This is a genomic window from Exiguobacterium sp. K1 (assembly GCF_033721435.1).
In the GTDB taxonomy this organism is placed as follows: Bacteria; Bacillota; Bacilli; order Exiguobacteriales; family Exiguobacteriaceae; genus Exiguobacterium_A; species Exiguobacterium_A artemiae.
This window is the reverse complement of sequence record NZ_JAOTIT010000002.1, coordinates 1-115,343: the sequence shown is the minus strand read 5'-3', so window position 1 is coordinate 115,343 and position 115,343 is coordinate 1. Positions and strand designations below refer to the sequence as shown.

Sequence of the window (115,343 nt, the reverse complement as noted above, 5' to 3'; positions counted from 1 at the left end):
GATAGAGGCGAAAACAAAACTTGCGCATACATCGTTTGACGCTGCCCTTGTCGACGTCCGACTGCCGGACGGGGACGGTTGGTCGCTCGTCCCGGGAATCAAAGCGACGGTCCCGGCTCCGGTCGTCTTCATGCTGACGTCGCGCGGGGAAGCGGACGACCGGGTGTTTGGACTCGAACTGGGAGCGGATGACTATCTCGTCAAACCCGTAGTCCTGAAAGAACTGATCATCCGGCTCGAGCGCGCGTTGAAGCAACGCTCGCCGGTAGGACTGAAGTTAGGTGACGTGACGATCGATGAGAAGGCGCGCCGTGTCCAAAATGGACCGGACACGGTCAGTCTCGCGAAAATGGAATTCGAACTGTTGGTCTACTTCTTTGAGCACATAGGCGAAGCACTGACGCGCGATCAGATTCTCGATGAAGTCTGGGGTTATACGTTCGGCGGCGACACGCGGACAGTCGATACACACGTCAAACAATTGCGTGATAAACTGCCGACGATTAAACAGCAATTGAAGACAGTCCATCGGGTCGGCTATCGGTTGGAGGCAATCGAATGAGCAAGCTGATGCGTAAGTTTTTACTTGCCGTCCTTGCGCCGTTATTGATTATGGGCGTACTCAGCTTTAGTCTGACGGCATTCCTCGTCAACCGGTTTGCGGAAGGAGAGCGTTACAGCCAACTGACACGGGAAGCGAACATCATCAAGGAGGCACTGGCGGAAGGGCGTCCGGTCCCTCGGGAAATCCAAGGGTTTATCACGCGTGACGGCGTGACGGAACAAATCGGGGGACGGGGCCGGCAAGTCGTTGAACTGCCGATTTTGAATGACCTGCAGCAACAAGACAGTATCGAAGTCCAGGGGAACCGGCTATTGACGTATCAGTTGACGAGCGGAGATACGGTCATCACGACAATCCGTGAAGCCCCGCTGGCCAGCAGTGCCCTCGACGGCGTCTATCTGGCGATTGGTGTGGCGTTACTTGCCGCCTTACTGCTCGCAACCGGACTCGCTTATTACATGGGCCGGCAATTCATCCGGCCGATCATGGAGTTACGGACCGTCGCGAAACAGATTGGGGACGGTCGAAAGGACGTCGCGTTGCCGGTCCGGCCTAACGACGAAGTCGGTGATTTGATTCATGCCGTCGACGAGATGCAGGAACAGCTGATCCAAAAAGAAACCTTGCAGAAATCGTTTATTGCCGGAATCACCCACGATTTGCGGACGCCGCTCGCCATCATCCGCAATGAAACGGAAGCTCTGGCGGCCGGTGTCATTCCGGTCGACGAACTGCCGGACGTCACGAGCAGTATCATCGAAGAAACAGATCGGCTCGGTCTGTTGATTGACGAGACGTTAGTTTATTCGAAACTGGCCGGCGGGATGATGCCATTGGACCGGACAGAAGTGGCACTCGATCAATTAGTTGAGGAAACAGCGGAACGGTTACAATCGACGTTCCAAAAAGACGGTCTCCGTTTGACGGTCGAGACAGTACCAGTTCGGCTTTCGCTGGATCGGCGGATGTTTGAACGGGTTCTCGTCAACTTCCTGGTGAACGCTCAAGTCGCGGCACCGGTCGGAAGCGACGTGTTGGTCCGGCTGACGGCCACTGAGTTGACGGTCGAAGATGCCGGGAATGGTGTCGCGGAAAACGACCGGTCAACGATCTGGGATTTGTATGTCAAACAGACCGGCGGCTCCGGTCATGGTCTCGGCCTTGCGATCAGCCGGTTGATTCTCGACAGTCACGGTTTAGCGTACGGTGTCCGGGACAGTTCACTTGGCGGTGCCTGTTTTTATATTCAATTCAAATAATCTGTGCAAAAAAAGTCCCGTCTTTCACCGGAGTGAAGAGCGGGACTTATCAGTTATTCGGAATCGTTAGCTTGAACGAGACTTGGCTTAACGAGCGTATAGAACTCATCGCTCATCCCGACGCGGCTGCCCATCTGGCAAGCGAGTTCGAGTGTCTCCTGGTAGAATTTCGCGACCAAATTGTGGTTTTTGATATGCATGTCTTTCATCGCTTTTTCGACACCCAGGACGACTTTAGCGATTTGATCATCAGCGTCATTGCGGACAGGAACGACGTTTTCCGGAAGATCCACTTCCTTGTCGTGTCCGTTAAAGCGGAACGATGCCCCGAAGCCGAGGTGCTCGAGGAAGAAGTGCGGTAACAATTTACCGGCGAAGAACTGGTGCCACTCGGATTCTTTCATCGTATCCATATCACGTTTGAACGATGTCGTTGCGAGTGCGTAGCGGTCATGTGTATCTTTCATGAACTTCTCGAGGATTGGTACCTGCATCGCAAACGAATTCTTCAGCAGATTATCGAGCTGTTCTTGCGTTAATAGTTCTTGTTCAGCCATCAGTTTAACCCCATTTCGTTTCGTTAGTTCTATCGTAAGAAATTTAGACAATTCCGTCAAATCTTTTTCAAGAATAGAGTTTACCTATTTCACAAAAGGGAATTCATTTACTATCGAAGAGTTAAGGGGGAGTTAGCATGAAACGAGTGGCAATGACAGGGGTATTAATCGGAGCATGTCTAATTCCAGTGACGGCTTTCGGTGCAAGTAACGTGACGTACAAAACAGGCACGATTCAAAACAAGGACTTCGGCTACTCCGTCAAGGCGACGACCGCCTTACAGACAGCGATCAAGCAGGACAAAGTCGATGTCGTCAAAAACAAAACGGTCAAGACGAAATACGGTACCGTGACACGCAGCGGAACGTTTTCGCTCTACTATAAAGTAAACGGCAAAGATCAAATGCTCGTGAACTTGAACTTTGAACCGAAAAAATTAACGAAAAAACAATTTGAGAAACAAGTCGGATTCGGTACCTATCTCGGGACAAAAGGCAATAAAACATACTACTATGTCCAACCGACCGAAGCGGTCAAAGGGGCAGAAGGAAAACAAAAGATTGCCGATTTAATCACACGTGACGTTCCGGCGATGATGAAGACATTCAAATTAAAATGAGGAAACTGCAAGGAGCACCAGCTTTTGCTAGTGCTTCTTTTGATGGTCCGATATAGTAAAGGTTGAGGTGAAGTGAAATGGAATGGACAGTAACAGAAGTCAAACAAACAACAGAAGTATTGCAACTGGAGAAGTGTGTCAACGATCACGACGGGATTGAACTGAAAGTCGCGGCGGATTGGGTCGGACAAAACGATTTCGCGGTCTACGAAGACACGAAACTGGTAGGATACCTGCAGGCCTTTGCCTATTTGCCGACCGAATGGGAAATCAATGTCTTCGTCGATCCGGATTACCGGAAACAGGGTGTCTTCACGCAACTCGTCGAAGCGGCGAAAGAGGCAGCCCGTCCGCAAGGTGTCGAAGCGTTTACGTTCGTCATCGATGATGCCAGTGAATCGGGTCAAGCGGTTCTTGGTCGGCTCGGTGCCGAGTACCGGATGACGGAATACAACATGGTCCTGAAAAAAGCGCAATTGTTCTTAAAAGCGGACCCGGATTTCGAACTGCGGGAAGCAACAGCGGACGATCGTCCGTTCATCGTTGAGACACTTGGTTCATCATTTGGCAACACGGCGGATGAAGCAGAATCGATCTATCAGGCGATCGAGTCAGACGATCGTGTCACGTATATCGGTGTCGCAAACGGCAAACCGGTCGGTGTCATTCGGGCGTATCTCGCGTCTGACACGCAGGCGAGCATTCACGCCTTTGCCGTTCGTCCGGAAGCACAGGGCAACGGATACGGTAAGAAGATGCTGAAGCTGATGGTCCAAGCGATGTTCCGGACCGGTCGGACGCAACTCGAACTCGACGTCGAGACAGACAACGCACGGGCACTTGATCTCTATAAAGATGCCGGGTTCGTCGTCGGACGCGGTTATCAGTTCCACGTGCTCGGCTTATAATTGTTTTGCAGAAAGTCCACGCGAGTGGGCTTTTTTTGTGGAATTCAAAGACCACAGATCTGTCTACTTTTTAAAGCGATACGATATCGTTTTCGACTGTCCGTTGGCGCGCTTTCCTCGGGCGGAACGCAAGCCGCGATCGTCCTCTTCGGCCTGTTCCTGACGGAAGCGATAAGCCCTTCCTTTTCCCGCAGGAGTCGCGCCCGGACGCCGGAAACTTTTCCATGAAAAATTTGTTGAGATACGGTGAAACGATAACATAAAAAACAAGTTCACAATCTAAAAGAAATCTGAAACCTTCTCTCCATTTTATCGTATACTACACATATGGAAAAAAAGAGGAGGCGACGTTATGGCATGTCAGAAAGAATCATTGCGGACGTTGAAGTGGGTATCGGGCGGTTTAGAGGCAGTGCTTGGAATTCCGATTTTAGGTGGATTGATTGTTTTTGGAACAGGTTACAATGCACTTTGGTTGATGCTCGCGTTTCATATCGTCGTCGTCGTTTTGACGGCGCGTGCCGGTCGGGTCTCAAAAGGGAACATCGTCGGAATCGTCGCATCGACGGTCGGCGTCATTCCGTTCGTCGGGATGCTGTTGCATATGGCAGCCGCAATCACGATCTTACTGGATGCGGCATTCGGAAGCCGGATTCTCACGCGGACACATGTGGAACGCGTCGAACCGATCCGTCCGCGTCCGGTCCGAAAAGAACAGGAACGCAAAGAGGACCATCCGTTCTAAGTTTTTTTCGTTGACAGGACAAAACAAGCCGTGTAAAGTAAACAACAAGTTAAGCCATATCAAACAAATCAACGACGCGGAGTAAGTACCGTCAACACTGCCGACAAAGCGAGTCAGGAAAGGTGAGAGCCTGACGCGGTAAGCTGATCAGGGAATGGACCGCTGAGAGCCTGTTGAACGATTCAGTAGACAGGACGGTTGCCCCCGTTACCGGGCTAGCTGGTTGTTGGACCAGCGACAAGAGGAGATTTTTAATCTCAACTAGAGGTGGCACCGCGCGGATACAGGCGTCCTCTATGCATTAGCTTTTGCTATGCATAGAGGGCGTCTTTTGTTTTACGTCAAGGAACGCCGAATCATCCAACGCACATTATCTTTAGGAGGAATTTTTGATGAAAAAGACATTGATCGCGGCGGCAAGTACGGCGTTCCTGCTTGCAGGATGCTCCACAACGGATACGGAAACAGCAGCACCAAATAAAAACGAAAAGAAAGTTTTACACACGATGGAAAGTTATGATCTCCTGTCGATCGACCCGGCAGATGCTATCACATCGAATATCTTCAACCAGATTTACGAAGGATTGTACCGGTTTGATGCAAACAATGAACTGGTCCCGGCAGCAGCGAAGTCACACAGCGTGTCGGAAGACGGAAAAGTCTATACGTTTAAGCTCGACCCGAATGCCAAATGGTCAGATGGCAAGCCGGTCACAGCGGAAAATTTCCGTTATGCCTACGAGCGTGTCATCGACACGAATTCACCATTCGCGTATCTGCTCGAGCCGGTTAAAGAAACAAAAGTCATTGACGATCAGACGTTACAGATTGAACTGAAACGCCCGACACCTTACTTCCTCAGCATGACGACGTTTGGCACATACATGCCGGTCCGGGAAGACATCGTCAAAGCGCAAGGCGACAAGTTCGGAACGGATCCGAAAACAAACGTCTACAATGGACCGTTCATGTTCAAAAAATATCAGGCCGAGCAAGGTTATACGCTTGCGAAAAACGCCGATTATGCCGACCGGAAAAACGTCAAGATCGACGAAGTTGATGTCAAAATCATCAAGGATCCGATGCTCGCGATCAACTTGTTTGAAACAGGCGAACTCGACGTTGCACCACTCAACTCAGAAAACGTCGTCACGTACAAAAACAAAAAAGAGTACAACACGTTCAGCGATTCGCGAATGTTCTTCATCCGGATGAATCAAAAAACGGATGCACTGAAAGATCAGAAGACACGTCAGGCGATTGATGCGGCCTACGATAAAAAAGCACTGACGGAAACCTTACTCGGAAACGGTTCATTGCCGGCTGATTACATTGTCCCGCAGGATCTTGATCCGAAATACGACAAGACACGTCAAATCGAATCGTCGTTTGACGCGGCACAAGCGAAACAAGTCTTGGCTGGTCAAAACCTTGAGCTGACGATGATCATTGAAGACGACGATGTCTCGAAGAAAATCGGTGAGTACATCCAAGGTTCACTGAAACAACAAAACGTCGACGTTAAACTGTTGTCACTGCCGAAAAAAGAACGATTGGCGCGTGAAGGACGAGGGGATTACGACTTGTCACTCGCGAGCTGGGCTCCAGATTATCAAGATGCAACAACGTACTTGAACTTGTTCATGACAGGAAATCCGTTTAACATGATGGACTACTCGAACAAGAAGTATGACGGTCTCTTGAAACAGGCGGAAAACGAACTCGATCAAGATAAACGTCTGGAACTGTTAAGCGAAGCAGAAACGATGTTGCTTGACGATCAAGCCATCTCACCGGTCTACCAACGAAAAAATGCCTTCCTCCAAAACACAGAAGTCAAAAACCTGGCCCGTCATAATGTCGGAACAGATATCTCGTATAAATACGTCGAGATTGACCGCAAGTAACGTTCTAAACTTACAGATACCCAATCGACTTTCTTTCTATAGGAAGTGTTGATTGGGTATTTTTGTACATGGCGTTTCATTTGTGGTGAAAATGAGATGAGAAAGAACTGGAAAATCAGGTCAATTCACTTAAAGCGTCCTCAGAAGTTGCCGATAAGTAGGGTGATGAGATTTGAAACAGGAAAGGGAGTTTCGAAGATGAGTAGATTACGCAAAAATTTAAAGATGCGGTTGTTTGTCTGGGTCTTGGCGATTTCAGTCATTACTGGTGGGATTTCAGCACAGTTGACGTTGTTCTTAAACCGAGGACTTAATGTCGCTGACGGGCCGTCGATTTGGTTAGGTGCCGGGATTGGCTTAGTTTTATCCATCATTGGTTCAGCATTGATCCAATTGATTCTCCGTCAACCGATTAAAGCGATTGAAAAGGCGACGGAAACAGCGCGTGAAGTCGCAAACGGTAATTTCAACGTCGATTTCGAAGAAGCAAAACGCGGCGACGAAGTTGATCAGTTGATGCATGAACTCGAAGTCATGGTCTTACATATCCGCAAACAGGCAACACAGATGGGCAATTCAAGTGATAAATTAACGGCGTCAGCGCAGGAAATCGCGGCTGCTGTCCAAGAAGGTAATGCATCAGGCGAAAGCATCCGCTCTGCGATGGCAGAGCTATCGACGAAGATGAATGAAAACGTCGATCAAGCTTATCTGTCGATGGATGCCCTCGGTGCCGTTAAACGGACGATGGATGAAGTCGCAAAAGAAATGAATGAAGCGTTGAAATCGGCGACCGTCATGCAGACGGAAGCTGAGAACGGGAAGACGCTGGCGACAGATTCTGTCGAAGCGATGCATATGATTTCAAGTAAGATGGAACAATCAGCGACATTGAACAGTCGACTGACCGGTATGACAGGTGAAATTTCGAGGATTACCGATGTTATTAGTGACATCTCGGCCCAGACGAACTTACTCAGTCTGAATGCCTCGATTGAAGCGGCTCGTGCCGGTGATGCTGGACGTGGATTTGCTGTCGTCGCAGCGGAAGTCAAAAAACTTGCCGAACAGACCGCAACGTCAGCAAAAGAAATCACCGATTTGATTTCCGGTGTCAAACGTCTCGTCAATGATACAGCGAACGCGATGACGGACGTCCAAAAAGAAGTTGCAACCGGTGTCGGTCTCGTCGAACAAGCCGGTTCGTCGTTTGAAGAGATTCACCAGTCGACAGAGAGTGTTTATTCACGTGTCCAGTCGGTTGATCAACTTGTCATTAAGTCAGACAAGGAAATCGATCAGGTTGGATTGACGACGGCAAATATCCTTGCGATGGTCGAAGAAGCATCGAAACACGCGGAACAGGTCTTGCAGGCATCAAGCCATCAAGCGGCTTCACTTGGTGAGGTCAACGGTGCAATGGAAGAGCTCGTCGCCGTCGCGGAACAACTACAGGAAGAGACAGGCGCGACGCGTCTGTGAATCAGAAATCGCAGACGGAAACAGCGTCTGCGATTTTTGTTTGAAGTTTTTTATTTTTTTTGAGAGAAACTGTTAAACATTTCGGTACGGCGACGATATATAGAGTGGAAGCAGTCATCGACTACAACCACCGCGCTACTCTTGGGCCGGCCAGGGGGCGCATCTCGGAGAAGAAGGATCTTCAAAGAGACAAAAAAATTATTCCTATGGAGGGAAACTTACAATGATTATCAATCACAACATTACAGCACTTAACACACACAACAAACTTTCGAGCGCTTCTGCTGCTCAAAGCAAATCAATGGAAAAATTAGCTTCAGGTCTTCGCATCAACAAAGCGGGCGACGATGCTGCTGGTCTTGCAATCTCTGAAAAAATGCGCGGACAAGTTCGTGGACTTGATCAAGCTTCACGTAACGCACAAGACGGTATCTCAATGATTCAAACTGCTGAGGGTGCACTTAATGAAACGCATGATATCCTTCAACGGATGCGTGAACTTTCTGTCCAATCTGCTACAGATACAAATACTGATGCAGATCGTACAAACATCCAAGATGAAGTTAACCAATTAGGAAAAGAAGTTGATCGTATTCGCGATACAACTCAATTCAATACAAAAAATCTTTTAAACGGTTCAATGGATAAAGGACAAGCAGCTGCTGTAGCAAACATTAACCAAAATACAGAAGTTAAAACTGCTACTGCAAGTCTTTTAACAGATGCTTTGACAACTTTAACTGATAAAAACGGAAACAACTTAGGTATCACAGCAACTGACGTAATCAGTGTCTCTTATGTAAAAGATGGAGCGACTGTTACGAACTCATTTACTGCTGGAGCACTTACGACAGCTGCATTAGGAACAACTAACGGTGCTGCTGGGGATACTAACCTAACACTCGCTGCGGATGCTAATAAAAATCTTTCTATCACAGCAGCAGCAGGTGGTTCAGGTGCAGCAATCAATGGTCTTACTGTAACTGTTAAAGATGCATCTGGAAACGTGAGAAGTGCTGCTACAAACGCACTTTCAAGTTTTACAGAAACAACAGCTGCTGCTAACATCAACACAGATGGACAAGCAACTTTCCACATCGGTTCTAACACTGGACAAAACATTCAATTAGCATTTAAAGATATGGGTACTTCTGCTTTAGGTGTTAAAGATTTAAAAGTTGGTAACCAAGGTCAAGCAAACGTTGCTGTTAAAGTTCTCGATACTGCAATTCAAAAAGTATCTGCAGAGCGTTCTAAACTCGGAGCAACACAAAACCGCCTCGAGCACACAATCAACAACCTTAAAACATCTTCTGAAAACCTGACAGCGGCTGAATCACGCGTTCGTGACGTTGATATGGCAAAAGAAATGATGAACCAAACGAAGAACTCGATTCTTGCACAAGCAGCACAAGCTATGCTTGCGCAAGCAAACCAACAGCCGCAAGGCGTTCTCCAATTACTCCGTTAATCGTAATTGGTCATACAATTTACTTAAAGGTCGTGGACTCGTTCCACGGCCTTTTTCTATTGATTTTTAAATCAGGTATTACAACTTACTGGAAGATGCCGATATACTACATAGAGAAGAAAAAGGAGTGTTTGTCTATGAATTCCATCAACACGGAAATTCGGCTTCACCTGCCTGAAAATGTCTTACCATACGAAGCGACACGAAATGTCTTCGTCGAAGCGAATCAAGAGGACTTGGCACAGGATGGAGTCGTTATTCTACCGACACCGCAACATATCGCAAAGCTTGAAACAGCCATTGAAAAGGCAAATGTCCAGCTCGAATCACAACGAACAGGCTTAAAGTTTATCAAACATGAAAAACTCAATGAATTTTATATTCAAGTCGTCGATACAAATAACCATGTCGTCCAAGAAATTCCGAGTAAAAAAGAACTCGATTTTTTTGCCGCTTTCATGGAATTTAATCAACTGATCGATAAACGGATTTAAGGGAAAGGACTGATTGGATGGCAGGGATACGTCTTAGTGGTCTCGCAAGTGGGATCGATACAGAAACGATGATTAAACAATTGATGCAGGCAGAACGGGCACCGGTGGATCGTCTTTCACAAAAGAAACAAACATTGACCTGGCAACGTGACGCTTACCGCGAAATGAACCGTGGCTTACTTGATTTACGAACGGCAGCAAGTGATATGCTGTTATCGAAAAATTATACAGCGAAGACTGCGACAAGTTCGGATTCATCGAAAGTATCCGTGACAGCAAGTCCAGCAGCGACAGCTGGTAGTGTGACGATTGATAAGATTGGTCAGTTAGCATCAGCAGCATCCGTAACGATGATAACAACGGCAGGAAAATCATCAGATACAACGCTTGCTGACAGTGGGATGTTTACTGTGACAGATGGAAAAATCAATGTTCAAATCAATAGCTTTTCTGCTGACGGAAAAGCAATCAGTGAAACGATTTCGCTTGATGCGACGCAAAAATTGTCAGATTTAACATCAGCTATCAATGCTAAATCAAGTCTCGGAATGAGTGCTGTCTATAACGATATTACAGGTAAACTAGTTTTAACGAAAACAAGCACTGGAAAATTGAATCCAAATGGGGCAGATATAACGATTCGTGATGCGAATGCCAATTCCGAGATTGTGAACTCCGAGTCACTGACGATGGGGCAGGACGGTAAAAATGCAAAGTATACGATTGGCGGTCAGGAACTCGAACAACGGACCAACACCTTTACGCAAAACGGTCTGACGATCACATTAAACGGGACAGCAACGACAGCTACGACCCTCAACACGAAACTCGATACGCAAGCGAACTTTGATTCGATTAAGAAGTTTGTCGATAAGTATAACGAGATGATTGATAAGATGAATAAAAAAGTTCGGGAAGAAAAGTATCGTGATTTCCAACCGTTGACGGATGCGCAGCGAAAGGAATTAAGTGAAGACGAAGTCAAGAAATGGGAAGAGAAAGCTATCAGTGGTGTCTTGAAAAATGATAGTTTCTTACGCGACGGAATGAACTCGTTCCGGAGTGCGATTTCTGCAAAAATCGACACAGGTTACTCATACACAGCTGACTCAAAAACGATTGAACTGAATTATATGTCGCAAATCGGTATCACCTCAACAAGTGATTTCCGCGATGGAGGAAAGTTAAAGCTGGATGAAACAAAACTGAAGAAAATGCTTGAGGAACAACCGGAAGGCGTTTATAAACTATTTACGACCGATGCACCGGAACCGGCGAAAGATGCTCAAGGAAATCCAATTCCGGGTACAGCTGGACTTGACGGATTTGTTCGCCAAATCCAAGGATTCGCGACGACGATGCGAGATAAAATTTCGAAGGTCGCAGGACTTGATGGTTCTGTCTCGACGACTTACCGTCTCGGAAAATCCCTCGCCGATCTTGATAAGAGTATGCTGACGTGGGCAGATAAATTAACTAGCAAAGAGAATGCTTACTATCGTCGCTTTGCAGCGATGGAACAGGCGATGAGCCAAGCGAACAGCCAATCGGCAACGCTCGCTTCATACTTAGGACAATAAGGAGGATTTCAGATGGCGAACCCCTACGCAACGTACCAAACGAACTCGGTTACAACCGCTTTACCACAAGACTTAACGTTGATGTTGTATGAAGGACTAATTAAGTTCTCCATGCTCGCCAAGCGTGCAATCGAACAAGGATTGATTGAACAAAAAAACACGAACATTCAAAAAGCGCAGGCAATCATCCTTGAGCTTCAATTGACTCTTAATCAATCGATTGCCTTGTCAAAAGACTTAAATAACTTGTATGACTATATGCAAGGTCGTCTGATTGATGCCAACGTCAAGAATGACGTTGTGGCAATCGACGAAGTGATTAGTTTTGCGGAAGAATTCCGCGAAACGTGGAAAGAAGCGATGAAGCTCGCGCGTCAACGATGAGTCCGCTTGATCCGCTCCGTCTGAAGACAAAACATCTGATGGAACTGCTGGAGCAAACGCCGGAAGAAGACGTCTATGACGAGTGGTTGCTGAAGATCCAGAACTTGTTGAACGAACGCGAAGCGTTTATCGCGGCTCATTCGAACTTACTGGCTGGTGCGAATCAGGCCGTTATTCAGGAACTTGTCGCCGACAGTCAAAAAATCGACTTGAAATTATCGTCAGAAACCGCTAAATTAGGGGTACAAATCAATCAATTGCGTCAGACGAAAACAAGTCGGAAATCGTATATCGATCCGTACGAAGAAGTCGAAGGTAGTTTTTCACCGTATTTTGATTCTCGTCAGTAACTTTCTAGACGTAGGGAGGGATCTCGCGTGCCAAAACGTGAAGACAAGAAACGAAAGGTCGTCAAACCATTTTACCGTTCCGATGGATCGTACGATCAGTTCATCGAACCGGATGTCGAGTCGGAATCCTGGGAAGAAGCCGAACGTCCGATTTCCGATTTACCGGATGCGTATGAAGAAGAAAAATATCGACGCGAGTCGTTGTAACGAAAGAGGACCTTCCACCGTGGGAGGTCCTCTTTCATGTAAAACGGTATGCATTTTTTTCATGTTGTTTGACGCTGTACATCGCTTCGTCCGCTTGAATCAGTAACAAACTTGTCGTTACACCGTCTTCCGGGTAACGGGCAATCCCGATCGACGGCGTGACCGATATTGCCGTCCCGTGGAACAAAAACGGCTGATTGAGCTGATTGATCAAGTCTTCGGTATAGCGGACAGTCTCAGATTTCGAACGGGGGAAGAAGACGATGAACTCGTCTCCGCCGAGCCGGGCCGCAACTTCATGTTCCCGGAGATGAAGCCGGAGCCGGTTCGCCGTCTCCTGCAGGACATAATCGCCGGCGTCATGTCCGTACCGATCGTTGACTTGTTTGAACCCGTCGAGATCAATGAACAGCAACGAACCGGCTTCAATCTGCGTCAATCGGTCCTGCAGGAAGTCTTCGAAATAACGGCGGTTCGGTAACCGCGTTAAGGCGTCATGATAGCCAAGTTCTTCGAGCCACTGTTGCTGTTCGAGCGTTTCAGTGATATCCGACAGCAGGACGTAGACATATTCGTGATCGGGGACGGGAATCAGCGTCGTATCGTATGTTTTGGTTCCTTCATGCAACAACAGCTTCCGGCTTATCTCCAGGCGCCCGACTTCTCGACGGAGTTGTGACGACAGGTATTCCGGGAGTTGCTGACCGAAATGCTGCAAGGCCGGCGGATTCATCGTTTGGAGGGTCCCCGTCCGGTTGACTTGAAGAATCGGTTCTGGATGATCGAGAAACAATCGCCGGTACTCTTCTTTCCGCAGTTCGAGGAGGGATGTCTGTTCCTTGACCTGCTGCGCGAGATCAAGCTGGATGACTTCGTATTCTTCTAATAAACGCCGGTTTAGCCGTTCTGAAAAGTACTGACGAATTAAAAACAACGAAAACAATAAGGCGATTGACAAGACGTAAACGAGAAGCGGAACTTGGAAAAAGGAAATCCAGACGAGCAACAGCATCAGGCTGACGTACGGTAAATACGGACGGGACAACGTATACTTTCGTGTCGTCGATACCGGGACGCAGCGGAAGTAACGGATGAGTCCGAACAAGCTGAGTGGATAAAGCGGTAAGAAAAAAGCGGCAAGATCAAGCTGATCACGAATCAAAAACGTGTAGTAACCGAAGTTCGCCACACAAAACAGGGCAATGGCCTGGATGAGCGTCAGGTGACGTACTGTATCGCTTAGCCCCGTCGTGTAGAGGATCAGAGAAAACAAAATCAGTGCCATGAAACAGAGCGAATAGATGGTCATCGCGATCAGTTCGACGGTATTTCGGGCAAAATCAGGCACGTCCTGTAAAATCATCACGTAACCGAAGACGAACGACATGCCGAATAAAATAAAACCGTCAAGATAAAGTAACCGATGTTGGCGGAACGAGGACCAATCGATTAGTTGGGCCAAGGTCATCGCGGTCAAGAATAAGAAAAGTGTCAGTGTCACATTTGCCAAGGCGTCAGACCAAATAGGGTGGAACCGGTCGGGTAACGATGCTAAGACAGAGTTGATGACAATTCCGAGCCAAAATAACACAATCGCCTGACCGATTCTACGGTACGGATGATTCGGTCGTCTTAAAAAATGAACCAACGCTGACCAGGAACAGAAACTTAAGCCGATTAAGGTAATGCTGCCGGCGATGGCAGGGGTCCACGTCTGGTCAAACGTCAATGCTAGAATCAGATAGGTCACAAGTAAATAAAGACTGGTTGCGTAAGGTCTCGTCATGTGTTCGCCTCCTTCCTCGATGTCTTATATGTATGGATTTCGTCAACCAAAAAGAAAACCCCTGTTTCGTCCAACACATCGCAGACAAACAGGGGAGAAAATTAAATGGGATGTTGTTCGCGGTACAGTTCCCAGTGCTCGCGGGCTTCTTTTTTAATTCGATCGGAAACCGTTTTACTTTGGAAAATGAGACCGTACCATTGTTTGGCGTTATCTGTATCGCCTAACGTCGCATACAAATCACTTATCCGTAAAAGTAAGACATCGTGAGGAATGCCCGTTCGGACCGCATCCGAATACTCTAAGTAGATGGTTTCGTATTTTTGGACAGATCGCATCGTCCAAGAAAGTTCCTGTTCCAAATCTTCCAGCAACCGATACATCCAGGAAATTCGAATACCAAGCATCGCTTGGATGCTGTCTTTTTGTAACGTGACTTGTGCCATATACAAACATAGTTTGTATAGATACAGTACCTGTTTCACAGAACGTTCTGTTGCAGAGAAAGGTAAGACCGGAAGCATTGATAAGATGTCCGTTTCTAGTAGCGTTCGGACATCAGGTCGTAGTTTTTCAAACGCTTCATGGAAAATGAAACGACAGTGGCTACATTGGATGGGTTCGTAAAAATAGACGTTAGGTCCCTGATAATGAACGAAGCCATCCATATCGGTGTGTTCGACACGAATATGGCGGCTCAGAACACGTTTCGTCTCCGTTTCTTTAAGACAGTAGGGGCAACGGCATTTTTTAAGATAAAGATCAGGCATGATACGTGCTCCTCAAGATGAATTTAGACAAAAACGTTGACGAGCATTCCTTTGATTTCACCTACCTGGTCGAGAATCTCGAGTCGACGGGATTCGCCTGAAATGACGTTGTCGGTCAGTTGCAGCAACTTCGCATCGACCTGTTCGACAACCTTGTAGATTTTCGTTCGTCCACGGCGATTGAAGCCACGCTTTTCTTCGAGTTGTTGTGACTGATCGAGGGCATCTTTTAAGAAGTCCTTAATTTTTTCTTTATAAGCTTCGAGGTTTTCGATTGTCTGGCTTTCCGCCAGCAACTGACCGTGCTCTTCGACGAGCATCAACTTTTGTTGTAGACGTTCGTAGCCTTTATGTTCACGCTTATCCTGCATCAAGGCAGAAAACGTCGTCGATGCTTCGACCTCACGTGGTCCGGTCTTCGGTGTCTGCAGGCGGCTTGTTTCTTGGATGCGCCGGATGTCCATCGGGGATTCCTCCTTTGATTAGTTGAGTAGTTGTAAGACGCCTTGCGGTAAGGCGTTTGCCTGGGCGATCATCGCCATACCCGACTGATTGAGGATATTATACTTCGCGTACTCCATCATCTCACGCGCCATATCGGTATCACGAATGCGTGACTCAGACGCCGTCAGGTTTTCTTTACTGACACTGAGGACGGACGATGTTGCTTCGAACCGGTTTTGGATTGCTCCGAGTTTTGCCCGTTGCTGGGAAATCGTATCGATGGCCTGTGTATAACGGCTGATAGCTTCATCGGCGTCGCTGCTCGTCATGACGCTGAGCGCGTATTCCGGTGTTGTGTTGACGCTTGGATAATCGAGTGCCCGGGCGTCGGCATTTGGTTTGACGGTCGTACTGATTCCGATGTTGCGCGCACGCATATCATCAATCGTTAAAGAAATGCCTTCGTTCGCCCCGGCATTCGTCTGAATGAAGACAGCATTGTCTTCTGTACTGAAGCCGCCTGTCAATAGTTTTTTACCGTTGAACTGGGTTGTCTCGGCAATCCGTGAGACTTCATTCGTCAACTGGTTGATTTCTTCCTGGATCGCCGTCCGGTCTTCCGTCGCAAGTGTTCCATTACCGGCTTGAACGGCCAGCTCCCGCATCCGTTGCAACAGATTGTGCGTTTCACTGAGTCCACCTTCGACCGTCTGGACCATCGAAATGCCGTCGAGGACGTTTTGTTCCGCTTTATCAAGCGCTTTAAGACGGTTCCGCATCTTTTCAGAAATTGCGAGACCGGCCGCGTCATCAGCACCGCGGTTGATCTTTTGACCGCTCGACAGTTTATCCATCGTCGTCTTGACGTTCATCTGATTGACACTTAAGTTTCGGTAGGCTTTTAAAGCCTGTACATTGTTTGAAATCCGCATTAATAGTCCATCCCTTCGTAACGCTCATGGTGTGCCGCCCGGACGAGGGGACGGTCTTTCTTCAGACTGGCTGCCTGCCAGGTAACGAGCAGTTCTTCCGTCAGTTGCAACAGTTCTTCGAGGCGTGTCGGCTCAATGTAAGCCTGTAACGTCTGTTCCGCTAAGTAATAATACAGTTGATCGAGCTGGGCCGTGATGATGCCGCCTTCGTCGTTCAGACCGGCCTGCAGTTTCTCGAGCAGTTGGTACGCTTTTTGCAGACGGACGTTGACGCGATCGAACCGGCGCTCGTCGCGACCGATGATCGCCTGATCATATTGAAAGACCAAGCCTTTTAACATCGTCTCCGTCAATTGTTGCGGAGTCATTTGATACAGTTCCTGTTCGGTCATGTGTTCCGTCCTTTCGCGTGATCGAGTTCTTCAATCAACAGTAAAAGTTCTGCCATCACATCATAGAGTTGCGGGGGAATCGCCGTTCCGAGATCCAGGTCAAGCAGATGACCGAGCAACGACGTATCCTGTTCAATCGCTACGCCGCTTGCACGGGCTTCCTGTAAAATCCGGTCCGCTGCCGCACCCGTCGCCCGGGCGACGACGATCGGGGCATTCCCCGACGCTTCATCGTACCGGAGGACGGCCGCTGATTTCCGGTGTTTTAAGTCAATTTTCTGGTACATAGGGCCTCCTTAAATCCGGTAGTCGTAACCGGTTGGTGTTTCGTCCGGTTTGACGGTTTCCGGTGTCGCATGGTCTTTCGTAAAGGCATCAAACCGGATCCGGACGTCCTGATAACCGGTCGCCTGCAGAGCTTCCGTCGTTCGTTCGAGGAACGGCGTTGCGAGACGCTCGAGGAGCGGGAAATCATTTTCAATCGTAATCTGCATCTTCCGGTTGACCGTTTCGACGCGGACACCGATGTCGCCGAGGCGTGGTGTCTCAAGTTGGACGTACAACGTGTTGTTTTCCCAGTCGATCACTTCATCCGGTCGTTTATTTTGTAAGTGGACGTGCAGTCCGGCCGTCCCTTCGACGAGCTGGACGGGCAGGGCGAGCAATAGTTGCTGCAGTTGCTGGTTGTTATCCGGTTTATTGACCTGTTGCTGCGTGTTCAGAAACGTTTGCAGTTTCGCCGCTTCCGGATTCGCTGCCGGCGTCGCGAGTTTCAACTCCGCCGTTTGTAACTGAAGCGTTTTTTGGACCGTCTCCTGTAAAACCCGTGGACTGTTTTGTCCCGGTTCGTACGGAATCGGTCGTTGTGTGGTTGAAGCCGGTTGGTTTGGTGATGCCGGTTGACTTTGCGGTAAGACCGGTGTTTGTTGCGTATTGGTGACAGCCGGCCGCAAGCCCGGATTCAGTTCCGGTAAGTAGGCGGTCCGGACGTTTGCCGGAGCATAACGGAATGCTTCGAGCGCCAGGCGGACTTCCTGGACGACGGCTTTGGCTTCCGTCCCGCGTCCGAGCAGGGCCAGTTCCGTTCCCCGTTCAAGTTTTGACAACAGTTGGATCAGTTGTTTTTCGTCACGCATGCTCGTATGTAACATCGCGTCCGTCTGCTGGAACGTTTGCCGCAGCCGGTTCGCCGTACTTTCAATGACTTGGGCCATCTGGAGCGGCCGTTCCTCGACGAGCGGTTCGAGTTGCCGCAGTTGTGAAACAATCGTTCGCTGTTGGCTGCGGAAATCATTTGTCACTTCGGCCAGCCGTGGTGTCACTTCAGCAATGACCGTCAAATTCGACCGGACGGGAGCGACGGACGGAGCCGGAGTGGTTTTTTCCGCCGGCGTTGCCTGTGCCTGAGCGATGACAGCCGTCAATTGTTCGAGTTTACTTGGTGCCGGCCGTTCCACCAATACCGGTCGTTCACTCGGAAAATAAGACCGCAGTTGCTCCCGGACCTCTGGGAGGTCACCGCGGTCGATCCGGGCAAGGATGTTCGGTTGGACGTCCTGTGGTAAGTGCGCCGCGATTTGCCGGAGAGCGACCGGTGTCGCCTGATCGATGTCATGGTGTGTCGGAAGTGTCGCGCGGGCGACGTCGAGTGCGATGACGTTGCTGAGCGTCGGTTTCTCGATCACCGCTTGCCGTTCCGGTAAGACGTCGACTAACGAATCGGTTGAGCCGAGCAACTGGGCGATCAGGACGTTGGCGTCAGCCGGCAGTGCACTGTCGGACGGACGTGTGATGAGCTGGAGGACCAGGTCCTTGTAAGTCCCTTGCAGGGCGGCGACGAGTCGGGCGACCGTTTCCGGTGTCTGCGGCAGTTGACCGGTCGCAAGCAGCCGGGCGACGGCCTGTTTTAATTCCGGCGGGAGATTGTCGAGTAAGGTGGCATCGACACCAGACGAATCCGGTTTAGCCGGTCCGGTCACCGGGACATCAGGCTCGGTCTGTTCCGTCACCTGCTCGATCAGATAACCTTCTGTCGTTTGGCCTTTGACCTGGAATTGAAACGTGCCTTCCGGAACATCACCGGTGAAGGTCATCTCGACCTTTTCGCGGCCGACCTGGACGAGAGCTGTATTCGGACCCGTCTTTTCGAGGACGGTCCCGCTGTATGTTTTGGTCTCCGATAAGGTGGTCGTGGGGGCGGAACGGGTCGGACTCGTTGGATTCATCTGGATATTCATCGATGAACCTCCTTTCTTGAAAAATTCTTCATCTTATTATATATCGGCACAAACAAAAAAGGATTGAGCGAAATCATCGCCCAACCCATTTTTTTTACGATTTGATTGCATTAAAGCGGTCCTCTAATGTCATCGCGTTCAATTGCTGGTAACGAGCCATCAGCTCGCCGGTTGCTTTCATTTGGTTGCGGACGATGTAAGGAGAGGCGTTTACGGGAAGGATCATGCCGTTACGAGTTTTGAGTTTAGTCTGTCCGTCTTCCTCGATGACTTCGGACATGTGGCTCCAGGCGTACCACTCGCAATCATCACGTTTTGGTGATTTGGTAGGGAAAAAGACGAGACCGAGTGTCGGTTCGATGACGACAGGGACTTTTCCTTTCACGGAAGCGACACGTTTGGCGGTGACGATCCGTTCCTCGATGGAACTGTTGTACTGTCTGCAAGAGAGCTGCAGGAGTTGATACGGACGAAGCGGTGTCATGATCGTTGATCCATCTTCTAGGACGATGATGGATTGTTTCATCATGTCATAGCACGGTAAGATAGCAACGGTCCGTTTCGTGATTCGATACTTTTCGTCATTATGGAATGGTCGCATTCGACTACATCCTCCTTAGATAGGACAATGGATAAAATAGGTAATTACTAACGATATAATACAATACTACACCTGTAATGACAATGTAATTTTTTGAAAAATAGAGTAATACATAAGGAAATTTAATTCAATTGAATATTTAATTCAAATTAATCAGAATTTTTAATTGTCAATAATTGCTTCTTTTGATAGTATACTCGGTAGAGAGCTTGCTCTCGCAATCCAGTTTGCGAAGGGAACGTGAATTCGAATGGAACAAGGTAAAGTAAAATGGTTTAATGCTGAAAAAGGTTACGGCTTCATCGAGACATCGGATGCAAAAGACGTCTTCGTGCACTTCTCGGCAATTCAAGCAGATGGCTACAAATCACTTGAAGAAGGCGAAGAAGTAGAATTCGAAATCGTCGAAGGCGATCGCGGCCCGCAAGCGGCAAACGTCTCGAAACTGTAATTCCGTTAGCAGCCACCACCGTTTTTAGGAATCTCCTAAAAGCGGTTTTTTTGTTTCATCTCAATTTGTTAAGGGTATATACGCTAATATCAACAGGCAACAACTATTATAGTACGCTAGGTTTAGCAGGATATGTTCAACAGAATGTCACCGTTTTCATTTCCTTGCAGGGCTTATCGTGATATAATAATTACGAACCAAAAGAATTTTGAATCTTCAGAAGGAAACGACTGAAACGATGACGAATTCATAGGTTCAACCGGTTACTTAAGGAGGAGTTTACATGATCTACAACATTCGCGGTGAAAACTTGGACGTCACAGATGCTCTCAAGGACTACGTCGAGAAAAAGCTTGAAAAGTTAACTCGTTATTTTACAACTCCTACGGAAGCGCAAACGGCTTATGTCAATCTCAAAGTCAACAATGAGAAACAGAAAGTCGAAGTGACGATTCCAATGCCAAACCTCTTGCTACGGGCAGAGGATGTCAATGGCGACATGTACGCAGCAATCGACCTCGTCGTCGATAAGCTCGAACGTCAAATCCGGAAACATAAAACGAAAATCAACCGGAGAGGCCGTGCCAAAGACGGCGGTATTGGAGAATACTTCAAAACGCTCGAAGGACCGGAGGCAGAAGCACCTGTCTACGAAGAGGATGAAGCGGAGCTCGAACTTGTTCGGACAAAACGTTTCACACTCAAACCGATGGATACGGAAGAAGCAATTCTTCAAATGGACATGCTCGGTCACACGTTCTTCGTCTTCTCAGACGCTGAAACGGGTAACACGAATGTCGTTTACCGTCGGAAAGATGGCCGTTACGGCTTGATTGAACCAGAATAATGAATCTACAGAGGACTTACTCTCCGGAGTAAGTCCTCTTTTGGTATGATAAAAAACTATTTGTGAATAGAACATGTCTCAGACTAAAGTTGTATTTCATAAGACGCAGTCGCTCCGCTTGTTGAAATTTGACCGCGTATTCGGTACACTGAATAAAGGAAAAATCTCGGAATTCTGTTCGTTTAAAGAATCGTTCGAAGTAAGGGGACTGTAAGGCATGGCTAATTTTCTAAAAGAGTTATTCGCACCGACGAAACGTGTTCTGAAAAAAGCAGAAAAAGCGGCGGATGCCGTGGAATCATTTGAGGCACAAGTCGCTGCCTTATCGGATCAGGAATTAGAAGGAAAAGCGGTCGAATTCCGGACTCGTCTTGAGAACGGGGAAGACCTCGATGATATTTTACCGGAAGCTTTTGCGGTCTGTCGCGAAGTTTCAACACGTGTCCTCGGGATGCGTCATTACCGTGTCCAATTGATTGGTGGATACGTCTTGCACAACGGCGATATCGCCGAAATGAAAACGGGGGAAGGGAAAACGCTTGTCGCGACACTTCCCGTCTATTTGAATGCCCTCGCCGGCAACGGCGTTCATGTCATCACCGTCAACGAATACTTGGCGAAACGTGACCGGGACATCATGGAACCTCTTTACGCAGCACTCGGCTTGTCGGTTGGTCTGAACTTGTCGAGCATGTCACGCCAGGAAAAACAAGCGGCATACAGCTGTGACATCACGTACGGAACGAACAATGAGTTCGGTTTTGATTACTTGCGTGACAACATGGTCCTTTATAAAGAAGACCGCGTCCAGCGTCCGCTTTACTTTGCGGTCGTCGATGAAGTCGACTCGATTCTCGTTGATGAAGCACGGACACCGTTGATCATCTCCGGTTCTGCCGAAAAATCAACAGCGCTTTATTCACAAGCGGACATGTTCGCGAAAATGATGAAAGCGGATGAAGACTATACGGTCGACATCAAGACGAAAAGTGTATTGCTGACGGAACAGGGAATCGACCGTGCTGAAAAATACTTCGGCATCGATAACTTGTTTGCGCTCGATCACATTGCCTTGAACCATCACTTGAGCCTGGCGCTCCGTGCCAACTCCGTCATGCACCGGGACGTCGATTACATGGTTCGTGAAGACGAAGTCATGATCATTGACCAGTTCACGGGTCGTGTCATGGAAGGTCGCCGTTACTCGGAAGGGTTGCACCAGGCGATTGAAGCGAAGGAAGGCGTCGAGATTCAACGTGAATCGATGACACTTGCAACGATCACGTACCAAAACTTCTTCCGGATGTACACGAAGCTTGCCGGGATGACCGGGACAGCGAAAACCGAGGAAGAAGAGTTCCGTAACATCTACAACATGCACGTCGTGCCGGTTCCGACGAACAAACCGATCGTCCGGGATGACCGCGCTGACTTGATCTTCAAGACGATGAACGGGAAGTTTGCCGCAGTCGCGGACGAAATCGAACGTGCCCACCGCGAAGGACAACCGGTCCTCGTCGGTACGGTTGCCGTCGAGACGTCAGAGTTGCTCAGCAGCATCCTCAAAAAACGTGGCATCCGCCATGAAGTCTTGAACGCGAAAAACCATGCGCGGGAAGCGGAAATCATCGAGAATGCCGGACAACCGAACGCGGTCACGATCGCAACGAACATGGCCGGTCGTGGTACCGACATCAAGCTCGGACCAGGCGTCATTGAAAAAGGCGGTCTTTACATCCTCGGGACGGAGCGTCACGAATCCCGCCGGATCGATAACCAGCTCCGTGGTCGGGCCGGACGTCAGGGAGATCCGGGGGCATCCCAGTTCTACTTGTCACTCGAAGATGAATTGATGCGTCGTTTCGGATCGGATTCGCTACAATCGATGATGGACCGTCTCGGAATGGATGATTCGCAACCGATCGAAAGCCGGATGGTTTCACGGGCTGTTGAATCGGCTCAAAAACGGGTCGAAGGAAATAACTTCGATGCGCGGAAACAGGTTCTCGGATACGATAACGTCATGGCCGATCAACGGAAAGTCATGTATGCGGACCGGGCGGCGATTCTTGATGCCCAGTCGGTCTCTGACATCGTCCGTCCGATGGTCGAACAGACGATTGAAGCGGGTGTCCATCAGTACACGCCAATCGAGTTCGTTCCGGAAGAGTGGAGCATCGCTGCGTTAGCAGAGTGGGCAAACCAAACGCTTGCACTCGAAGAAAAAGTCTCCGAGCAGGATCTGTTCGGTAAGGAACGCGAAGAAATCATCGAACTGTTAAAAGAACGGACTTTCGCCCATTACGAGCACAAACGCTCGGAAGTGCCGGCTGAAGCGTTTGACGAGTTCGAGAAAGTCATCGTCCTCCGCGCCGTCGACCAGCACTGGATGAACCATATCGATCAGATGGACCAACTCCGTGAAGGAATTCATTTACGCGCTTACGGTCAGAACGATCCACTTCGTGAGTATCAATCGGAAGGTTCGATGATGTTTGATACGATGAACGCAGCGATTGCGGAAGAAGTGACGCAGTTCGTTCTCCGGGCGGATCTTGATCCGAACCTGAAACGCGAAAAAGTCGTTAAAGACGAAGTCGCCGTTTCCGGAAAAGAGGACAAGGTCGTCAAGAAAGCACCGGTCCGGAAAAATCCAAATGAACAAATCGGACGTAACGACCCATGTTGGTGCGGATCCGGTAAAAAATATAAGAACTGTCACGGCCGTCAGGCATAAGTGACGAAGCGGCTGAAAGAGGCGGGAGATTCCTGCCTCTTTTGACGGAAAGAGAAGGTGGAACACAATGGAATTAGCAGAAATACGCAATACCGCCGAGTGGATGGAAAAGAAACTCGATGAATACAAAGCATCACTCGATCTCGAGACGAAGATCTCACGCATTGAGGAGCTTGAAAACGAGATGACGTACCCGGACTTCTGGAACAATCAGGAGTCGGCTCAAAAAGTCATCGACGAATCAAACGGTCTGAAAGCGATGGTCGATAAATACCAGCACCTCGCGGACGGTCACGAAAACATCGTCTTGACGTACGAATTGATTAAAGAAGAGCCGGACGTTGAACTCCAGGAAGAACTGGAGTCGGAACTCGGCGACATCAAAAAGAAATTTGATGAGTTCGAACTGCAAATCCTGTTGAACGGCGAATACGATGCGAACAACGCGATTCTCGAATTGCACCCGGGCGCCGGCGGAACCGAGTCACAGGACTGGGCATCAATGTTGTTGCGGATGTACCAACGTTTTTGTGACAAGCAGGGCTGGAAAGTCGAAACAATGGACTATCAGCCGGGTGACGAAGCCGGTGTTAAATCGGTCACGCTCCGGATCCAGGGGCACAATGCCTATGGGTATTTGAAAGCGGAAAAAGGGATTCACCGTCTCGTTCGGATTTCTCCGTTCGACTCGTCAGGCCGTCGCCATACGTCGTTCGTGTCATGTGACGTCATGCCGGAATTCAATGATGATATCGATATCGAGATCCGCACGGAAGACTTGCGTGTCGATACGTACCGGGCATCCGGTGCCGGTGGACAGCACATCAATACGACGGACTCTGCCGTTCGGATTACGCACGTTCCGACAGGCGTTGTCGTGTCATGTCAGCAGGAACGGTCGCAAATCAAGAACCGTGAAGCGGCAATGAAGATGTTGAAAGCGAAACTCTATCAACGTGAAATCGAAGAAAAACAAAAGAAACTCGACGAAATCCGCGGCGAAAAATCAGATATCGCCTGGGGCAGTCAGATTCGTTCGTACGTCTTCCACCCATACAGCATGGTCAAGGATCACCGGACGAACTACGAAGTCGGGAATACGCAAGGCGCGATGGATGGGGACATCATGGGCTTCATCGATGCGTACCTGCGCTTAATGAATATGTAAGTGGATATCCCGTCGGCCTTTGTGTCGGCGGTTTTTTTCTACCAATTCGATTGAAGGAGTGCAACAGATGCAGATTCGTACAGAAATATTCAAGGATGCGGCCGGAATCCGGCTTGTTCATCAGGCCGCCTTTGGTCAACGGACGGAAGCCGATCTCGTCGAAGCCTTACGGGAAGACGAGGCGTCGCTCCCGCATTACAGCCGCGTCGCTGTAACGGACAAGGGCGAGATTGTTGGGCATGTCTTACTCAGCCGGATTTACATCGAAGACATTCCGTCGCTCGCACTCGCGCCGGTCGGTGTCAAACCACACTGGCAACGCAAAGGCATCGGCTCGGAACTGATCCGCCAAGTGATTGAAGATGCCCGGGAAGCCGGCGAGTCACATATCGTCGTCCTTGGGCATGACAGTTATTATCCGCAGTTCGGGTTCGAGCGGGCAGTCGATTACGGCATCGAAGCCCCGTTTCCGGTCCCGACGGACGTCTTTCTCGTCATGCCGCTCGAACGGCAGGCGTTAAAAGGGGTCACCGGGATAGTCCGGTACTCGAAACCCTTTAGTGCGGTATAAGAGAACCACTGCGAGTTGCTCAGCCCTTCTAGTCGCTCCTCTGTTTTTCCGCTAAAATGAAAAACGGGTTGTAGAACTTATATAAGGGGAAATGTAACGTTATGACATCAACACGTCAGGAAGTCGTCCGCGACTATGTGTATTTATTACTCGGTTCCGTCTTTGTCGCCAGTGCCTTCAGTTTATTTTTGGCACCGAACCAGTTGGCCTCCGGAGGCGTCAGCGGTCTGTCGATTGTCTTGAACGATCTGTTCGGAATTTCACCGGGCTTGTTTCAGCTGATTGCCAATATCGTGCTGCTTGCGATCGGCTGGATGATTCTCGGAATGGGCTTCGGCGTCAAATCGCTCGTCGGCTCGATCTTTTTACCGGTCGTCATCTTAGTCTATGAACGGTTCGAGGTGCCGGCAGCGACGATGAATCCGATGCTTGCTGCGATTTTCGGCGGAGCCGGCGTCGGGATTGGTCTCGGTCTGATTTTTAAAGCCCGTGCCTCAACCGGCGGAATGGATCTGATTGCCCAGATTCTGCATCGCTTCACGAAAATCCCGCTCCATTTCTGTATCGCCTTGCTCGACGGGACGATCGTCATCAGTGCCGCGATCATCTTTTCGCTCGAAATCGGGTTGTATGCCCTCGTCGCCTTGTTCATTACGATCAAGATGATTGATGTCGTCCAGCTCGGCATCACGAACGACAAACTGGCGTACATCATCTCCGATCAACGGGAAGCGCTCGTCAAAGAGATTTTCCAGACGCTCGACCGAGGAGCGACGGAAATCGAGGCGGCCGGTGCGTTCACCCGGACACGGAAACCGATGCTGATGGTCGTCGTCCGCCAGGGGGAAATCACGACGTTGAAGGAAATCGTCAAACATATCGACCCGAACGCTTTTCTGGTCGTCAGCGAGGCCCATGAAGTGCTCGGGCTCGGTTTCTCGGACGACAAGCGTTACCGGAATGTGCCGTAAGCGTTTGGAAAGAGTGAAGTTTTTGTGAAATCATGCTTAGAAAGTACGGATAACGGTTATACTCTAGTAGATAACGATGTCGTTTTGTACTTAACTAAGGGGGAATAAGAATGAAACTGAAAAACCTTTTACTCGCAGCCGGACTCGGTGCGACACTTGTACTCGGTGCATGTGGCAGTGATGATTCCAGTTCATCGGATACATCAAAGGACGAATCGACGATGAGCGATGATTCGACCAAAACAGAAACAGCGGTTGACGGGGAAAAGATCTTTGCCAACAACTGTGCATCATGCCACGGGAATAACCTTGAAGGAAACGTCGGGCCGAACTTGACGAAAGTCGGCGCGAAGTATTCTTCGGAAGAAATTCAAAAAATCATTAAAAACGGTAAAGGTCAAATGCCGGCCGGCGTCTTAAAAGACGATAAAGAAATCGTCGCGGTGGCAGACTGGTTAGCTGACAAAAAATAAATATGTGATAGTATGGGGCTAGAGATGACGAACATGACAAATGTTTGTTGTCCGGCTCTCTTTTTTTATATAAATCCGCCGGAAATGACATTTGATTGTAATGTGCTTAAAAATTATTGCCTGTTATAATGGGGTTCGGTAGGCGTTAAGACCTATCTGATCACCATCAGTAATCAAGTAAGGATGTGAAGCAAGTGATCAAGATGCAACAAGTCAGCAAGATTTATCCGAACGGTGTCACGGCACTTCGTGAAGTCAATTTGACGATCAACCAAGGCGAATTCGTCTATATCGTTGGTCCATCCGGAGCCGGAAAATCGACATTCATGAAAATGATGTATCGCGAAGAACGACCGACCAGCGGTTCGTTTTTATTTAAAGGAATTGAAGTAGGTAAGTTGAAAAACCGCCAGATCCCCGAACTTCGTCGCCAAATCGGCGTCATCTTCCAAGACTTTAAACTACTCCCGTCCTTGACGGTTTATGAAAACGTCGCGTTCGCCCTTGAAGTTGTCGGTGAAGACAAATCTCAGATCCGCAAGAAAGTACTTGAAGTACTCGAACTCGTAAAACTGAAGCACAAGGAACGGAACTATCCTGATGAATTATCCGGTGGAGAACAGCAACGGATCTCGATCGCGAGAGCCATTGTCAATCGTCCGTCACTCGTCATCGCCGATGAGCCGACCGGAAACCTTGATCCGGATACAGCATGGGAGATCATGGAAGTGTTCGAAGAAATTTATCGCCGTGGGACAACGGTCGTAATGGCGACACACAACCGGGATATCGTTAATAAGATGCGTCATCGCGTTCTTGCGATTGACGGTGGAAAAATCGTCCGAGACGAAGAGAAAGGAATGTACGGCTATGAAGTTTAATGGATTCCGTCATTTACGGGAAGGGGCAAAAGGTCTCGTCCGAAACGGCTGGATGACATTCGCTTCCGTCAGTGCCGTTACCGTGACCTTATTGCTCGTAGGTATTTTTGCGATGGTCATGTTCAACGTCAACAAGATTTCCGATAACGTCGAAAAAGACGTCGAAATCCAGGTGTTCGTTGAACGAGAGTCCGATCAGGCAAAAATCGATGCAGTTGGAAAAAAACTAGAACAGATGCCGGGTGTTGAATCTGTTCGTTACAGCTCAAAAGAAGAAGAACTGGACCGCTTCAAGGAACAGCTTGGCGAAGGATCACAAGCCTACCAGTCGGTTGAGAAGGATAATCCGCTCCACGACCGGTATATCGTCAAGGCAACTTCACCAAATGAGACAGAAACTATTGCAAATACCGTCAAAAAAATGGAAAATATAGATAGTGTCGAATATGGTGAAGATTATGTTGAGAAGATGTTCAACTTCCTTGAAGGGGTTCGGATCGGTGGAGTCATCCTGATTGTCGGTTTGACATTCATGGCAATGTTCCTCATCTCGAATACAATCAAAGTCACGATTTTTTCGCGTCGTCGTGAGATTGAAATCATGCGACTCGTTGGAGCGAAAAACGGATTCATCCGTGCACCGTTCTTCATCGAAGGACTGTTGATGGGTGTCCTCGGGGCCTTAATCCCGATTGTCGTCGTCTACTTCGGATATGAAGTGACGTACAATGCGTTGCAACCACAACTCGTATCATTGAACGCCTCGATCTTCACCTTGATTCCCCCGGGTGAACTATCGGTTCAAGTTTCCGTCATCCTGCTCGCACTCGGTGCCTTCATCGGTGTCTGGGGATCAACGACGTCACTTGGCCGTTTCTTGAAGATTTAAATTCTAAAAATCAAATAAAAGATAGAGGAGAGATGCTTCTCATGAAGGTCCGATTCTGTTCTACCGTCCTAAGCTTGGCATTAATTGGTTCAAGTGTATCCGTTCAGGCAACGTCCAAGGAAGATTTGTTGAAGGAACAACAGGAGGTCGAGTCCCGTCTGCAAGAGACGGAACAATCGCAGAATCAGACATCGGAGAAGTTAGTCTTGACGAAACAGGAGCGCAAGGAAGCAAAAGCGCGCCTTGATGAAGTCAACAGCCGTCTGGAAGATTTAGCGAGTAAGATTGCGGATCAACAGGCGGCTGTTTCTGTTGCCAAAGAAGAACTGGCGATCGTCACCCGTGCCGTCGGTCAAACCGAATCCAAACTCCGGACACAGGAAAAGTTGATCGGAGACCGTCTGCGGTCCGTTCAACGGGACGGCGACGTCAAATACATCGAAGTATTGCTCGATGCAAAAGATTTTGGAGATCTGATTTCGCGTTTCAGCACTGTCAGTGAAATTATCAAGCAGGATGACGGTGTCCTGCAGACCTATCAGGCAAACGTCAAACAATTAACCGAACAACGGTCTGAGCAGGAACTGGTTCTCGGACAGTTAAAGAAAGAGCAACGGAAACTGCTGATTCTGCAGACCCGGATCATCGCGGAATCGGAAATCAAACGGACGTTGGTTGTCCGTTTGAACAGCCAGGTCAAACAGTTGCAACAGGAACAGTTTACGAAAGCAGAAGAAGCCTCGATTCTTGAAGATCAAAAACGTCTGATCAGCCGTCAATTGGAAGAGTTGCGGGCAGCCGAACTCCAGGCCCAGCAGGAAGCGAAAGAACGGGCGGAAGCGGCACAGAGAGCTGCAGAAGCTGCTGCCCGGGAAGCAGAGGCAGAAGCACAGCGTCAGGCGGAACAAAAAGCACAAGCGCAGAAAGAACAGAAAGAACGGAACGATACAACTTCCCGTCCGCCGGCTGCTTCAGAACCGGTGACGGAAGCCCCGTCCCAACCGGCGACATCTAGTCCAAGCACGTCGATCAAACCGTTCCTGCTGCCTGTGACCGGCTACGTCTCGTCACCCTTCGGTCCCCGTACCAATCCGTTGACCGGGAAGTCGGAACGACATACCGGAATCGATCTCGTTAATGCCAAAGGGACGCCGATCAAAGCGGCGGCCGGCGGGATTGTCCTCCGAGCCGGCAGTGCGACCGGCTACGGAAATGTCGTCATGATTACGCATTTGATTGACGGCAAAGTCTGGACGACCGTTTACGGACACCTCGATTCGGTTTCTGTCAAAGCCGGGCAAACGGTCATGCCGGGCAACATCGTCGGTAAACTCGGTTCGACGGGCTGGTCGACGGGACCACACCTTCACTTTGAGATTCATCGCGGTGAATGGGCTGTCGGACAACCGAATGCGGTCGATCCGGCGCCTTACATCTTATAACTTCAACGTACGACTGACGAAAAGATAGGGTAACCTATCTTTTTTTGCTATACTGAAAAAAATAGCAGGTTTAGACCAGAAACGAGGAATTACGCGTGAAAAAATCGACAACGGCCGTCATAGCGGTCAGCACGTTTGGCCTGGGTCTCGGAGCAGGTGCTGTCGGGATGTTAGCGACAGGTGGAACGGATTCAGTAGCAACAAGTTCTTCATCCAATGCAACGGGGGATTGGAAAAAGATCGATCAGGTCCGGCAGATGATTTCACAAAATTATTTGGAGGACGTGACGGATCAGGAATTGCTGGAAGGGGCATTAACCGGCATGACGGAAGTCCTCGACGATCCGTACTCGGTCTACATGGACGAATCGGAAACGGCATCGTTCAATACGAACTTATCGTCTTCGTTTGAAGGGATCGGTGCAACGCTTGAACAAAAAGGCGAATCGATTGTCATCGTCTCGCCAATCAAAGGGTCGCCTGCTGAAAAAGCCGGCATCAAACCGGGGGATGTCATCTTAGAAATCGATGGTAAATCGACGAAAGGACAGAAAACGGATCAGGCAGTCAAAAAAATCCGCGGTGAAAAAGGCACGAAAGTTGTCTTGACGATTCAACGCGGCGGACAGGATCCGATGAAAATTACAATCGTCCGCGATACGATTCCGATCGAGACGGTTTATTCGAAAACGGAAAAAGTCAACGGGAAGACGATTGGTGTTCTGCAAGTGACCCAATTCTCGGACCCGACGGCAAAAGAGTTCGAGAAACAACTCGCAGCCCTCGAAGAGAAAAACATTGATGGTCTTGTCATCGATGTCCGGGGAAATCCGGGCGGCTTGCTGACAGCCGTTTCACAAATGATTGCGCCGTTCATCCCGAAAGACACACCGATTTTCCAGGTGGAAGACAACAAAGGGGAGCGGACGCAGGAATTCGGGAAAGCGGAAGAGAAGAAACCTTATAAGCTCGTTGTCCTCGAAGACAGCGGATCGGCCTCGGCTTCGGAAATTCTGGCCGCCGGATTAAAAGAAGGCGCCGGTGCCGAAGTGGTCGGGACGAAATCGTTCGGAAAAGGAATCGTCCAAAGCGCTTATGATTTAAAAGACGGCAGTGATTTGAAGCTGACGACGAATAAATGGCTGACACCGGACGGCAACTGGATTCATAAAAAAGGCGTCAAGCCGACGGTCGAAGTCAAACAGCCGGATTACTTTAACGTCACGAAGATTCTGACGGATAATAAGACGCTTGCAAGCGGCGATTACGGCAAGCCTGTCGAAAACGCACACCTGGTTCTTGAAGCGATCGGTTTTGATCCGAAAGGACAGGACGGTTACTTCGGCGATACGATGAAACAGGCGGTCGAGCGTCTCCAAAAAGACGCGAAGCTTGAGGTGACCGGCAAAATCGATCAGGTGACCGCTTCCGAGATGGAAACGCGTCTCCTGAAGAAACTGGAAGACGAAAAAAATGATGTCCAGCGCATCAAGGCGTTGGAAGTCGCTGCACAATAACTTACAGAAAGAGGTCTGAATGGGCGTGGAATTACTCGATGGAATCGGTTGGACAGTGATTAGTCTCTTCGCTAGTCCAATCTTGTGGTTAGCAGTTCTAGTCAGTTTTTTACTCAGTATGCGACGTGTCAAACGTGAACGGAATCTGTTCCGGTCACGCACGCGTAGCAAACGGACCGATCTCTTCGAAACGCTTGTTCCGGGCTTCGTGGTTGGTCTTGTCTTATCCGTCATCAGTGTGAGTCTGACGTTGACGGTCTCAACAGAGTTTCTGATCGCCTTCATGGTGTTGACGTTCCTGATTTTGTTGACCGGTGTCATCCGCTTCAATTTACCGCTCGGACCGCTCGTCCTGCTTGCCGGCGTCACCTGGTTCATGACGGGTGACCGGGTTGACAGTCTCCGGGATGTCACGGTCAGCGACTGGCTGTTGCTTGCGGCCTTGTCCTTGGGAGCTGAACTGGTACTGTTGATCTGGCGGGGGAAAAAGAATTTATCACCTTCCTTGGTCTTATCGAAGCGGGGACGTTACATCGGTGGACTTTCGTCGAATAAGCTGTGGCTGATTCCGCTCGTCGTCTTTGTACCGGGCAGCAGCCTGGAAACGCTCATTCCACAATGGTCGTTTCCGGAGTTCGTTCCGATTGTCCTGTTTTTGCCGATCGGATTCAGTTTCCTCTTTACCGGACAGTTGCCGGACCAGTTAATCCGTCCGCTGATCCAGGGACGACTGCTGACGTTCGTCTTGTCCGTCGTGCTTGCGGCAGGCGCCTTCTTGACCGGACAGGCTGTCTGGTTATACGGATTACCCGTCCTGCTGATCGTACACCTGATTTTGCATCAGCGGATTAAACGACTCAACCGCTCGCAGACACCGCTGTTCCTCAATGGAAAACGCGGGGTCGTCATTCTCGGAACGTTACCGGAGAAGCCGGCTTCTGAGATGGGACTCGTCCCGGGCGAAGCGATTTATAAAGTCAACGGAGAGTTCGTCGAGTCGGAGAAGTCGTTTTACGAAGCGATTCAAAAACACAAACCGTACCTCCGTCTCGAGGTCATGAATCACAACGGAGATGTCCGGTTCGCGCAGCGGGCTTTTTATGAACAGGATCATCATGATCTCGGGATTTTGTTCGTCAGTGAACCTGGCAACAAACGGACGAAAATCCGGACCCTGCAGTGACTTGAGTTTAAAATTCAGCGTAAAAAACAGTTCAGCCTGCGGGCTGGACTTTTTCTTTTCGTGAAAAACGGGTAACTTTTAAATGGAGCACTTCAAAATCGAATGTTTGTTCGTAAAGTGGTACAATGAAAATAGATTTTGTGAACTGGATGAGGGGGAAGAATACGATGGATTTTGAGTTAGTATCACCATTTGAACCGGGTGGCGATCAACCGGTAGCGATTGAAAAATTGATTGCAGGCGTCAAGAACGGCGAGCGCCATCAAACGTTGCTCGGAGCGACGGGAACAGGGAAAACCTTCACCGTCTCGAACGTCATCAAAGAGATTAAGAAGCCGACGTTGGTCCTGGCCCACAATAAGACACTTGCCGGTCAGCTGTATTCGGAGTTCAAAGAGTTCTTCCCAAACAACGCGGTCGAATATTTCGTCAGCTTTTATGATTATTACCAACCGGAAGCGTACGTGCCGTCAACGGATACGTTCATCGAAAAGGACTCGTCCATTAATGATGAGATCGATAAGTTGCGTCACTCAGCGACGTCAGCGCTGTTTGAACGCGAAGACGTCCTGATTGTCGCCTCGGTTTCGTGTATTTATGGTCTCGGTAATCCGGAAGAGTACAACAACCACGTGCTGTCGCTCCGTGTCGGAAACGAGATGGGACGAAACGAGATGTTGCGTCGTCTGATCGACATTCAATATGAACGGAACGATATCGATTTCCAGCGCGGACGGTTCCGCGTCCGGGGAGACGTCGTCGAAATTTTCCCGGCATCGCGTGACGAACAGTGTGTCCGGGTTGAATTTTTCGGAGATGAGATTGAACGGATACGCGACATGGACCCGTTGACCGGTGAAATCATCGCCGACCGGGAACACATCTCGATTTTCCCGGCATCCCACTTCGTGACCGGGGATACCCGGCTGCAAAAAGCGATTACGAACATCGAGGCAGAACTTGAGACACAACTCGCGAAGATGCGGGAAGACGGTATGCTGCTCGAAGCCCAGCGGCTCGAACAGCGGACGAATTATGACCTTGAGATGATGCGCGAGATGGGTTACTGCTCGGGGATCGAAAACTATTCCCGTCACTTGAACTTAATGCCGCCGGGCTCGACACCGTACACGTTGATCGATTACTTCCCGAAAGACTTTTTACTGGTCGCCGATGAGTCGCACGTGACGTTGCCGCAAATCCGCGGGATGTACAACGGCGATCAGGCCCGGAAACAAGTCCTCGTCGACCACGGCTTCCGTCTGCCGTCAGCGAAGGACAACCGGCCGCTCCGGTTCGAGGAATTTGAGGAAAAGGTCAGCCAAGCGATTTATATCTCGGCGACACCGGGACCTTACGAAATCGAACATACAAAAGAGATGGTCGAACAAATCATCCGTCCGACCGGACTCGTGGATCCGACGATCGAGATTCATCCGATTACCGGTCAAATCGACTACTTGATGGATAACATCCGCGAACGTGTCGCGAAAAATGAACGGGTGCTCGTGACGACATTGACGAAAAAAATGTCGGAGGATTTGACGGATTATCTGAAGGAGCATGGCGTTAAGGTCAACTACATGCACTCGGAAATCAAGACGCTTGAGCGGATTGAAATCATCCGCGATTTACGGCTCGGGAAATACGATGTCCTCGTCGGGATCAACCTGTTGCGGGAAGGACTGGATATTCCGGAAGTCTCGCTCGTGACGATACTCGATGCCGACAAGGAAGGATTCCTGCGTTCGGAACGGTCACTGATTCAGACGATCGGTCGGGCCGCCCGGAACTCGGAAGGGCACGTTATTCTGTTTGCCGATAAGATGACCGACTCGATGCAGCGGGCGATTGATGAAACGGAACGGCGGCGCAACATTCAGCTCGCCTTTAATAAAGAACACGGCATCACGCCGAAAACGATTCAAAAGGATGTCCGTGGTGTCATCAGTACGACGATCGAGAGCGACGATACAGTCGAAAAACTCGAGAAGTTCAACAAACTGAAAAAACCGGAACGCGAAACACTGCTTGAACAACTCGATCAAGAGATGCGTCAAGCGGCGAAAGATATGCAGTTTGAACGGGCAGCAGAATTGCGTGACCTTATCTTAGAATTGAAAGCAGGTGCCTAAGTTGGCAGAAAAAAAGAACAAGATTATCATCAAGGGCGCTCGCGTCAATAACTTACAAAACATCGATGTCGAAATCCCGCGCGATCAGCTTGTCGTCCTGACAGGCTTATCCGGATCCGGGAAATCGTCGCTCGCATTTGATACGATTTATGCGGAAGGACAGCGGCGTTATGTCGAAAGTCTGTCCGCCTATGCCCGCCAGTTTTTAGGACAGATGGACAAGCCGGACGTCGATGCAATCGAAGGACTCAGTCCGGCCATTTCGATCGACCAAAAGACGACCAGTAAAAACCCGCGTTCGACGGTCGGGACAGTCACGGAAATCTATGACTATCTCCGTCTGCTCTATGCCCGGATCGGAAAACCGATCTGTCCGAATCACGGGATTGAAATCTCAAGCCAGACGATCAGTCAGATGGTCGACCAGGTGATGGAACTGCCGGAGCGCAGCCGTCTGCAGATTCTCGCACCAATCATTTCCGGCCGCAAAGGTGCCCATGTCAAAGTCTTCGAAGACCTGAAAAAAGAAGGGTTCGTCCGTGTCCGCGTCGATGGCGAAACGATCGATTTGACGGATGACATCGAACTCGAGAAAAATAAAAAACACTCGATCGAAGTTGTCGTCGACCGGGTCGTTGTCCGTCCGGACGTGGAAGCGCGCCTCGCGGATTCACTTGAGACGGCGCTTCGTCTTGCGGACGGTCGTGTCATCGTTGATACGATGGACGGAAACGAACTGTTGTTCAGCGAACATCATGCCTGCCCGATCTGCGGTTTTTCAATCGGAGAACTCGAACCGCGGATGTTTTCGTTTAACTCGCCGTTCGGAGCTTGTACATCGTGTGACGGACTCGGGACGAAACTCGAAGTCGACGTGGATCTTGTTGTACCGCATCCGGATAAATCGTTAAACGAAGGGGCGATCATCGCCTGGGAACCAACCAGTTCACAATATTATCCGCAGTTGCTTGCGGCTGTCTGCAACCACTTCAACATCGACATGGATACACCGTTTGAACAGCTGTCGGATGAACACCGCGACATTCTGTTGAACGGCAGCACGAAGGAAGAAATCCAGTTCCGTTATGAAAATGACTTTGGGATGGTCCGCAATACGTCACTGTTCTTTGAAGGTGTCTTGAACAATTTACAACGACGCTTCAAAGAGACATCGTCCGACTACATCCGTGAACAGATGGAAGGGTACATGGCGAAAAAAGCCTGTCCGACATGTAAAGGACACCGCTTAAAACGCGAATCCCTCGCCGTCAAAGTGTCAGGAATCCATATCGGTGAAGTGACGAAGATGTCCGTCAAACAGGCCGTCGTCTTCTTTGAAGAGTTGCCAGACAAATTATCCGAGAAGGATCAGACGATTTCCCGGATGATTGTCCGCGAAATTCATGAACGGTCGTCGTTCCTTGAGAACGTCGGACTCGATTATCTGACGATTTCGCGGGCTGCCGGTACATTGTCCGGCGGAGAAGCACAACGGATTCGTCTCGCGACGCAAATCGGGTCACGGCTGACCGGTGTTTTGTACGTCCTTGATGAACCGTCAATCGGACTCCACCAGCGCGATAACGACCGGCTGATCAATACCCTCAAGACGATGCGCGATCTCGGAAACACGTTGATTGTCGTCGAACATGATGAAGATACGATGATGGCAGCGGACTACCTGATTGATATCGGACCGGGAGCCGGTGACCACGGCGGATTCGTCACGGCAGCGGGACGTCCGGAAGAACTGATGCAGGATCCGAACTCTTTGACGGGACAATACTTGTCCGGCAAGAAATTCATTCCGGTCCCGTCTGAACGGAAACAACCGGATGGTCGGGCGTTACGGATTCACAAAGCGTCGGAAAACAATTTGAAAAACGTCGATGTCGACATTCCGCTTGGATTGTTCGTCGCCGTGACCGGGGTATCCGGTTCCGGGAAATCGACATTGATCAATGAGATTCTCTACAAGACGATTGCCCATGAGATGAACCGGGCGAAGGAAAAACCGGGGGCCCATAAAGGGATTTCCGGACTCGACCAAATCGATAAAGTCATCGATATCGATCAGTCACCGATCGGTCGGACACCACGTTCGAACCCGGCAACGTATACCGGTGTCTTTGATGATATCCGCGACGTCTTTGCCTCGACGAACGAAGCGAAACTCCGCGGTTACAAAAAAGGCCGCTTCAGCTTCAACATCAAAGGCGGACGTTGCGAAGCCTGCCGAGGCGACGGAATCATCAAGATCGAGATGCATTTCCTGCCGGACGTCTACGTCCCGTGTGAAATCTGTCACGGCAAACGCTACAACCGCGAAACGCTGGAAGTAAAATATAAAGGCAAGACGATTGCCGATGTGCTCGAGATGACGGTTGAAGATGCACTGGAATTCTTTGAAAAGATTCCGAAAATCAGCCGGAAACTGCAGACGATTGCCGACGTCGGTCTGACCTACATGCGTCTCGGACAACCGGCGACGGAACTGTCCGGCGGAGAAGCACAACGGGTCAAGCTGGCATCCGAGCTGCATAAACGTTCGACCGGGAAAACGATTTATATTCTCGATGAGCCGACAACCGGGTTACACGTCCACGATATCGCCCGATTGCTGAAAGTCTTGCAACGACTCGTCGACAACGGAGACACGGTGCTCGTCATCGAACACAATCTTGATGTCATCAAAACAGCTGACTATTTGATTGATCTCGGACCGGAAGGCGGAGACGGCGGCGGGAAGATTGTCGCGACCGGAACACCGGAAGACATCGCAGCGGTCAAGGAATCCTATACCGGTCATTACCTGGCTCCTGTTCTCGAACGAGACACGGCCCGAATCAAATCATGAAACTTTTTTGATTCAGGAATCGTAAAAAGGGAAGTAAGGAAAGTAGAACGAAGTAAAGAAGCAAGTCCCATCGATTAACGTGTACCAGATCAGAGGAGGGAACTATTGATGAAGCAGGATATGCGCCAACTGATACTTGAACAAGTGAAAGAAGGAAAGCTGACGATTGACGAAGCGCTCGATAAACTCGAACGCCTCGAAGCGATCGATCAGAAACCGTCGTCGTCAAGTGAGCATAAATACGTGGATGAACCGGAACAATACGACCGGGTCGACCATTATACGGTCGACTCCTTGACATCAAAAGTCATGTCAGCTTTTGACGGCCTCGTCAACCGGATCAAAGAAAGTGACTTGTCACTCAATCAAACGTCCGGACCGAACGTCACGTACGTCAAACAATTCCCGTTCAGCGGTGAGACGATTCATTTGGATTTATTTAATGCCAATGCCATCGTCGAACCGGGTGACTTGGAAGAGTGTGAGTTGACCGTTACCGGTCGCCCGCTCCGTCAAGTGAACGAAGAACAAGCGCTGGAGCAACTGCAGGCAGCACTTCAGCACTCTGTTTCTGCGAACACGTTATCGATTCGTTTAAAAGATAAACGCGTTCGCGCGACGGTTCACTTGAAGATTCCGCGCCGTCACTATGAATCACTCGTCTTGCAGACGTTAAACGGTGAAGTCACGTTATCGTCGCTTGATGCGACGTCAGTGCAACTGATGACAGCGAACGGACGAATTCATGTCCGTGACCTGTTCAGTGAAGAAGTGAAGACGTCAACCGCCAACGGTTCGATCGAAATCGAAGAATCGGAAATCAAGTCGTTAAGAGCGAAAACGGCCAACGGTCAAGTCATTGCGACCGGCGTGTTTGAGCGGTCTGATCTGAAGACGGCGAACGGTAACGTCCGGTGTGAACTGAAGACAGTCCAGGATGCGAAGATCCAAGCGTCGTCGCTTGCCGGAAGCATCGCCTTGATGTTGCCGCACGGTGCAGAAGTCTACGGTGAACTGGAAACGAACTTCGGCGGTCTGAACTGTAACCTCGACGAAATGGAATTGATCCGCGATCAAAAAGAAGTCGTCAACCGGAAACTCCACTTCCTGTCAGGTCGTGGTCGGACTCCGAAGATTGAAGTCGCCGCTGATACGAAGACGGGCACGATTTCCGTCACGCACGGTGTTCACTTAAGTCCGCAAGCTTTATAATCCGAGTCCTGTCCCTTGATTCATAAGGGGCAGGATTTTTTTGCCGAAAAAAAGACGACTCGCTATCAGAAGATAGGGAGTCGCCGGATGAAATGCCGGTACGAATTAGTAATTGTAGTCTTGATCCATCATCGGATCGTCAAAATTCATGTTTTCGAAGTTATTCATGTCATATCCAAACGATAAAAGTGTGATGACACCGACAATGGCAAGAACGATCGAGAGAATGATCAGGCCGATTCCCATCCAGCTCTTGCGGCGTGAGCGGTTCCAATAGAAAATGATAGCTAAAATGTACGAGATAAACGAACCGCTGATGAAGATTCCGATAATCGAGATAATGAAGAATAATAATGCCGTTTGGTCCTGATTGCGCGAATAGGCTTTCCACATATCGATCAAGGCGATGATCAGGTAAACAAAGCCGACGATGGCGAGAATTGCGAATAAAATCATGATGATAATAATGCCGATTCCGCTGCCTGTTGATTCCATCATAATAAAACCTCCTTTTTTTCCTGTCTGTACTCCATTCCCAAGATTGTCCACTTCTAATCGAAATCCTTGATTTTGAGAAAAATATGGTACAATACTTCAAGTGAAAGGGGCTGATTGAGCGTGCAACCAAAAGTGCGAACAGCTGAAATCGTAAAGCAATTCAATTTAAAAATCGTCACCGGAGAAGAAGGACTGCATCGTCCGATTCTGACGGCTGATCTTTGTCGACCGGGTCTTGTCCTCGCCGGCTATTATGCCTATTACCCGGCAGAACGTCTGCAGATTCTCGGGAAAACGGAATTGACGTTTTTCAACAACCTGACGTATGAGGAACAGCTCGAGCGGGCAAACGTTCTCTGTACGGATGAGACACCGGGAATTTTGATTACACGTGGTTTTGATGTACCGGAAGCAATCGTCAAGGCGGCGGACGAAACGAACGTCCCTCTTTTGACGACGAAGGGACATACGACATCGGTCGAATCACAAATTACGAACTTCCTCGAAGCGGAGCTCGCACCGACAACGGCAATGCACGGCGTGCTCGTCGATATCTACGGCGTCGGTGTTTTCATCAAAGGGGCAAGCGGCGTCGGGAAATCCGAGACAGCTCTTGAACTCGTCAAACGGGGACACCGTTTAGTCGCCGATGATTCGGTCGAGATTCGTCAGACCGGCGACGGCATCCTTGTCGGGACCGCTCCGAAATTGATTCAGCATCTGCTTGAGATTCGCGGAATCGGGATCATCGATGTGATGACGTTATTCGGTGCCGGTGCCGTTCGTTCGCACAAGAAAATCAGCCTCGTCTGTAATTTGGAAATCTGGGATCAGGCGAAAGTCTACGACCGGGTAGGACTGGACCAGGAAACATTACAAATCATCGATACGGAAATTCCGTTTTTGACGATTCCGGTTCGTCCCGGACGAAACCTGGCCGTCATCATCGAGGTGGCTGCCATGAACTATCGTCTGAAAAACATGGGCATCAATACAGCAGAAGAGTTTGCGGGGCGTCTCGCGCAAGCGATTGAAGATGGGAACGGTGGTCTTTGATGGGAACATTAGCGAGTGTCCAACCGACGTTTGACCGGGTGGCGATCGAAATCGGGCCGATTCCGATCTATTGGTACGGTATCGTCATCGCGCTTGGCGCGGTCGTCGGTCTGATGATTGCCATCTTTGAATCTAAACGAATCGGCTTTAACGAAGAATATGCCGTCGATGTCGTCATCTGGTCGATTCCGATCAGTATCATCTGCGCCCGGATTTACTACGTGGCGTTCGAATGGGATTATTATGGTCAGAATCTTGATCAAATCATCAACATCCGCCAAGGCGGGATTGCGATTCATGGTGCCATCATCGGTGCGATCTTGACCGTCCTGATTTATACACGCAAGAAAAACATCTCGTTTTGGCAAATTGCCGATATTCTGGCACCGTCACTCTTGTTCGGACAGGCGGTCGGACGCTGGGGCAACTTCTTTAACCAGGAAGCGCACGGCGGCGAGACGACCTGGACTTTCCTGCAGGATACGTTGCACTTACCGGACTGGATCGTCAACCAGATGTACATCGACGGGGTCTATTACATTCCGACGTTCTTATATGAAAGTATTTGGAACATCATTGGTGTCATTCTGTTGATTGTCTGGCGGATGAAGTTTAATCCGCGACGCGGTTACGTCTTCCTCGGTTACCTGATCTGGTACTCGATCGGACGTTTTTACATCGAAGGTTTGCGGACAGACAGTTTAATGATGGGCGGCGGTCTCCGGACGGCGCAAATCGTCTCGATCTGTCTGATTGTCTTTGGTCTGATCATGTTGTTTATCCGAAAAAATGCCGTCCGTTATTTGGACGGAACAAAACGGGAGGCGAAATGAACCGATGATTCAAACGATTCTCTTTGATCTCGACGGGACGTTGATTGATACGAATCCCCTCATTTTAAAAAGTTTTGCCCATACGCTCGATTATTATTATCCGGACCGGACTTTTACGGAAGCAGAACTGCTTCCGTTCATCGGACCGACGCTTGAAAAGTCGTTCTCGGAAATGAATGCCGGTCAATGGAAAGAGATGGTCGCCTTTTACCGGAGTTACAACATTGCGATGCATGATGCACTTGTTCTCGAGTATCCGGGTGTGCTCGACGGATTACGCCGATTGAAGGAACAGGGCTACAAAATGGCAATCGTCACTTCAAAGAGCCGGCGCGTTGCGTTAAAAGGAATCGAACTGTTTGGACTGTCGCATCTGTTTGACGCGGTCATCGCGGCAGATGATGTGACGGAAGAAAAACCGGCCGTCGAACCGTTTGAAAAGGCGATGGCCTTACTCGGTTCAACACGGGAAGAAACGATCATGGTCGGTGACAACGATACGGACATCTACGGCGGGAAAAATGCCGGTCTTAAAACTGTTGCCGTCGGCTGGGCCATCAAAGGACGTCCGTATCTCGAAGCGCTCGAACCGGATTTGATCATTGATTCGATGGAACAGTTGGGCGACTGGATCGAGGCTGAAAATGCCAAGGCGGACTGACCGGTATCACGTCGGAGCGACAAACCCGCTCTGGCATATGTATCGGACGGTATCGTTCTTTAAAGTCATGTGGTGTTTCATCATCATTACGATCGGCCGGTTTTCCCCGTCGCTCCGCTTCAAGAACGGTCTCTACCGGACGTGTTTGCGGATGAAGATCGGCGACCGGACGGCCCTTGCCTTGATGGTTATGCCGGATACGATGTTTCCGGAACGGATTACGATCGGCTCCAATACGATCATCGGCTTCAATACGACGATCCTCTGTCATGAATATTTGACGACGGAATATCGGATCGGTAACGTGACGATCGGAAATGACGTCTTGATTGGCGCAAACGTGACGATTTTACCCGGCGTGACAATTGGGGACGGTGCAATGGTCGGAGCCGGTTCCGTCGTCCATCGGGATATTCTGCCCGGGGAACGGGTCTCGAGTCAGCCGCTTCGCCGGCACGAAATGTGACGAAAATGTGAGAGGAAGGCGAGGACAAGATGAGTCATATCCGCTTTACGTATAAAACAGGAAAGTATTTCGGAAGATTATTTGCCGAACGTCCGCAAGGATTGGTCGTTGAGGTACTGGCCGTCGAGAAACACCCGATTCAAGGTGACTTGCACAATCCGAATCAGGTCGACGTGCCGCTCTTCCATGTCCGTACTGCCTTACACCCGCACGAAAAAGTGACGGTTGCTCCCGGTGTCGTTTATGCCTATGAAGGCGAGATTCCGAGCTACGCCGAAAGCTTACGCCAGGCATATGATAAGGAAGTCGAACGTTTGAACGGACAAAACCCGGAGACGGATGCTTTCGTACAAAAATGCTTGGAGAATTACAAGGAACTGGAATCGATTTATGCGAAACGTTGGGGATAAACCCCGGCGTTTTTTTCTGTTGCAACGGTTTCCGAGATAGGTTATTCTTGTCTCTGCAACTACGAAACCAGATTTAGATCTATGGGGGCTTGAATGATGATGGAATTAACTGAATACAAAGCAGACCCCTTTGCGATTACAACGCGCCAAGCGGAGCTTTTTTATTTCCGCGGACGGAAGGCGCACCGGGAAGGGCGACTGGAAGAGGCGGTTTATCACCTTGATGAAGCAACGACGCTTCAGCCGAGTGATGTCCGTTACCTTTTACGTTACGCTCGTGTTTTGTTCGAGACAGGCGAAATCAATCATGCCAATGATGTCTTGAAACAAGTGCGGACGCTCGACCAGTCAAATACGGAATCTTTGTTTTATTTAGCGAATAACTACGCGCATGTCTCTTTATATGAAGAGGCGAAAAATTACGCGCTTGAATATTTATCCAGTGCACCAAACGGGAAACACGCAGAGGCATCGGCCGCGCTCGTGGAATTAATCGATCTCGAACAAGAGATGGAAGATGACGATGAGGATGAATTGATTCGGTTACATGCTCAGGCACAACGTCAAATCGACAAAGGGATGCTCTTTGCGGCGCAGGAAACGCTCGAATCCCTGATCGTCCAGTATCCGACCTTCTGGCCGGCATACAACAATCTTGCCATCGTCGAGTTTTACCTCGGTGAAAACGACCGGGCGTTTGCTTCACTGGAACAAGTCCTCGATGGAAATCCGGGAAACCTGCATGCTCTCTGTAACACGCTTGTGCTGTTGCACGAGATGGGACAGGATGAAGAAGCGCATCGTTTGTCGAACAAACTCGAGCACGTCCGCTCCGTCAACCTTGAGACACGCTACAAGGTCGCTTCGACGCTTGCGATCATCGGTCGTCACGATTTGGCATACGAAGAACTGAAGTTACTGGAACGACGCGGCTACCGTGGAGATCCGTTGTTCGGACACTGGCTGTCGATCTCAGCCTTCAAGACGGGACACGTCGAAGAAGCAGCTGCGTTCCTTCAATCAGAAGAAGCGCAAAGTATGCGGGAAGAACAGGAAGCTTACGACATCCGTCATAATCTCCAGTTCCGCTCGGCTTTGATTCAAGCCCTGAAGACGGAAGATGATGTCTCACGGATTTTTACAGCGTTGTTACTCGGCAAGCTGAATGATGAAGAAGCGAAACTCGCGTTATCGATGATGCCGGAAGTAACGGATCATCCGGACGTCCTCTTCCTGACGGAACAAATCATTCATGAGATGAACGGGGAGCACGACGTCGTCGATGCCCGGATTCACCGTGCCTTGATGACGATTCGCCTTGCGGAACGATTCGTCTCGGATGAAGAACGGATGAGCCTCGAAGGTGATTTTTACGAACGGTTTGCGCGACTCGTTTTAAGCGGTGAGACGTTTGATTCGGTCGAACAGTCGGCTGCGGCTCTGATTTATTTATTCCACGATGTCCGCGACGGTATGCTGATTGAAGACTGTGCGGCACTCGTCCACGTTTCCTTTGAGGATACGGCCACGATGATTCGGGCCTATCAACGACTTTTGAACCCAGCCCGTGCAAAGTGTTAGACGTTTGTACGATTCTCACCTATACTCAAGTTACAACGAAAATACAGATGGGGTGGAATCATGACAGAAACTGAACAGAAAATTTATGACGTCATCATTATTGGTGCCGGTCCTGCCGGAATGACAGCAGCACTTTACGCATCACGTGCGAACCTTTCAACACTGATGATCGAACGCGGTATTCCGGGCGGACAGATGGCCAATACGGAAGATATCGAAAACTATCCCGGTTATGACAGTATCTTAGGACCGGATCTTTCACAAAAAATGTTCGACCACTCAAAAGCGTTCGGCGCAGAATATGCTTACGGCGACGTCCGCAGCATCGAAGACGGTCCGGCATTCAAGACCGTCCATGCTCACAACAAGGATTACCATGCCCGTGCGATCATCATCGCTTCAGGAGCACAGTATAAGAAAATCGGTGTTCCGGGTGAGGAAGAACTCGGCGGACGCGGTGTATCTTACTGTGCCGTCTGTGACGGCGCGTTCTTTAAAGAAAAAGAACTGTTCGTCATCGGTGGCGGTGACTCTGCCGTAGAAGAAGGTGTCTACCTGACGCGCTTCGCGAAAAAAGTCACGATCGTTCACCGTCGTGAAGAATTACGTGCTCAAAAAATTCTTCAAAAACGGGCATTCGACAATCCGAAAATCGATTTCATCTGGAACCATACGGTCAAACAGATCAACGAAGATAACGGAAAAGTCGGCGGCATTGAACTGATCAATACGAAAACGGCGGAAACAACGACGTATCCAATCGATGGCGTATTCATCTACATCGGGATGAACCCGATCACAGGATATGTGCAAGATCTTGGTATTCTGAACGACCAAGGCTATGTCGTGACAAATGAAGCAATGGAAACGAACATCAAAGGCATTTTTGCAGCCGGCGACGTCCGTGAAAAAACACTTCGTCAAGTCGTCACAGCGACGAACGACGGTTCGATTGCCGCGCAAAACGCGCAACACTACATCGAAGCCTTGCTTGAAGAATTACAGGAATCATCACAAGTCTAATTCAAGATCCAGCTTGGTTGGGAGGCTCTTCCATCAGGCTGGCTCTTTTTTTATGTTATACTGACATGAGAGCAAAAAATACACACGGAACTGTTGTCTGGAGGGCGAAGAGATGGAACAGAATCAACCGCAACTGGTCATCATTACAGGAATGAGCGGCGCCGGTAAAACGGTCGCCATGAACAGCTTTGAAGACTTGGGCTATTTTTGTGTCGACAATTTACCGCCGACTTTACTGCCGCAATTGATTGAAGTCATTGGGCAGGTACGTCCGAAAATCGCCGTCGCCATCGATACACGGGCTCGTGATTTCATTGACAGCTTCTTTGTCGTCTATGAAGATTTGAAAAAAACGAATCTGCAAATCCGGATGCTGTATCTCGATGCCCGTAATGACGTACTCGTCCGCCGGTATAAAGAATCCCGCCGCTCGCATCCGCTTGCACCGACTGCGTCTCCGCTGATCGGTATCGAACGGGAACGGACACTGCTCGAAGGGTTCCGCGATAAAGCCCAGTTGCTGATGGATACGAGTGACATCAAACCGCTTGCCTTAAAGGAACGGATCTTAAAAGAGTTTACGGAAGGGGAACGGATTCCGTTCACCGTCAATGTCATGTCGTTCGGATTTAAACACGGTCTGCCGCTCGACGCGGATCTCGTGTTTGATTTACGTTTCCTGCCGAACCCGTTTTACATTCCGGAACTCCGTCCGAAAACGGGTCTCGATCTCGAAGTCTCATCTTACGTCATGCAGTGGCCGGAAGCGAAGCTGTTTTATAAAAAGCTCGTCGATATGCTCGAATTCCTGATTCCCCAGTACGAACGGGAAGGGAAATCGCAACTCGTCGTGGCGCTCGGCTGTACCGGAGGCAAACACCGGTCGATCACGTTTGCCGAAGCGATCAGCAAAGAGTTCAAGAATCAATACCATATCGTGACGAATCATCGGGATTATGTGCACGCAAAGGAGGAGAAATAATGAAATGGGAACGAAAAGTCGTCGCTGTCGGCGGAGGAACGGGCCTATCCACTCTTTTGCGCGGACTGAAACATTACCCGCTTGATATCACGGCGATCGTCACCGTCGCCGACGACGGTGGAAGCTCAGGCCGGCTGCGGACGGAATTCAATATGTTGCCGCCGGGCGATATCCGAAACGTCATCGTTTCGCTCTCGAAGTCCGAGACATTGATGGACCGGATCATGCAATACCGGTTTGAGACGGGGGAAGGGCTGCACGGACATTCGCTCGGGAATTTAATGCTGACGGCAGCGACGCAACTCTGTAACGGGTCATTCGTCGAAGCGATTGGTGTCATGGGGCAACTCTTGAATGCCGAAGGAAAAGTCTATCCGGCAACGGAGCGGACGATTACGTTATGTGCCGAGTTCGAGGACGGAACGATCGTCAAAGGCGAATCCCTGATTCCGAAAGTCGGCAAAGTCATCGAACGAATTTTCCTCGAGGAAGAAAATGTCCGTCCGGTTCCGGAAGCGATTCAGGCGATTCTCGATGCCGATGTCATCGTTCTCGGTCCCGGCAGTCTCTATACGAGTGTCATTCCGAACGTCCTGATCGAAGAAATCCGGGACGCGATCAAACAGTCACTCGCACCGGTCGTCTATATTTGTAACGTCATGACGCAGCCGGGTGAGACGACAGCCTTTACGGCAAACGATCACCTGAATGTCCTGGAGAAATTCCTCGGCAAAGGGGTCATCGATACGATCATCGTCAACAACGAATCGATTGATGTCAGTTACCTGCGGAAGTATCAAAAAGATCATGCCGACATCGTGACCTACGATGAATCGAGTTTTGAAGAAGCTGGAATTGAAGTACTCGCGGACGATATTGTGGATTATAACCACCACTTCATCCGTCATGACTCAGACGCCGTGGCAAGCCTGGTCATGCGGAAAGTCCTCTCCATCCGACGGGTGCGTCAATTCGAAGGGAAGGAGGAATTGACGTGAGTTTTGCATCAGAAGTTAAAAAAGAATTAACGCAAATCGCCATTACCGATCACGAGATGAAGGCGGAACTAGCTGCCTTAGCCCGGATGAACGGAGCCATCTCATTCGGACTCGGACGTGGTCTGACACTGGATATCTCGACGGAAAATGCATCGATTGCCCGCCGTATTTATTCCTTGCTCAAACGGGCGTATGCCGTCCATCTGGATTTACTGGTCCGGAAAAAAATGCGTTTGAAGAAAAATAATGTCTACATCGTCCGTGTTAAACAACAAGCGGATAAGATTTTACAAGACCTCGGGATTTTAGGGGAAGGGTTTACGATGATCCGCTCAATCAGCGATTCAATCCTCAAGGACGAACGGCGTGCTCGGGCGTACTTACGCGGCGCCTTTTTAGCCGGCGGATCGTTAAACAATCCGGCGACGTCTTCGTATCATCTGGAAATCTTCAGTCTGTACGAAGAACATAATGCCGCCTTGCGCAGCCTGACGAATCAGTTTGATTTGAATGCAAAAGCGATCGAACGGAAAAAAGGACATATTCTCTACATCAAGGAAAGTGAGAAGATTTCTGATTTTCTGAAGCTCGTCGGAGCGACGTATTCGATGTTACGGTTTGAGGATGTCCGGATTTTAAAAGATATGCGGAATTCAGTCAACCGGCTCGTCAACTGTGAGACGGCAAACCTCAACAAGACGGTTGGGGCGGCACTGCGCCAGGTCGAGAACATCAAGTTTCTGGAACGGACGGTCGGACTCGACGTTTTGCCGGATAAATTAAAAGAAATCGCCATCTTGCGGGTCACACATCAGGACGTGACATTACAGGAGCTCGGTGAGATGGTCGAGAGCGGTTCCATCTCGAAATCCGGGATCAATCATCGATTGCGCAAGATTGATCAAATCGCGGATAAAATCCGAAACGGGGAGTCGATGACCGGGGCTCTTTAGGGAGTAACTTGCGAGATGAACCATAGTCTACTATAATATATAGTCGATGCAACTAAATGTTCGAATTAAGGAGTTTTTGAAATGGCTAATGAGAAAAAACGTATTTCGCTGACAGTTGATGCGAAGTTTGATGAAGTGCTTACGAAAAAAGCGAAAACGATCGGTGTACCAAAAAGTACGCTCGTCGCCTTTGCGACATCGTTGTTCCTGAAGCAATTGCAGGCGGAAGAAGAACTTTCACCACATGCGAACGGAATCTACACATTGATTCGCGAAAACCACGATATCGTGTCTGATATCACAGATTTGATCGACTAAATAACTGGGATCTCTGTTCTGTGTCTGTTCCGAGAGGGGCGGGCAACGGACGGAGGTCTTTTTTTGTACACACAAAAAAACCGTCCTCGCAAATTGCGAAGACGGTCAGGAGAAGATTAAGCACGTTCCATGACGCGGTCGATTAAACCGTAGTCAGCTGCTGCTTGAGCAGACATGAAGTTATCGCGCTCTGTATCACGCTCGATGACTTCAAGTGGTTGTCCTGTGTTTTCAGCCATGATTTTGTTGAGATGCTCACGCATTTTGATGATGCGTTCCGCATGGATTTTGATGTCCGATGCTTGACCTTGTGTACCACCGAGTGGTTGGTGAATCATGATTTCAGCGTTAGGAAGAGCGAAACGTTTTCCTTTAGCGCCGGCTTGGAGCAAGAATGCGCCCATTGAAGCAGCCATTCCGATACAAATCGTTGAAACTTGTGGTTTGATGAAGTTCATTGTATCGTAAATCGCCATACCTGCTGTGATTGAGCCACCCGGGCTGTTGATGTAAAGCGAGATTTCTTTATCTGGATCTTCTGCTGCTAGGAAAAGTAACTGGGCAACGACTGAGTTGGCGACGTTGTCGTCAATCGCGCTCCCGAGAAGGATGATTCGGTCTTTGAGCAAACGTGAATAGATATCGTAAGCACGTTCCCCGCGGTTGGTTTGTTCGATGACTGTTGGAATTAACATAGTCTTTGCCTCCTTATGGTTGGTATGTAGCACATATTCGACTTGTCCTTATCATAATCCTTTGGTCAATATTGGTCAAAAGATACGCTGTTGGTTTAATGTATTTTTCCTGAAACAGTTCCTCTTAAACATATCAATATAGAAAAAAGGCAACACCGATAACGGCATTGCCTGTAGATTCAAGTATGGTACACCCGGAGAGATTTGAACTCCCGACACCTGGTACCGGAAACCAGTGCTCTATCCCCTGAGCTACGGGTGCATGTTTGTACTGAACAATTAATAGTATACCGACATTTTTTCAGAAAAGCAATACTAGATTTGCGAGTTTGTTGATTTTTTGTCAAAACGTAAGAGACGATGGAAGACGTATCCTTCCTATATAATGAAAGTGGAATCAAATTAAACGAGGAAACGGGAGGTGAGCGGATGGAACAGAGACAGGAACAAGCGCAACGTCTTGTGATGTCGGCAGCCCAGTTGTATCAATTGACGGTTTTGGAAGAAACGCAGGCGGAACTCGAGGAGCGGCTGTACCGGATCATCCGTCGTGCCGGACGCAGCGAACATAATGGAAGAAAAATGATTCCGCCGGATTTAGAGCAGATCGCAGACCGGATTGATTCGTTTGAAGCGGAACTTCTTCAGCAAATACGTTTAGAATCGGTCAGACAGGAAATAAGATATATGGCGGAACAACTCATCATGTACTTAGACGCGGATGGATTACTCAGAACGACAGACGCACGACTGGCGATTTTGCTCGACAGTGAGGAGACGATCATCAAACAGGCACGGCAACTGCTCCAGCAATGTGAACCAACCGGAATCGCGGCACGCTCGGAAGCAGAGTGTCGCTTGTTGCATGCCATCGAGCTCGAAGATGACCGCTTGATTGATTTGCTTACTGCACTGTCGGACGGACAGCCGTTAAAAGCCGTACTGGATGACGAAACAGAGCGGCGACAGATGAAGCAACAGATTGAACGGTTGCCGAAGACACCGGTCTTACCGGTATCCACCACCATGACGATACCGGAAGCCGATATCGTTTGGTCGGACGGTCAGGTGCAAATCCAGTGGTCTTCCTTGCCGATTGATACGTCCTGGACGGATCTCGCGGAAGCAAAACCGTTTCTAAGCGCCTATGAACGACGGCGTAACACGTTGCGTGCAATCCTCGATGTCATCGCGGAGCGACAAATGCGTTGGTTCAAAGGAGAGCTTCATTTGGAGCCGTTGACGAAAAAAGAGGTAGCCGAACAAACGGGATACCATCCGTCGACGGTTGGTCGGGCAATCGTCCACAAAACGATTCGAACGATCCATGGAACGCTCGAGCTTGAAAATTTTTTCGTCTCGAAGACGCAAAGCGGCACATCGAGTTTTTTAATTAAAGCCCGAATCGCACAACTGATCCGGGAAGCAACCGGATTGCTGTCCGATCAGCAGATTGCCGACCGTCTCGAACGCGAAGGCATCCAAGTCGCAAGGCGGACCGTCGCGAAGTACCGGGCGGATTTGAACCTGACCCGGTCCGATATGACGAAACGACGAGAGGCGAATGAATGATGCCATCAAAAGAACACACGACCTTAACACTGTATTCACGTCCCGGATGTACGCTATGTGAGGAAGCCGCCTTCTTACTTGATTTCGTGCTCGATGAATTTCCGGATTGGACATTCGAAGAAGTGAACATTGAAGAAGATGCTGCGCTCAGTCTCCGATTTTTATACGAAATTCCTGTCGTCATGCATCAGTCTGAAATTTGGAGTTATGGCAAATTCGAGACAGAGGCGATAAGAAACCGCTTACTTGAAAAAACTTAAAGGGCGAGGCTTGAATCCTTGTACGAGGGCTGTTATGATGAGGGTGTACCAAGTGGGACAAGATATGACACGCGGGACGTAAAGTGTCCAGCAACTTGAGAGGAGCGGGAATACATGATTCGGCAGTTAGTACAGATCCAAAAGCGAATCGTGCCTGATCTGATCGAAGAAATGCAGACACGTTACGACATCCTTCATTATGTCCGGCTCATGCAGCCGATCGGCCGGCGGACCCTGGCGACAAGCCTCGGCTTGACGGAACGGGTGTTACGCCGGGAAGTAGACTTCCTGAAAGAGCAAGGATTGCTCGAAGTGGCGACACAGGGAATGTCTTTGACGGATGAAGGGCGGATCGTCTTACGAAGTATGCACAGCGTGATGGCAGAACTGGCCGGGATTTCCGACATGGCGAAAGCCTTAAAGGAAAAACTGGGTGTCCGGGATGTCGTCATCGTACCGGGAGATTCGGATCAAACCTTCTGGGTGCAACGCGATATGGGACGTGCGACGGTCGCACGTTTGAAACGAGAACTTTCTTCGGAAGTACACAACACGATTGCAGTCACAGGGGGTACGACGATGGCTTCCGTCGCGGCGATGATGTCGCCCGATAAGGAAAACCGTCCGATGACATTCGTGCCGGCACGTGGCGGCTTAGGGGAAACACTGGAACTACAAGCGAATACGGTCTGTTCACGGATGGCATCCCGTGCACAAAGTGATTATCACTTACTGCACATACCGGACATGGTCAGCAAGGAAACGTTTGTGAAGATGGTGGAAGAACCGAGCATTAAAAATGTGTTACAGATGATTAAAGATGCTTCGATCGTGGTACATGGAATTGGTGAGGCAAAAACGATGGCAAAACGCCGTCGCGCTTCGACCGAATTACTGGAACAGCTTGAACAGGAACATGCGGTAGCCGAAGCATTTGGTTATTATTTCGATCGGGACGGAAAGATCGTGCACCGGGTGAAGACGGTTGGTCTTCAGCTCGACGACTTAAAAAAAGTCGAACACGTCATCGTTGTCGCCGGAGGACATTCCAAAGCGGAAGCGATCAACGCGTATGTCAAACAGTCCCCGGATATCATCCTGATTACGGATGAAGGGGCCGCAACAACGATTTTGAAAGGGTAGCCCCCTTTTGAATAATAGATAACTCGCTTTACATTAAAAGGAGGAAAATTATCATGGCAGTAAAAGTTGGTATTAATGGATTTGGACGTATCGGACGTTTGGCACTTCGTCAAATTCTTCAGTTTGACGGAATCGAAGTAGTCGCAATCAATGACCTTACAGACACTAAAATGCTTGCACACCTCTTGAAATATGATACGACTCAAGGTCGTTTCGACGGAGAAGTTGAAGTACACGACGGTTACTTCCTCGTTAACGGTAAAGAAATCAAAACACTTGCTAACCGCAACCCAGAAGAACTCCCATGGGGCGAGCTCGGTGTTGACATCGTTCTCGAATGTACTGGTTTCTTCACAGACAAAGAAAAAGCTGAGCTTCACTTGAAAGCCGGCGCTAAAAAAGTCGTTATCTCAGCACCTGCTACTGGCGACATGAAAACAGTTGTCTTCAACACGAACCACGAAATCCTTGACGGAACTGAAACAGTTATCTCTGGTGCTTCATGTACTACGAACTGTCTCGCGCCTATGGCTAAAGTTCTTCAAGATCAGTACGGAATCGTTGAAGGTCTCATGACAACAATCCACGCTTACACTGGCGACCAAAACACACTCGACGCTCCACACCCTAAAGGTGACTTCCGTCGTGCACGTGCAGCGGCAGCTAACATCGTTCCTAACTCAACTGGTGCTGCTAAAGCAATCGGTCTCGTACTTCCAGAACTTCAAGGTAAACTTGACGGATCTGCACAACGTGTACCAGTCGCTACAGGTTCACTCACTGAGCTCGTAACAGTTCTTGAGAAAAACGTAACAGTTGAAGAAGTTAACGCAGCAATGAAAGCAGCTGCTAACGAATCTTACGGTTACACTGAAGACGAAATCGTTTCTTCTGACATCGTTGGTATCTCTTACGGATCACTCTTCGATGCAACACAAACGAAAGTCGTTACAGTCGGCGACAAACAACTCGTTAAAACAGTTGCTTGGTATGACAACGAAATGTCTTACACTAGCCAACTCGTTCGTACACTCAAACACTTCGCACAAATCGCTAAGTAATTCGAGCAATTAAATAGCAATTGAATAAGAGCGGAAACGATACAGTCTCCGCTCTTATTGCGGAAAAAAAGTCTGGAGGGGCGCACTAGCCCCTCACTATACGTAAGAGACGGAGGACGAATGTATGAATAAGAAATCAATTCGCGATATCGATGTAAAAGGAAAACGCGTGTTTACACGTGTGGACTTCAACGTACCGCTTGAAGACGGCAAAATCACAGATGACACACGGATCCGTGCAGCCCTTCCGACAATCAAACACTTGGTTGAAGGCGGAGCAAAAGTCATCCTCGCGAGCCACATGGGACGTCCAAAAGGCGAGAAGAACCCTGAGTTCTCACTTGCACCAGTCGTAGCACGCCTCAGCGAACTGCTTGGTAAAGACATCAAGCTCGTTGAAGAAGCATACGGCCCGGTCGCTGAAGAAGCGGTCAGCAAGCTTGAAGAAGGCGACGTCATCGTTCTTGAAAACGTTCGTTTCTACCCAGGTGAAACGAAAAACGATCCTGAACTCGCAGAAGGATTTGCGAAACTTGCAGACGTATTCGTCAACGATGCATTCGGTGCAGCTCACCGTGCGCACGCGTCAACTGAAGGTATCGCGCATCACGTCGATACAGCTGTTGCCGGTCTGTTGATCGAAAAAGAACTTCAAGTTCTCGGTAAAGCTCTCTCAAACCCGGATCGTCCGTTTACAGCGATCATCGGCGGTTCGAAAGTCGCTGACAAAATCGGCGTCATCGATCACCTGCTTGATATCGTCGATACGTTGATCATCGGTGGAGGATTATCTTATACGTTCCTCAAAGCTCGTGGTATCGAAGTCGGTACTTCACTTCTCGAAGTCGACAAAATCGACCAAGCGAAGGAATTCATGAAGAAAGCAGAAGACAAAGGCGTCAAACTCTTAATGCCTGTCGATTGCGTCATCACGAAGGAATTCGGAGAAGAAACATATGTTGGACCACGTGACATCACAGAGATCCCAGCGGATCACATGTCGCTCGATATCGGTCCAAAAACAATTGAACTGTATGCAGAAGCAATCAAGAACTCGAAACTCGTCGTCTGGAACGGACCGATGGGTGTGTTCGAACTTGATAAATATGCAAACGGAACAAAAGGTGTCGCTCAAGCGTTAGCAGACAGCGATGCATACTCGATCATCGGCGGTGGAGATTCTGCTGCAGCGGCTGAGAAATTCGGTCTTGCAGATAAAATGAGTCACATTTCAACTGGTGGCGGCGCAAGCCTCGAGTTCATGGAAGGAAAAGCTCTTCCAGGTGTCGAAGCGCTTAACGACAAGTAATCTAAAGTTCACAAGGGAGTGTTTTCAATGCGTAAACCAATTATCGCAGGTAACTGGAAAATGAATCTTACCCTCAAGGATGCTGTGGCATTCGCTGAGGAAGTCAAAGGAACTGTACCCGCTTCTTCGAAAGTCGACGCGGCTGTCTGTGCACCGTCTGTATTCCTTGCACACTTGACAGAAGCGACAGCTGGAACGGACCTGAAAATCGGCGCTCAAAACATGTACGACCAGGAGAGCGGCGCATTCACAGGTGAAATCAGCCCAGTGATGCTCAAAGAACTTGGCGTAACATACGTCGTCCTCGGTCACTCAGAACGTCGTGAGTACTTCGGAGAAACTGATGCATTCATCAACAGCAAAACGAAAAAAGCATTCGAGCATGGTCTCGTGCCAATCGTTTGTGTCGGTGAAACACTCGAAGAACGCGAAGGCGGAAAATTCGAATCAGTTATCCGTGAACAAACAACGAACAGCTTGAAAGGCCTGACAGTCGATCAAGTCAAAAACCTTGTTGTTGCATATGAGCCTGTCTGGGCAATCGGAACAGGAAAATCAGCAACAGAACAAGACGCGCAAGATTCTTGTAAATTCGTTCGCGATGTCATCGCAGCTGAATTCGGTACGGAAGCTGCAGAAGCAGTCCGCATCCAGTACGGCGGCAGTGTCAAACCGGACAACATCAAAGAATATATGGCTCAGCCTGACATCGACGGTGCTTTAGTTGGTGGCGCAAGTCTTGAGACAGGATCGTTCCTCAAACTGTTGGAGGCGATTTAAATGAAAAAACGTCCAGTCGCACTGATCATCCTTGATGGTTTCGGTATGCGTGACGAGGAGTTCGGAAATGCTGTCACGGCAGCAAACAAACCGAACTTCGACCGGTACTGGGAACAGTACCCGCATACGCTGTTGAATGCGAAAGGAGAATACGTCGGTTTGCCTGAAGGTCAAATGGGGAACTCAGAAGTGGGTCATTTGAACATCGGAGCAGGTCGCGTCGTCTATCAATCGCTGTCCCGAATCAACAATGCCATTAAGGATCGCTCGTTCTTCTCGCGTCAAGCGATGAACGATGCGGCAGGTCACGTGAAGAAATACGGTTCAGCCCTTCATATCTTCGGTCTGGTTTCTGACGGTGGAATCCACAGTCACATTAACCACCTGTATGCCGTGCTTGAATTCGCGAAACTTCACGAAATCGAAAAAGTCTATCTCCATGCCTTCACGGATGGCCGCGATTGTGATCCGCAATCAGGAGCCGGTTTCCTCCGTGATGCCCAAGCGAAGATGGACGAGTTAAACGTCGGTCAATTCGCAAGTGTCTCCGGTCGTTATTATGCGATGGACCGCGACAACCGCTGGGAACGCGTCAAGAAAGTCTATGACGTCATTACGTTCGCAGACGGTCCGACAACAAAAGACCCAATCGCGATGGTCGAAGCTTCGTACAAAACAGACGTGACAGATGAGTTCATTGAACCAACCGTAGTCGTGCAGGAAGACGGTACTCCAGTAGCACCGATCCACGATAACGATGCAATCATGTTCTTCAACTACCGTCCGGACCGTGCGATTCAGCTCGCCAAGACGTATAAAGAAAAAGCCGGCTTTACCGGTTTTGAATTGCCGGACAATGCACCGAAGAACCTGCTGCTCGTCTCGATGACGAAGTACTCGGATGCAATTGATACGGACATCGTTTTCCCACCGGAAGACATCAAAAACACACTCGGTGAAACGTTATCGAAACAAGGCCTTAAACAATTGCGGATTGCGGAAACTGAGAAGTACCCGCACGTCACGTTCTTCTTTAACGGTCAACGTGAAGAACCGTACGAAGGCGAAGATCGGATTCTGATCCCGTCTCCAAAAGTCGCGACATACGACTTGAAACCGGAAATGAGTGTCTATGAAGTCACAGAAGCACTCGTTGACGCCATCAACTCGGACAAACATGACGCGATCATCCTCAACTTCGCAAACCCTGATATGGTCGGTCACTCAGGTATGCTTGAGCCGACGAAGAAGGCAATCGAAGCGGTCGATAAATGCTTGGGAGAAGTCGTTGACTTGATTCTCAGCAAAGGTGGTGCAGCCATCATCACAGCCGACCACGGAAACGCGGACAAAGTCCTCAATGCCGATGGCAGCAAGATGACGGCGCACACGACAGAACCTGTTCCATGTATCGTCACGGTCGAGGACGTCGAACTCCTTGAACCATTGACTGGCGTACTGGCAGACTTGGCACCAACTGTTATTGATTTACTCGGAGCAGATCAACCGGCAGAAATGACAGGGAAATCAATCGTATTAAAGAAATAATCCCGTCGATGGATTAACCTGTTACTGCCTTAACACACACTAATTTTTCTCAAACAAAAAGGAGCGAATTTAAATGTCAATGATTACAGAGATTTATGCACGCGAGATTCTTGACTCACGCGGTAACCCAACGGTAGAAGTAGAAGTTTATACAGAAGACGGCGGCTTTGGTCGCGCACTCGTCCCATCAGGCGCATCAACTGGTGAGCACGAAGCAGTTGAACTTCGTGACGGCGATAAATCACGTTACCTCGGTAAAGGTGTCTTAAAAGCGGTTGACAACGTCAACGAAAAAATCGCACCTGAAATCATCGGTTACGATGTCTTCGACCAAGCAGGAATCGACAAAAAAATGATCGACCTTGACGGTACGAAAAACAAAGGTAACTTCGGCGCTAACGCAATCCTTGGTGTTTCTATGGCTGCTGCACGTGCTGCTGCAGACGAGCTTGGTCTTCCACTTTACACGTACCTCGGTGGATTCAACGCGAAAACATTGCCAACTCCAATGATGAACATCATCAACGGTGGATCACACGCCGACAACAACGTTGACTTCCAAGAGTTCATGATCATGCCTGTTGGAGCTCCAACATTCAAAGAAGCACTTCGTATGGGTGCTGAAATCTTCCACGCGTTGAAATCAGTTCTTAGCGGAATGGGTCTTAACACAGCAGTCGGTGACGAGGGTGGATTCGCTCCAAACTTGAAATCAAACGAAGAAGCTATCACAGTTATCCTTGAAGCAATCGAAAAAGCTGGCTACAAAGCAGGCGAAGATGTTTACCTTGCTATGGACGTCGCTTCTTCTGAGTTCTACGACAAAGCAGCTGGAAAATACAACCTCGCTGGCGAAGGCAAAGTCCTTTCAACAGAAGAGCTTGTTGAGTTCTACGCACAACTCGTCGACAAATACCCAATCATCTCAATCGAAGATGGCTGTGACGAAAACGACTGGGATGGCCACAAACTTCTCACAGATCGTATCGGACACAAAGTCCAACTCGTTGGTGATGACTTGTTCGTAACAAACACAGAGAAGCTTGCTGAAGGTATCGAAAAAGGCATCGCTAACTCGATCCTCATCAAAGTTAACCAAATCGGTACGTTGACTGAAACATTCGACGCAATCGAAATGGCGAAAAAAGCTGGTTACACAGCAGTCGTTTCTCACCGTTCTGGTGAAACAGAAGATTCAACAATCGCTGACATCGCTGTTGCGACAAACGCTGGTCAAATCAAAACGGGTTCACTTTCACGTACAGACCGTATCGCGAAATACAACCAACTTCTCCGCATCGAAGACATGCTTTCAGACGTTGCTGTCTACGACGGAATCAAATCATTCTACAACCTCAAGAAGTAATTCCAGGTTGATGATTTAAAGTGTGTTGTACATTCACTGTACAGCCGACGCCTCCTATTCATACGAATAGGAGGTTTTTTGTATTGATAATAAATTCAGTAATAGAAGCTGAGTTCATTCCAAAATGCAAAATGCCGGTTTCAATCGATCACAATGAGCCGACTTAGTTCTAACCGTTAAAAAAATCAAATTTACAGGACCTTTCTTTTACTACCTGGTCATTAAAATGTTATAGTTATAAATAAGTTTAAGCACAATGATTGTAAAGCTTAACTACATTTGGACGGATGAAGGTTCAAAAAACATCTAAAGGAGAAATGATCATGTTAAATTCAGATTTAGATATACGTTTAGAACCACGCATTAAAGAGTTGTATCGACTACATAAGGAGCGCTCAGCCAACATTGACTGGAGTTATCACGAATTCATTCCATGGGACAAGGCGATGTCGTTTAAACGCGTTCCTTGGGAAGAAAGTCAAGTCACGCTTCCGGAAGGTGTCATCGTTGCCGTGGAAACGGCCTTACTGACAGAAGTGAACTTGCCTTGGTATACATCGCACTTGGATTATACGTTTAAAAACTCGATGGAAGTCATCAATGATTTCGTCCGCACATGGACGGCCGAAGAAGATCAGCACTCGAGCTTACTGGAAACGTATTTACTCGTAACACGAAACGTCAATCCGACACGGTTGCATCAATTAAGAAGACGCGTCGTTGAAAGCGGCTGGTTCCCGGACTTCACGAATCCTTTAGCAACTATGGCCTATACGTCGTTGCAAGAGCTTGCGACACTCGTCTTCTATAACAACGTAGCGCGGGTAGCGGGCGCACATGACAAAGACTTGGCGACACTACTTCGCCGTTTGGCGAAAGACGAAGCCCTTCATTATGCGTTCTACCGCGACACGGTAAAAGCGCATCTTGAACTCGATCCGAACTTCATCGTGTTCTTTGAAGATGTCATCATTAATTTCTCGATGCCGGGTGCGATTATGCCGGACTTTACCGAGCGTATGAAGACCATTGCGATTGATACAAATTACGGACCGCTCCAATACTTTGACCAAGTATTAGATGTCGTCGTGAAATACTGGGATATTGAGAACCTGCAACCGACGACTGAAGAAGCGAAACAGTCACAGGCAAACATCATGAAATATCACGGGCGTTTGAAACGGATCAAGGACCGTCAAGAAGCAAAAACGAAGATTGATGCATGAAGATTGATGCATAAGGAAGGGAGCACTAAAAACATGACGTGCGAAATATGCGGAAAAGAAACGAATAACCAAGTCAGTTATTTGGAACTGAACACGTGGGAATTCAATTCTTTGAAGACGGAAGAAAAAGACTTTTACCCGATCTGCTACAGCTGCTTTGACAAGCATACGAACGAGTTCATCGATCAGGAGATGGATCTTGAATTGAGAAAAAAACGTTCGCAGATGGTGAATAAAGAAGTCGAGGCAGAAATCGAAGCGATTCTTGAAGTTGAAAATTAAGTGCGACTCCATTGTTGGAGCCGACAGCCCTCCGATTGCGGAGGGCTGTTTTTTGTATTAAGTGTTAGGTGAACTTAGCCCCTTTCTTTTCTGAGGTGAAATAGTAGATCATATAGGTTTTTCAGGAATCACGCTTTTTTCATGCGCTTTCCTCAGGCGAGACCCGGAGATCTGAAAGAAATCCGCGGCTCGCGTTCCGCCCTAGAAAAGCGAGCGGATGAATGTTTTTTACAGACACAAAAAACGAGACCCGACGTCTTGTCGAATCCCGTGATCGGAAAATGAAATGTGTGCAAATCAATCCTCGATAAAGGTAACGAGGTAATGATGGGCAGAATAGAGCGGAGCACGTGTGACAAAGAACTCGGGTAAGTCGACATCGATATCGAGTTCACGTAGTGTCTGTGGATCGAGACACTCCTGGACGAGACGTTTGATATCGCTGAGCAATTCGTCATGAAGATTTTCTTCCGCTGTAAAAGATCGTTTGGCCTCATCTTTTAATAATAATACGACAGGCGGAAGGCCTCGTAATAAGTCGACCTGCAGTGGTTCTTCGTTCCGTTGAAAAAAATCGTTTAAACAACTGACGACTTTCATCGAGTGATCTTCTTTCATACGAACCCCCAACTTTCTAAAAGTACTGTTACTATCATGCTATTCCCTAAAGTCAGATAGGATATGCAGGTAAACTGGAATCAGGGCATTAACTGAGCGGATAACCGGGTAGAGAAAGAGGTAAGGGGGGATGGAGATGCTGTTTCGTTACTTGTTTTTGGGTCTGGACCCCACGATGGACGATATTCAATTACGCATCATTTATTTTACAGAACTGATCTTCTTTATCGGACTGTATCAAATCACGAGCCGTTTCTCACGCCAAAGCATGATTCTCGGTACACTTCTTGGAGTGACGGGTCTGATTGCTTTGTTGCCGGGGGCTATCTATATTCTCCGCTATAATCCGGAAGATGCCATCATTGATATTACATTTCTGCTGATTTATTTGCTTGAGCCGCTCGCGATTCTAGCATTTCTGATAGCATGGTTTCGCCGGTTTTATGAAAAACGCCATCCGAATCATTCGAAAAAGCCCTGACAAACGTTCTGCTGCAACGTTTATCAGGACTTTTTTTGTTGTACTCCGAAAAAAATAAAATATATTTTCGTAAAAAGGATTGATGTGTAACCGGTTACACAATATGATACATATTGTAAGCGTTATCAAAAGAAAGAGGTGGCGAACATGTCGACCATCCGGGAAGTAGCGAAAGTGGCCAATGTATCCGTCGCGACGGTATCGCGTGTCATGAATGAAAAAGGATACGTCAGCGAAAAAGCAAGAACAGCCGTCCTCCAAGCGATTAAGCAGCTCGACTACCGACCAAACCGGGTCGCCCGGTCGTTGTTCCAAAAACGATCCGGATTGATTGGTTTGATCGTACCTGACATCACGAACCCGTTTTTTCCGCAACTGGCACGTGCTGTGGAAGATATGGCACATCAACACGGATTTCAGGTGATTTTGTGTAACACAGACGAACAGTTTCAGAAAGAACAAGAATATATTCAATCGCTCGAAGCGATGCATGTCGACGGATTGATCATCACAACCAACTATTCGAACAATCCGAACTACGAAAAACTCGAAGTGCCAATCGTCGCCCTGGACCGTGTGTTACAGGGAGCGATTCCGACAGTGACCTCAAACGGGCATGACGGCGGAAAAAAAGCCGCCCAGTTTCTGCTTGATCACGGGGCGACTGAACTGGTCGTCATCAGCGGTCCTTCGAAGTTACCGACGATCCGCAAACGGCGTGACGGATTTGAAGAAATCGCCGGAAAACATTTAGTCGCAAGCATCGAGTCGCCGTTTCATTTTCAGGGGGCATTAGGAGCAGCCAACTACTTATTTGACCATTACGATTGCAACGGGATTTTCGCAGCAAACGATGTCATTGCAGCAGCGACGATCCAGGTCGCAGCGGAGCGGGGAATCGCGATTCCGGAACAGTTGCAAATCATCGGCTATGACGGGATTGAACTCGGTCAGATGATTTCACCGCCCCTGACAACGATTGCCCAACCGATTTATCAGATGGGCGAGCTGGCAGCGAAGCTGTTAATTCAACGGATTGAAGGAAACGAGATTGCAGCCGTCCATCACGAACTGATGGTCGAAGTCATTGAACGGGAAACAACGAAGCGGAAGGATGAACAGTTATGAAACAAATCAGTGTAGTCGGAAGTATCTCGATGGACTTAGTCGTCGAAAGCGATCGCCGTCCGTCAGCAGGCGAAACGGTCATCGGATCCGCTTTCCATACGATACCGGGAGGCAAGGGGGCGAATCAAGCGGTTGCGATTGCCCGGCTCGGCGGTCACGTCGAAATGGTCGGCTGTGTCGGCGACGATGCGAACGGCGTGGCGATTCGTCAGAACTTCGAGACGGAGCACGTCGGGACGACCCATCTGCAGACGATTGCGGATGAACGGACCGGAACAGCCCACATCACGCTCGCAGAAGGTGACAACTCAATTGTCGTTGTCCAGTCGGCAAACTTAGCGGTCGTTTATGACGAGAATCAACTCGACAGCCTGCTTGGTCAGGCAGACATGATTTTGTTACAGCTCGAAATTCCGCTCGCGACCGTCAAACAGGTGGCGCGTTACGGCAAGACACACGGCATTCCCGTCGTATTGAATCCGGCGCCAGCCATCGTCCTTGACGACGAGTTACTCGCAGACGTGACGTATTTGACTCCAAACGAACATGAATGTGGTTTGATTTTCGGACAACAGCAACCGCTCGAACATTGGTTGACGCAATACCCGAATAAATTAATTGTGACGGAAGGCAGCCGGGGTGCCCGCTTTTATGACGGCGAGGCCATCGTGACGGTTCCTGCGATCAAGACGGACGTCGTCGATACGACAGGTGCCGGTGATACGTTCAACGGGGCACTCGCGGTCAGCCTGACCGACGGCGCAACCTTAACGGAAGCAATTCGCTTTGCCAATAAAGCAGCCGGTATGTCCGTCCGCGCGCTCGGCGCACAAGGCGGAATGCCGACACGTGAACAGATGGAGGTTGAAGCATGAAACGACACGGCATTTTAAACAGTCAGATCAGTAAAGTCTTAGCCGATCTTGGTCATACCGATACGATCGTCATTGCCGACTGCGGTCTGCCGATTCCGGCCGGTGTAGCACGGATTGATTTGGCACTCGAACTCGGAACACCATCATTCGTCGATGTCGTCCGGATCGTTGCCGACGATATGGCCGTTGAACAGGTGACACTGGCGACAGAAATCAAAACAGCTAATCCGGTTGCACTCGAGGCCGTGACGAAACTCGACGTACCGCAAGACTATGTCTCGCACGAAGCATTCAAGGAATTGACGAAGCAGGCGAAAGTCATCATCCGGACGGGTGAAGCGACACCGTATGCGAACGTCATCTTACACGCCGGCGTCATTTTTTAAGGGGAGGAAGTACGATGCAAATTGAGATGACAGGTATCACAAAAGCGTTTGGTCCCGTTCCCGTCTTGAAGGGAGTCGACTTCACCCTCGCGACCGGTGAGATTCATGCTTTGATGGGCGAGAACGGTGCCGGAAAATCGACCTTGATGAAAATTCTGACCGGTGTTCATAAAGCCGATCAGGGAACGATTCTCGTCGACGGCGTCGAACAGCAGTATAAAAATCCGAAACTGGCGGAAGAAGCGGGGATTGCCTTCATTCACCAGGAACTGAATATCTTACCGGACTTAACGGTCACGGAAAATCTGTTTCTCGGACGGGAACTGAAGTCCCGCTTCGGTGTCCTGAAACAGGCGGAAATGAAACGGCTCGCTGAACGGGAATTGGCGGAACTGAACGTCTTCATGGACGTCAATCAGCTCGCCCGGACATTGTCGGTCGGACAGCAGCAGATGATTGAAATCGCCAAAGCCTTGATGACGGACGCGAAGGTCATCATCATGGATGAGCCGACGGCCGCTTTGACGGAACGCGAAATCCGTGCTCTGTTCAGTGTCGCGACGGCTTTACGCGAACAGGGAGTCTCGATCGTTTATATCTCGCACCGGATGGAAGAAATTTTCGAACTGTGTGACCGGATCACGGTCTTACGGGACGGGGTTTCCGTTTCGACGCACCGGATTGCCGACACTTCGTTTGAACAGATCGTCCGCGAAATGGTTGGACGTGAAATGGGGGAACGGTATCCGGAGCGGCAAGTGACGCTCGGTCAGACGGTTCTCGAAGTCACCGGGGCGACCGGAAAACGGTTCGAAGACGTGTCCTTCTCTGTCCGGGCCGGGGAGATCGTCGGCTTTTCCGGCTTAATGGGCGCAGGACGGACAGAAGTCATGCGCGGCTTGTTCGGGGTCGACCGGATGAAAGCCGGAACGATCAGCTTGAACGGGAAAACCATCAAAATCAAATCACCGCATGATGCGATTAAACAGGGACTCGGTTTCCTGACGGAGGACCGCAAAGGAGAAGGCTTGTTCCTCGACTTTTCACTCCGGGAAAACATCTCGCTTCCGACAATCCGGTCGTTATCGAAGTCCGGTGTCATCTCCGATCAGTCGGAGCGGCAGTTCGCGGAAGGGTATCTGAAGTCGTTATCCGTCCGTCACAGCTCGATGGACCAGCCGGCAAAATCCTTGTCCGGCGGAAACCAGCAGAAGGTCGTCCTCGCAAAATGGCTCGGAACAAAACCGGATGTCCTGATTCTCGACGAACCGACACGCGGTGTCGACGTCGGGGCGAAAAAAGAGATTTATATGATTATGAATGAACTCGCCGCAACGGGTGTCGCGATCATCATGATCAGCTCGGATCTGCCGGAAATTCTCGGCATGAGTGACCGCGTCTATGTAATGCGCGAAGGACAGATGAGCGGCATGCTCAATCAAGAAGAGGCAACGCAAGAGAGTATCATGACGCTTGCGACAGGAGGACAATGACATGGAATTGATGCAAGGGAAACTGACAGAAAAGAAACCGAGACGACTCGGGATTGGTCAAAAGCTTGGTCCGCTCGCCGGACTGTTCGCCATCATTCTCGTCGTTTCGATCATGGAACCGGACTTTTTAACGCTTAATAACTTATTTAACATCTTACGCCAAGTTTCAATCAACGCCTTGATTGCCTTCGGAATGACGTTCGTCATCCTGACGGGTGGAATTGATTTGTCGGTCGGCTCGATTCTCGCCTTGTCATCCGCGTTCGTCGCCGGTCTGATGACCGACGGAACGTCAGCGATTCTTGCTGTCCTCGCCGGTTTGATTGTCGGCGCGATCATGGGCGCGTTAAACGGAATGGTCATCTCACTCGGGAAAGTCGCACCGTTCATCGCGACTCTTGCCACGATGACAATCTTCCGCGGTCTGACACTCGTCTACACGGACGGGAAGCCGATTACGGGACTCAGCCAGGGCGGCTGGTTCGAACTATTCGGACGCGGCTACTTCTGGATCTTCCCGGTGCCGGTCGTCACGATGTTGATTGCCTTTGCAGTCCTGTACTTCATCCTGAAGAAAACGACGTTCGGCCGTTATACGTATGCCATCGGCGGTAACGAAGAAGCGGCAAAACTGATGGGGATTCAAGTCAACAAAGTGAAGATTATGATTTACGCGCTGTCCGGTTTAATGGCAGCACTCGCCGGCATCATCCTGACATCGCGTCTGAACTCGGCGCAACCGACGGCCGGAACATCGTATGAGCTTGATGCGATCGCTGCCGTCGTCCTCGGCGGAACGAGCTTATCCGGTGGACGCGGTTGGATTGTCGGAACATTAATCGGCGCCTTGATCATCGGGACACTCAACAACGGACTTAACCTGCTTGGTGTCTCTTCGTTCTTCCAACTTGTCGTCAAAGGGCTCGTCATCCTGTTCGCGGTACTCGCGGACCGGAAACAAACTACGTGATTTACCATCCAAAAGGAGGATATTGATATGAAAAAATTACTCGCACTTGTCATGATGGCGTTAATGGTCTTCGCAGCGGCTTGTTCGACGGAACAACCGGGCAGTGACACGGAAAAGGAAAAGAAAACAAAAGACTTTAAGATCGGTCTGTCGATTTCGACACTTAACAACCCGTTCTTCGTCTCACTGAAAGACGGTGCGGAAAAAGAAGCAAAAGCACAAGGCGCAACACTCCAAGTCGCCGATGCACAAGATGATGCGGCGAAGCAAGCAAGTGACATCGAAGATATGATTCAGAAAAAAGTCGATCTCATCTTGATCAACCCAACAGATTCAGCAGCAGTCGGTGCGGCAGTTCAAACAGCAAACGATGCTGACATCCCAGTCATCACAGTTGACCGGAATGCAGAAGCCGGCGACGTCATCGCGCACATCGCGTCGGATAACGTAGCAGGCGGGAAACAAGCCGGTGAATACATGATCGAACTCGTCGGGGACAAAGCGAAAGTCGTTGAACTCGAAGGAATCCCGGGCGCATCTGCAACACGCGACCGCGGTGAAGGGTTCCACGCAGCAGTCGACGGTAAACTTGACGTCGTGGCGAAACAATCGGCAAACTTTGACCGGGCGAAAGGTCTTTCGGTCATGGAAAACATTCTTCAAAACAACAAAGACATCAAAGCCGTCTTCGCACACAACGATGAAATGGCACTCGGTGCGGTCGAAGCGTTGAATGCAGCCGGCATGGAAGATGTCAAAGTCATCGGATTTGACGCAACAGACGATGCCGTCAAAGCAGTCAAAGACGGTAAAATGGCAGGAACCGTTGCTCAAAAACCGGCAGAAATCGGTAAAATGGGTATCGATACAGCCATCAAACACTTAAAAGGCGAGAAAGTCGACAAGAACATTCCGGTCGAACTTGATCTCATCAAACAATAAGCATCACTGCCAGCCGGTCTGATTTTGTCAGCCGGCTGGTGTTTTTTTGAAGGTAAGATGAACTTCATGAATCTATACCTTGTTCCCGTAGTTGTTTTTCTCTATAATGAAAGAAGCGTATATTACTGAAGGAGGATCATCGATGATCATTCATAACGTGGCTCTTGTCGGCCTCATCGTCGTTTCCGTTCTTCTCATCATCGTCGTTCTCTTGATGTCAGGCCGTACGGCTGGACTCGGAGCACTGACAGGTGGAGCAGAACAATTATTTGGTCGCCAAAAAGCCCGTGGCTTGGATGCGGTCCTAAACCGTGTAGCGTCTATCTTAGGGGCATTATTCTTTATTTTGGCGTTACTCGTCGCTTTTTATAAGTGAGTACTGAAACGACAGCCGTCCGATCGCGCTGTCGTTTTTTCGTATTTCTCGATTTCTAAATTTTCATTTTGGGGTATAGAGTTAGAGGGGGAATCATTTTATGAAAATCACATTACCAAAACCATTCTTTTTTGAAGGCGGCAACCGGGCTGTTCTGTTGTTACACGGCTTCACCGGCTCAAGCGCCGATGTCCGGATGCTCGGACGTTACTTGCAAAAACACGGATATACTTCACTCGCACCACAATATAAGGGGCACGCTGCCCCACCCGAAGAGCTGACGAAGACCGGGCCAGCCGACTGGTGGCAAGATGTTCTTGACGGCTATGAAGAATTAAAAGCCAAAGGATATGACGAGATTGCCGTCTGCGGACTGTCGCTCGGCGGAGTCATGTCACTTCGACTTTCGATGCACCGTCCGGTCAAAGCGGTCATTCCGATGTGTGCGCCGGCCTACATCAAAAGTGAAGAGGTCATGTATGCAGGAGTCACGGAGTATGCAAGAGAATTTAAGAAGCGAGAAGGAAAATCGGCCGAAGAAATCGAGCAGGAGATGGCAGTGTTCGAACCGATGCCGACCTTAAAGGATTTACAGGCTTTGCTGAAAGACACACGCGATTCACTCGAAGATGTCTACGCACCGACGCTTGTCATCCAGGCCCGCAATGATCACATGATCAACACCGATTCAGCGAACATCATTCACGACGGTGTCAGTGCCTTACAAAAAGATTTGATCTGGTATGAGAACTCAGGTCATGTCATTACGCTCGACAAAGAAAAAGAAACGCTCCACCAAGATATCCATGAATTTCTGGACGGCTTGAACTGGAGCCACTAATTGGAGGTGTCACGTTGGAATTACGTGAACGAATACTAGAGGTCATCGCGGCGGAAGAACGTCCGTTGTCGATTGATCAATTAACGAAAAAACTGGAATTAACAGATACGGCACAGTTCAAGGAACTGATCCGGACATTAAATGAGCTGGAAGATGAAGCACTCATCGCGCGGACCCGTTCGAACAAATACGGGACACTGGCGCAAATCGGACAAGTCGCCGGGAAAATCTCGGTCCACCAACGTGGATTCGGATTCGTTTCACCGGAGGACGGTTCTGCAGGCGATATCTTCCTGCCGGCACCGGAACTCGGCAATGTCTACAACGGGGACCGTGTCCTCGTCAAAGTTTTTGCTGAATCAAACGGCGGAGACCGCCGTGAAGGAAAGCTGCTCAAGATTCTCTCACGCGGACCGGCTGATTTCGTCGGAACGTTCGTCAGTCCAAAAGGACGGATTGAGTCGATTGCCTACATCGAGCCGGATGATTCGAAGCTGACGTTCTTACCGGTCGTCGCGGACGAAGATACGCTTGGTGCCGTCGACGGCCATAAAGTCCTCGCACGGATCACGAAGTATCCGGACGGCCGTTACGCGGGAACTGCTAAAGTCCTGCAGATCATCGGCCATAAAAACGATCCGGGTGTCGATATCCTGTCGATCGTCCACAAGCACGGCATCAATGTCGACTTCTCGGACGCAGCGATTGCGGAAGCGAATAACATTCCCGATCAAATCGACGAGAAGGACCTTGTCGGTCGCGTCGATTTACGCAACGAAGTGACGGTCACGATTGACGGCGCGGACGCAAAAGACTTGGATGACGCCGTTCACGTCAAGAAACTGGCGAACGGCAACTACGAGCTCGGTGTTCACATCGCCGACGTCTCACATTACGTCAAGGAAGATTCACCGCTCGACGAAGAGGCACGCGAACGCGGAACAAGTGTTTATCTCGTGGACCGGGTCATTCCGATGATTCCACACCGTCTGTCAAACGGAATCTGTTCACTGAACCCGCACGTTGATCGTTTGACGCTGAGCTGTATCATGGAAATCGATCAAAACGGGGGTGTCGTCAACCATGAGATTTTACAGAGTGTCATCAAGACGGTGGAACGGATGACATATACCGATGTCCGTAAAATCATCGAACGGGAAGACGAAGAAGTGGTTGCAAAATATCACGATCTCGTCGCGAACTTCGATCAGATGGCGGAACTGGCTGCAATCCTTCGCGAACGCCGCGCGCGTCGTGGTGCAATCAACTTCGACTTCCCGGAAGCGAAAGTCCTCGTCAACGAAGAAGGCAAGACAAGCGAAATCATCTTACGCGAACGGTCCGTTGCCGAAAAACTGATTGAAGAGTTTATGCTCGCAGCGAACGAAACGGTGGCGGAGCACGTCCAGCACCAAAAACTGCCGTTCATGTACCGGATCCACGATGAGCCGAAAGCGGAACGTCTCGATACGTTCTTCAAGTTCATCGCGAACTTCGGCATCAACGTCGAACGTAAAGGCGAGTCGGTCGCACCGAAGACGTTGCAATCGATCCTGAACGCCGTTGAAGGCGAACCGGAAGAAGCCGTCGTCAGTACGGTCATGTTACGGTCGCTCCAACAAGCGAAATATGACGTCGAACCGATTGGTCACTTTGGTCTGTCGACCGATTTCTACACGCACTTCACGTCACCGATCCGCCGCTATCCGGACTTGATGGTCCACCGTCTCCTGCGCGAGTACATCATCTTTAATGATAAATCGCAAAAGACACAGGACCGTTACGCTGCGATTCTGCCGGAAATCGCTGATCACGCTTCAAAACGCGAACGTCGTGCCGTTGACGCGGAACGCGAAACGAATGCACTCAAGAAAGCCGAGTATATGGAACAACACATCGGCGAGACGTTTGAAGGTGTCGTCAGTGGCGTAACCAACTTCGGGATGTTCGTCGAGTTACCGAACACGATTGAAGGACTTGTCCACATCCAGGCGATGACGGATGACTTCTACCGTTACGACGAAGCAAACTATCAATTGATGGGCGAACGGACGAAACAACAGTTCCGGATCGGTGACGTCGTTGAGATCAAAGTCACCGGTGTCAACATCGATGAGAAGACGATCGACTTCGCAGTCGTCGGCATGCCGGAACGCCAACCGAAAAAACGCTTTGAGTCGAAGACGATCCGTTCAAGCGGCGGCCGTCCGGGACAAAAACGCGACGACAAGAAAGATGACCGTCGCGGGAAGTCAAAACGTCCGGGTAAGCCGAAGGATCAGTCGAAAGGCAAAGGATTCGCGCTGAAGGACAAGAAGGATAAACCGCCGTTCCATAAAGCGGTCTCGAATAAAAAACGGAAGCGCAAATAAGCGCTTCTGTTTAGAAATGTGGTGGAAGAGAGATGCCAAAAGGTACAAGTTCAAAAGTATTAGCCAACAACAAACGGGCGTCGTTTGATTATGCGATTGAAGATACGATTGAAGCGGGTCTCGTCTTGACGGGAACCGAAATCAAATCGGTCCGTAAAGGAAAAATCAGTATCGGGGACGCGTTCGTCCGCTTTGACGGCGGGGAAGCGATTCTCTGGAACTCGAACATCGCCCACTTCGAACAAGGGAACCGGTACAACCACGAACAGCTCCGTCCGCGGAAACTGTTGCTGCACAAAAAACAGATCGCAACCTTGATGGGATCGGTCTCGCGCGACGGCTACACGATCGTGCCGCTGAAGATCTACATCAAAAACGGTTACGCGAAATGTCTGATCGGACTCGGCCGCGGGAAGAAGAAATTCGACAAGCGTGACGATCTGAAGAAGAAGGATGCAAAACGCGATATCGACCGTGCGTTACGCGACAAGCAAAAGTATTGAACCCGTAACACTTTTCTGCTATTATAATAGTATTCGGAAAGCCCCAATTTATATCTTGGGGACGTTACGGATTCGACGGGGGTAGTTCGGTCTTCTGTGGCGTGTCGAGGGGTCGGCCTCGTTAAAACGCATCAGCCATAACTGGCAAAACTAACACACAACTCGCAGCAGCTTAATAGCTACTACGGATCCTAGCAGCCGTCGCCTGGTCGGCTGATTTCTAGGGTCTCACTTTAAACAGGCTACGCTTGGACCCTTCCGTCTGGAGGGAAAGAGAAGAGATGGAATCAGACTGGTCGGACGGACGCCTGTCAATTGGCAGCCTGACGACGAGATCCCAATAAATTGACTACACACGTAGAAGCTTAAGTATACGATGCCTTCGGACGTGGGTTCGACTCCCACCGTCTCCATACGACGAAATCAGTGGATTTCAAAAAAAGTGCTAAAATCCTTAATGAATAGGATTTTAGCACTTTTTGTAATAAAAAAAACCAGGAATAAGATTTTTTTATTATTCACTAATAAAATTACTAGTGATTTTAATATATAGCTCGTAAATTGAAAAATAACGGATATTTTTAATAATTTTTAAAAATGAAATTATTTGCGTAGCCTTTGTTTTAAAAAATGGAAGCAGTTTAAAAAATATTTTGCAAATATTTTTATTATACAAGAAGATTTTAGAGACACATTTTGATATGGTTTTTGTGTGGTTTCTCTCTGGTTTCTGTCTGGATTTTGTTTTAATTCTATAGCTAGATCATGATATGATTTTATAATCTCTTTATTCAAAGCTATTTTCAAAAAACTTTCAATCATAGCGTAACTTCTTCTTTTTAAGTCTATATTCGTCAATGCTTCCTGAAATTCTTCTGGTTTCGTTGTTTCATTATAAATTTTTTCTAGCGAAGAGGTAAGTATTTCTAAAAGTTCGCGTAAGCGAACAAAATCTAATATAAAATCATCGTCAATAGAATGTAAATCAAATTTTTGGATTTCTTGATTTTTTTTAAGTAATATTTTTAAATTATAGTTTATTTTTTCATAGTCTTCTCTTTTCAACGTATAATCTTTTGTATCATAGACTATGAAAAATAATAACTCAGAAAAAGCACTATCAAAAAAACTTTCAATTATCACTATATTTTTTTCTTTAGCAGCCTTTGAAGATTTTTTCATCAGATTATTTTGATAATTTACAGTTATTATCACACCTAATAAAGTGAAAATCCCACCTAAGATACTTCCTAGGTATCCACTAAAAAAAGAGATCCAAGTAGATTCTTCGCCTACCACAAAACTTTCGAATAATGTGATTTTTGCTAAAAAATTTACTAAAATAGGAAGTGATACTACTGTTACTATTCCGATGAAGATATATTTTTTCATTTATACTCCTTTGCATTTCACGAAATTTATAAGTAATAAGTATATTATATTTTTGAATAAATAATTACTTATTTATTCAAATTATCAAAAAAATTATTTTCATTATTATGATATTTTTAAATGGATTATAGTAATAACATTAGAAGTCTTATAATAGAATTTTAGAAAAGAGGTTAATATCGTATGATACGACGTGCCACCTTGATGGACGGAAAGTCCTTATCGGATTTGATGCGACGGATTGATCGGGAAACGAAATATATGTTGTATGAACCGGAAGAACGCAGCATGTCGACGGAGCAGGCGGAAGCGTTCATTGAACGGTTTGGTCAGGCAGCGAACTCGGATATCTTTGTCGTAGATGTCGATGACCAACTCGTCGGCTATGTGTTGGTCGTCGGTGGCAAACCAAGCCGAATCCGTCACCGGGCAAACCTCGTGATTGGCTTGCTCGATGCCTATACCGGTCAGGGCCTTGGTGCCGGCTTGCTCGAAGCAGTCGATGCCTTTGCCGTTGAAGCGGGACTCGTCCGGCTGGAACTGACGGTTCGGAAAGATAACCTGCGGGCAATCGAGTTGTATCATAAGTTTGGCTTCAACATCGAAGGAACACGGATTGCCTCGCTATTGATTGACGGCGAATACGTCGACGAACTGGCGATGTCGAAGATTTTTACAACGGAAGAAACCTAAAAAAGATGCTCGGTTGCCTCCTCTCAGATTGAGACGGGACAGGCGAGCATCTTTTTTATTGGGACAATTTTTGTTGTTCAAACTCAACTTCGAGGACATTTTTCGCATAATCCTTACCCCAGTCGTACATCGCGTCCAAAATCGGCATCAGGCTGTAGCCATGTGGCGTCAATGAATATTCGACCTTCGGCGGAACGACCGGATAGACTTCCCGGTGGATGATATGGTGGTCTTCCAGCTCCCGTAATTGATTAACGAGCATCCGTTGCGTAATACCGGGCATCAGACTTTTCAGCTCTCCGAAACGTTTTGTACCTTCTTTACCAAGGTGCCAAAGAATCAGCATCTTCCATTTGCCCCCGATGATCGATAGGGTCAATTCCTTTTCACAATTAAACTGCCGGTCTTCAAAATGTGGCATCAATCCACCTCCTTTTTTAGTATAGCCCTCTTGTCATCGACAGTATACTTTTCCGCACTATGTATGAAAAACCGCACTATGTAAATTAAAAGTGCGTACTTCCCAAGTTCGTATATGAGGATTATATTTAGTCATGTTCCTTCACGAACGTCAGAAGGAAGTGCCAGGATTCATAAATAGAGAGAAGAATGGGAGAGATAAATTATGAAATTACAATTAGCTATCGATTTAGTAGATACAGCAGGTGCCATCGCTTTAGTCAAAGAAATTGGTGAAGAAAACTTAGATATCGTTGAGATCGGAACACCGGTCGTCATCAACGAAGGGCTTCGTGCCGTTAAAGAAATGAAAGCGGCCTTCCCGAACTTAACGGTTCTCGCCGACTTAAAAATCATGGATGCTGCCGGCTATGAAGTCAGCCAAGCCGTCGCACACGGTGCCGACATCGTGACGATTCTTGGAGCAGCCGAAGATATGTCGATCCAAGGTGCCGTTGAAGAAGCGAAAAAATCAGGCAAGAAGATTTTGGTGGATATGATCGCTGTCAAAGATATCGCGACACGTGCGAAAGAACTTGATGAACTCGGTGTTGACTACATCTGTGTTCACACAGGTTACGATCTTCAAGCCGTCGGTCAAAACTCGTTCGAGGATCTCGCGACAATCAAGTCCGTTGTTAAAAACGCCAAAACAGCAGTTGCGGGTGGCATCAAGATGGAGACATTACCAGAAGTCATCGCAGCACGCCCTGACCTCATCATCGTCGGTGGCGGGATTACCGGACAAGACGACAAACAAGGAACAGCGTCAACGATGCGTCGGATGCTGCAAGAGGCGTAAATGACACATATTCAAACGATTGTACAAGAGCTGACGTCGACGGTCGAAGCGATTGATCAAGTCGAGACGACGCAACTCGCAGAAGCCATTCTAAAGGCAGACCGGATCTTTCTTGCTGGAGCCGGTCGCTCCGGCTTGATGGGCAAAGCGTTTGTCATGCGTCTGATGCACATGAACTTTGATGCGTACGTCGTCGGTGAGACGGTCACCGCGAACTTGCGCGAAGGGGACTTGTTGATCATCGGATCAGGATCCGGTGAGACAAAAACACTCGTCCCGATCGTCGAGAAAGCGAAACAGATCGGCGGAACCGTCGCGGTCGTCACGATTGAGCCGACATCGACACTGGCGAAGTTAGCGGACTTAACCGTGAAGCTGCCCGGAGTGCCGAAAGAGCGGACAGCCACGGCGGACGAAACGGTTCAGCCGATGGGATCATTGTTTGAACAAACGATGTTGCTGTTCTACGATGCATTGATTCTCCACATCATGGCGGCAAAACAACTTGATTCAAAAACGATGTACGGCAAACATGCTAATTTAGAATAGAAGAAATCATAAGACCGGTAGACGTGTTTAATGCGTTTGCCGGTCTTTTTTTGTTTGGCATGAAAAAATCGCCCGTTTCACGCAACTCCTGACAGAGTAGGTGAAAACGAGCGGTTCTTTTTTTAGGGTTATTTGTTCACCATTTTATATCAAAATCAGCCCCGACATCTTTCGCCAAATGCGCATCTGATCCGTAAACGAGCGGAATGCCTAAAGACTGCGTGAGTTGCAGGAGTTCCGGGTAAGGATAGGAAAGACCACATAACGGTTTCCGCAGTCCTGCCGTATTGAGATCGAGCGTAAAGTCGGCCTGCCGGATTTTCCGGACCGTCTCATCCAAGTTCGCCGGCGTCTGCTCGAGCGGATAAGCCTGGATGAACTTCGTCGGCAACGTCAGATGACCAAGGCGTTTTGGTTGATGCGGACCGAGGTTCGTCATGACAAGCGCCTGAATGCCTTCGTAATAACGCTCGTGGGCCGCCGTGACACTGCCTGTCGCCGTGACGATCTCACTAAAACTTTCTTTGCTGAAGTCGACCATGTAATATCGATCCTCAATCCAAAGATAATGCAGCGACAGGATGCCGTCCGTCAGCTCGGGACCATAGCGGGCAATGATATCGCGTGTGCCGTCGACGTCATGCTCCCAGTAATCAAACTCCATCCCGATCCGGATGTCGATGTCGTTTTTATATGTGTCGCGTAACGTCTTCAGTTCTTCAATGTAGCGTTCGGCGGTCGCAAACGACATTCCGGAATCGTTGTCGGGTGCCGGATCGACGAGTCCTTCCGGAAGCGGAGCGTGCTCGGTGAAGCTGATCCGTTCGAGACCTTGTACCAGGGCGCGTTCGATATACGCTTCAAGTGGATCTTTTGTTCCGTGCGGACAATACGGGCTGTGAACGTGACCGTCCCATTTAATCAATTGCATGACAAAACCTCCAATATGTTTTTTTCAGTACGAAAACAGGCAAAAGGATTGACAATCAAACCACAAAAAAGGTATCTTATCGTTAAATAATTTAGCGTGGTACAGTGATAACAAGATAAAGGAGTGGCGATATGCAATCATTTTCTACGATTCGACTCAAAGACGGGGCGACGGACTACGTCGGGCCATCAGCTGAACGCCTGCAACGTGTCATCCGCCAACTCGAGGATGGACTCGAACAATCTAACTATACCCGATTAATCACCCCTTTAATTGAAGAAGTCGGTGGCCGGGAACAAATTCGGATGGATTTTACGACAAGTGTCGCGCGGGCGCTCAGTGAGCGGGGCCGCGAACAATATAAACGCGTTTTTTACAGCGGATCGGTCTTCCAGCCGGAAGAGAAGTTCCAGGTTGGTTTTGAAGAACGCGGTGTCATCGCGGAAGTCGAAGCGATCCAGCTTGCCGTCCGACTCGTCGAAGAGTTGACGGGGAAAGAAGTGACGTTGTCAATTGGCGATGCCGGATTGATTGAACACCTGATTGAAACGCGGGTCGGCGACCACCATCTGCGGGATCAAGTCACACAGATGTTACGGTTACGGAACGTCATTGAACTGAAACGGATTGCCCGGGAACTCGATGATGCCTTGCTCGCGAAACTCCCGCTCTTGTTTGGTCGGGAAGGGGCGGAACAGATCTTGCCGTATGTCGACGAAACCCGCTTAAATGCCGTCATCGATTTAGCGGACGCCGTCAATGCCGATCTCGACTTCGGACAGATGGGCTTGCAAACGTATTATGACGGGGTTACGATTCACGGTTTCATCGAGGGCGTTACGGAACCGGTCATTGTCGGGGGACGTTATGACCGCCTGTACGAACAATTTGGACAAGAACAACAAGCGTTCGGGATTGGATTTTCCGTCGAACGACTCGCGGAGGTGCTCTAAATGCGGATTGGGATCACGAAAGGCCGGCTGTCGAAAACGACGGAACGGTATTTAAAAGAAGCAGGCGTCGAAACGTGGGGGGCGATCGAACGTGAATTGATCGTCAAACGCGGCGAACACGAATTCGTCTTCATGAAAGGATCAGATTTGATTCCGTACGTCGCCCAAGGCGTCCTTGACGTCGCGATCACCGGCAGCGACATCCTGCTCGAATCGGATCAGGAATTGTCGGAACTGGCAGAGCTTCCATTCGGGATTTGCCGGATGTCGGTTTGTGCGAAAGAGCCGTTGCAGTTCGAAGGCGGACGTCGGGTCCGGATTGCGACCAAATATCCGGTCATCGCGAAACGTTACTTCAGTGAACTTGGTGTCGATGTCGATATCGTGCCGTTGAACGGTTCGGTTGAACTGGCACCATTGCTCGGACTGGCCGATGCGATCGTCGATATCGTCGAAACGGGTGAAACACTCCGGGCGAACGGTCTCAACGAATATGAAAAAATCATCGATATCAACGCCCGATTCTTTACAAGCGAGTGGACGTTGAAACGCAAACGCGTCGAAGTGATTCAATTACTCGAACAGCTGACAGAAGGAGTGACTCGGTAATGGCAACGACAAAAAACTTCAGTGTCGACCGTGAGACGGAGCAAGCCGTCCGGTCGATTCTGGAACAAGTGGCAAACGACGGCGATGCAGCCGTCCGTCGCTATACAAGTGAATTTGACCGCGTGGATTTGACCGACTTCCGTTTGGATGAAACGAAAATTCAAGAAGCGTTTGATCAAGCCGATCCGAATTTGGTCGACTCGTTAAAACTGATGGCGACTCGACTCGTTGAGTGGCACGAACAAGAATTGCCGTCCGACATCGAGCTCGTCGAAGCGGACGTCACCCGTCGCCAACGGTTTGTTCCGGTTGACTCGGTCGGGATTTATGTTCCGGGCGGAGCAGCAAGTTATCCGTCGACCGTCCTGATGAACGCGATTCCGGCTAAAGTCGCCGGCGTCGAGCGGGTCGTCATGGTGACGCCGGTCACCGGACTCAGCACGGAAGTGTTGGTTGCGGCGAAAATTGCCGGTGTGACAGAAATTTATACGATCGGCGGCGCGCAGGCCGTCGCTGCCTTGACGTTTGGTACGGAATCGATTCAAGCGGTTGATTTGATCGTCGGACCGGGCAACCGGTTTGTTGCCGAAGCAAAACGCCAAGTCTACGGGATTGTCGGTATCGATTCGGTCGCTGGACCGTCGGAAGTCGTCGTCATCGCCGATGAGACGGCCCATCCGGACCGGATTGCCGCTGATTTACTTGCTCAAGCGGAACACGATCGTGACGCGGTCGCGATTGCCTTTGTCCCGACGGAAGCGATGAAAGCGGACGTCGATGCGAACATTGAACGCCGGCTGCAACAACTGCCACGCCAGGAGATTGCACGCCGGGCAATGGAAAATGGCGGGGTCTTCATCGCTTCACTCGATGAAGCAATTAAAGAAGCCAACCGTTTGGCAGCGGAACACTTGGAGCTCGCCGTCGCGAACCCGCAAGACGTCGTCAAGTTGATCCGTCACGCGGGGATGATTTTCCTCGGGCACGAAACACCGGAAACACTCGGGGATTATGTCGCCGGAACGAACCACGTCTTACCGACATCGGGGACGGCACGTTTTGCGTCCGGCTTATCGGCACGAACGTTTTTACGTCACCAGACGATGCTCGAAGCGACACGTGAAGGGGTCGCCCGACTGGCAAATGCCGCGAAAACCGTTGCCCGGGTCGAAGGACTCGAAGCACACGCACAAGCGATAGAAGTGAGGGAGAACTGATGCGATTACACCAAAATGAACGATTCACGGCGCACAGCCGGACGGGAATCGAGGCCGTTAAACAACTTGTCGAGACGTTTCCGATCAATGAATATCCGGTCGATATCATCGACCAAGTCAAAGCATCTTACAGTACGTACGCCGGTGTCCGCCCGACCCAACTTGTAGCCGGGAACGGCTCCGACGAACTGATCGGTTATCTCTGTGCCCGTTACGCCGGACCCGAGTCACCGGTCATCGCGTCACAACCGGACTTCGTCATGTATCAGTTTTATGCCGACCGCGCGCGGGCTGATTTCAGTAAAGTACCGCTCCTTGACGGAATGGCGCTTGATGTCGACGGACTGCTTGCAGCACCGGGGAATATCATCTTCCTCAGTCACCCGCACAATCCGTCGGGTATCTTGCGGAAAGAGGCGGATGTCCGCCGTCTGCTCGACAGTGGAAAATATGTTGTGATTGACGAAGCCTACATCGACTTTGCCTTTGAGCAATCGATGGTCGGTCTGCTTGGCGAATATCCGAACGCAATCATTCTCCGGACGTTGTCGAAAGCGTTTGGTCTTGCGTCTTTGCGTCTCGGCTTCCTGATTGCCAGTGAACAGGTTGTCGCCGAAGTCGAATCAATCAAATCACCGTATAACGTCTCCGGTCTCTCGGCTGCGGTCGGGATTGCCATCATGGCGGAACCGGAACTTGATCTTGTCTTAGAAGAAACGTTTACGAGCCGGGACACGATTGCCCGTCTGGTCGAACCGCTCGGCCGAACGTATCCGAGTGCGGCGAATTTTGTTTACGTCGAATACGATCAAGCTGAACGCTTCACCGAACGTTGTGCCAAAGCCGGACTGCGGATCCGTTTGTTTGACGGAGCCTTCCGCATCAGTTGCGGATCGGTTGAAGCGATGGAAATCTTAGAGAAATGTGTAGAGGAGGAACTGCAATGCGTCGTGGGACAAGCGAACGAGTAAGCTCAGAATCAGAAATCAAGGTGGCGGTCGACCTCAGTGGCGGACCGGTTGAAATTAAGACAGGGGTCGGCTTTTTCGATCACATGTTGACACTGTTTGCCTTCCAGGCCCGGATTGGTCTTGAGATTGAAGCGAAGGGCGATCTTTGGATCGATGCCCACCATACGGTTGAAGATACGGCCATCGTCCTTGGCGCAGCGCTGACGGAAGCGTTGGGTGACAAAGCCGGTATCGAACGGTACGGCGAATCCCGTGTCCCGATGGATGAGACGTTGGCTTCGGTCGTCCTCGACTTCAGCGGTCGTCCGTATACGGTTTTCTTTGCTGAATTCAAGAATCCGAAGCTTGGTGATTTCGATACAGAACTGGCGGAAGAGTTTTTCCAAGGTCTGTCCCGCAGCGCCCGGATGACGATTCATGCGCAAGTCCTCTACGGATCAAATACCCACCACATGATCGAAGGATTGTTTAAGGCACTCGGTCGGGCTGTCCGTCAGGCCGTTGCCGTGACCGGAGACGGTGTTCCGTCGACGAAAGGACTGATTGACCAATGATCGCGATCGTGGATTATGGTGTCGGGAATATCGCAAACATTGAACGGGCGTTAAAAGAGCTCGGAGAAGCCGTTATCGTCACAAGTGACCTGGAGTTACTTGGACAGGCGGAAGCGCTCGTTTTACCGGGTGTCGGGGCCTATGCACCGGCGATGGCCCGGTTGCAGGAAACGGGATTGATTGAATTTTTACAGGAACAGGCAACAAAAAAACCGTTCCTCGGGATTTGTCTCGGAATGCAGCTGTTGTTTGAATCGAGTGATGAAGACGGACAGACACAAGGGCTCGGTATTTTACCGGGAACCGTTCAAAAGTTGCCAAGTGACGTCCGCTTGCCGCACATGGGCTGGCATCAATTGAAGAATCACGGCGAAGCAGTCTATTTCGTCCACTCGTACGGTGCGGTCTGTGATCCGGACTGGATCGTCGACTCGGTCGAATACGGACGACTCGTTCCGGCGATCGTCCGAAAGGATCTGGTGACAGGAATGCAGTTCCACCCGGAGAAGAGTGGCGAAGTCGGATTGAAATTACTTAAGGAATGGAGAGAGACGACATGCAACTCTACCCAGCAATCGATTTAATAAGCGGACAGGCCGTCCGCCTCAAACAAGGGGATTTTCAACAGCAGACCTTTTTCGGGGATGCGTTGACGATCGCGAGACGTTTTAAAGAAGACGGTGCGACAGCGATTCACCTGATTGATCTCGATGGCGCCAAGGCCGGTGAACCCCTTCACTTGAGCCTGATTGCGGACATCAAAAAAGAAACCGGTTTGTTCGTCGAAGCCGGCGGCGGCGTCCGCAACATCGAAACGGTCGAAGCCTACGTTGGCGCCGGGATTGACCGGATTTTGATCGGCACGGTTGCGCTCGAAGACGAAGCGTTGCTCGAACAGATGATTGAGCGGGCCGGCGATAAGTTGGCTGTGGCACTTGATGCCAAAGACGGCATCGTCCAGACACGCGGCTGGCTCGAAGCGAGTGACTGGACGCTCGAACGGGCGATCGAACATTTGATTCAAAAAGGCATTAAGACCTTTTTATATACAGATATCTCCCGCGACGGGATGATGCAGGGACCGGATGTTGACGGACTCGACCGCTTAAAACGGGACGGCGTCGAACTGATTGCGTCCGGTGGCGTGACGACGGTCGAAGACGTCGCCCGCTTAAAAGAGATCGGGATGGACGGTGCCGTCATCGGTCGTGCCTTGCTCGACGGTTCGTTGTCGTTGAAAGAGGTGCTTCGCGTATGTTGATGAAACGGATCATTCCTTGCCTCGATGTCAAGGAGGGGCGCGTCGTCAAAGGCGTAAAGTTTCAAAATCTGCGCGACCTCGGAGATCCCGTCGCCGTCGCGAAATACTATTACGAGCAAGGTGCCGATGAGCTGGTATTACTTGATATCTCGGCAACGCAGGAAGGACGCGACACGATGCTCGATATCGTCGAGCGGGTGGCGGAAGTCATCTACATGCCGTTTACGGTCGGCGGCGGCATCAAGACGCTGGAAGACGCGAAACGGTTGATCCGCGCCGGTGCCGATAAAGTCTCCCTCAACTCATCGGCGTTACAGAACCCGCAACTGATTCAAGACATCAGCCGCTTGTTTGGCGTTCAGGCGACGGTCGTCGCGATCGATGCCAAGCGGACCGGCGACTCGTGGGGCGTCTTTTCGCACGGCGGTACACAAGCCGTCGGACGGGATGCAATCGAATGGGCGAAGGAAGCAGTATCGCTTGGAGCCGGTGAATTGCTCGTCACGTCGATGGATGCAGACGGAACAAAAGACGGCTACGATCTGGAATTGATTCAACGTTTGCGCGAAGTCGTCAATGTGCCGTTGATCGCCTCCGGTGGGGTTGGGACACTCGAACACTTGGCGGAAGGGCTTGAAGCCGGAGCGGACGCGGCACTTGCTGCCTCGATTTTCCATGAAGCGACCTATACGATGTCGGAAACAAAAGAGTACCTGAAGGCGAGAGGAGTCGACGTCCGATGATCGAATTGAATTTTTCAAAAGGACTCGTCGCGGCTGTCATCTTGGATGAAACGACAAACGATGTCCTGATGGTCGGTTTTATGGATCAGGCCGCGTATGATAAGACGCTTGAAACCGGACTCGTCACGTTTTTCTCGCGGACGAAAAACCGGCTTTGGACGAAGGGCGAGACGAGCGGACACACGCTCGAACTGCGCCGTATGTGGATCGATTGTGATCAGGACAGCTTATTGATTACCGTGAAAGCGAACGGACCGACATGCCATACCGGCAACCGGACCTGTTTCTATACTGAAGTGGAGGTGCCGCATGCTACATGAACTCGAAAAAACCGTAAAAGAAAAAATCGCGTCACAGGATGAGGCCTCTTATACAAATTATCTCGTCAAAGCAGGCCGCGAAAAAATCGCCAAGAAATTCGGGGAAGAAGCGTTTGAAGTCGTCCTCGCGGGCGACGATACGCTCGCGGAAGAGACAGCGGATCTCCTGTATCACCTGACTGTGCTTCTCGCGGACCGCGGCGTCTCGTTTACCGACGTCGAAGCTGTTCTAAACGAACGTCACGGAACGAAATCGACCTTTAAAGATCGTCCGGATATCGAAAAATGGTAATGACCGACTCTGCATTCCTCAAACGGGATGTAGAGTTTTTTTGCTGAAAGAAATGGGAAAACAACAAAGGAAGTGTCATCAAATCGTCAGAACATTTTGATAGGCATTTAGTAGAAGGCGGGCGTATAATCAAGAACATAGCAGGTTTGTTCAGAAAGCAGGTGTTGTATTGGTTACAAAAAAAGAAATTACGAAAACGATCAAAGACCAGTCGAAAGAAACGATTGAGGAGTTGCTTGCCAAAGGTGATTCGCTGAAAGAAGAAGTGGCCAGTGCCATCACGCACGGGCTCGGTGTCATCTTCAGTATCGTCGCGCTTGTCATGTTGATTTTGCAGGCAACGAAGTCAGGTAGTGCCTGGAACATCACCGCCGTCAGTATCTTTGGGGCAACGATGATTTTACTGTATCTGTTCTCGACGTTGATGCATTCGCTTATGCATACGAAAGCCAATAAAGTATTACAAATTCTCGATCACGCGGGCATTTACTTATTGATTGCCGGCAGTTATACACCGTTCGCCCTGATTACGTTACGGGGACCGCTCGGTTGGACATTGCTCGGAATCGTCTGGGGTGTCGGGATACTCGGCATCATCTGGAAACTGTATTCGACCGGTAAACATGTCTGGATTTCGAATGCCTCGTACCTGATTCTTGGCTGGTGTTGTCTGTTTGCGATCAAGCCGATGTATGAAGCACTCGGATTACAAGGATTTTTACTTCTGCTCGGTGGCGGTCTCGCCTATTCACTCGGCGTCATCTTTTACGTCTGGGCCCGCTTGCCTTACAATCACGCGATTTGGCATCTGTTTGTCCTTGCCGGCAGCGTCCTGATTTTCTTATCGATTTTCTATTACGTTGCTCCGGCACCGGCACCGCTGTCTTGAAAAACTTAAAGTTACGGGACTGGCTCCCGTTTACCCTCTACATGCTGATGGGTGCCGGACTGCTCCTGTATTTCCGTTTATCGGGAATGATGGAGCAGTTTGATATTCAGGCCTTGTCTGACTGGATTCGTCAGCAGGGCGCTTTCGGCATGTTGCTGTACATATTGGCGTATACGATCCGTCCGCTCGTCTTTTTCCCGGCGAGCCTGTTGACGGTCTTTGGTGGTTATACATACGGTCCGTGGATTGGAACGATTCTTGATGTCATCGGGGCAGGGACCGGCAGTTTGCTAAGTTTTTGGATTGCCCGTCTGCTCGGTCGGCGCGGCATCGAAAAGATCATCGGAACCGGTAAGTTGACGATTCTTGATGAACGGATTGCCACGAATGGATTCTTCGTCGTCTTGACGGTCCGGCTGATTCCACTGTTTCCGTTTGACGCGATCAGTTATGCGTCCGGTCTGTCGAAAATTAAATTCCGTCAGTTTGCGCTCGCCAGTTACCTCGGCATCATTCCCGGAGCTTTCGTTTACAACAATATCGGGGCGAGCCTGCGCGATCCGTTTTCCTGGCAATTTTTCTTTGCGATTTTTTTGTACCTGTTCTTTTTCATCGTTGGTTTTTTTGCCCAGCGAAAACTACGAAAAAAACAAAACATCGAGCACATGTAAGCGCTTTATGTCATAATATGAATGCAGAGATGTGAACCGACACGGTAAAACAGCCTAGCATTTATTTAGGGGGAGTAATGAGTGATGGAACGAGTATTACGGGATGGTTTTATCTTCTTATCGCAAAATAAGACATTGAATGGTCTGGCAAAACGGTACGGCTTGAAGTTCGGCGCAGGGCGCTTTGTCGCAGGGGATTCACTTGAAGCTTCAAAACGGGCAATCCAGGATTTGAACTCCAAGGGATTATGCGTCACGATGGATCACCTCGGTGAGTTCATCTCGACGGTTGCTGAAGCGGAAATGATGACGCAGGAATGTATTCGTGCAGTGGAAATGATTGCGGAAGAGAAATTAGACTCGCAACTTTCACTGAAACTGACGTCACTTGGTCTTGATATTTCGGACGAATTGATTCGCTCGAACATGGAACGAATTTTGACACGGGCGAAAGAAGTCGGTGTCTTCGTGACGATCGATATGGAAGACGAGCCGCGTTGTGAAAAAACGATCCAATTGTTTGAAGAATTGCGTCAATCCTTTGATAACATCGGAACGGTCATCCAGTCGTACCTGTACCGTTCGGAAGACGACATCAAACGTGTCGGACGATTCGAGACGAATTTGCGGATCGTTAAAGGGGCCTATAAAGAGCCGGCAACGGTTGCTTTCCCGGAAAAAGAAGATGTGGACCACAACTACATCAAACTCGTAAAACTTCAACTGTCACTCGGCAACTATGCCGCGGTCGCAACGCATGACGACGCGATGATTGAACAAATCATCCGTTATGCAAAAGAAAACGGCATCGGCAACGACAAGTTCGAATTCCAGATGCTGTACGGCATCCGCGTCGAACGTCAGCTTGAACTCGTGAAGCTCGGCTATAAAGTCCGTGTTTACGTCCCTTACGGCCGTGACTGGTACGGCTACTTCATGCGCCGCTTAGCGGAACGTCCGGCAAACGTGGCGTTTGTCCTTAAAGGAATGGTTAAAGGATAATAACGAATAATAGAGAAATGAAAGATGGAGCTGTCATGGCTTCATCTTTTTGTTTTATCGTTTGAAAGATTTTTCTCTTCCCGTGCTTTCCTCGGGCGAGACGCAAGTCGCGGCTCTTTGACCCGTGGGATCAACGAGCCGGGTCTCGCCTGTCTCTGACAGCACAAAAAACGCGCTTTTCCCCGTAGGAGTCACGGGAAGCAAATCTTTCTTCACTTATTACATAGGAGGTATGGTCATGTACGTAACGGAACAGCAGTTGAAAGAGCAATTGCAACAAGAGAACACAGTGATTTCGCAGGAATTGCTGGAACAGATGTTGTATCATATCGGCAGTTTGGATCCGGTCCTTCGGGATGAACTGATCTTTTCACGACTTGCGGAATGGATCATGTCAGAAACATTTACAGCGGCATCTGCCAAACTGATTGTGTCGTTTGTCCTCAGTTCGGACGGATTGTTTTATCAATTGACGACTTCGGATGAGACGGCTGTGTTCACCCGGTCCTTCTCCGCACTGCTCCTTGCAGTTGTGCTGGAAAAAGACGCTGCAACACCGCAACTGGATGAGACGACTTATGAACAACTTTCGGATCAGCTGTTGATGTATCTGAACAACGAAACCGATTTTCGGGGACAGGTGCCATCTTACGGCTGGGCTCACAGCATTGCCCATATTGCGGATGTGTACCAGGTCTGGTTGGCTCATCCCCGCTGTCGGGTAGCAGAACAACAACCGGCAATCATCCGCTTGATCGAAATTTTGACAACGCCTGAATATCATTTCATCGATGAAGAGCACGAGCGTGTGATTTCCGCTTGGATGGTGGCACGGGAACGGGACATTTCAGATGAGACATTTTTTGCAGGATTGGAGTCGGCCGTGAAACCCTGGCTCGATGTACCGATGACATGGAGCGAGGAACGATTTAATCTGCTTCGGAATACCAAACAGTTGTTACAAGCCTTTTATTTCCGCGTGAAATGGCAGGACAAAATGTCGGCTCTTCCGGAACAGATCGAACACTTGCTGTTCCAAATTCATCAGCAATATCAGTAAACAAAAAAACAGACGTGTCCATCCGACTTCTACGGGAAAAGGAAGCGTACTTCCCGCCCGAGAAAAGCGGGTGGACATACGTCTGTTATAAGAACATGCTTTTCTAACCTCTCGTCCGAAACGCAAACAAACAGGAAAACGCATGAGCCTGATCGAGCAACCGGTGACCGGTCATGACGGCACCTTCTTTTTGAATGATGGCTTCGTCGAGTAATGTCCAGCCGAGTTCGTCTGCCAGTTGGACGATTTCCCACGGCATCATCGTATTGCCCATCGGTGCCTCTTCCCCGTGCAGGCGACGGTAGGACAATGCCCGTGGTGCTGCAGTCGGTCCAAGCAAACTGATGACGACGAGCGGGGAGACGCGACTGATTTCTTTCAGGACCGTGACAGGTTGCGTCGACCATTCGAGTGAATTGACGGCAAGGACGACGTCAAACGTCTCATCTGCAAACGGCAATGCTTCACCGGTTCCGACGACGAAGTCGAGTGCCGGCGATTTGGCACGGGCGATCCGGATCATCTCTTCCGACAGATCAAGACCCGTCACTTGAAACGCCTCAGCGAGCAACCGGCAGGCGGCGCCGTCGCCGCATCCCAAGTCGAGTAACTTGCCGGACGCGATGACCGATGTTAAAAACGGAATAATCGTCTTCCGGCTGCCTGTCGTCCACATCATCTCCGACCGGTCGGCCCAGTCGGTCGCTTGTTGATCCCATAATTGTTCTGTCGATTTCATGAGAACTCCCCCTTTTGATTTCAGTGTAACAGGAAAATTTGACCAAAAGCTGAATTTTTATTGCTACTGAATGATAATTCATTTATGATGGAGATGTAGAAGGAAGCAGTGGAAAAACGGACGGCTTCTTTTTTTGTCAGAATAATGAATGGTTGTTCATTCAATTACGAATCAGGGGGTCTATCATGGCGAGTCAAATCGGTCAGCCGACCACAGTACACACGACGAAACATATTCAATTCGCCGTCATTATCGGTTCAGGGGTCATGGGGGCAGGAATTGCCGCACACCTTGCGAACGCGGGAATCCGGACATTGATGCTTGATATCGTACCAAAAGAATTAACCGCGCAGGAAACGAAACAAGGATTGACGCTGGAAGATGCGGCAGTCCGCTCACGAATTGCCCGCGACAACCGGCAAAAGCTGTTGAAACAAAATCCGGCACCACTCGCTTCCAAAAAATTAATTGAGTTAATCGAAGTCGGAAACCTCGAAGACGATCTCGACCGTCTCAAAGAAGCTGACTGGGTGATTGAAGTCATCGTCGAACGATTGGATGTCAAACAACAATTGTTTGCGACAATTGAACCGTTTTTACGTGAAGATGCGATTGTCAGTTCCAACACATCGGGTATCTCGATTGAAGCGATGCGCGAAGGACGGTCGGAGTCGTTTAATGCTCGGTTCCTCGGCACGCACTTCTTTAACCCGCCACGTTACTTGAAGCTGCTTGAACTGATTCCGACCCGTGATACGAATCCGGAAGTCGTTCAGTTCATGAAACAGTTTGCGGAAGAGCGTCTCGGTAAAGGGGTCGTTATCGCAAAGGACACACCAAACTTCATCGGTAACCGAATCGGGACATACGGTCTGCTCGTCACGATGGATGAGATGAAAAAAGGCGGCTATTCAATCGGGGAGGTCGATTCCGTCACCGGACCATTGCTCGGTCGTCCAAGCTCGGCGACATTCCGGACGCTTGATGTCGTCGGAATCGACACATTCGTTCACGTCGCGAACAACGTCTATGACCTGTTACCGGACGGAGCGGAAAAAGAGACGTTTGCCGTACCGGCGGAAATGAAACGATTGGTTGACGAAGGATCACTCGGCGCGAAGTCGGGTCAAGGCTTCTATAAAAAAGCCGGTAAACAGATTCTCGAACTCGATCTGGCGACTTTTGAATATGTCGAAAAGAAAGCGCTTACTGAACCGTCGATCGGTCAGGCAAAAGCTCTTCCGGGCGCTAAAAATAAACTGAAGGCCGTCGTCTTTGCAAAAGACCGTGTCGGTGCCTTACTGTGGCCGATCCATGCGAAAACATTGCTCTACTCGGCACAGTTGACGCACGAGATTGCGGACGACATCAAAGCGATTGATGAAGCGATGAAATGGGGCTTCGGCTGGAAAATGGGACCGTTCGAGACATGGGATGCACTCGGTGTCGAGAAGACGGTCGCGAAGATGAAACAGGACGGCTATGACGTTCCGGTCTGGGTTGATGAAATGCTGGCAGCAGGCGTGACGAGCTTCTATAACGAAGACGGTCAGTTTTACGATGCGAAGGCGCAAAAATACGTCGGCAGTACCGTCAATCCTAAGGAAATCCGCTTACGCGACGTCCGCAAATCAAACGGTGTTCTCCTTGAAAACAACGGTGCCCGTCTGATGGATCTCGGAGACGATGTCGCGGTCCTTGAATTCACGTCGAAGAGTAATGCGATCGGCGTCGACATCATGCAGATGATCGAGCAGTCGATTGATCTCGTTGAAAAAAATCACCGCGGACTTGTCATTGCCAACGACGGCAAAAACTTCTGCGTCGGGGCGAACCTGGCGATGATGCTGATGGAAGCGGAAGATGAGAACTGGTTCGAACTCGACTGGATCATCAACAAGTTCCAGCAGTCGATTCAAAAAATCCGTTACGCGTCCCGTCCGATCGTCGTCGCACCGCAAGGGATGACGCTTGGCGGCGGTACCGAAATTTCACTTCCGGCAGCCCGGATGCAGGCTGGTCTTGAAACGTATATGGGACTTGTCGAAGTCGGTGTCGGTCTGATTCCGGGAGGCGGTGGAAACGTCAACACGTATCGTCGTCTGCTTGAGAACACACCGGACGGACTCGTCAATCTTGAAAAAGCTGCGCAGAAGACGTTTGAGAACGTCGCGATGGCGAAAGTCTCGAAATCCGCTTTTGAAGCACGGGAACTCGGTTACGTTCGGACCGTCGATCAGATTTCGATGAACCGGGACCACCTGACGTTTGATGCAAAACAACTGGTCCTTGAACTCGACCGGACCGGTTATACAGCACCGGCTCATGCGAAGATTCCGGTCGTCGGCCGCGCCGGGAAAGCAACGCTTGAACTCGCGACCCGTGAAATGTTCTACGGCGGTTATATTTCGGAACACGATTTAAAAATTGCCAGCAAACTCGCACACGTCATTGCCGGTGGGAACGTCTCGTTTGGCACACACGTCGATGAGCAGTACATGCTCGATATCGAACGAGAAGCCTTCTTGAGCCTGATTGGCGAACTGAAAACACAACAACGGATGCAACATATGCTTGTCAAAGGCAAGCCGCTCCGTAACTGATGACTGGGGGGATTCGAATGAAGGAAGCAGTAATCGTCGCAGGTGCACGAACACCGGTCGGCAAAGCAAAAAAAGGGTCATTTAAATCAATGCGTTCTGATGAACTCGCAGGCATCGCCATCAAGGAAACGCTGAAACGTGCGAACTACACGGGAGCAATCGATGATGTCATTCTCGGATGTGCCTTGCCGGAAGCGGAGCAGGGAATGAACATCGCCCGTTACGCGTCCGTTCTCGGTGGACTGTCGCACGAAGTACCGGCGATTACGATCAACCGGTATTGCTCAAGTGGCTTACAGTCGATTGCCGATGCCTCGATGAAAATCATGACGGGTCAGGCAACGGCCGTCATCGCCGGCGGACTCGAATCGATGAGCCAGGTGCCGATGCCGGGGCACGTCGTTCGACCGAATCCGTCAATCGTCGAAACAGAACCGGAATATTATATGAGCATGGGACATACGGCGGAACAAGTCGCCGCGACGTATCACGTCTCCCGCGAAGATCAGGATGCTTTTGCTTTGAAAAGCCATCAAAAAGCAGCCGCTGCGATCGCGTCCGGCAAATTCGTCGACGAAATCGTGCCGGTGACGGTCACGGAACAGTACGTCAACGATGAATTGAAGATTGAAGAAAAGACCTGGGTCGTCGAGCATGACGAAGGTGTCCGCGCCGATTCTTCACCGGAAGGACTGGCGAAGCTCCGTCCGGCCTTCCGCCTCGGCGGAAGTGTCACAGCGGGGAACTCGTCGCAGACATCAGACGGTGCAGCCGCCGTCTTGATCATGGAGCGCGAGGAAGCAGAACGCCAGGGACTACCGATTCTCGGGAAATTCAAATCGTTTGCCGTCGGCGGTGTTCGTCCGGAAGTCATGGGAATCGGACCGGTCGTCGCGATTCCAAAGGCACTGGAACTGGCCGGCATCACTTTAGAAGAAGTCGGACTGATTGAATTAAATGAAGCATTTGCGTCCCAGTCACTCGGTGTCATCCGGGAACTCGGATTGAATGAAGACATCGTCAACGTCAACGGCGGCGCGATTGCGCTTGGTCATCCGCTCGGATGTACTGGAACGAAACTGACATTAACACTCTTGCATGAAATGAAACGACGGAACGTCCAATATGGTGTCGTCTCGATGTGTATCGGCGGCGGCATGGGTGCAGCCGGTGTATTCGAACTAGTTGAAGGAGGAACAGGACAATGAGCCAAACGACAAACGAATTAATTAAAGGTGGAAGTTTTGTATTAGATGAGTTGGCACCGGAACGTCTCTTTACACCGGAGGATTTCTCGGAAGAACACAAAATGGTTGGTGACATGACGGCGAAATTCGTTGAAGACCGTGTCGTTCCAGTCCTTGACCGGATCGAAAAACATGAGTTCGAATTGTCGGTCGGTCTCCTGCGCGAAGCAGGCGAGCTCGGTTTGCTCGGTGCTGATGTCCCGGAAGCATACGGCGGCTATCAGATGGATAAAATTTCGTCGTCGATCATCACGGAGAAGTTTGCCCGCGGTCGCTCGTTTGCCCTCAGTTATGGTGCTCACGTCGGGATCGGTTCGTTGCCGATCGTCTTCTTCGGGAACGAAGAACAAAAGCATAAGTACCTGCCGAAACTGTCGTCTGGTGAATGGATTGCGTCTTACGCGTTGACAGAACCGGGCTCAGGGTCGGATGCCCTCGGTGCGAAGACAACGGCAGTCTTGAATGAAGCCGGCACGCACTACATCCTAAACGGAGAAAAACAATGGATCACGAATGCCGGTTTCGCCAGTCTGTTTGTCGTCTACGCGAAAATCGACGGTGACAAATTCACGGCTTTCCTCGTCGAAGGTTCGTATCCGGGTGTCTCGACAGGACTCGAAGAACAGAAGATGGGAATCAAAGGATCGTCGACGCGGACATTGATTCTTGAAGACGCGGAAGTACCGGTTGATAACGTCCTCGGAGAAATCGGCCGTGGTCACGTCATCGCCTTCAATATCCTCAACGTCGGTCGTTACAAACTTGCGGTCGGTGCGGTCGGATCATCAAAACGGGCGATTGATCTCGCCGTCCAGTATTCGAACGAACGCAAACAGTTCAAGACACCAATCAGTTCGTTCCCGTTGATCCAGGAAAAACTGGCAACGATGGCAGCGCAGACGTATGCGATGGAAAGTTCGGTTTACCGGACAGGAGGTCTGTTCCAGGACAGCCTCGATCAGTTGTCGGACGAAGAAAGCAAAGACGGCAAGAAAATTGCGGATGCAATCGCCGAATACGCGATCGAATGCTCGATGAATAAAGTCTTTGCATCCGAGACATTTGATTACGTCATCGATGAAGCAGTCCAGATTCACGGCGGTTACGGCTTCATGGCCGAATACGAAGTCGAGAACATGTACCGTGATTCGCGGATCAACCGAATCTTTGAAGGAACAAACGAAATCAACCGTCTGCTTGTACCGGGCACATTGCTGAAGAAAGCGATGAAAGGCGACTTGCCGCTCCTCGCAGAAGCACAACGTCTGCAACAGGAAGTCATGAGCTTCATGCCGACAGAAGTCGGATCAGAGCCGCTTGACCGCGAACGTCATCTGCTCGCAATGATGAAAAAGATCTTCCTGTTGACGGCCGGAACAGCGGTCCAGAAATATCAGGACAAGCTCCAAGGTGAGCAGGAAATCCTTGCGAACACAGCCGACATCATGAGTGCGATTTATGCGCTTGAGTCAGCAATCGTCCGGACGGAAAAAGCGATTGCCGCGAAAGGCGTCGAGAAAAACGAATTGAAAATCCGTTATACGGAAGTCTTCGCACAACAAGCGTTCGAAGGCGTCGAGCGTGACGCGAAAGAAACGCTTTATGCTGCTGCAAGCGGAGATGAACTCCGGATGCTGCTGTCGGCATTGAAGAAGTTCAGCCGTTACCAACCGATTAATTCAATCGGAACGAAACGTCAAATTGCGAAACGTTTGATCGAATCAAATAAATATACGGTCTAAGTCAGGTTTACTGATTCGCCTTTGCAGGGAAAATCTCTGTAAGGGCGAATTTTTTCTTTGAAGGAGGGAGCAAACATGCGACAAGAATTGACAGAACTCCAGTTTGCCATCGACTACTACAAATCACTCGAACGGCTTTCCGGGGAAGAATGGGAATTACCGCTTGCCGTCGATAAATGGACCGTTCAGGAATGTGTCAGTCATCTGTTTCTGTGGGACCGGTATTATCTCGATCATGCCGTCTCAAAGTTACCGGATGAACGATTGACGCTTGTTCAAACCGACTATGATGAGTTCAACCGCCTGGCGGTCGAATATGCCCATCATATCGATGCTCTCGCCTTATTGAAAAAAGCCATCGGTGTCCGCCGGGAACTGGTCACACTCCTCGACCGGCTGACGGACGAACAATATGAGCGGACGTATGAAGGGACCTTTCAGCCGAAAGCGTTCGTCGAATCCTTCATCGCTCATGACCACCACCATCAAGATCAAATCGATGCGGCATTGGCGCGCTTGAAACGCAACTGATGCATCTGCTAATCTGAAGTCAGAGGTGATGAGAAAATGGTAACAATGTACGGTTATCCAAAATGCAGTACGTGTGTCAAAGCAAAAAAAGCACTGGAAACGAACGGGGTCGAAGTCGACTACAAGCATATCGTCGACGAGACACCGAGTGCCGAAACAATTCGGGAACTGCATCAAAAGAGCGGCGAACCGCTGAAGAAGTTTTTTAACACGAGTGGCCAGTCGTACCGGTCGCAAGGAATCAAGGACCGTTTGCCGGAACTTTCCGAACAGGAGCAATACGAATTGCTCGCAAGTGACGGCATGTTGCTCAAGCGTCCGATCGTTACGGACGGACAAGACGTGACCATCGGCTTTAAAGAAGAACTCTATCAAGGAAAATGGTATTAAGAAGGCTAGTTCATTTGGTATACTGAATGCGTTAGTCCACTATAGATCACAGGGGGAATCGCAAATGAGTCAAGTCAAAGACAATCTACGTTATTCGGAAGAACATGAATGGGTCGAAGTAACAGGAAACAAGGCACGAATCGGGATTACGGATTTCGCGCAACACGAACTTGGCGATATCGTCTTCGTGGAATTACCGGAAGTCGGCGATACGATTTCTGCCAACGAGCCGTTTGGTTCAGTTGAATCGGTCAAAACGGTATCTGAATTGTACGCACCGATTTCAGGGAAAGTCGTTGCTATCAATGAGTCACTGTCTGATTCCCCGGAACTCGTCAACGAATCACCATTCGAAGGTGCATGGATGGTCGATATCGAGATCGAAGATGAAGCGCAAGTAGAAGCGTTGATGGATGCAGCTGCTTACAAATCGATGATCAACGAGTAATACTTACCGAAAAGGCGGCAAGGAAACGCAATCGTTTCCTCGTCGTCTTTTTTTCTGTATACTGGCACAAGATAAGACAAGACAGAGGGGGAATGGAACGGATGAAAGAAGTGACACAAGTCCCGGAAAACGGCTTTTTGTATGTCTATGCACCGATGTGTGGGACATGCGCCATTGCAAGCAGGATGCTCGCGATCGTCGAAGCGACAAAAGACGAAGAATGGATCATGCAGGCAAACGGAAACTTCATTCCGGAATTTTTAGAGCAAGCGCAGGTCATGAGTGTGCCGGCCTTGTTAAAAATCGAAGGAGATCAAGTCGTATCAAGGCTTTATGCGTTTCAATCGGTTCAAAATGTCTTTGCGTTTTGCGCTGAATAAGAAGAGAAATCGATCCGGGATTTCTCTTTACGCTAAATTGTCGGAATATTTACAATAATTGATTGACAATGCTAAATTATGAATGGTATATTCATATCAACTTCTAGAAATGCTTTTATAGGAAGTCTGGCAGAGATATGAGTTGGCTGATGCTTTTCATTCCAGAACCGTTCAAAAAAATCCTCCATTGTTTGGTTGTCTCCCCTTAAGTCGTCCCCCAAAGACGAAGCGGCGCAAGGAAACAATTCGGGATTCGAGCAGGAGATCTGTCATGGGAGTCCAATTCAACTGATATGTCGAAAAGGCGCCGTCCTCTGATACGACGAACGAAGAAGTTCGTGTCAGAGCTGGGTTTTCCTTCGTGGCATTTCTAACCACATTATTCGTGTTGCCGGTTCTCCGGCAGCGCCTTTTTTTTGTTTTCCAAAAAATTTAAAGCAGTCGCCTTGCCATTCGGAAATCTCCCTGCTACAATGCGATTAAGGTAAATTACTTTAATTCATATCCGATTAGTCGGAATTAAAAGAGAGATACGGAGGACGAACAGGCATGACAGTACGTTTTATGGATGTTTTTACAGAGTGGGCGTCAACATACGACGACACAGTAACGGGGCATGATCCGGAGTACAAAGAAGTCTTTCGTCGTTATGAAGAAATATTAGATACAGTTGCAACGAAAGCTGTCTCGCCGGTCGTTGAGTTCGGTGCCGGAACCGGTAACCTGACGCAACGGCTGCTCGATCGGCACGAAGAGGTTCTTGCCGTCGAACCGAGTCCGGAGATGCGGGATATCCTCATCAATAAGATTCCGGAACTTCCGGTGCAGGACGGACACTTCCTGTCGTTTACGGCAGATGATGCGAAAAGTTTTGTTTCGACCTATGCGTTTCATCATCTGACGGATGAGGAAAAGGGAGAAGCCGTTGATTTGATGGCTGCGATTTTACCACACGACGGAAAAATCGTTTACGCCGATACGATGTTCGTGTCGGAAGAAGCGCGTTTGCAGACGATTGCTGAAGCGAAAGCCCAAGGATTTAACGGACTCGCAGAAGATTTGGAACGTGAGTTTTATCCATTGATTCCGGTCATGGAACAGATTTTTGCATCGCGCGGTTTTGATGTTTCATTTACACAATATAATCACTTCGTCTGGCTCGTAGAAGCCGAGAAAATGGGGGAATAAATCATGACACTCAAAAAAATGAACGTAGAAAGCTTTAACCTGGATCATACGAAAGTCAAAGCACCATATATCCGCGTCGCCGGTTACAAAGACGGTAAAGTCGATCAAGTCGTCAAATACGACATCCGCTTCACACAACCGAACGTGGAACAAATGCCGATGCGTGCGATGCACACACTCGAGCACTTACTCGCTGAAAACATCCGCAACTACTCGGATGACGTCATCGATGTATCGCCGATGGGATGCCAAACAGGTTTCTACATGGCGATGATGAACTTCGATTCGGTCGAAAAAATGAGCGAACTCGTTGAGAAAACATTAAAAGACGTCTTAGCAGCAGAAGAAATTCCAGCGCAAAACGAAGTCCAATGCGGATTCGCAAGCGCCCACGACCTTAAAGGAGCGAAGCACTATGCCGAGAAAATGCTTGCCGGTCGTGATGAATGGGACATCGTCTTCGGATGATCGCGAAATCAGTCCGCGACCTCGTCGGAAATACGCCGCTCTACGAGATTACTTCATTCGATTTGCCTGCTGGTACGCGGATTTTGGCGAAGCTCGAATGGATGAACCCTGGGGGCAGCGTCAAAGACCGCCTGGGCATTCAACTCGTTGATGCCGCGATCGAACAAGGATATGTGACACGAGGCGGAACGATCATCGAACCGACTGCCGGCAACACCGGCATCGGTTTGGCGCTCGCCGCTAAAAAATATGACCTTCAAGTCATCTGTGTCGTTCCGGAAAAATTCAGCCAGGAGAAACAGACGTTGATGCGGGCACTCGGCGCGACTGTCGTCAACACACCGACTGAGCTCGATATGCAAGGTGCGATCGATAAAGCCAAAGAACTCGGACAAACGATTCCAAACAGCTATGTTCCGCTTCAATTCGAAAACGAAGAAAATCCGGTTACGTATCAGCGGACACTTGGTCCTGAGCTGATGGCGGAGCTGGATCAGATTGATTGGTTCGTTGCGGGATGTGGATCAGGTGGAACGTTTGCCGGAACAGCGGCGTATTTAAAAGAACGTCTCGGGACAAAAGGTGCAATCGTTGAACCGGAAGGCTCAGTCCTCAACGGGGGACCAGCCGGACCGCATAAGACGGAAGGCATCGGGACGGCCAAATGGCCAAGTCTCGTTTCCCGTGACTTAGTGGATGAAATTCATACGATTTCCGATCATGACGCTTTTACGAAAGTCCATGAGCTAGCGGCCCGTGAAGGATTGCTCGTCGGCAGTTCGGCCGGCGCGGCACTCGTGGCAGCACTTGATCTGGCACATCGTTTTCCAGGCAGTACCATCGTCACCGTCTTCGCGGACAGTGCCGAACGGTATTTAAGCCAACAAATCTTTGAAAAGGTGGACGAGACACATGCGTAAAAAGACAGCATTGATTCATGGAGGAACAGGCGTCGATCGAGCAACAGGTGCCGTTACACCCCCGATTTATCAAACAAGCACATACAAACAGGAAAAAATCGGTCAGTTAAAAGAAGGATATGAGTATTCCCGGACAGCGAACCCGACACGGACGAGCATCGAACGTCTGATTGCCGATCTTGAAGGCGGTGCACGCGGTTTTGCCTTCGGATCAGGGATGGCAGCGATTCACGCTGTCTTTAACCTGCTCGAATCAGGTGACCACATCGTCATGACCGATGACGTCTACGGCGGGACATTCCGTTTGATGCAGCGTGTCTTACCGAAGTTCAACATCCAAGTGACGTTCGTCGATACGACGGATCTCGCGGCGACGGAAGCTGCGGTGCAAGACAACACGAAGATGCTGTATGTCGAAACACCGACGAACCCGTTGTTGAAAGTGACAGATATCGCAGCAGTTGCTGAGATCGCGAAACGCAACAACTTGAAACTCGTCGTCGATAACACATTCGCGACACCTTACTTGCAACAACCACTCGCACTCGGCGCAGATATCGTGCTGCACAGCGCGACAAAATACATCGGCGGTCATTCGGACGTCGTCGCCGGACTTGTCGTCGTCAACAGCGACGAGCTCGGAGAAGATCTTCACTTCATCCAGAACTCGACCGGCGGTATTCTTGGACCGCAGGACAGCTTCCTGCTCGTCCGTGGATTACGGACGCTTGGTATCCGGATGGATGCAATCGAAGAAACATCACACGATCTCGTTCAGTTCTTACAGGAACAGGACGTCGTTTCAAACATCTTCTATCCGGGACTGGCATCACATCCGGGTCACGCGACACAACAGAAACAGGCGACCGGTTTCGGCGGAATGATCAGTTTTGATGTCGGTTCAGCAGAAAATGCGGAGAAACTCGTCGAAGCGACACATTTCTTCACATTGGCTGAAAGTCTTGGAGCGGTCGAGAGTTTGATTTCCGTTCCGGCACGGATGACGCATGCGTCGATTCCGGCAGAGCGTCGCGCAGAACTCGGAATTACGGATGGTCTCGTTCGGATCTCGGTCGGTCTTGAGGACGCGGAAGACTTGAAAGAAGATTTGGCACGTGCTTTCAGTCTGCTTCAACCGGTTTCAGAAAAAACTGTTTGACAAGCAAAATAACCCCTGCTAATATTCAGATTATATTAAAAATAACTAAATACCGATAACTCTTATCGAGAGTGGTGGAGGGACTGGCCCGATGAAACCCGGCAACCGCGGAATTTATTCCGAAGTGGTGCTAATTCCAGCAGACGATTGTCTGCAAGATGAGAGCAAATGGTTTTGTGTACTGAAAAAGTGCGCGCGTTTGCTCTAAAACGTGCGCACTTTTTTTATGTTTAGGAGGGACCGTATTGATTCGCTTACAGGATGTAGGAAAGATTTATCGCTCGAAGCGCGGATCGGTTGAAGCCGTCGTCAATGTCGACTTGTCAATCGAGCGCGGTGAAATTTTTGGAATAATCGGTTATTCAGGGGCAGGGAAATCAACACTGATTCGTTTGCTGAACATGCTTGAGGCACCGACGAGCGGCTCGATTCAAATCGATGGTGTCGAAATGACGACGCTCAAACCAAAAGAATTACGGGGCGTCCGTAAAAACGTCTCGATGGTGTTCCAACACTTTAATCTGCTTTGGTCACGGACAGTCGAAGAAAACATCATGTTCCCGCTTGAGCTCGGCGGTTATCCGAAAGCCCGTCGTAAAGAACGGGTTGCCGAACTGATTCAGCTCGTCGGACTCGACGGACGTGAAGGCGCGTATCCGTCGCAACTGTCAGGTGGACAAAAACAACGGGTCGGGATTGCCCGGGCACTGGCATCCAATCCGGACGTCTTACTCTGTGACGAAGCGACAAGTGCGCTGGATCCGAAAACGACCGACTCGATCCTCGAGTTGTTGGTCGACATCAACAAAAAATTAAAACTGACCATCGTCTTGATCACACACGAGATGCATGTCATTCAAAAAATCTGTCACCGGGTCGCCGTCATGGAAGCCGGGAAAATCGTCGAACAGGGACCGGTTGCTGAAGTATTCCGTCACCCGAAACAGGCGATGACAAAAGAGTTCGTCAAACAATTGACGTCACCGTCTGAAAACGAATTGACGTTTGCGAAATTACGCGAGCGCTATCCGACCGGGAAAATCGTCCAGCTGACGTTTGTCGGTTCGACGGCGGAAAGTCCGATCCTTGCCGAAGTCATGAAAGATTCGAACTTATTATTCAATATCATCGGCGGAAACGTCGGACAGACGCAGGACGGAGCACTCGGAACGCTGTTCATTCAGTTGCTCGGTTCGGAAGAGGAAGCACAAGCGGTCATCGCCAAACTTCAAGCGAGTGACGTTGAAGTGGAGGTGGATCACCGATGAGTACATTTTTTGCAGATGTGGATTGGGATATGGTCTGGGAAGCAACCGGCAGCACCGTTTATATGACGGCCGTTGCAGGGCTCGCAACGTTTGTCCTTGGATTGGCAATTGGTCTGTTGTTATATGCGACGAACGAAGAATTGTTGTTTAAAAACCGGACACTATATTCCGTGCTCAGCTTTTTAGTCAATATCTTCCGCTCGATCCCGTTTATCATTCTATTGATTCTGTTGATCCCGATCACGAAAATCATCGTCGGATCATTCTTAGGACCAACGGCTGCATTACCTGCGTTAATTCTCGGTGCAGCACCGTTTTACGGTCGGATGGTCGAACTGGCACTTCGTGAAGTCGATAAGGGTGTCATTGAGGCGGCTGAATCGATGGGAGCAACGAAGTTTCAAATCATCTATAAAGTCCTGATTCCGGAAGCCTTGCCGGCAATCGTCTCAGGAATCACCGTTACGCTTGTCGCACTCGTCGGTTACACGGCAATGGCCGGGTTAGCCGGTGGTGGTGGACTGGGGGACATGGCCTTCATCGAAGGATTCCAGCGTTCACAAAATAACATCACGGTCATCGCGACACTGTTGATTCTTGTCATCGTCTTCATCATTCAAATTATCGGTGACCTGCTTGTCAAAGCCATCGATAAACGGTAACACCTATTTTATTTAACCTTGGGAGGAATCATTCATGAAACTTTGGAAAAAATTCGTAGGCACAGCAGCCGTATCGGTCTTAGCAGTCAGTCTTGCAGCATGTGGAGAAGAATCTTCATCAGGCAGCAGCGATTCAAAAACACTCGTCATCGGAGCGTCAAACGTTCCCCATGCTGAAATTCTCGAGCACGTCCAAAAAGAATATGAAGCAAAAGGCTATAAACTCGAAATCAAAAAGTTCCAGGATTACGTCCTGCCGAACAAAGCACTTGCTGAAAAAGAAATCGATGCGAACTATTTCCAACACGTGCCGTACCTGGAGCAACAGGAAAAAGAAAACAAAGACTATAAATTCGCGAGTGCCGGCGGCGTTCACGTCGAACCGCTCGGTGTCTACTCTAAAAAATACAAGTCTTTGGATGAACTGCCAAAAGGTGCAACGATCTTAACGAGCTCAAACGTCGCTGAACGCGGACGTGTCTTGACGTTCCTTCAAAACGAAGGGCTGATCAAGTTGAAAGACGGTAAAACAACCGATGCACAGCTCAAAGACATCGCAGAAAACCCGAAAAACATCAAGTTCAAAACAAACATCGAAGCGTCACTCTTACCGCAAGCTTACAAAAACAACGAAGGCGACGCGGTCCTCATCAACACGAACTATGCGATTGACAACGGGTTGAACCCGTTGAAAGATACGATTGCCCTGGAAGACGAGTCTTCACCATACGTCAACATCATCGTCACACGTGATGGCGATGAAAAAGACAAACGCGTCACGACATTGCTCGATATTCTCCACGAGAAAAAGAACCAGGACTGGATTACAAAAGAATACAAAGGTGCGGTCGTACCGGTCAGCAAATAAGTTGCTTCCTTCAATGCATTCTTCCTATATAATGGAAGGATGCATTATTTTTTTGTGCGAAAGGGGGATTTTCATGCAACGTTTGAAACAGCTTCATCCATTGACGGTCGGTGTTTTGCTCGGGACGTTTTTTGCCCGGCTCGGGACTTTCATCACCATGCCGTTTTTTGCGATTTACTTATCGGTCGTCCTGAAATTCAGTCCGGTCGACGTCGGCTGGATTCTCAGTATTTCAGCCATCGCGAGTCTCGTCATGAGTTTCGTCGGCGGGACATTATCCGACCGCTACGGCCGCCGAACGATGATGCTTAGCGGAACGTTCGGTTTTGTGCTTGTCTTCATCGGACTGGCTCAAGTCGAGACCTTTTGGGCATTCTTCATCCTGAGTGCCTTAAACGGCATTTTCCGGTCCATCTTCGAACCATCTGCCCGGGCATTGATCAGTGATACGACGGAGGAAGAAAACCGGTTGTTCGTCTTTAATATCCGTTATACGTGCATCAATATCGCAGCGGCGATCGGACCGGGGATTGCCTTACTACTCAGTGCGGGCAATACGTCGATTACCTTCTATATTACGGCGTTCGTTTACTTCGGCTACGGCGTCGCGATTTTCATCCTGTTCCGACGTCATCCGATTACGGAAAGCCACGGCGGGAAAAAGGTGTCGTTCGGAGCGACGGTCCGGTTGCTGAAAACCGATGTCGCCTTTACGTTTGCGCTCGCCGGTATCATCTTTGGTGTCTTCGGATACAGTCAGTTCAACTCGACGTTGCCTCAGTTTTTGACGACGACGACCTTATTGTCCGGGGGAACGAGTCTGTTCGCCTTATTGATTACGATTAACGCGATCACCGTCCTCGTCGTCCAGTACCCGATCATGAAGTTCGGTGTCAAGACGTCACCGCTCGTCTCGATCACGGTCGGGATTGCGACCGTTGCCGTCGGATTATTCGTCATGGGAACGGCCGGCACGGTCTGGCTGATGATCGGTGCGATGTTCATCTTCACATGCGGGGAAGTGATGATGTTTACGATGACGGACATTTTGACGGACAGCTTTGCGACACCGGAATTACGGGGAAGTTATTTCGGTGCGATGGGCTTGACGTCGATTGGTCAATCGGTCGGACCGGTCATCGGCGGACAATTGTTACTTTATTTTGGACCGGAACGTCCGTTGCCGATTTTCGGTATTTTAGCCCTCTTGACAGTTCTCGGAATACCACTGCTCTTACTGTCACAGCGAGTTCATCGACAAACGAAACCGGAAGAAGAGAAGGAAGTCGTCTCACTTTGAAGTCATTCTCACTAAAAGGCTCGGTTTTGAGAAAAAACCATGAGCGATGACGCTTGAATAATGTGGTATGATTCATTAAGATTAGAATGATACTAAATTAGTAACTCTCGTGAACTGAATCGTCAGACACGAAATGAATAGATGGAGGGATTCTACATGAAGGCTTCACACTTAAAGATTGAAGATTTACACGTTGCAATCGACGGCAAAGAAATCTTGAAAGGCGTCAACTTAGAAATCAAAGGCGGCGAAATCCACGCGGTCATGGGACCAAACGGGACTGGTAAATCAACACTCGCATCTGCATTGATGGGTCACCCGACGTATGAAGTGACATCAGGATCAGTCACACTCGACGGCGAAGACGTCCTCGAAATGGAAGTCAACGAACGTGCGCAAGCAGGTATGTTCCTTGCAATGCAATACCCAAGCGAAATCAGTGGTGTGACGAACTCAGACTTCCTGCGTTCAGCAATCAACTCACGCCGCGAAGAAGGCGATGAAATCTCACTCATGAAATTCATCCGTCAACTCGACGCGCAAATGGGTCTTCTCGAAATGCCGGGCGAAATGGCACACCGTTACCTCAACGAAGGTTTCTCGGGCGGAGAGAAGAAACGGAATGAAATTCTCCAAATGACGATGCTGAAACCAGCGATCGCCATCCTTGACGAAATCGATTCAGGTCTTGATATCGATGCGCTTAAAGTTGTCGCAAAAGGTGTGAACGAAATGCGTTCACCTGAATTCGGCTGCTTGATCATCACGCACTATCAACGTCTCTTGAACTATATCGAGCCTGATTTCATCCATATCATGATGGGCGGAAAAATCGTCATGTCTGGTGGTAAAGAACTTGCTCACCGTCTCGAAGCAGAAGGTTATGACTGGGTTAAAAAAGAACTCGGCATCGAAGAAGTCGAAATCGAAACAAAAGCGTAAGACGAGGGAGGAAGCATGATGACTGTAGAACTGAATCTTGCCGTAAATCGCGAGGCAGTGGCAGAACGTGCGACTCGCTTAGGGGAACCGGCTTGGATGATTACCAAGCGTCAAGATGCACTTGATCTTGCCCCGACGCTCGCATTGCCAAAAGTAGAAAAAATTAAAATCGGTGGCTGGAACTTCACAGAAGGTACAGCAGATCTCGAAACGGTAACTGGTTTGACACCGGATATCGAATCGTTGATCGGTGAAAACCGTGACCATATGCTGATCACGCGTAACGGACAACTCGTCCACGCGCAAAACAGCGAAGCGACGAACGGCGTCATCTTCACGACGCTTGAAGACGCAATGAAGCACCATCCGGAGCTCGTCGAGAAATACTTCATGACAGAAGGCGTCAACGTCAACGAAGATCGTCTCGCAGCACTCAACGCAGCACTCATGAACGGCGGTACATTCCTGTATGTACCAAAAGGCTTGAAGTTGACTGTTCCGATGCAGGCGATTTATACGCTGGAACAAACAGGCGGTGCGTTGTACCACCATGCAATCATCATCGCAGATGCTGACAGTGAACTGACGTATATCGAAAACTTCGTCTCTTACGGCGAAGAAGCACATAACGTCAACGTCGTGACAGAAGTCTTCGTCGAAGACAATGCGAAAGTTCTTTTCGGAGGCGTCGATACGCTTGCGAAAGGTGCTGTGACGTATATGAACCGTCGCGGTGTCGTCAAACAAGGCGCGAAGCTCGAATGGGCACTCGGTCACATGAATGACGGACACACGATCACGGAAACGAAAACACACCTTGTCGGTAACGATTCGTTCTCGGACACGAAAGCCGTAACGGTTGGTCGTGGCGAGCAAAAACAAAACTTCAACGTTCGGACAGACCATTTCGGTAAAGGTTCGGAAGGTTTCATCTTGATTCACGGTGTTCAGAAAGATTCAGCGACATCGATTTTTAACGGAACATCCATGATTCATCATGGCGCTTCAAAATCAAATGGTGTCCAAACGGAACGTGTTCTCATGTTGTCTGAAAAGGCACGGGGAGACGCAAACCCGATCCTCTTGATTGACGAAGATGATGTCATGGCAGGACACGCGGCATCTGTCGGTCGTGTCGATGAACTTCAACTCTACTACTTGATGAGCCGTGGTCTTTCACGCAAAGAAGCAGAACGCCTCGTCGTTCACGGTTTCTTACAACCGGTTGTTTCGGAACTCGCGATTGACTCTGTCAAAGAACGCCTCGTGCAAGTGATCGAAGGGAAAGTAAACTAATATGGGAATCGATGCATCCATCCGCAATCAGTTTCCGATTCTTGACCAACAGGTGAATGACCGGAAACTCGTCTATTTAGATAGTGCGGCTTCGTCACAAAAGCCGCTCGTCGTCATTGAGGCGATTGAGAACTACTACAAGACGGTTCATTCGAATGTGCACCGTGGCGTCCATACGCTCGGAACACGAGCGACGGATGCGTACGAAGGTGCGCGTGAGAACGTACGTCGTTTCATCAAGGCGCAACACCATGAAGAGATTATCTTTACCCGCGGGACGACGACAGCGATCAACATCGTCGCCTCGAGTTACGGAATGGAGCATGTGGAAGAAGGGGACGAGATTGTCGTCACGTACCTCGAACACCATGCGAATCTCATTCCGTGGCAACAGGTTGCAAAAAAGAAAAAAGCGAAACTGAAATATGTCGACTTGACGGCAGACGGTCGTGTAACGATCGAAGCAGTCAAAGAACAAATTTCGGATCGGACGAAGATTGTGGCAATGGCCCACGTTTCGAACGTCCTTGGAACGATCAACCCGATTAAAGAAGTCACGCAACTTGCGCATGCTGCCGGTGCCGTTATGGTCGTTGATGCTGCGCAAAGTGCGCCGCATCAGCAGATTGACGTGACGGATCTCGATTGTGATTTCCTCGCGTTTTCGGCTCACAAGATGTGCGGACCGACCGGCATTGGTGTTCTGTACGGTAAAAAAGCATTGCTCAATGCGATGGAGCCGGTTGAATTCGGCGGCGAGATGATTGATTACGTCGGACTCGAAGAGTCGACGTTCAAACCTTCTCCGTACCGGTTCGAAGCAGGGACGCCGATCATTGCAGGCGCAGTCGGCTTATCGGCAGCGATTGATTTCTTGGAACAAGTCGGACTCAGTAACATCGAAGCCCACGAACGTGAGCTCGCGCAGTACGCGATGGCACAAATGCGTGACATCGAAGGACTGACGATTTACGGTCCGGAAGAACGTGTTGGTCTCGTCACCTTTAATCTCGGTGATGTCCACGCGCATGATGTGGCGACGGTTCTCGATATGCAAGGAATCGCCGTCCGTGCCGGTCACCATTGCGCGCAACCGCTGATGCGCTGGCTTGGAGCCAGTTCTACGGCACGAGCCAGCTTCTACCTGTATAATACAAAGGAAGAAGTAGATGCATTAGTGACAGGACTTCGCCAAACGAAGGAGTATTTCAGTCATGGATTTTAACAATCTCGATCACTTGTACCGTCAAGTGATCATGGACCACTATAAAACGCCCCGCAATCGTGGTGCGATTGACGGTGGTGTGACAATCGATATGAACAATCCGACATGTGGCGACACAATCCGTCTGCAACTCGCAATCGAGGACGATATCGTCAAAGATGCGAAGTTCGACGGTGAAGGATGTTCGATCAGTATGGCGTCTGCGTCGATGATGACACAGGCTGTCAAAGGAAAAACAGTCGAAGAAGCATTACAACTCGCCAACGTCTTTTCCGAGATGGTTCAAGGAAAAGACTACGACGATGAAAAATTTGATCTCGGGGATGCCGAAGCACTGTCTGGTGTGACAAAATTCCCGGCGCGAATCAAGTGTGCGACACTTGCCTGGAAGGCGCTCGAACGCGGCGTCGAAGAAGGGAAGTAACTTCGGTCAGTAAGTAAGAGGAGGAAACGAACATGGCTAAGAACATGCCTGAAATTGGCGATTATAAATATGGTTTCCACGATCGCGATATCTCGATCTTCCGTTCAGGACGCGGTTTGACGACAGAAGTCGTCGAGACGATTTCTAAAATGAAGGAAGAACCGCAATGGATGCTTGATTTCCGTCTGAAATCGCTTAAGATTTTCAACGAACAATCGATGCCAGCATGGGGCGGCGATTTATCAGATCTCCGTTTTGATGACATCACGTACTACGTTAAGCCGTCAGAACGTGCTGAAAAATCTTGGGATGAAGTACCGGAAGAAATCAAACGTACGTTTGATAAACTCGGAATCCCGGAAGCTGAGCAAAAATACCTTGCAGGTGTTTCGGCACAGTACGAATCAGAAGTCGTTTATCACAACATGAAGAGCGAACTGGAAGATCAAGGGATCGTCTTCAAAGATACAGATACAGCACTGAAAGAAAACGAAGATTTATTCCGTGAGTACTTCGGTAAATTGATCCCGCCGACAGACAACAAATTCGCTGCCCTCAATACAGCGGTTTGGTCAGGTGGATCGTTCATCTATGTACCAAAAGGCGTCAAGATGGATACGCCGCTTCAAGCCTACTTCCGGATCAACTCGGAAAACATGGGTCAATTCGAGCGGACGTTGATCATCGTTGACGAAGAAGCATCGGTTCACTACGTCGAAGGATGTACAGCACCTGTCTACACAACGAACTCGCTTCACTCGGCGGTCGTTGAGATCTTCATCAACAAAAACGCGTATTGCCGTTACACGACAATCCAAAACTGGGCAAACAACGTCTACAACCTCGTTACGAAACGTGCGATCTGTGAAGCCGGCGCAACGATGGAATGGGTCGATGGTAACATCGGTTCGAAATTGACGATGAAATACCCTGCCGTCATCCTTAAAGGGGAAGGCTCACGCGGTATGACATTATCAATCGCCATCGCTGGTAAAGGACAACACCAGGACGCAGGCGCGAAAATGATTCACCTCGCACCAAACACGTCGTCCACGATCGTCTCAAAATCGATTTCGAAACACGGTGGTAAAGTCACGTACCGTGGGATTGTCCACTTTGGCCGTAAAGCAACCGGCGCACGTTCGAACATCGAATGTGACACGTTGATCATGGACAACCAGTCGACATCAGATACGATTCCGTACAACGAAATTCTCAACGACAACATTTCGCTTGAACACGAAGCGAAAGTATCGAAGGTCTCGGAAGAGCAATTGTTCTACCTGATGAGCCGCGGGATTTCACAAGAAGAAGCAACTGAAATGATCGTCATGGGCTTCATCGAGCCGTTCACAAAAGAATTGCCGATGGAATATGCGGTCGAAATGAACCGTCTCATCAAGTTCGAGATGGAAGGTTCAATCGGATAATGTTTCTGCTCTCTCATCTCTGGATGAGAGAGTTTTTTGTACACAGGCAAAAGCGGGTAAAAGATTGAAAAAGGAGGGATTCATCATGCGTGATATCGTCTATTCTTTTCAAGTCTCGCTCGACGGCTACATCGAGGATGCATCGGGCAGCATCGCCTTTGCGTCACCGGATGCGGAACTGCATCAGTACTTCAATGATTATGAAAAAGCATTTGATACCCATGTGTACGGCCGTCGTCTGTATGAGATGATGCACTACTGGGAAACAGCCGATCAGGAAGATGAACCGATCATCATCGAGTATGCGAAAACATGGCAGGCCCTTGAAAAAGTCGTCTTCTCGCAAACGTTGACGGCCGTCGAGGGCAATGCCCGTCTTGCGACCCGGCCGCTTGCCGAGGAACTCGCGGCATTAAAGCAGGCACCGGGTAAACAGATTGCGATCGGCGGGGCGACCCTTGCCGCGGAAGCCATCCGTTTGGATTTGGTGGACTGTTATCATGTCGTCATCTATCCCGTCTTACTCGGTGGAGGGAAACGAATGTTTCCGCTGTTTGAGCAATCGTTGTCCTTACAGCTTGTAGATCAACAGACCTTTGCTTCCGGTTGCATCGCCTTGACGTATGAACGGATTCGAACCGACTCTTTATGATCATTAATGAATCCATGAAACAAGCAGCCTTTTTCTCCTTATTTTTCAAGGAGTAGGAAGGAATTGCTTGTTTTTTATATGGAGAACACACGTGTTTTCCGAGAAGAGTCTTGAAGAAGAAATTCACGATTCCGCTATGCTATGATGAACAATAAGCAGAGAAAACGGAACGGAGGGAGCAGGATGATTTATGTCGGCGTGACCGGTTGGGGCGATCATGACAGCCTCTATCCGACACCACAGGATCGGAAAGAGAAGCTCGCTGCTTATGCGGGACACTTTCCGGCAGTCGAAGTCGATTCAACGTATTATGCGATTCAGCCGGAACGCAACTATCAGAAGTGGGTTTCGGAAACACCGGATGATTTCCGGTTCATCGTCAAGGTACACCGGGCGATGAGCGGTCATGATCGGGAAAACAAGGATCCACTCGGTCCGATCTTTGAACAGTATCTCGCTTCGATCGAGCCGATGCGGCAAAGTGGCAAGATTGCCGCGATTCTCGTCCAACTGCCACCGTGGTTCGATGTCAGCAAAGTACACCTTGAATATCTTCAGACGATCCGGAAGTCGCTTGCCGGCCTCCCTGTCGCAATCGAATTTCGGAATCCGTCCTGGTATTCGGACGCCTATCAGGAACGAACGCTCCGGTTCTTAGCCGAGCATCAGTTTATTCATACGATTTGTGATGAGCCGCAGACGGAAGACGGATCGGTGCCCTTCGTCCCGGTCGTCACACAGGAGACGGCATTTGTGCGTCTGCACGGCCGAAACGTCGCCGGATGGCTGAAGAAGCCCGGACAAAGCAGCGAGGACTGGCGGAAGGTCCGGTGTCTATACCGTTATTCCGAAGAAGAATTACAAGAGTTGGCCCTACATATCCGTTCACTTGCCGAACAGGCAAAAGACGTGTATGTTTTCTTTAATAACAACTCGGCAGGGGATGCCGTACCGAATGCGAAACGTCTCATCGAGATTTTAGGTCTCGATTATGAATCGCTCGCGCCCCGGCAAATTTCACTGTTTTAATACCTGGAGGAGGCTTAAGCGTGAAGTTACACGTCATTCATTATAACGATCTGCATTCACACTTTGATATGTGGCCTCGCTATATGTCGTTTATGAAAGAACACCGGACATATGACTCCCTTGTCTTTGACTTGGGAGACCATGCCGACCGGGTTGCACCAGCAACGGAAGCGACGCAAGGAAAAATTAACACCCATCTCTTAAACGAATTATCGCCGACGGCTGTCACGATCGGAAACAATGAGGGGATTACGTTTCCGCATGACTGGCTGGCGGAACTATACAGCGATGCAACGTTCCCGGTGCTTGTCTCGAACTTGTCGGCTCCATTCGCCAAAGCCGGGATGATTCAGGAATTACCGACTGGGAAAGTCGGTATTTTTGGACTGACGGCGCCGTATTATGAATTATATGATTTACTCGGCTGGTCGATTGAAAATCCGTTCGAAGCAGCGGCCCGCGAAATCGAAGCGTTGCGAGATCAGGTCGATGTGCTGATCTGTCTGAGTCATCTTGGTTTTTATCAGGATGAAGACTTGGCGGAACGGTTCCCGGAACTGGACTTGATCATCGGATCGCATACGCATCATGTTCTCGATGACGGTGTTGTCCGGAATGGTGTACTGATTGCCCAGGCGGGGAAACACGGACAGTATGCGGGTGAGATTTATTTAAATACAGATACGGGCGAAAAAGAAGCGGTTCTCCATCCGCTCGAGTCCTATTCGGCGGACGAAGCAACAGCCGTTCTGCTCGATAAGGAGCAGTACTTGGCGGAACGTCAGATGAAACAACCGATTGGCCGGACATCAGGTCTAGCGAATGACTGGTTTAATCCATCGCCGTTCACGCAGCTGCTCGCTGACACGATGCGGGACTGGTGTCAGGCGGACCTCGCTTGTGTGCCGGCCGGCATGCTCCTCGGTTCATTGTCCCCTGGACCGGTTTCGTCTTACGATTTACACCGGCTTTGTCCTCATCCGATTAATCCGTGTAAGGTGACGATGACCGGAAGTGAATTAAAACAATTCATTGCCGAAGTCGATACGAACCGCTTTGAACAGCTAAAAGTCCGCGGACTCGGTTTCCGGGGGAAACTGATGGGCAAGATGCATTATGCCGGAAACCGTCAACATCTGGATGATGCAAAACATTACACCGTGGTCCTCCCGGATATGTTTACATTTGGTCCTTTATTTCCGGAAATCAAAGAAATGCCGAAAGAATATTTCATGCCGGAATTGTTACGGGATCTGCTCTTTGATCGCCTATCGGAGAAGTCAGAATTTGGTGAATTACCCATCCGCAAACACTGAATATTTGTTATACTGTAACAGAAATCAGGTCAGTTTTTTACGGATAAAGGGGGAAACCGATTCATGGGACGCAGAGAGATACAACGTAAACCAGAATGGCTGAAGATCAAGCTGAACACGAATGAGACTTACACAGAACTCAAAAGTATGATGCGTGAAAAAAAGCTTCACACGGTATGTGAGGAAGCAAAATGTCCGAACATTCACGAGTGTTGGGCGGTTCGCCGGACGGCGACATTCATGATTCTTGGAAGCATTTGTACACGGGCCTGCCGTTTTTGTGCCGTGACGACAGGACGTCCAAATGAACTTGACTTAGAAGAACCGAAACGCGTAGCGGAATCCGTTCGTCTGATGAATCTGAAGCATGCCGTCATTACAGCGGTTGCACGTGATGATTTAAATGATTTCGGGGCAGGGGTATATGCAGAGACGGTACGGGAAGTCCGCCGCATGAACCCGGAAACATCGATTGAAGTCTTACCGTCCGACATGGGTGGGAACTTCGAGGCGTTGCAGACGCTGATTGAAGCCAAGCCGGACATCATGAACCATAACATCGAGACGGTTCGCCGTCTGACACCAACCGTCCGGGCGAAAGCGACATACGACCGAACACTCGAATTCCTGCGCCGTTCAAAAGAACTGGCTCCTGAAATTCCGACGAAATCAAGTCTGATGTTGGGTCTTGGGGAGACATGGGAAGAAATCCTGCAAACGATGGACGATCTTCGTGCCAATGACGTCGATATCATGACGATCGGGCAATACCTGCAACCAACGAAAAAACACTTGGATGTCATGAAGTACTACACACCACAAGAGTTTGCCGAACTCAAGCAGATTGCGCTCGGAAAAGGCTTTTCACATTGTGAAGCCGGTCCGCTTGTCCGTTCGTCGTATCACGCTGACGAACAGGTCAACGCGGCGAAAAAAAATAAGGCCGCTTTACCGATTGATTGATACCGACAGACCGTCCACGCTACGTGCGAGGACGGTTTTCTGCTGTCTGACGATTCGTTTTCAAGTATGATTATGGTAAGATAAAGGAAGCAGGGGGTGGAAAAATGATACAAGTCAATCGTGAAAGATATGAAATCGTGGAAGAAAAACGAGAGGGATTCAACGAAGAAGCGTTCATCGGACGTTTCAGTGATGTCCTCGAGAAATATGATTATATCGTCGGAGACTGGGGGCACGGACAGTTGCGGCTCCGCGGTTTTTATGAGGACAATCACGAAAAAGCAACCTTTGATACAAAAATCTCCCACGTGGCGGATTATTTGTACGAGTACTGCAATTTCGGCTGTGCCTATTTTATCGTCAAACGGATGGAATTCGTAGAAGGAGAAGAAGCACCACCTCGCTTCGACGGATCTTCGGCGAATACGTTAAAACTGAAACGGAAGTTTTCGGCAGCGAAAGAAGAGACAAAAGAAGAACAGTAATCAAAATGACATCTGAAAAGACGTTTCTGATTGGGTGATTTCGGCTAATAATATAGTATCACGTACCTATAGGGGGAACTATCCATGAGAATCGTCGGGATTTACAAGTCTGTACCAGAAGTTGTCAGTGCTGTTCATGATTTACGTGTCGCAGGTGTTGTATCAACAGATTTGAAAGTCGTTGCCCATGATCGATATGATCTGGAACAGATCGAGGAATTGGCCGATTTGAACAATCATCAAACATCAACACGTCTGTCGCAGGAAGAACATATGAATCTGTGGCAGGAGATCAAAGGAATCTTTAAAAAAGACAGCAATGGATCTTCTTCACACAGCGATGTCCTCGAAGCGAGTGGATTAACGAAAGATGATGTCAACCGTGCCAATAAAGCAGCGGAAGAGGGACAATTCGTCTTACTCGTCGGCGATGAAGCGGATCAACATTCGGAACGTAAAGCCCATGATGAATCCGACAATACGAACGTCTTCAGCGGTCCAAACACACTCAACGAGCGTAACGACCGGTTACTGTAACAGTAAAACAGCCAACTCCCTTAAGGGAATTGGCTGTTTTTTTTGCTTATAATCCGATGTAATCGCGTAAATATCCTTCAAGTTCATCCGCCGCTTCATCCTCGAGATCAAAGGCATGAGCGATATAACCGGGCTCGTCAAAGTCATCCGGACCGATGATGGCAAACCGGTTGGATAAGAGATTCAACACTAAAATCTTTCCGAAAAAATGTTCGGAATGGGTGATTGCTAAATCAAACCGGCTCGTCTCACCAATCCAGCAAACGAATCGGGTTTTTGTCTGTTCGACGTCATCATATAAAAAATCGCGTTCTTGCATCATCTGTCAGTTCCCTCATTTCCTTCATCTCTGCTTAGATTAAAGGGTTTGGGGAACCTTTTGCAAGTACGGTTTACGTGACAGGCTGTGTTCAGCGATGACTTTCCGGATCGTCCGTGTTTTAGACCGCATGACGAGCGATGTCGTCTCGACGATATCATCCGTCAGGAAACGGACGCCGTCGAGCATCTCACCTGTCGTCACGCCTGTTGCTGCGAAGATGCAGTCGTCACTTTTGATCAGGTCATCAAGCGTCAACAATTGCAAAGGATCCGCAAGCCCCATCCGGATGACGCGTGCTGTCTCTTCCTCATTCATCGGGTGCAGACGCGCCTGCATATCGCCACCCATCGCCTTGACGGCAGCTGCCGTAATGACGCCTTCCGGTGCGCCGCCGGTTCCGATAAAGATATCGATTCCTGTCGATGGTGAAAGCGGAGCGATTCCGGCTGACACATCGCCGTCTTCAAATAGACGGACACGTGCGCCGACACGCATCGCCGCTTCCCGGAAGTGATCATGGCGCGGACGGTCCTGCATGATGACCGTAACGTCCTCGATCCGTTTCTGATTCAGTTCCGCTGCTTTTTGAATGATGACTTCAAGCGGATCGTCAAGTGAGACATGTCCTTTTAAGTTTGGTCCGACTGTCAGTTTATCCATATACATATCCGGCGCGTGTAACAATGCCCCCTGGTCAGCGACTGCGATGACGACCATGGCATTGCCGAGACCTTTTGCCACGATGTTCGTTCCTTCGAGCGGATCGACGGCGATATCGACGATAGGACCGCTTGTCGTACCAACTTTTTCGCCGATGAATAACATCGGTGCTTCGTCGAGTTCCCCTTCACCGATGACGACTGTTCCTGCCATGTTGACGGTGTTCAAGACTTCGCGCATGGCTGTTGTTGCCGCATCATCGGCTTCGTTTTTCTTCCCTCGGCCAATCCATTTGGCGGATGCCAGTGCAGCTGCTTCTGTTGCTCGGACGATTTCTAGTGCTAATTCGCGTTCCATCTATGAATAACCTCCAAGTCACCTAATGTGACATACTATTTTCGTAAAAATCTAAATTGAGGATAACACATTGCGCAATGTGATGCAAACAGCCTTTCTGCTTTTCATGTTTCGCCGATAGAGCTAAAATGAAGGGTGTGAGGGGGAATGGAAGATGTATTTTGTGAATCGTGAAAAGATTGAACAAACCGTGGTTTGTTTGGAAACGGCATTGCGTCAAAGTAAAGAGTTAACGGGGGATGCTTTGACGGTTTCACTGGCGTGGGAACGGATTGGATTTTTAGTGATTGAAAGCATCATCGACATCGGAAACAGTATGATTGATGGTTTCATCATGCGTGATCCGGGAAGTTATGAAGATATCGTCATGATTTTAGAAGATGAGCGGGTCATCGACGCGTCACTTGCGACGAGTTTGAAGCGCATCGTGGCACTCCGGACACAAATCGTCCGTGAATTTACGACATCAAGTACAGCGGAAATCCGCAACGTTTTGTTTGAGGAAGAAACACAATTACGTCGTTTCCCGGACGCGGTCCGACATTATCTAGAGACAGAACTCGGACCCGTCTCGGCATTTTTACCAAATGAGGAGTGAGTCAGCATGAAGGCAAAAGGCTATTTATTTGATTTAGACGGTACGATGTATAACGGGACAGAACCCGTCAAAGAAGCGGTTGATTTCGTCAACCGGTTGCAGGAAGAAGATGTACCGTATCTGTTCGTTACGAATAATGCTTCGATGACGGCAGAAGCCGTCGCTGAGAAATTACGCGGCATGGGTGTTCACTCGAACGCGGAACATGTCTTAACCAGTGCGATGGCGACAGGTCGCTACATCGCAGAACTCGATCCGGGTGCGAAAGTCTATGCCATCGGAGAAGGCGGATTGATTGATGCTCTTGAGCGTCAAGGTTTACAAGTCGTTGCGGATGAGCATGCCGATTATGTCGTGATTGGTCTTGACCGTCAGATCACGTATGAGAAGTTAGCGATCGGAGCCCTCGCGATTCGGGCCGGCGCTCGTTTTATCTCGACGAATGGAGATATCGCGATTCCGACAGAGCGCGGCTTCTTACCGGGGAACGGGGCGTTGACATCGGTGTTACGCGTGACGACGGAAAAAGAACCGTTTTATATCGGAAAACCGGAGCCGGTCATGGTCAATATTGCGGCTGAGATGATCGGTCTTGCGAAAGAAGATCTCATCATGGTCGGGGATAATTACCATACCGACATTTTATTCGGGATCAACGGCGGAATCCGGACGATGCATGTCAATTCCGGCGTTCATACACCGGTCTTCATTCAAGGGCAGGATGCTCAACCGACGTACATGGTCGATACGTTGGCAGAATGGATTCTTTAAACAAAAAAATCCCCATTGACGGAT

Annotated in this window: 121 protein-coding genes, 1 tRNA gene, 1 other RNA gene, 1 pseudogene and 1 riboswitch (1 of these 125 running past the window's edge); of the genes and pseudogenes, 105 read left to right on the top strand and 19 right to left on the bottom strand. The window is 49.3% G+C overall.

The genetic code is table 11. From position 1 onward, the window contains the following. Together N7U64_RS05950 and N7U64_RS05945 are read left to right on the top strand one after the other, a co-directional pair. On the top strand, nt 1–562 hold the 3' portion of the coding sequence (locus tag N7U64_RS05950) for a response regulator transcription factor (RefSeq protein WP_318928857.1). The gene continues 98 nt to the left of window position 1, outside the view; the window shows 562 of its 660 coding nt (coding positions 99–660); its start codon lies beyond the left edge, outside the window; it ends in the stop codon at nt 560–562. After that, nucleotides 559–1,824: a HAMP domain-containing sensor histidine kinase gene (locus tag N7U64_RS05945; RefSeq protein WP_318928856.1), complete on the top strand. Its 1,266-nt coding sequence runs from the start codon at nt 559–561 to the stop codon at nt 1,822–1,824. Before N7U64_RS05950 ends, N7U64_RS05945 begins: the two co-directional genes overlap by 4 nt. A gap of 53 nt (nt 1,825–1,877) precedes the next feature. On the opposite strand, the gene N7U64_RS05940 is transcribed toward N7U64_RS05945, so the two are convergent. After that, entirely contained in the window at nt 1,878–2,381 is a 504-nt protein-coding gene (locus N7U64_RS05940; RefSeq protein WP_012371315.1) for a hypothetical protein, read from the bottom strand. Nucleotides 2,382–2,518: 137 nt separating this feature from the next. On the opposite strand from N7U64_RS05940, the gene N7U64_RS05935 reads away from it, so the two are divergent. The 11 genes from N7U64_RS05935 (at nt 2,519) to N7U64_RS05885 (ending at nt 12,529) form a co-directional block, all read left to right on the top strand. Continuing rightward, the gene (locus N7U64_RS05935; protein ID WP_318928855.1) at nt 2,519–3,001 is read left to right on the top strand and encodes a hypothetical protein; all 483 of its coding nucleotides are present in this window, start codon (nt 2,519–2,521) and stop codon (nt 2,999–3,001) included. Between the two features lie 77 nt (nt 3,002–3,078). After that, nucleotides 3,079–3,909 carry a GNAT family N-acetyltransferase gene (locus N7U64_RS05930; protein WP_318928854.1) on the top strand — a complete coding sequence of 277 codons (831 nt, stop codon included), beginning with the start codon at nt 3,079–3,081 and terminating at the stop codon, nt 3,907–3,909. A gap of 352 nt (nt 3,910–4,261) precedes the next feature. Then, a complete protein-coding gene (locus tag N7U64_RS05925; protein WP_318928853.1) occupies nt 4,262–4,654 on the top strand; it encodes a hypothetical protein in 393 nt (130 codons plus the stop codon). A 392-nt stretch (nt 4,655–5,046) separates the two neighbouring features. Then, nucleotides 5,047–6,561 (top strand): peptide ABC transporter substrate-binding protein, encoded by a 1,515-nt coding sequence (locus tag N7U64_RS05920; protein ID WP_318928852.1) that lies wholly within the window; start codon nt 5,047–5,049, stop codon nt 6,559–6,561. 198 nt (nt 6,562–6,759) lie between these two features. Further along, a complete protein-coding gene (locus N7U64_RS05915) occupies nt 6,760–8,043 on the top strand; it encodes a methyl-accepting chemotaxis protein (RefSeq protein WP_026827543.1) in 1,284 nt (427 codons plus the stop codon). 223 nt (nt 8,044–8,266) lie between these two features. Next, a complete protein-coding gene (locus tag N7U64_RS05910; RefSeq protein WP_026827544.1) occupies nt 8,267–9,514 on the top strand; it encodes a flagellin in 1,248 nt (415 codons plus the stop codon). A 137-nt stretch (nt 9,515–9,651) separates the two neighbouring features. Beyond that, nucleotides 9,652–10,008 carry a flagellar protein FlaG gene (locus tag N7U64_RS05905; protein WP_026827545.1) on the top strand — a complete coding sequence of 119 codons (357 nt, stop codon included), beginning with the start codon at nt 9,652–9,654 and terminating at the stop codon, nt 10,006–10,008. Nucleotides 10,009–10,025: 17 nt separating this feature from the next. Beyond that, nucleotides 10,026–11,588: a flagellar filament capping protein FliD gene (gene fliD / locus N7U64_RS05900; RefSeq protein WP_318928851.1), complete on the top strand. Its 1,563-nt coding sequence runs from the start codon at nt 10,026–10,028 to the stop codon at nt 11,586–11,588. Nucleotides 11,589–11,600: 12 nt separating this feature from the next. After that, nucleotides 11,601–11,972 carry a flagellar export chaperone FliS gene (gene fliS / locus N7U64_RS05895; protein WP_026827547.1) on the top strand — a complete coding sequence of 124 codons (372 nt, stop codon included), beginning with the start codon at nt 11,601–11,603 and terminating at the stop codon, nt 11,970–11,972. Beyond that, on the top strand, nt 11,936–12,322 hold the full coding sequence (locus tag N7U64_RS05890; protein ID WP_236629915.1) for a hypothetical protein: 387 nt from the start codon (nt 11,936–11,938) through the stop codon (nt 12,320–12,322). The genes fliS and N7U64_RS05890 overlap by 37 nt, the downstream gene beginning before the upstream one ends. A 27-nt stretch (nt 12,323–12,349) precedes the next feature. Then, on the top strand, nt 12,350–12,529 hold the full coding sequence (locus N7U64_RS05885; protein ID WP_026827549.1) for a hypothetical protein: 180 nt from the start codon (nt 12,350–12,352) through the stop codon (nt 12,527–12,529). A 34-nt stretch (nt 12,530–12,563) separates the two neighbouring features. Here the strand turns inward: N7U64_RS05885 and N7U64_RS05880 are convergent, their stop codons facing one another. From N7U64_RS05880 to N7U64_RS05845, 8 genes are all read right to left on the bottom strand, one after another. Further along, nucleotides 12,564–14,315 carry a diguanylate cyclase domain-containing protein gene (locus N7U64_RS05880; protein ID WP_318928850.1) on the bottom strand — a complete coding sequence of 584 codons (1,752 nt, stop codon included), beginning with the start codon at nt 14,313–14,315 and terminating at the stop codon, nt 12,564–12,566. A 101-nt stretch (nt 14,316–14,416) separates the two neighbouring features. Further along, entirely contained in the window at nt 14,417–15,085 is a 669-nt protein-coding gene (locus N7U64_RS05875) for a DUF2225 domain-containing protein (RefSeq protein ID WP_214849558.1), read from the bottom strand. Nucleotides 15,086–15,108: 23 nt separating this feature from the next. Then, nucleotides 15,109–15,549, bottom strand: coding sequence for a YaaR family protein (locus N7U64_RS05870; RefSeq protein ID WP_318928849.1), 441 nt, complete (start codon nt 15,547–15,549; stop codon nt 15,109–15,111). 18 nt (nt 15,550–15,567) lie between these two features. Next, nucleotides 15,568–16,461 (bottom strand): flagellin, encoded by an 894-nt coding sequence (locus N7U64_RS05865; protein ID WP_214849557.1) that lies wholly within the window; start codon nt 16,459–16,461, stop codon nt 15,568–15,570. Next, nucleotides 16,461–16,853, bottom strand: a complete 393-nt coding sequence (locus tag N7U64_RS05860; protein WP_318928848.1) for a flagellar protein FliS — start codon at nt 16,851–16,853, stop codon at nt 16,461–16,463. The genes N7U64_RS05865 and N7U64_RS05860 overlap by 1 nt, the downstream gene beginning before the upstream one ends. Next, nucleotides 16,850–17,140, bottom strand: a complete 291-nt coding sequence (locus N7U64_RS05855) for an EscU/YscU/HrcU family type III secretion system export apparatus switch protein (RefSeq protein WP_214849554.1) — start codon at nt 17,138–17,140, stop codon at nt 16,850–16,852. The genes N7U64_RS05860 and N7U64_RS05855 overlap by 4 nt, the downstream gene beginning before the upstream one ends. 9 nt (nt 17,141–17,149) lie before the next feature. After that, entirely contained in the window at nt 17,150–19,090 is a 1,941-nt protein-coding gene (locus tag N7U64_RS05850) for a hypothetical protein (protein WP_318928847.1), read from the bottom strand. 94 nt (nt 19,091–19,184) lie between these two features. Continuing rightward, the gene (locus N7U64_RS05845) at nt 19,185–19,691 is read right to left on the bottom strand and encodes a competence protein ComK (protein WP_026827557.1); all 507 of its coding nucleotides are present in this window, start codon (nt 19,689–19,691) and stop codon (nt 19,185–19,187) included. A 250-nt stretch (nt 19,692–19,941) separates the two neighbouring features. Between N7U64_RS05845 and N7U64_RS05840 the strand changes: the two genes are divergently transcribed. The 15 genes from N7U64_RS05840 to N7U64_RS05770 all read left to right on the top strand — a co-directional run bounded on the left by N7U64_RS05840 (nt 19,942) and on the right by N7U64_RS05770 (nt 39,025). Then, on the top strand, nt 19,942–20,142 hold the full coding sequence (locus tag N7U64_RS05840) for a cold shock domain-containing protein (protein WP_053454190.1): 201 nt from the start codon (nt 19,942–19,944) through the stop codon (nt 20,140–20,142). 283 nt (nt 20,143–20,425) lie between these two features. Further along, a complete protein-coding gene (hpf, locus tag N7U64_RS05835; RefSeq protein ID WP_012371293.1) occupies nt 20,426–20,989 on the top strand; it encodes a ribosome hibernation-promoting factor, HPF/YfiA family in 564 nt (187 codons plus the stop codon). A 217-nt stretch (nt 20,990–21,206) separates the two neighbouring features. Next, nucleotides 21,207–23,726, top strand: coding sequence for a preprotein translocase subunit SecA (secA, locus tag N7U64_RS05830; RefSeq protein WP_318928846.1), 2,520 nt, complete (start codon nt 21,207–21,209; stop codon nt 23,724–23,726). A 67-nt stretch (nt 23,727–23,793) separates the two neighbouring features. Further along, a complete protein-coding gene (prfB, locus tag N7U64_RS05825; RefSeq protein ID WP_012371291.1) occupies nt 23,794–24,894 on the top strand; it encodes a peptide chain release factor 2 in 1,101 nt (366 codons plus the stop codon). A 67-nt stretch (nt 24,895–24,961) separates the two neighbouring features. After that, entirely contained in the window at nt 24,962–25,465 is a 504-nt protein-coding gene (locus N7U64_RS05820) for a GNAT family N-acetyltransferase (RefSeq protein WP_214765807.1), read from the top strand. 101 nt (nt 25,466–25,566) lie between these two features. Then, the gene (locus tag N7U64_RS05815) at nt 25,567–26,436 is read left to right on the top strand and encodes a YitT family protein (protein WP_012371289.1); all 870 of its coding nucleotides are present in this window, start codon (nt 25,567–25,569) and stop codon (nt 26,434–26,436) included. A 110-nt stretch (nt 26,437–26,546) separates the two neighbouring features. Further along, nucleotides 26,547–26,909, top strand: coding sequence for a cytochrome c551 (gene cccB, locus N7U64_RS05810; RefSeq protein ID WP_318928845.1), 363 nt, complete (start codon nt 26,547–26,549; stop codon nt 26,907–26,909). A 194-nt stretch (nt 26,910–27,103) separates the two neighbouring features. After that, complete coding sequence (gene ftsE / locus N7U64_RS05805; RefSeq protein ID WP_214849545.1) at nt 27,104–27,790, top strand: cell division ATP-binding protein FtsE; 687 nt, start codon at nt 27,104–27,106, stop codon at nt 27,788–27,790. Next, entirely contained in the window at nt 27,780–28,679 is a 900-nt protein-coding gene (ftsX, locus tag N7U64_RS05800) for a permease-like cell division protein FtsX (protein ID WP_318928844.1), read from the top strand. Before ftsE ends, ftsX begins: the two co-directional genes overlap by 11 nt. A gap of 41 nt (nt 28,680–28,720) precedes the next feature. After that, on the top strand, nt 28,721–30,121 hold the full coding sequence (locus tag N7U64_RS05795; RefSeq protein WP_318928843.1) for a peptidoglycan DD-metalloendopeptidase family protein: 1,401 nt from the start codon (nt 28,721–28,723) through the stop codon (nt 30,119–30,121). Nucleotides 30,122–30,216: 95 nt separating this feature from the next. Continuing rightward, nucleotides 30,217–31,638: a S41 family peptidase gene (locus N7U64_RS05790; RefSeq protein ID WP_318928842.1), complete on the top strand. Its 1,422-nt coding sequence runs from the start codon at nt 30,217–30,219 to the stop codon at nt 31,636–31,638. 19 nt (nt 31,639–31,657) lie between these two features. Beyond that, on the top strand, nt 31,658–32,821 hold the full coding sequence (locus tag N7U64_RS05785; protein WP_290827609.1) for a PDZ domain-containing protein: 1,164 nt from the start codon (nt 31,658–31,660) through the stop codon (nt 32,819–32,821). A 167-nt stretch (nt 32,822–32,988) separates the two neighbouring features. Then, nucleotides 32,989–34,956, top strand: coding sequence for an excinuclease ABC subunit UvrB (gene uvrB, locus N7U64_RS05780; protein ID WP_413230424.1), 1,968 nt, complete (start codon nt 32,989–32,991; stop codon nt 34,954–34,956). A 1-nt stretch (nt 34,957) separates the two neighbouring features. Continuing rightward, nucleotides 34,958–37,813 carry an excinuclease ABC subunit UvrA gene (uvrA, locus tag N7U64_RS05775; RefSeq protein WP_318928841.1) on the top strand — a complete coding sequence of 952 codons (2,856 nt, stop codon included), beginning with the start codon at nt 34,958–34,960 and terminating at the stop codon, nt 37,811–37,813. A 108-nt stretch (nt 37,814–37,921) separates the two neighbouring features. Continuing rightward, a complete protein-coding gene (locus N7U64_RS05770; protein WP_012371280.1) occupies nt 37,922–39,025 on the top strand; it encodes a DUF4097 family beta strand repeat-containing protein in 1,104 nt (367 codons plus the stop codon). 105 nt (nt 39,026–39,130) lie between these two features. Here N7U64_RS05770 and N7U64_RS05765 read toward each other — a convergent pair whose 3' ends face one another. After that, on the bottom strand, nt 39,131–39,523 hold the full coding sequence (locus N7U64_RS05765) for a hypothetical protein (RefSeq protein ID WP_214765785.1): 393 nt from the start codon (nt 39,521–39,523) through the stop codon (nt 39,131–39,133). Nucleotides 39,524–39,643: 120 nt separating this feature from the next. Here N7U64_RS05765 and hprK point away from each other — a divergent pair, with 120 nt between their 5' ends. The 11 genes from hprK (at nt 39,644) to N7U64_RS05710 (ending at nt 48,804) form a co-directional block, all read left to right on the top strand. Beyond that, the gene (gene hprK, locus N7U64_RS05760; RefSeq protein ID WP_012371278.1) at nt 39,644–40,579 is read left to right on the top strand and encodes an HPr(Ser) kinase/phosphatase; all 936 of its coding nucleotides are present in this window, start codon (nt 39,644–39,646) and stop codon (nt 40,577–40,579) included. After that, on the top strand, nt 40,579–41,412 hold the full coding sequence (gene lgt / locus N7U64_RS05755; RefSeq protein WP_290827600.1) for a prolipoprotein diacylglyceryl transferase: 834 nt from the start codon (nt 40,579–40,581) through the stop codon (nt 41,410–41,412). The genes hprK and lgt overlap by 1 nt, the downstream gene beginning before the upstream one ends. 4 nt (nt 41,413–41,416) lie before the next feature. After that, complete coding sequence (gene ppaX / locus N7U64_RS05750; RefSeq protein WP_318928840.1) at nt 41,417–42,073, top strand: pyrophosphatase PpaX; 657 nt, start codon at nt 41,417–41,419, stop codon at nt 42,071–42,073. After that, entirely contained in the window at nt 42,057–42,539 is a 483-nt protein-coding gene (locus N7U64_RS05745; protein ID WP_290827596.1) for an acyltransferase, read from the top strand. The genes ppaX and N7U64_RS05745 overlap by 17 nt, the downstream gene beginning before the upstream one ends. A 29-nt stretch (nt 42,540–42,568) precedes the next feature. Further along, nucleotides 42,569–42,949 carry a sporulation phosphorelay system protein KapB gene (gene kapB, locus N7U64_RS05740; RefSeq protein WP_214849533.1) on the top strand — a complete coding sequence of 127 codons (381 nt, stop codon included), beginning with the start codon at nt 42,569–42,571 and terminating at the stop codon, nt 42,947–42,949. 96 nt (nt 42,950–43,045) lie between these two features. Continuing rightward, the gene (locus N7U64_RS05735) at nt 43,046–44,530 is read left to right on the top strand and encodes a tetratricopeptide repeat protein (protein ID WP_318928839.1); all 1,485 of its coding nucleotides are present in this window, start codon (nt 43,046–43,048) and stop codon (nt 44,528–44,530) included. Nucleotides 44,531–44,590: 60 nt separating this feature from the next. Then, on the top strand, nt 44,591–45,553 hold the full coding sequence (gene trxB, locus N7U64_RS05730) for a thioredoxin-disulfide reductase (RefSeq protein WP_012371272.1): 963 nt from the start codon (nt 44,591–44,593) through the stop codon (nt 45,551–45,553). 112 nt (nt 45,554–45,665) lie between these two features. Continuing rightward, nucleotides 45,666–46,535, top strand: a complete 870-nt coding sequence (gene rapZ / locus N7U64_RS05725; protein WP_012371271.1) for an RNase adapter RapZ — start codon at nt 45,666–45,668, stop codon at nt 46,533–46,535. After that, nucleotides 46,535–47,533, top strand: coding sequence for a gluconeogenesis factor YvcK family protein (locus tag N7U64_RS05720; protein ID WP_214849531.1), 999 nt, complete (start codon nt 46,535–46,537; stop codon nt 47,531–47,533). Before rapZ ends, N7U64_RS05720 begins: the two co-directional genes overlap by 1 nt. Further along, a complete protein-coding gene (gene whiA, locus N7U64_RS05715) occupies nt 47,530–48,486 on the top strand; it encodes a DNA-binding protein WhiA (protein WP_012371269.1) in 957 nt (318 codons plus the stop codon). Before N7U64_RS05720 ends, whiA begins: the two co-directional genes overlap by 4 nt. 81 nt (nt 48,487–48,567) lie before the next feature. Continuing rightward, nucleotides 48,568–48,804, top strand: coding sequence for a hypothetical protein (locus N7U64_RS05710; RefSeq protein ID WP_012371268.1), 237 nt, complete (start codon nt 48,568–48,570; stop codon nt 48,802–48,804). A gap of 116 nt (nt 48,805–48,920) precedes the next feature. On the opposite strand, the gene clpP is transcribed toward N7U64_RS05710, so the two are convergent. After that, the gene (gene clpP / locus N7U64_RS05705; RefSeq protein WP_255412930.1) at nt 48,921–49,532 is read right to left on the bottom strand and encodes an ATP-dependent Clp endopeptidase proteolytic subunit ClpP; all 612 of its coding nucleotides are present in this window, start codon (nt 49,530–49,532) and stop codon (nt 48,921–48,923) included. 153 nt (nt 49,533–49,685) lie between these two features. Continuing rightward, a tRNA-Arg gene (locus tag N7U64_RS05700) sits at nt 49,686–49,761 on the bottom strand. Nucleotides 49,762–49,928: 167 nt separating this feature from the next. Here N7U64_RS05700 and N7U64_RS05695 point away from each other — a divergent pair. The 10 genes from N7U64_RS05695 to N7U64_RS05650 all read left to right on the top strand — a co-directional run bounded on the left by N7U64_RS05695 (nt 49,929) and on the right by N7U64_RS05650 (nt 60,046). Then, nucleotides 49,929–51,071, top strand: a complete 1,143-nt coding sequence (locus N7U64_RS05695) for an RNA polymerase subunit sigma-54 (protein ID WP_318928838.1) — start codon at nt 49,929–49,931, stop codon at nt 51,069–51,071. Further along, complete coding sequence (locus tag N7U64_RS05690; protein WP_290827582.1) at nt 51,068–51,331, top strand: glutaredoxin family protein; 264 nt, start codon at nt 51,068–51,070, stop codon at nt 51,329–51,331. Before N7U64_RS05695 ends, N7U64_RS05690 begins: the two co-directional genes overlap by 4 nt. Nucleotides 51,332–51,445: 114 nt before the next feature. Continuing rightward, nucleotides 51,446–52,474, top strand: coding sequence for a sugar-binding transcriptional regulator (locus N7U64_RS05685; RefSeq protein WP_318928837.1), 1,029 nt, complete (start codon nt 51,446–51,448; stop codon nt 52,472–52,474). A 53-nt stretch (nt 52,475–52,527) separates the two neighbouring features. Next, the gene (gene gap, locus N7U64_RS05680; protein ID WP_318928836.1) at nt 52,528–53,535 is read left to right on the top strand and encodes a type I glyceraldehyde-3-phosphate dehydrogenase; all 1,008 of its coding nucleotides are present in this window, start codon (nt 52,528–52,530) and stop codon (nt 53,533–53,535) included. 124 nt (nt 53,536–53,659) lie between these two features. Next, nucleotides 53,660–54,844, top strand: coding sequence for a phosphoglycerate kinase (locus tag N7U64_RS05675; protein WP_290827577.1), 1,185 nt, complete (start codon nt 53,660–53,662; stop codon nt 54,842–54,844). A gap of 27 nt (nt 54,845–54,871) precedes the next feature. After that, on the top strand, nt 54,872–55,624 hold the full coding sequence (tpiA, locus tag N7U64_RS05670) for a triose-phosphate isomerase (protein ID WP_012371261.1): 753 nt from the start codon (nt 54,872–54,874) through the stop codon (nt 55,622–55,624). Beyond that, entirely contained in the window at nt 55,625–57,172 is a 1,548-nt protein-coding gene (gene gpmI / locus N7U64_RS05665) for a 2,3-bisphosphoglycerate-independent phosphoglycerate mutase (protein ID WP_318928835.1), read from the top strand. Between the two features lie 73 nt (nt 57,173–57,245). Beyond that, complete coding sequence (eno, locus tag N7U64_RS05660) at nt 57,246–58,538, top strand: phosphopyruvate hydratase (RefSeq protein WP_290827571.1); 1,293 nt, start codon at nt 57,246–57,248, stop codon at nt 58,536–58,538. A gap of 323 nt (nt 58,539–58,861) precedes the next feature. Further along, nucleotides 58,862–59,764, top strand: coding sequence for an acyl-ACP desaturase (locus N7U64_RS05655; RefSeq protein ID WP_188004659.1), 903 nt, complete (start codon nt 58,862–58,864; stop codon nt 59,762–59,764). A gap of 33 nt (nt 59,765–59,797) precedes the next feature. Beyond that, complete coding sequence (locus N7U64_RS05650; RefSeq protein WP_028105779.1) at nt 59,798–60,046, top strand: hypothetical protein; 249 nt, start codon at nt 59,798–59,800, stop codon at nt 60,044–60,046. A gap of 297 nt (nt 60,047–60,343) precedes the next feature. Here the strand turns inward: N7U64_RS05650 and N7U64_RS05645 are convergent, their stop codons facing one another. After that, the gene (locus N7U64_RS05645) at nt 60,344–60,664 is read right to left on the bottom strand and encodes a hypothetical protein (RefSeq protein WP_290827566.1); all 321 of its coding nucleotides are present in this window, start codon (nt 60,662–60,664) and stop codon (nt 60,344–60,346) included. 136 nt (nt 60,665–60,800) lie between these two features. Between N7U64_RS05645 and N7U64_RS05640 the strand changes: the two genes are divergently transcribed. The 12 genes from N7U64_RS05640 to ssrA all read left to right on the top strand — a co-directional run bounded on the left by N7U64_RS05640 (nt 60,801) and on the right by ssrA (nt 71,447). After that, a complete protein-coding gene (locus tag N7U64_RS05640; protein WP_290827564.1) occupies nt 60,801–61,145 on the top strand; it encodes a hypothetical protein in 345 nt (114 codons plus the stop codon). A gap of 147 nt (nt 61,146–61,292) precedes the next feature. Further along, entirely contained in the window at nt 61,293–62,273 is a 981-nt protein-coding gene (locus tag N7U64_RS05635) for a LacI family DNA-binding transcriptional regulator (protein ID WP_188004657.1), read from the top strand. Beyond that, the gene (rbsK, locus tag N7U64_RS05630; protein WP_318928834.1) at nt 62,270–63,148 is read left to right on the top strand and encodes a ribokinase; all 879 of its coding nucleotides are present in this window, start codon (nt 62,270–62,272) and stop codon (nt 63,146–63,148) included. Before N7U64_RS05635 ends, rbsK begins: the two co-directional genes overlap by 4 nt. Further along, entirely contained in the window at nt 63,145–63,534 is a 390-nt protein-coding gene (gene rbsD, locus N7U64_RS05625) for a D-ribose pyranase (RefSeq protein WP_318928833.1), read from the top strand. The genes rbsK and rbsD overlap by 4 nt, the downstream gene beginning before the upstream one ends. 14 nt (nt 63,535–63,548) lie before the next feature. Further along, nucleotides 63,549–65,027: a sugar ABC transporter ATP-binding protein gene (locus N7U64_RS05620; protein WP_214766218.1), complete on the top strand. Its 1,479-nt coding sequence runs from the start codon at nt 63,549–63,551 to the stop codon at nt 65,025–65,027. 1 nt (nt 65,028) lies between these two features. Continuing rightward, the gene (rbsC, locus tag N7U64_RS05615) at nt 65,029–65,997 is read left to right on the top strand and encodes a ribose ABC transporter permease (RefSeq protein ID WP_012371250.1); all 969 of its coding nucleotides are present in this window, start codon (nt 65,029–65,031) and stop codon (nt 65,995–65,997) included. Nucleotides 65,998–66,024: 27 nt separating this feature from the next. After that, the gene (rbsB, locus tag N7U64_RS05610) at nt 66,025–66,939 is read left to right on the top strand and encodes a ribose ABC transporter substrate-binding protein RbsB (protein WP_318928832.1); all 915 of its coding nucleotides are present in this window, start codon (nt 66,025–66,027) and stop codon (nt 66,937–66,939) included. A gap of 142 nt (nt 66,940–67,081) precedes the next feature. Next, nucleotides 67,082–67,315 (top strand): preprotein translocase subunit SecG, encoded by a 234-nt coding sequence (secG, locus tag N7U64_RS05605; RefSeq protein WP_012371248.1) that lies wholly within the window; start codon nt 67,082–67,084, stop codon nt 67,313–67,315. 100 nt (nt 67,316–67,415) lie between these two features. After that, nucleotides 67,416–68,156: an alpha/beta hydrolase gene (locus N7U64_RS05600; RefSeq protein WP_214766212.1), complete on the top strand. Its 741-nt coding sequence runs from the start codon at nt 67,416–67,418 to the stop codon at nt 68,154–68,156. A 14-nt stretch (nt 68,157–68,170) separates the two neighbouring features. After that, complete coding sequence (rnr, locus tag N7U64_RS05595; RefSeq protein WP_318928831.1) at nt 68,171–70,528, top strand: ribonuclease R; 2,358 nt, start codon at nt 68,171–68,173, stop codon at nt 70,526–70,528. A gap of 32 nt (nt 70,529–70,560) precedes the next feature. Continuing rightward, the gene (gene smpB, locus N7U64_RS05590) at nt 70,561–71,031 is read left to right on the top strand and encodes an SsrA-binding protein SmpB (protein ID WP_012371245.1); all 471 of its coding nucleotides are present in this window, start codon (nt 70,561–70,563) and stop codon (nt 71,029–71,031) included. 57 nt (nt 71,032–71,088) lie between these two features. Further along, nucleotides 71,089–71,447: a transfer-messenger RNA gene (ssrA, locus tag N7U64_RS05585) on the top strand. Between the two features lie 187 nt (nt 71,448–71,634). Here ssrA and N7U64_RS05580 read toward each other — a convergent pair. Further along, a complete protein-coding gene (locus N7U64_RS05580) occupies nt 71,635–72,423 on the bottom strand; it encodes a hypothetical protein (RefSeq protein WP_318928830.1) in 789 nt (262 codons plus the stop codon). 183 nt (nt 72,424–72,606) lie between these two features. Between N7U64_RS05580 and N7U64_RS05575 the strand changes: the two genes are divergently transcribed. After that, entirely contained in the window at nt 72,607–73,116 is a 510-nt protein-coding gene (locus tag N7U64_RS05575) for a GNAT family N-acetyltransferase (RefSeq protein WP_318928829.1), read from the top strand. 55 nt (nt 73,117–73,171) lie between these two features. Here N7U64_RS05575 and N7U64_RS05570 read toward each other — a convergent pair whose 3' ends face one another. Further along, nucleotides 73,172–73,537 carry a winged helix-turn-helix transcriptional regulator gene (locus N7U64_RS05570; protein ID WP_012371239.1) on the bottom strand — a complete coding sequence of 122 codons (366 nt, stop codon included), beginning with the start codon at nt 73,535–73,537 and terminating at the stop codon, nt 73,172–73,174. Between the two features lie 204 nt (nt 73,538–73,741). Here N7U64_RS05570 and hxlA point away from each other — a divergent pair, with 204 nt between their 5' ends. Both hxlA and hxlB read left to right on the top strand, forming a co-directional pair. Beyond that, entirely contained in the window at nt 73,742–74,377 is a 636-nt protein-coding gene (gene hxlA / locus N7U64_RS05565) for a 3-hexulose-6-phosphate synthase (RefSeq protein ID WP_026827605.1), read from the top strand. Further along, nucleotides 74,378–74,926, top strand: a complete 549-nt coding sequence (hxlB, locus tag N7U64_RS05560) for a 6-phospho-3-hexuloisomerase (protein WP_318928828.1) — start codon at nt 74,378–74,380, stop codon at nt 74,924–74,926. A gap of 136 nt (nt 74,927–75,062) precedes the next feature. Here hxlB and hisJ read toward each other — a convergent pair whose 3' ends face one another. Beyond that, the gene (gene hisJ, locus N7U64_RS05555; protein ID WP_318928827.1) at nt 75,063–75,857 is read right to left on the bottom strand and encodes a histidinol-phosphatase HisJ; all 795 of its coding nucleotides are present in this window, start codon (nt 75,855–75,857) and stop codon (nt 75,063–75,065) included. 131 nt (nt 75,858–75,988) lie between these two features. Here hisJ and N7U64_RS05550 point away from each other — a divergent pair, with 131 nt between their 5' ends. The 13 genes and pseudogenes from N7U64_RS05550 (at nt 75,989) to N7U64_RS05485 (ending at nt 86,399) form a co-directional block, all read left to right on the top strand. Next, on the top strand, nt 75,989–76,810 hold the full coding sequence (locus N7U64_RS05550) for an ATP phosphoribosyltransferase regulatory subunit (RefSeq protein ID WP_318928826.1): 822 nt from the start codon (nt 75,989–75,991) through the stop codon (nt 76,808–76,810). After that, nucleotides 76,811–77,419 (top strand): ATP phosphoribosyltransferase, encoded by a 609-nt coding sequence (gene hisG / locus N7U64_RS05545; protein ID WP_012371233.1) that lies wholly within the window; start codon nt 76,811–76,813, stop codon nt 77,417–77,419. It abuts the gene before it with no gap. Continuing rightward, nucleotides 77,419–78,636 (top strand): histidinol dehydrogenase, encoded by a 1,218-nt coding sequence (hisD, locus tag N7U64_RS05540; RefSeq protein ID WP_318928825.1) that lies wholly within the window; start codon nt 77,419–77,421, stop codon nt 78,634–78,636. Before hisG ends, hisD begins: the two co-directional genes overlap by 1 nt. Then, entirely contained in the window at nt 78,636–79,607 is a 972-nt protein-coding gene (locus N7U64_RS05535; RefSeq protein WP_318928824.1) for a histidinol-phosphate transaminase, read from the top strand. Before hisD ends, N7U64_RS05535 begins: the two co-directional genes overlap by 1 nt. Beyond that, complete coding sequence (gene hisB, locus N7U64_RS05530) at nt 79,580–80,161, top strand: imidazoleglycerol-phosphate dehydratase HisB (RefSeq protein ID WP_318928823.1); 582 nt, start codon at nt 79,580–79,582, stop codon at nt 80,159–80,161. Before N7U64_RS05535 ends, hisB begins: the two co-directional genes overlap by 28 nt. Further along, nucleotides 80,158–80,745 (top strand): imidazole glycerol phosphate synthase subunit HisH, encoded by a 588-nt coding sequence (gene hisH / locus N7U64_RS05525; RefSeq protein WP_318928822.1) that lies wholly within the window; start codon nt 80,158–80,160, stop codon nt 80,743–80,745. The genes hisB and hisH overlap by 4 nt, the downstream gene beginning before the upstream one ends. Next, a complete protein-coding gene (gene hisA / locus N7U64_RS05520; protein WP_318928821.1) occupies nt 80,718–81,422 on the top strand; it encodes a 1-(5-phosphoribosyl)-5-[(5-phosphoribosylamino)methylideneamino]imidazole-4-carboxamide isomerase in 705 nt (234 codons plus the stop codon). The genes hisH and hisA overlap by 28 nt, the downstream gene beginning before the upstream one ends. Then, on the top strand, nt 81,416–82,165 hold the full coding sequence (gene hisF / locus N7U64_RS05515) for an imidazole glycerol phosphate synthase subunit HisF (protein WP_318928820.1): 750 nt from the start codon (nt 81,416–81,418) through the stop codon (nt 82,163–82,165). The genes hisA and hisF overlap by 7 nt, the downstream gene beginning before the upstream one ends. Beyond that, nucleotides 82,162–82,777 (top strand): annotated as a pseudogene (gene hisIE / locus N7U64_RS15395) (bifunctional phosphoribosyl-AMP cyclohydrolase/phosphoribosyl-ATP diphosphatase HisIE). Before hisF ends, hisIE begins: the two are co-directional and overlap by 4 nt. Before the next feature lie 223 nt (nt 82,778–83,000). Beyond that, nucleotides 83,001–83,666: a PAQR family membrane homeostasis protein TrhA gene (gene trhA / locus N7U64_RS05500; protein ID WP_041262008.1), complete on the top strand. Its 666-nt coding sequence runs from the start codon at nt 83,001–83,003 to the stop codon at nt 83,664–83,666. After that, a complete protein-coding gene (locus N7U64_RS05495; protein WP_318928818.1) occupies nt 83,663–84,337 on the top strand; it encodes a TVP38/TMEM64 family protein in 675 nt (224 codons plus the stop codon). The genes trhA and N7U64_RS05495 overlap by 4 nt, the downstream gene beginning before the upstream one ends. A gap of 84 nt (nt 84,338–84,421) precedes the next feature. After that, a complete protein-coding gene (locus N7U64_RS05490; protein ID WP_012371222.1) occupies nt 84,422–85,339 on the top strand; it encodes a proline dehydrogenase family protein in 918 nt (305 codons plus the stop codon). A gap of 238 nt (nt 85,340–85,577) precedes the next feature. Then, nucleotides 85,578–86,399 carry a DUF2785 domain-containing protein gene (locus N7U64_RS05485; protein ID WP_318928817.1) on the top strand — a complete coding sequence of 274 codons (822 nt, stop codon included), beginning with the start codon at nt 85,578–85,580 and terminating at the stop codon, nt 86,397–86,399. A 103-nt stretch (nt 86,400–86,502) separates the two neighbouring features. Here N7U64_RS05485 and N7U64_RS05480 read toward each other — a convergent pair whose 3' ends face one another. Beyond that, nucleotides 86,503–87,138 carry a class I SAM-dependent methyltransferase gene (locus N7U64_RS05480; RefSeq protein WP_318928816.1) on the bottom strand — a complete coding sequence of 212 codons (636 nt, stop codon included), beginning with the start codon at nt 87,136–87,138 and terminating at the stop codon, nt 86,503–86,505. Nucleotides 87,139–87,323: 185 nt separating this feature from the next. On the opposite strand from N7U64_RS05480, the gene N7U64_RS05475 reads away from it, so the two are divergent. The 26 genes from N7U64_RS05475 to N7U64_RS05350 all read left to right on the top strand — a co-directional run bounded on the left by N7U64_RS05475 (nt 87,324) and on the right by N7U64_RS05350 (nt 112,611). After that, nucleotides 87,324–89,741, top strand: coding sequence for a 3-hydroxyacyl-CoA dehydrogenase/enoyl-CoA hydratase family protein (locus tag N7U64_RS05475; RefSeq protein ID WP_318928815.1), 2,418 nt, complete (start codon nt 87,324–87,326; stop codon nt 89,739–89,741). A 17-nt stretch (nt 89,742–89,758) separates the two neighbouring features. Continuing rightward, nucleotides 89,759–90,949 (top strand): acetyl-CoA C-acetyltransferase, encoded by a 1,191-nt coding sequence (locus N7U64_RS05470; RefSeq protein WP_131972335.1) that lies wholly within the window; start codon nt 89,759–89,761, stop codon nt 90,947–90,949. Next, nucleotides 90,946–92,730: an acyl-CoA dehydrogenase family protein gene (locus N7U64_RS05465; RefSeq protein WP_131502163.1), complete on the top strand. Its 1,785-nt coding sequence runs from the start codon at nt 90,946–90,948 to the stop codon at nt 92,728–92,730. The genes N7U64_RS05470 and N7U64_RS05465 overlap by 4 nt, the downstream gene beginning before the upstream one ends. A 75-nt stretch (nt 92,731–92,805) precedes the next feature. Then, nucleotides 92,806–93,261: a DinB family protein gene (locus tag N7U64_RS05460; protein ID WP_290827507.1), complete on the top strand. Its 456-nt coding sequence runs from the start codon at nt 92,806–92,808 to the stop codon at nt 93,259–93,261. A 36-nt stretch (nt 93,262–93,297) separates the two neighbouring features. Continuing rightward, nucleotides 93,298–93,651, top strand: a complete 354-nt coding sequence (locus tag N7U64_RS05455; RefSeq protein WP_012371216.1) for an arsenate reductase family protein — start codon at nt 93,298–93,300, stop codon at nt 93,649–93,651. Between the two features lie 64 nt (nt 93,652–93,715). Then, entirely contained in the window at nt 93,716–94,099 is a 384-nt protein-coding gene (gcvH, locus tag N7U64_RS05450; protein ID WP_131502162.1) for a glycine cleavage system protein GcvH, read from the top strand. A 101-nt stretch (nt 94,100–94,200) separates the two neighbouring features. Beyond that, nucleotides 94,201–94,479, top strand: coding sequence for a thioredoxin family protein (locus N7U64_RS05445; RefSeq protein WP_318928814.1), 279 nt, complete (start codon nt 94,201–94,203; stop codon nt 94,477–94,479). A gap of 549 nt (nt 94,480–95,028) precedes the next feature. Beyond that, nucleotides 95,029–95,667, top strand: coding sequence for a class I SAM-dependent methyltransferase (locus N7U64_RS05440; RefSeq protein ID WP_290827502.1), 639 nt, complete (start codon nt 95,029–95,031; stop codon nt 95,665–95,667). Nucleotides 95,668–95,670: 3 nt separating this feature from the next. Next, nucleotides 95,671–96,135, top strand: a complete 465-nt coding sequence (locus N7U64_RS05435) for an S-ribosylhomocysteine lyase (protein WP_114595157.1) — start codon at nt 95,671–95,673, stop codon at nt 96,133–96,135. Further along, a complete protein-coding gene (locus N7U64_RS05430) occupies nt 96,132–97,055 on the top strand; it encodes a PLP-dependent cysteine synthase family protein (protein ID WP_012371210.1) in 924 nt (307 codons plus the stop codon). The genes N7U64_RS05435 and N7U64_RS05430 overlap by 4 nt, the downstream gene beginning before the upstream one ends. Then, on the top strand, nt 97,048–98,214 hold the full coding sequence (locus N7U64_RS05425) for a bifunctional cystathionine gamma-lyase/homocysteine desulfhydrase (protein WP_214766173.1): 1,167 nt from the start codon (nt 97,048–97,050) through the stop codon (nt 98,212–98,214). Before N7U64_RS05430 ends, N7U64_RS05425 begins: the two co-directional genes overlap by 8 nt. A 59-nt stretch (nt 98,215–98,273) precedes the next feature. Next, nucleotides 98,274–98,379, top strand: a riboswitch (SAM riboswitch). An 80-nt stretch (nt 98,380–98,459) separates the two neighbouring features. Further along, a complete protein-coding gene (locus tag N7U64_RS05420; RefSeq protein WP_114595159.1) occupies nt 98,460–99,482 on the top strand; it encodes a methionine ABC transporter ATP-binding protein in 1,023 nt (340 codons plus the stop codon). Further along, the gene (locus N7U64_RS05415) at nt 99,479–100,144 is read left to right on the top strand and encodes a methionine ABC transporter permease (protein WP_114595160.1); all 666 of its coding nucleotides are present in this window, start codon (nt 99,479–99,481) and stop codon (nt 100,142–100,144) included. Before N7U64_RS05420 ends, N7U64_RS05415 begins: the two co-directional genes overlap by 4 nt. Before the next feature lie 34 nt (nt 100,145–100,178). Beyond that, nucleotides 100,179–101,012, top strand: coding sequence for a MetQ/NlpA family ABC transporter substrate-binding protein (locus N7U64_RS05410; RefSeq protein ID WP_012371206.1), 834 nt, complete (start codon nt 100,179–100,181; stop codon nt 101,010–101,012). A 73-nt stretch (nt 101,013–101,085) separates the two neighbouring features. Next, nucleotides 101,086–102,312 (top strand): MDR family MFS transporter, encoded by a 1,227-nt coding sequence (locus N7U64_RS05405; protein WP_012371205.1) that lies wholly within the window; start codon nt 101,086–101,088, stop codon nt 102,310–102,312. A gap of 156 nt (nt 102,313–102,468) precedes the next feature. Then, nucleotides 102,469–103,254, top strand: a complete 786-nt coding sequence (sufC, locus tag N7U64_RS05400; protein WP_012371204.1) for a Fe-S cluster assembly ATPase SufC — start codon at nt 102,469–102,471, stop codon at nt 103,252–103,254. A gap of 18 nt (nt 103,255–103,272) precedes the next feature. Further along, on the top strand, nt 103,273–104,550 hold the full coding sequence (sufD, locus tag N7U64_RS05395) for a Fe-S cluster assembly protein SufD (protein WP_114595162.1): 1,278 nt from the start codon (nt 103,273–103,275) through the stop codon (nt 104,548–104,550). Nucleotide 104,551: 1 nt separating this feature from the next. Then, the gene (locus N7U64_RS05390; protein ID WP_012371202.1) at nt 104,552–105,775 is read left to right on the top strand and encodes a cysteine desulfurase; all 1,224 of its coding nucleotides are present in this window, start codon (nt 104,552–104,554) and stop codon (nt 105,773–105,775) included. Then, a complete protein-coding gene (gene sufU, locus N7U64_RS05385; RefSeq protein WP_012371201.1) occupies nt 105,765–106,199 on the top strand; it encodes a Fe-S cluster assembly sulfur transfer protein SufU in 435 nt (144 codons plus the stop codon). Before N7U64_RS05390 ends, sufU begins: the two co-directional genes overlap by 11 nt. 32 nt (nt 106,200–106,231) lie before the next feature. Next, nucleotides 106,232–107,629, top strand: a complete 1,398-nt coding sequence (gene sufB, locus N7U64_RS05380; RefSeq protein ID WP_012371200.1) for a Fe-S cluster assembly protein SufB — start codon at nt 106,232–106,234, stop codon at nt 107,627–107,629. A gap of 85 nt (nt 107,630–107,714) precedes the next feature. Continuing rightward, nucleotides 107,715–108,281, top strand: coding sequence for a dihydrofolate reductase family protein (locus N7U64_RS05375; protein ID WP_318928812.1), 567 nt, complete (start codon nt 107,715–107,717; stop codon nt 108,279–108,281). A 183-nt stretch (nt 108,282–108,464) separates the two neighbouring features. Then, nucleotides 108,465–109,310, top strand: a complete 846-nt coding sequence (locus tag N7U64_RS05370) for a DUF72 domain-containing protein (RefSeq protein WP_012371199.1) — start codon at nt 108,465–108,467, stop codon at nt 109,308–109,310. A 20-nt stretch (nt 109,311–109,330) separates the two neighbouring features. Then, nucleotides 109,331–110,626 (top strand): bifunctional UDP-sugar hydrolase/5'-nucleotidase, encoded by a 1,296-nt coding sequence (locus N7U64_RS05365; protein WP_318928811.1) that lies wholly within the window; start codon nt 109,331–109,333, stop codon nt 110,624–110,626. 63 nt (nt 110,627–110,689) lie between these two features. After that, nucleotides 110,690–111,589, top strand: a complete 900-nt coding sequence (gene lipA, locus N7U64_RS05360) for a lipoyl synthase (RefSeq protein WP_318928810.1) — start codon at nt 110,690–110,692, stop codon at nt 111,587–111,589. 104 nt (nt 111,590–111,693) lie between these two features. Next, nucleotides 111,694–112,074: a YutD family protein gene (locus tag N7U64_RS05355; protein ID WP_114595166.1), complete on the top strand. Its 381-nt coding sequence runs from the start codon at nt 111,694–111,696 to the stop codon at nt 112,072–112,074. A gap of 84 nt (nt 112,075–112,158) precedes the next feature. Next, the gene (locus N7U64_RS05350; protein ID WP_318091044.1) at nt 112,159–112,611 is read left to right on the top strand and encodes a general stress protein; all 453 of its coding nucleotides are present in this window, start codon (nt 112,159–112,161) and stop codon (nt 112,609–112,611) included. Between the two features lie 46 nt (nt 112,612–112,657). On the opposite strand, the gene N7U64_RS05345 is transcribed toward N7U64_RS05350, so the two are convergent. Next, nucleotides 112,658–112,933, bottom strand: a complete 276-nt coding sequence (locus N7U64_RS05345) for a DUF3055 domain-containing protein (RefSeq protein WP_114595168.1) — start codon at nt 112,931–112,933, stop codon at nt 112,658–112,660. Between the two features lie 36 nt (nt 112,934–112,969). Further along, nucleotides 112,970–113,950 carry a class II fructose-bisphosphatase gene (glpX, locus tag N7U64_RS05340; protein WP_012371193.1) on the bottom strand — a complete coding sequence of 327 codons (981 nt, stop codon included), beginning with the start codon at nt 113,948–113,950 and terminating at the stop codon, nt 112,970–112,972. A gap of 154 nt (nt 113,951–114,104) precedes the next feature. On the opposite strand from glpX, the gene N7U64_RS05335 reads away from it, so the two are divergent. Then, nucleotides 114,105–114,548 carry a DUF86 domain-containing protein gene (locus N7U64_RS05335; RefSeq protein WP_012371192.1) on the top strand — a complete coding sequence of 148 codons (444 nt, stop codon included), beginning with the start codon at nt 114,105–114,107 and terminating at the stop codon, nt 114,546–114,548. Nucleotides 114,549–114,554: 6 nt separating this feature from the next. Beyond that, nucleotides 114,555–115,319, top strand: a complete 765-nt coding sequence (locus tag N7U64_RS05330; RefSeq protein WP_012371191.1) for a TIGR01457 family HAD-type hydrolase — start codon at nt 114,555–114,557, stop codon at nt 115,317–115,319. Nucleotides 115,320–115,343 lie beyond the last annotated feature (24 nt).

Bases quoted from the DNA above. Each gene is read 5' to 3' on its own strand.
- N7U64_RS05945 (WP_318928856.1), top strand. From the start codon at position 559: ATGAGCAAGCTGATGCGTAAGTTTTTACTTGCCGTCCTTGCGCCGTTA.
- N7U64_RS05940 (WP_012371315.1), bottom strand. From the start codon at position 2,381: ATGGCTGAACAAGAACTATTAACGCAAGAACAGCTCGATAATCTGCTG.
- N7U64_RS05935 (WP_318928855.1), top strand. From the start codon at position 2,519: ATGAAACGAGTGGCAATGACAGGGGTATTAATCGGAGCATGTCTAATT.
- N7U64_RS05930 (WP_318928854.1), top strand. From the start codon at position 3,079: ATGGAATGGACAGTAACAGAAGTCAAACAAACAACAGAAGTATTGCAA.
- N7U64_RS05925 (WP_318928853.1), top strand. From the start codon at position 4,262: ATGGCATGTCAGAAAGAATCATTGCGGACGTTGAAGTGGGTATCGGGC.
- N7U64_RS05920 (WP_318928852.1), top strand. From the start codon at position 5,047: ATGAAAAAGACATTGATCGCGGCGGCAAGTACGGCGTTCCTGCTTGCA.
- N7U64_RS05915 (WP_026827543.1), top strand. From the start codon at position 6,760: ATGAGTAGATTACGCAAAAATTTAAAGATGCGGTTGTTTGTCTGGGTC.
- N7U64_RS05910 (WP_026827544.1), top strand. From the start codon at position 8,267: ATGATTATCAATCACAACATTACAGCACTTAACACACACAACAAACTT.
- N7U64_RS05905 (WP_026827545.1), top strand. From the start codon at position 9,652: ATGAATTCCATCAACACGGAAATTCGGCTTCACCTGCCTGAAAATGTC.
- fliD (WP_318928851.1), top strand. From the start codon at position 10,026: ATGGCAGGGATACGTCTTAGTGGTCTCGCAAGTGGGATCGATACAGAA.
- fliS (WP_026827547.1), top strand. From the start codon at position 11,601: ATGGCGAACCCCTACGCAACGTACCAAACGAACTCGGTTACAACCGCT.
- N7U64_RS05880 (WP_318928850.1), bottom strand. From the start codon at position 14,315: ATGACGAGACCTTACGCAACCAGTCTTTATTTACTTGTGACCTATCTG.
- N7U64_RS05875 (WP_214849558.1), bottom strand. From the start codon at position 15,085: ATGCCTGATCTTTATCTTAAAAAATGCCGTTGCCCCTACTGTCTTAAA.
- N7U64_RS05870 (WP_318928849.1), bottom strand. From the start codon at position 15,549: ATGGACATCCGGCGCATCCAAGAAACAAGCCGCCTGCAGACACCGAAG.
- N7U64_RS05865 (WP_214849557.1), bottom strand. From the start codon at position 16,461: ATGCGGATTTCAAACAATGTACAGGCTTTAAAAGCCTACCGAAACTTA.
- N7U64_RS05860 (WP_318928848.1), bottom strand. From the start codon at position 16,853: ATGACCGAACAGGAACTGTATCAAATGACTCCGCAACAATTGACGGAG.
- N7U64_RS05855 (WP_214849554.1), bottom strand. From the start codon at position 17,140: ATGTACCAGAAAATTGACTTAAAACACCGGAAATCAGCGGCCGTCCTC.
- N7U64_RS05850 (WP_318928847.1), bottom strand. From the start codon at position 19,090: ATGAATATCCAGATGAATCCAACGAGTCCGACCCGTTCCGCCCCCACG.
- N7U64_RS05845 (WP_026827557.1), bottom strand. From the start codon at position 19,691: ATGCGACCATTCCATAATGACGAAAAGTATCGAATCACGAAACGGACC.
- N7U64_RS05840 (WP_053454190.1), top strand. From the start codon at position 19,942: ATGGAACAAGGTAAAGTAAAATGGTTTAATGCTGAAAAAGGTTACGGC.
- hpf (WP_012371293.1), top strand. From the start codon at position 20,426: ATGATCTACAACATTCGCGGTGAAAACTTGGACGTCACAGATGCTCTC.
- secA (WP_318928846.1), top strand. From the start codon at position 21,207: ATGGCTAATTTTCTAAAAGAGTTATTCGCACCGACGAAACGTGTTCTG.
- prfB (WP_012371291.1), top strand. From the start codon at position 23,794: ATGGAATTAGCAGAAATACGCAATACCGCCGAGTGGATGGAAAAGAAA.
- N7U64_RS05820 (WP_214765807.1), top strand. From the start codon at position 24,962: ATGCAGATTCGTACAGAAATATTCAAGGATGCGGCCGGAATCCGGCTT.
- N7U64_RS05815 (WP_012371289.1), top strand. From the start codon at position 25,567: ATGACATCAACACGTCAGGAAGTCGTCCGCGACTATGTGTATTTATTA.
- cccB (WP_318928845.1), top strand. From the start codon at position 26,547: ATGAAACTGAAAAACCTTTTACTCGCAGCCGGACTCGGTGCGACACTT.
- ftsX (WP_318928844.1), top strand. From the start codon at position 27,780: ATGAAGTTTAATGGATTCCGTCATTTACGGGAAGGGGCAAAAGGTCTC.
- N7U64_RS05795 (WP_318928843.1), top strand. From the start codon at position 28,721: ATGAAGGTCCGATTCTGTTCTACCGTCCTAAGCTTGGCATTAATTGGT.
- N7U64_RS05785 (WP_290827609.1), top strand. From the start codon at position 31,658: ATGGGCGTGGAATTACTCGATGGAATCGGTTGGACAGTGATTAGTCTC.
- uvrB (WP_413230424.1), top strand. From the start codon at position 32,989: ATGGATTTTGAGTTAGTATCACCATTTGAACCGGGTGGCGATCAACCG.
- N7U64_RS05770 (WP_012371280.1), top strand. From the start codon at position 37,922: ATGAAGCAGGATATGCGCCAACTGATACTTGAACAAGTGAAAGAAGGA.
- N7U64_RS05765 (WP_214765785.1), bottom strand. From the start codon at position 39,523: ATGATGGAATCAACAGGCAGCGGAATCGGCATTATTATCATCATGATT.
- lgt (WP_290827600.1), top strand. From the start codon at position 40,579: ATGGGAACATTAGCGAGTGTCCAACCGACGTTTGACCGGGTGGCGATC.
- ppaX (WP_318928840.1), top strand. From the start codon at position 41,417: ATGATTCAAACGATTCTCTTTGATCTCGACGGGACGTTGATTGATACG.
- N7U64_RS05745 (WP_290827596.1), top strand. From the start codon at position 42,057: ATGCCAAGGCGGACTGACCGGTATCACGTCGGAGCGACAAACCCGCTC.
- kapB (WP_214849533.1), top strand. From the start codon at position 42,569: ATGAGTCATATCCGCTTTACGTATAAAACAGGAAAGTATTTCGGAAGA.
- N7U64_RS05735 (WP_318928839.1), top strand. From the start codon at position 43,046: ATGATGGAATTAACTGAATACAAAGCAGACCCCTTTGCGATTACAACG.
- trxB (WP_012371272.1), top strand. From the start codon at position 44,591: ATGACAGAAACTGAACAGAAAATTTATGACGTCATCATTATTGGTGCC.
- rapZ (WP_012371271.1), top strand. From the start codon at position 45,666: ATGGAACAGAATCAACCGCAACTGGTCATCATTACAGGAATGAGCGGC.
- N7U64_RS05720 (WP_214849531.1), top strand. From the start codon at position 46,535: ATGAAATGGGAACGAAAAGTCGTCGCTGTCGGCGGAGGAACGGGCCTA.
- N7U64_RS05710 (WP_012371268.1), top strand. From the start codon at position 48,568: ATGGCTAATGAGAAAAAACGTATTTCGCTGACAGTTGATGCGAAGTTT.
- N7U64_RS05695 (WP_318928838.1), top strand. From the start codon at position 49,929: ATGGAACAGAGACAGGAACAAGCGCAACGTCTTGTGATGTCGGCAGCC.
- N7U64_RS05690 (WP_290827582.1), top strand. From the start codon at position 51,068: ATGATGCCATCAAAAGAACACACGACCTTAACACTGTATTCACGTCCC.
- N7U64_RS05685 (WP_318928837.1), top strand. From the start codon at position 51,446: ATGATTCGGCAGTTAGTACAGATCCAAAAGCGAATCGTGCCTGATCTG.
- gap (WP_318928836.1), top strand. From the start codon at position 52,528: ATGGCAGTAAAAGTTGGTATTAATGGATTTGGACGTATCGGACGTTTG.
- N7U64_RS05675 (WP_290827577.1), top strand. From the start codon at position 53,660: ATGAATAAGAAATCAATTCGCGATATCGATGTAAAAGGAAAACGCGTG.
- tpiA (WP_012371261.1), top strand. From the start codon at position 54,872: ATGCGTAAACCAATTATCGCAGGTAACTGGAAAATGAATCTTACCCTC.
- gpmI (WP_318928835.1), top strand. From the start codon at position 55,625: ATGAAAAAACGTCCAGTCGCACTGATCATCCTTGATGGTTTCGGTATG.
- eno (WP_290827571.1), top strand. From the start codon at position 57,246: ATGTCAATGATTACAGAGATTTATGCACGCGAGATTCTTGACTCACGC.
- N7U64_RS05655 (WP_188004659.1), top strand. From the start codon at position 58,862: ATGTTAAATTCAGATTTAGATATACGTTTAGAACCACGCATTAAAGAG.
- N7U64_RS05650 (WP_028105779.1), top strand. From the start codon at position 59,798: ATGACGTGCGAAATATGCGGAAAAGAAACGAATAACCAAGTCAGTTAT.
- N7U64_RS05645 (WP_290827566.1), bottom strand. From the start codon at position 60,664: ATGAAAGAAGATCACTCGATGAAAGTCGTCAGTTGTTTAAACGATTTT.
- N7U64_RS05640 (WP_290827564.1), top strand. From the start codon at position 60,801: ATGCTGTTTCGTTACTTGTTTTTGGGTCTGGACCCCACGATGGACGAT.
- N7U64_RS05635 (WP_188004657.1), top strand. From the start codon at position 61,293: ATGTCGACCATCCGGGAAGTAGCGAAAGTGGCCAATGTATCCGTCGCG.
- rbsK (WP_318928834.1), top strand. From the start codon at position 62,270: ATGAAACAAATCAGTGTAGTCGGAAGTATCTCGATGGACTTAGTCGTC.
- rbsD (WP_318928833.1), top strand. From the start codon at position 63,145: ATGAAACGACACGGCATTTTAAACAGTCAGATCAGTAAAGTCTTAGCC.
- N7U64_RS05620 (WP_214766218.1), top strand. From the start codon at position 63,549: ATGCAAATTGAGATGACAGGTATCACAAAAGCGTTTGGTCCCGTTCCC.
- rbsC (WP_012371250.1), top strand. From the start codon at position 65,029: ATGGAATTGATGCAAGGGAAACTGACAGAAAAGAAACCGAGACGACTC.
- rbsB (WP_318928832.1), top strand. From the start codon at position 66,025: ATGAAAAAATTACTCGCACTTGTCATGATGGCGTTAATGGTCTTCGCA.
- secG (WP_012371248.1), top strand. From the start codon at position 67,082: ATGATCATTCATAACGTGGCTCTTGTCGGCCTCATCGTCGTTTCCGTT.
- N7U64_RS05600 (WP_214766212.1), top strand. From the start codon at position 67,416: ATGAAAATCACATTACCAAAACCATTCTTTTTTGAAGGCGGCAACCGG.
- smpB (WP_012371245.1), top strand. From the start codon at position 70,561: ATGCCAAAAGGTACAAGTTCAAAAGTATTAGCCAACAACAAACGGGCG.
- N7U64_RS05580 (WP_318928830.1), bottom strand. From the start codon at position 72,423: ATGAAAAAATATATCTTCATCGGAATAGTAACAGTAGTATCACTTCCT.
- N7U64_RS05575 (WP_318928829.1), top strand. From the start codon at position 72,607: ATGATACGACGTGCCACCTTGATGGACGGAAAGTCCTTATCGGATTTG.
- N7U64_RS05570 (WP_012371239.1), bottom strand. From the start codon at position 73,537: ATGCCACATTTTGAAGACCGGCAGTTTAATTGTGAAAAGGAATTGACC.
- hxlA (WP_026827605.1), top strand. From the start codon at position 73,742: ATGAAATTACAATTAGCTATCGATTTAGTAGATACAGCAGGTGCCATC.
- hxlB (WP_318928828.1), top strand. From the start codon at position 74,378: ATGACACATATTCAAACGATTGTACAAGAGCTGACGTCGACGGTCGAA.
- hisJ (WP_318928827.1), bottom strand. From the start codon at position 75,857: ATGCAATTGATTAAATGGGACGGTCACGTTCACAGCCCGTATTGTCCG.
- N7U64_RS05550 (WP_318928826.1), top strand. From the start codon at position 75,989: ATGCAATCATTTTCTACGATTCGACTCAAAGACGGGGCGACGGACTAC.
- hisG (WP_012371233.1), top strand. From the start codon at position 76,811: ATGCGGATTGGGATCACGAAAGGCCGGCTGTCGAAAACGACGGAACGG.
- hisD (WP_318928825.1), top strand. From the start codon at position 77,419: ATGGCAACGACAAAAAACTTCAGTGTCGACCGTGAGACGGAGCAAGCC.
- N7U64_RS05535 (WP_318928824.1), top strand. From the start codon at position 78,636: ATGCGATTACACCAAAATGAACGATTCACGGCGCACAGCCGGACGGGA.
- hisB (WP_318928823.1), top strand. From the start codon at position 79,580: ATGCGTCGTGGGACAAGCGAACGAGTAAGCTCAGAATCAGAAATCAAG.
- hisH (WP_318928822.1), top strand. From the start codon at position 80,158: ATGATCGCGATCGTGGATTATGGTGTCGGGAATATCGCAAACATTGAA.
- hisA (WP_318928821.1), top strand. From the start codon at position 80,718: ATGCAACTCTACCCAGCAATCGATTTAATAAGCGGACAGGCCGTCCGC.
- hisF (WP_318928820.1), top strand. From the start codon at position 81,416: ATGTTGATGAAACGGATCATTCCTTGCCTCGATGTCAAGGAGGGGCGC.
- N7U64_RS05490 (WP_012371222.1), top strand. From the start codon at position 84,422: ATGGAACGAGTATTACGGGATGGTTTTATCTTCTTATCGCAAAATAAG.
- N7U64_RS05485 (WP_318928817.1), top strand. From the start codon at position 85,578: ATGTACGTAACGGAACAGCAGTTGAAAGAGCAATTGCAACAAGAGAAC.
- N7U64_RS05480 (WP_318928816.1), bottom strand. From the start codon at position 87,138: ATGAAATCGACAGAACAATTATGGGATCAACAAGCGACCGACTGGGCC.
- N7U64_RS05475 (WP_318928815.1), top strand. From the start codon at position 87,324: ATGGCGAGTCAAATCGGTCAGCCGACCACAGTACACACGACGAAACAT.
- N7U64_RS05470 (WP_131972335.1), top strand. From the start codon at position 89,759: ATGAAGGAAGCAGTAATCGTCGCAGGTGCACGAACACCGGTCGGCAAA.
- N7U64_RS05465 (WP_131502163.1), top strand. From the start codon at position 90,946: ATGAGCCAAACGACAAACGAATTAATTAAAGGTGGAAGTTTTGTATTA.
- N7U64_RS05460 (WP_290827507.1), top strand. From the start codon at position 92,806: ATGCGACAAGAATTGACAGAACTCCAGTTTGCCATCGACTACTACAAA.
- N7U64_RS05455 (WP_012371216.1), top strand. From the start codon at position 93,298: ATGGTAACAATGTACGGTTATCCAAAATGCAGTACGTGTGTCAAAGCA.
- gcvH (WP_131502162.1), top strand. From the start codon at position 93,716: ATGAGTCAAGTCAAAGACAATCTACGTTATTCGGAAGAACATGAATGG.
- N7U64_RS05445 (WP_318928814.1), top strand. From the start codon at position 94,201: ATGAAAGAAGTGACACAAGTCCCGGAAAACGGCTTTTTGTATGTCTAT.
- N7U64_RS05440 (WP_290827502.1), top strand. From the start codon at position 95,029: ATGACAGTACGTTTTATGGATGTTTTTACAGAGTGGGCGTCAACATAC.
- N7U64_RS05435 (WP_114595157.1), top strand. From the start codon at position 95,671: ATGACACTCAAAAAAATGAACGTAGAAAGCTTTAACCTGGATCATACG.
- N7U64_RS05430 (WP_012371210.1), top strand. From the start codon at position 96,132: ATGATCGCGAAATCAGTCCGCGACCTCGTCGGAAATACGCCGCTCTAC.
- N7U64_RS05425 (WP_214766173.1), top strand. From the start codon at position 97,048: ATGCGTAAAAAGACAGCATTGATTCATGGAGGAACAGGCGTCGATCGA.
- N7U64_RS05415 (WP_114595160.1), top strand. From the start codon at position 99,479: ATGAGTACATTTTTTGCAGATGTGGATTGGGATATGGTCTGGGAAGCA.
- N7U64_RS05410 (WP_012371206.1), top strand. From the start codon at position 100,179: ATGAAACTTTGGAAAAAATTCGTAGGCACAGCAGCCGTATCGGTCTTA.
- N7U64_RS05405 (WP_012371205.1), top strand. From the start codon at position 101,086: ATGCAACGTTTGAAACAGCTTCATCCATTGACGGTCGGTGTTTTGCTC.
- sufC (WP_012371204.1), top strand. From the start codon at position 102,469: ATGAAGGCTTCACACTTAAAGATTGAAGATTTACACGTTGCAATCGAC.
- sufD (WP_114595162.1), top strand. From the start codon at position 103,273: ATGACTGTAGAACTGAATCTTGCCGTAAATCGCGAGGCAGTGGCAGAA.
- N7U64_RS05390 (WP_012371202.1), top strand. From the start codon at position 104,552: ATGGGAATCGATGCATCCATCCGCAATCAGTTTCCGATTCTTGACCAA.
- sufU (WP_012371201.1), top strand. From the start codon at position 105,765: ATGGATTTTAACAATCTCGATCACTTGTACCGTCAAGTGATCATGGAC.
- sufB (WP_012371200.1), top strand. From the start codon at position 106,232: ATGGCTAAGAACATGCCTGAAATTGGCGATTATAAATATGGTTTCCAC.
- N7U64_RS05375 (WP_318928812.1), top strand. From the start codon at position 107,715: ATGCGTGATATCGTCTATTCTTTTCAAGTCTCGCTCGACGGCTACATC.
- N7U64_RS05370 (WP_012371199.1), top strand. From the start codon at position 108,465: ATGATTTATGTCGGCGTGACCGGTTGGGGCGATCATGACAGCCTCTAT.
- lipA (WP_318928810.1), top strand. From the start codon at position 110,690: ATGGGACGCAGAGAGATACAACGTAAACCAGAATGGCTGAAGATCAAG.
- N7U64_RS05355 (WP_114595166.1), top strand. From the start codon at position 111,694: ATGATACAAGTCAATCGTGAAAGATATGAAATCGTGGAAGAAAAACGA.
- N7U64_RS05350 (WP_318091044.1), top strand. From the start codon at position 112,159: ATGAGAATCGTCGGGATTTACAAGTCTGTACCAGAAGTTGTCAGTGCT.
- N7U64_RS05345 (WP_114595168.1), bottom strand. From the start codon at position 112,933: ATGATGCAAGAACGCGATTTTTTATATGATGACGTCGAACAGACAAAA.
- glpX (WP_012371193.1), bottom strand. From the start codon at position 113,950: ATGGAACGCGAATTAGCACTAGAAATCGTCCGAGCAACAGAAGCAGCT.
- N7U64_RS05335 (WP_012371192.1), top strand. From the start codon at position 114,105: ATGTATTTTGTGAATCGTGAAAAGATTGAACAAACCGTGGTTTGTTTG.
- N7U64_RS05330 (WP_012371191.1), top strand. From the start codon at position 114,555: ATGAAGGCAAAAGGCTATTTATTTGATTTAGACGGTACGATGTATAAC.